The organism is Streptomyces sp. NPDC046308 (assembly GCF_055588065.1).
The window spans coordinates 415854-531196 of record NZ_JBVJFB010000004.1; the positions used below are offsets into that span (position 1 = coordinate 415854).

Sequence of the window (115343 nt, forward strand, 5' to 3'; positions counted from 1 at the left end):
TCGTCCGCACCCGACCCGTCACGCCGTCCACCCCGAGTTTGCTAGCGCAAGCCAAATCTTTGCATAACGTAAGTTTTCGTCACAGAACAGCACAAAGCCCCGGCCGCAGCGGCAGCCGGGGCTTCATGGGCTCAGCCTTGGGTCTCACACACCGGAACCAGAAGGCACGGAGTCGGTTGCCTCCGTCCACAGGTCCTGCTCGGCGCGGTCCGCCTGGATCTGGCGGTACACGAGGAGCCCGCCGATGGCGGCCAGTGCGACCAGGAGCAGCTTCTTCACCGCGCGACCTCGTCTTTCGTTGACGTAGGGGACTTCTGGCAGCCAACAATACACACCGACCGATATCCGATCGGCGCCCCTCGAGTGGCACCGACCCATCAACTGGCCCTACGACAAAGACCCCCAGGCCTTGGCCTGGGGGTCTTCGACACTGTGGGGCTAACAGGATTTGAACCTGTGGCCTCATCCTTATCAGGGATGCGCTCTAACCAACTGAGCTATAGCCCCATCCGCGCTGCGCGCTGACTCCTGAAGATTAGCGCACAGACCCGGTCAGGCCAAAATCCGTTCCGACGGGGCGTCTGCGCAGGTCATCCGACCCCTCGCGGACACTTCGGCGAAGGCCCTACTCGTCCTCGGCGAGGGTCAGCTCCACACCGCCGACGAAGCCCGCCGACAGGTTGTAGATGAACGCGCCCAGCGTGGCCAGTGCCGTCGCCAGCACCACGTCGATCACCGCGATCACCGACGTGAAGGTCAGCACGCGCGGCAGCGACAGGAACGACTGGAGGTCGAAGCCGTTGCTCTCGTTCGAGCCGGTCGCCTCGCTGATGGTGCCGCCGACGGTCGAGAAGACGCCCATCGCGTCCATGACCATCCACAGCACCGCCGCCGCCACGATCGTGCAGATACCCAGCGCGATCGACAGCAGGAAGCTGACCTTCATCACCGACCACGGGTCGGCCTTGGCCACCCGCAGCCGGGCCTTGCGCGTCCTGGGCGCCGTACGGACCCCCGTACGCGGCTTGCGCTGCGCGGCGGGGCCCCCGCCCGCCCGCGGCGTGCCCGGGCCCGCGGGCGCCGCGTACGCCTGCGGCGGCTGGTACGGCGGCGGTGCGGGCCGGTCCTGACCGGCTTCCGCGCCGGCCGTCGGCTGCGGCCCTCGGGTGTCCGTCACGGCGATCCCCCTGCCCTCGGCGGTGGCGTCGCCACCCTGGGAGTCCGCGGCGGGGCCACGGGCACCGTTCGCCCCAGTCTTGGCCGGTCCGGCGCCCGTGGCTCCACTCACGACTTACTCCTCGTGCTCCCCGGCCGAAGGCTGCGTGCCCTCGGCGGCCTCGGCGGCCTGTCCGTCGGCCACCTCGGTGTCGTTCTCGTCGGCCTCGACCTCGTCAGCTTCCTGACCGGCCTCGGCGTTCCGGGCGATGCCGACCACGGCATCACGCTTGCCCAGGTTGATCAGCTGGACGCCCATGGTGTCACGGCCGGTCTCCCTGACTTCGTTGACGCGCGTACGAATCACACCACCGCCCAGCGTGATGGCGAGAATCTCGTCCGTTTCGTCCACCACGAGCGCCCCTACGAGCGACCCGCGGTCCTCCACGATCTTCGCGGCCTTGATACCCAGACCGCCACGGCCCTGGACGCGGTACTCGTCCACCGGCGTCCGCTTGGCGTAGCCGCCGTCGGTCGCGGTGAAGACGAACGTACCCGGCCTCACCACGCTCATGGAGAGCAGTTCGTCACCTTCGCGGAAACTCATGCCCTTCACGCCCGAGGTCGCGCGGCCCATCGGGCGCAGCGCGTCGTCGGTCGCCGTGAAGCGGATCGACTGCGCCTTCTTGCTGATCAGCAGCAGGTCGTCCGCGGCGGACACCAGCTCCGCGCCGATCAGCTCGTCGTCGCTGCCGTCCTCGGTCTCCCGGAGGTTGATCGCGATCACACCACCCGAACGGGGGGAGTCGTAGTCCTTGAGCGCCGTCTTCTTCACCAGACCGCCCTTGGTGGCCAGGATCAGGTAGGGCGCCGCCTCGTAGTCGCGGATCGCGAGGATCTGCGCGATCTTCTCGTCCGGCTGGAAGGCCAGCAGGTTCGCCACGTGCTGTCCGCGCGCGTCGCGCCCGGCGTCCGGCAGCTCGTACGCCTTGGACCGGTAGACCCGGCCCTTGTTCGTGAAGAACAGCAGCCAGTGGTGCGTGGTGGAGACGAAGAAGTGGTCGACCAGGTCGTCCTGCTTCAGCTTCGTGCCGCGCACGCCCTTGCCGCCGCGCTTCTGCGAGCGGTAGTCCTCGGTCTTGGTCCGCTTGACGTAGCCGCCGTGCGTGATCGTGACGACGATGTCCTCTTCGGCGATCAGGTCCTCGATGGACATGTCACCGTCGAAGGGCACCAGCTTGGAACGCCGGTCGTCTCCGAACTTCTCGACGATGGCCGCCAGTTCCTCGCTCACGATGGAGCGCTGACGCTCCTCCGAGGCCAGGATCGCGTTGTACTCGTTGATCTTGGCCTGGAGCTCGTCGTGCTCGGCGACGATCTTCTGCCGCTCCAGGGCCGCGAGGCGGCGGAGCTGCATCTCCAGGATCGCGTTCGCCTGGATCTCGTCGATCTCCAGGAGGCCCATCAGGCCCTCGCGCGCGATCTCGACCGTGTTGCTGCGCCGGATCAGCGCGATGACCTCGTCGATCGCGTCCAGCGCCTTGAGCAGACCGCGCAGGATGTGGGCGCGCTCCTCCGCCTTGCGCAGGCGGAACTTCGTGCGCCGGACGATGACCTCGATCTGGTGCGTCACCCAGTGGCGGATGAAGGCGTCGATCGACAGCGTGCGCGGCACGCCGTCCACCAGCGCCAGCATGTTCGCGCCGAAGTTCGTCTGCAGATCGGTGTGCTTGTAGAGGTTGTTCAGCACGACCTTGGCGACGGCGTCCCGCTTGAGGACGATCACCAAGCGCTGGCCGGTCCGCGACGAGGTCTCGTCACGGACGTCGGCGATGCCGCCGACCTTGCCGTCCTTCACCAGGTCCGCGATCTTCTGCGCGAGGTTGTCGGGGTTGGTCTGGTACGGGAGCTCCGTGACCACCAGGCACTGGCGGTTCTGGATCTCCTCGACCTCCACCACCGCGCGCATCGTGATGGAGCCGCGACCGGTCCGGTACGCCTCCTCGATGCCCTTGCGGCCCACGACCAGGGCGCCCGAGGGGAAGTCCGGGCCCTTGATCCGCTCGATCAGCGCGTCCTGGAGCTCCTCGTGCGAGGCCTCCGGGTGCTCCAGCGCCCACTGGGCACCGGCCGCGACCTCGCGCAGGTTGTGCGGCGGGATGTTGGTCGCCATGCCGACCGCGATGCCGGCGCTGCCGTTGACCAGCAGGTTCGGGAAGCGCGCCGGCAGGACCGTCGGCTCCTGGTTGCGGCCGTCGTAGTTGTCCTGGAAGTCGACGGTCTCCTCGTCGATGTCCCGGAGCATCTCCATGGCCTGCGGCATGAGCTTGCACTCGGTGTAGCGCATCGCGGCCGCCGGGTCGTTGCCCGGGGAGCCGAAGTTGCCGTTGCTGTCCACCAGCGGCATGCGCATCGACCACGGCTGGGCCAGGCGGACCAGGGCGTCGTAGATCGAGCTGTCACCGTGCGGGTGGTACGTGCCCATGACGTCGCCGACGACGCGGGCACACTTGTAGAAGCCCTTCTCGGGCCGGTAGCCGCCGTCGTACATCGCGTACAGCACGCGGCGGTGCACCGGCTTGAGGCCGTCCCGTACGTCGGGCAGCGCGCGGGACACGATGACGGACATCGCGTAGTCGAGGTAGGAGCGCTGCATCTCCGTCTCGAGCCCGACGGGCTCGATCCGCAGCACGGGCTGCTCCTCCGCGGGGTTCTCTGCGGTGGGAGTGGTTTCGTCGGCCATTGCTGGTCAGAAGTCCTTTCAGGCGGCGGTCAGCGGAGGCCGACTCAGATGTCGAGGAACCGAACGTCCTTGGCGTTGCGCTGGATGAAGGAGCGTCGTGCCTCGACGTCCTCGCCCATCAGCACCGAGAACAGGTCGTCGGCCTGGGCCGCGTCGTCGAGGGTGACCTGGCCGAGCACGCGGTGGTCCACGTCCATGGTCGTGACGCGCAGCTCCTCGGCGTTCATCTCGCCCAGACCCTTGAAGCGCTGGATCGAGTCTTCCTTGATCCGCTTGCCGTTCTGCTTGCCGAGCTCCACCAGGGCGTCGCGCTCGCGGTCCGAGTACGCGTACTCGAAGTCGTCGCGGCCCCACTTGATCTTGTAGAGCGGCGGGCGGGACAGGTACACGTGACCGGCCTCGACCAGCGGCCGCATGAAGCGGAAGAGGAAGGTCAGCAGCAGGGTGTTGATGTGCTGGCCGTCGACGTCGGCGTCCGCCATCAAGATGATCTTGTGATAGCGGAGCTTCTCGATGTCGAAGTCCTCGTGCACACCGGTACCGAAGGCGCTGATCAGCGCCTGGACCTCGGTGTTCTGGAGGATCTTGTCGATCCGGGCCTTCTCGACGTTCAGGATCTTGCCGCGGATCGGCAGGATGGCCTGGTACATCGGGTTGCGGCCGGACTTCGCGGAGCCACCGGCCGAGTCGCCCTCGACGATGAAGATCTCGCACTTGGTCGGGTCGTTCGACTGGCAGTCGGACAGCTTGCCCGGCAGCGAGGCGCTCTCCAGCAGGCCCTTGCGACGGGTGAGGTCACGGGCCTTGCGGGCCGCGACGCGCGCGGTGGCCGCCTGGATCGACTTGCGAATGATGTCCGCGGCCTCGACCGGGTTGCGGTCGAACCAGTCGTTCAGGTGCTCGTGGACGACCTTCTGCACGAAGGTCTTCGCCTCGGTGTTGCCCAGCTTGGTCTTCGTCTGGCCCTCGAACTGGGGCTCGCCCAGCTTCACCGAGATGATCGCCGTCAGACCCTCGCGGATGTCCTCGCCGGCGAGGTTGTCGTCCTTCTCGCGCAGCAGCTTCTTGTCGCGCGCGTAGCGGTTGACCAGACCCGTCAGCGCCGCACGGAAGCCCTCCTCGTGCGTACCGCCCTCGTGCGTGTGGATCGTGTTCGCGAAGGAGTAGACGCCCTCGGTGTACTGCGAGTTCCACTGCATCGCGATCTCGACCGAGAGCATGCGCTCCTTGTCCTCGGCCTCGACGTCGATGACGGTCGGGTGGATGAGCTCGCCCTTGCGCGAGTTCAGGTACTTCACGAAGTCGACGATGCCGCCCTCGTAGTGGTACTTCACCGTGCGCGCCTGGGGCTCGGCCGCGTCCGCGTCCGGGTCGTCGGCGCCGGCGGTGGCCTTCGCCGACTCGCGCTCGTCGGTCAGCGTCAGGGTGAGGCCCTTGTTGAGGAAGGCCATCTCCTGGAAGCGCCGAGACAGCGTCTCGAAGGAGTACTCGGTCGTCTCGAAGATGTCGCCGTCGGCCCAGAACGTCACCGACGTGCCGTGCTCGTCGGTCTCCTCGTTCTTGGCCAGCGGGGCCGTCGGCACGCCCAGCTTGTAGTCCTGGGTCCAGCGGTGGCCGTCCGTCTTGACCTCGACCGCGACCTTGGTCGACAGGGCGTTCACGACGGACACACCGACGCCGTGCAGACCGCCGGAGACGGCGTAGCCGCCACCGCCGAACTTTCCGCCCGCGTGCAGGACCGTCAGGACGACCTCGACGGCCGGCTTCCCCTCGGACGGCACGATGCCGACCGGGATGCCTCGGCCGTTGTCGACGACCCGCACACCGCCGTCGGCGAGGATGGTGACGTCGATGGTGTCCGCGTGCCCGGCCAGGGCCTCGTCGACCGAGTTGTCCACCACCTCGTACACGAGGTGGTGGAGCCCGCGCTCACCGGTCGAGCCGATGTACATGCCCGGCCGCTTGCGGACCGCGTCCAGGCCCTCGAGGACCTGGATCGCGCTGGCGTCGTACGAGGCGGTGACCTCGCCGTTCCCGCCGGCTGTGGACTGGTTGTCGTTGGGGTTGCCGGAATCGGCCACGAAGCGCCCTTTCTGGCACAGCACAGGCCGTACTCCGGGCCAGCAGGCATGCAAGCAGGAGCGGCTGCGTCGATCTGCGTTGTCAGCGTGTATCAGCTAGATCCCGCAAGCGGCGGGATTCGCTTCAGTCTACCGGTACCACGGACATGAATGGGGGTTTGCCGGTACCTGAGTCCGCATGTGCCGCCCTCAACCTCCTCTCTCCGACTCCCCACATCCGGGAAGGGGCTCAAAGAGGCTCACGCGGGCATCCAGCGCTTCGGCCTGTCAACCTCCGGCTACCGTGAGGGACGCCACGAAGTCCGGCCGCGCCGGCGTTCGAGGCGCGGGGTCGGGGGCGGAGCCCCGGGGCCCGCGGAGCGGGCTGTCCGCACCCTCACGCGTAGCCGCCCTGGCGTGCCCGCAGGGCCACCGCGGCCTAGCCGTAGGTGTCCCCGGGCCCCTTGCTGCCGGGCGCCCGCCACGGCCCGTACCCCTTCGGCCGCCCACCCGGCCCCTGCACCTTGATCATCCGCACCGTCCCCTGCCCCAGATCCGCGTTCAGCCGCGCCACCAGCTGCGGCGCCAGCAGCTTCAGCTGCGCCGCCCACGCCGAGGAGTCGCACCGCACGACAAGCTCACGGTCCTCGTAGCGTTCCGGTTCACAGTGCGCCGCGATCTCCGGGCCGACGATCTCCGGCCAGCGCTCCATCACGCCCGCCACCGCCATCGGCATCTCCCAGCCGCGTTCGGTGCGCAGCCGGTCCAGGGCCGCCATCAGCGGCATCGGGTCCCGGCCGTCCGCGCGGGCCCCCGAGCGCAGCCCCGGCTGCCGGCCCTTCTTGGCGCCGGCCGCGTTGCCCCGGGCCCGCGCCTGCTCGCGCGCGGCCGCCAGGGCCTGGCGGGCGAGGTCCACCCCGGAGACCTCCGGGGCCTTGCGGCCGTCCTGCGGGTTCCTGCCCTGCTCGCTCACAGCCGCGTCACCTCACCGCCGGACACGGCGAACCGCGTTCCCACCAGCACCCCCGGGACGTCGTCGTCCACCGCCGCCGTCACCAGCACCTGTTCGCCCGGCGCCACCAGCTCCGCCAGCCGCTCCCGGCGCCGCGTGTCGAGTTCCGCGAACACGTCGTCCAGGATCAGCACCGGCTCGCTGCCCTCCGAGCGCAGCAGCTCGTACGAGGCCAGCCGCAGCGCCAGCGCGTACGACCAGGACTCGCCGTGGCTCGCGTACCCCTTCGCGGGCAGTTCCCCGAGCCGCAGCAGCACGTCGTCGCGGTGCGGACCCACCAGCGTCACGCCGCGCTCGATCTCCTGCTTGCGCACCTCCGCCAGCGCGGCCAGCAGCACCTCGTAGAGCGCCTCGCGGGTGCGCGCCGTGCCGTTGTCCACCGGTTCGCCGGCCGAGGACTTGTACGCCAGCCCCAGCGGGCCGCCGCCGGGCGCGAGCTGCTCGTACGCCTTGTCCGCGAGCGGCAGCAGCGTCGCGATCAGGTCCAGCCGTTGGGCCAGCAGCTCCGCGCCCGCGCGCGCGAGGTGCTGGTCCCACACGTCGAGGGTGGACATGTCCATCGAGCGGCCGCCGTGCCGGCGCGCCATCGCCGCCGACTTCAGCAGGGTGTTGCGCTGCTTGAGCACCCGCTCGTAGTCGGAGCGGACCGCCGCCATCCGCGGCGAGCGCGCGGTGACGAGCTCGTCCAGGAACTTCCGCCGCTCCCCGGGGTCGCCCTTGACCAGGGCCAGGTCCTCCGGCGCGAACAGCACCGTGCGTACGATCCCCAGCACGTCCCGCGGCCTGACCTGCGAGGACCGGTTGATCCGGGCCCGGTTCGCCCGCCCCGGGTTCAGCTCCAGCTCCACCAGCTGCTGGCGCTCGCCCTGGGTGACGGCCGCGCGGATGATCGCCCGGTCCGCGCCCATCCGGACGAGCGGGGCGTCGGCGGAGACCCGGTGGCTGCCCAGGGTCGCGAGGTAGCCGATCGCCTCGACGAGGTTGGTCTTGCCCTGGCCGTTGGGCCCCACGAAAGCGGTGACGCCCGGGTCGAGGGGAACCTCGGCCCGGACGTACGAGCGGAAGTCGGCCAGTGAGAGATGCGAGACATGCATACGGCGCCGACCTCCCCCGGCTTCCTGCTGCTCTGCTCTGTACTGCTGTGGAGCGGTTGTGGACAGGCTGTGGACTACGCCTTCTCGACCGCGTGGCCGCCGAACTGGTTGCGCAGCGCGGCGATCATCTTCATCTGCGGGGAGTCGTCCTGCCGCGAGGCGAACCGCGCGAACAGCGACGCGGTGATCGCGGGCAGCGGTACGGCGTTGTCGATGGCCGCCTCCACCGTCCAGCGGCCCTCGCCCGAGTCCTGCGCGAAGCCGCGCAGCTGCTCCAGGTGCTCGTCCTCGTCGAGGGCGTTCACGGCCAGGTCCAGCAGCCAGGAGCGGATGACGGTGCCTTCCTGCCAGGAGCGGAAGACCTCGCGGACGTCGGTGACCGAGTCCACCTTCTCCAGGAGCTCCCAGCCCTCGGCGTAGGCCTGCATCATGGCGTACTCGATGCCGTTGTGGACCATCTTCGCGAAGTGGCCCGCGCCGACCTTGCCGGCGTGTACCGCACCGAAGTCACCCTCGGGCTTGAGGGCGTCGAAGATCGGCTGGACCCGCGACACGTGGTCCTTCTCGCCGCCGTACATGAGGGCGTAGCCGTTCTCCAGGCCCCACACGCCGCCGGAGACACCGCAGTCGACGAAGCCGATGCCCTTGGCCGCCAGCTCCGCGGCGTGCTTCTCGTCGTCGGTCCAGCGGGAGTTGCCGCCGTCGACGACGATGTCGCCGATCGAGAGCAGCTCCGCGAGCTCGTCGACGGTGGACTGGGTCGCCGCACCCGCCGGGACCATCACCCACACGACGCGGGGGGCCTGCAGGCTGTCCACAAGTTCCCGCAGGCTGTGGACATCGGCGAGGTCCGGGTTGCGGTCGTATCCGATGACGGTGTGGCCTGCGCGGCGGATGCGCTCGCGCATGTTGCCGCCCATCTTGCCGAGACCGACGAGACCAAGCTCCATCAGGTGGTTCCTTAAGCGTTGTGGCCGTCTTTGCCGGGGGGTCCGTGGATCCCGGGGACACCCCAGGCCCCGAGCCTACGCCGGGCCGGGGCGCCCGGCCCCATGGGGCGCGCGCTGCGGGCCGGCTGTCCCCGCACGTGCGCAGGCCCGGTCTCGCTGACCGCGAAACCGGGCCTGACCTGCGAAGAATCAGCCGGAGAGGCGTACCGGCATGATCAGGTACTTGTAGGTCTCGTCGGCTTCCGCGTCGAGCGCCGGACGGCCGCTGAGCAGCGCGGGCTTGGTGGACGTGGTGAAGCTCAGCTGGGCCACCGGGGAGGCGATCGCGCTCAGGCCGTCCAGCAGGAAGGTCGGGTTGAAGGCGATCGAGATGTCGTCGCCTTCGAGCTGCGCGTCGACCCTTTCCACAGCCTGTGCGTCGTCGGAGGAGCCGGCCTCCAGGATCAGCACCCCCTGCTCGAAGCTGAGGCGGACCGGGGTGTTGCGCTCGGCCACCAGCGCCACGCGCTTGACGGCCTCGACGAAGGGCGCGGTCTCGATCACGGCGACGGAGTTGAACTCGGTCGGGAAGAGCGTCCGGTACTTCGGCAGGTCGCCTTCGAGCAGCCGGGTGGTGGTGCGGCGGCCGGCGCCCTCGAAACCGATGAGGCCTTCGCCCGCGCCCGAGCCGGACAGCGCCAGGGTGACGGTGTCACCGCTGGTCAGCGAGTTGGCGATCTCCTGGAGCGTCTTGGCGGGCACCAGGGCCACGGCCGACGCGTCCGGGTTCTCCGGCTTCCACAGGAACTCGCGGACCGCGAAGCGGTAGCGGTCGGTGGAGGCCAGGGTGACGCGGTCGCCCTCGATCTCGATGCGGACACCGGTCAGCACGGGCAGCGTGTCGTCGCGGCCGGCGGCGGTGGCCACCTGCTTGGCGGCGGAGGCGAAGACCTCACCGGGCACGGTGCCGGTGGCGGTCGGCATCTGCGGCAGCGCCGGGTATTCCTCCACAGGCAGGGTGTGGAGTGTGAATCGCGAGGAGCCGCAGACCACGGTCGCCCGTACACCGTCTGTGGAAATCTCCACGGGGCGGTTGGGCAGGGCGCGGCAGATGTCGGCGAGCAGCCGGCCGGAGACCAGGACGGTGCCGTCCTCCTCGACGTCCGCCTCGACGGAGACGCGGGCCGAGACCTCGTAGTCGAAGCCGGAGAGGCTCAGCGTGCCGTCCTCGGCCTTGAGCAGCAGGCCCGCGAGAACGGGCACCGGCGGCCGGGCCGGGAGGCTACGGGCAGCCCAGGCCACCGCCTCCGCGAGTACGTCGCGCTCCACCCGGATCTTCACCGGAACCGCCTCCTGCTGTTGCTCGCTCGTCTGCCGGCCTTCGTCGTCGGCTCGTCGATGCCTCGACCGATGCCGGGGACCAGTCTGACGTACGGCGCCGACAGTCCGTGCGGCCGGCGGTCAAGTCGGGAGCGAGGCGTCGGGGCGGGCTCTCGACGAGTTGTGCACAGGACCCGCTTGAAAACCGAAACCGGCCTGACTCTCTATGGGGGTAGTAGTAGGGCCTGTGGAAACGGTGGATAAGCCCGTTCTCGCAGGTCACACCGCGTTTTTTATCCACCGACCCTGTGGGTGACACCGGTGGACAACCCCGTGCCTCTGTGGAGAACGAAAAGTTCTGCACAGGCCGTCCCCAGGAGACCCCGACTACTCCACAGGTGTGTCCCCAGCTTTCCCCCGGTACTCCACAACCCAAACGTCTACTTCCGTGTGACCGCTTTCACTCCGGGCGGTGAGAGGGGCTGGTGCGTTGCCGAACAGTGGACAAGGGTGTGGAGAACAGAGCCGATCCTGTGCACAGGATGCGCGAACCTGTGGGGAGGCGGTGGACAACGTCGTGGACAGAGCTGTGGACGAAGTTTTTGTCCACAGCCTGTGGATGACGGTTGCGCACAAATCCACAGGGGACTGACCTGGTCTGATGGAACCTCACCAGACGAGCCTGTGGACAGATTGTGGGCGACGGAACCCGTCCCCAGGGTGTGGACGGAAGAAAGTCCCCGAATCTGTGGATGAGTTGCTCTCCAGGGGGCGTATTCGAACAGGTCAGGGGCGCGCGGACGAAGAAGGGCGCCCCCGTCGCAGTCCGGGAGCGCCCTCTGAAAGCGTGTGAAGGGGCCCTTTCGTGGCCCCGGCGAGCGGTACGGGAGCCCGCGCTCAGCCGTTCTTGATGCGGTTGGTGAGCTCCGTGACCTGGTTGTAGATGGACCGCCGTTCGGCCATCAGCGCGCGGATCTTGCGGTCCGCGTGCATCACCGTCGTGTGGTCGCGGCCGCCGAACTGGGCCCCGATCTTGGGCAGCGACAGGTCGGTCAGCTCCCGGCACAGGTACATGGCGATCTGCCGGGCGGTCACCAGGACCCGGCTGCGCGAGGAGCCGCACAGGTCGTCCACGGTCAGACCGAAGTAGTCGGCGGTGGCCGCCATGATGTCGGAGGCGGTGATCTCGGGGGCGCTGTCCTCCCCGCCCGGGATCAGGTTCTTCAGGACGTCCTCGGTGAGGCCCAGGTCGACCGGCTGCCGGTTGAGGCTCGCGAAGGCCGTGACCCGGATCAGCGCCCCCTCCAGCTCGCGGATGTTGCGCGAGATGCGGGAGGCGATGAACTCCAGTACCTCCGGCGGGGCGTTGAGCTGCTCCTGGACGGCCTTCTTGCGCAGGATCGCGATCCGGGTCTCCAGCTCGGGCGGCTGGACGTCGGTGATCAGGCCCCACTCGAAGCGGTTGCGGAGCCTGTCCTCCAGGGTGACGAGCTGCTTGGGCGGCCGGTCGGAGGAGAGCACGATCTGCTTGTTGGCGTTGTGGAGCGTGTTGAAGGTGTGGAAGAACTCCTCCTGCGTCGACTCCTTGCTCGCGAGGAACTGGATGTCGTCGACGAGCAGGATGTCCATCTCGCGGTAGCGCTTGCGGAACGCGTCGCCCTTGCCGTCGCGGATGGAGTTGATGAACTCGTTGGTGAACTCCTCGGAGCTCACGTACCGCACGCGGGTGCCGGGGTAGAGGCTCCGCGCGTAGTGCCCGATGGCGTGCAGCAGGTGCGTCTTGCCGAGGCCGGATTCCCCGTAGATGAACAGGGGGTTGTAGGCCTTCGCCGGCGCCTCGGCGACGGCCACCGCGGCCGCGTGCGCGAAGCGGTTGGACGCGCCGATGACGAAGGTGTCGAACAGGTACTTGGGGTTCAGCCGGGCGGTCGGCTCCAGCGGGCCCGAGGAGGAGCCGCCGGACGGGGCCGGGGCCGCGGCGGGCCGACCGGGGGCCTGGCGCGGCGCGGGCTGCTCGTACTGCTGCTGTTCGTACTTCTGTTGCTCGTACTGATGTGACTGGTGCGACTGATGGGCCTGTTGCGCGTCGTACGGGGACTGCTCGTACTGCTGCTGCTCATAGGAGCCCTGGTCGTAGCCGGAGGGCTCGGACTGCTGGAGGTAGCCGGGCTGCGGGGAGGCGTAGGGGTCGCGCTCCGGGAAACCGCCGAGGCGGGGCTGCTGCCAGCCGTAGTCGTCCTGCTGGCCGCCGCGGGGCCAGGCGCCGGGCTCGGGGCGCTGCTGCTGGTAGTCCGGGTAGGCGGGGCGGGCGGTGGGGAGCTGGTCGTCCCCGTTGCCGGGGCCGCCGCCGGGGCGCTGGCCGCCGTACGGCTCGTACCCGCCGGACTGCTGCGCGGGCGGGGCGGGCGGCGCGGGCTCGCCGGCGGAGTCGTCCACGGTGATGGCGATCCGGATGGGGCGGCCGCATTCGCGGCTGAGCGCGTCACTGATCAGCGGGGCGAGCCGGCCCTCGAGGACGCGCTTGCCCCATTCGTTGGGGACGGCGAGCAGTGCGGTGTCGGCGACGAGTGCCAGGGGCTGGCACCTCTCGACCCACTGCTTGTCCTTCGGCTCGATCCCCGGCTGTCCCTCCCCGAGGAGCTTCTCGAGCACCCTTGGCCACACTGCGGCAAGATCGGCAGGTACGTCAGCCACAGAGCACGCTCTCTCACAGGGGTCCCACGAATGTGTGGTTCTTTGGGACGGTCGGGACAAAAAAACCGGGGTCGGACAACGGTAGTCAGGCCAGCGGGTACGGTTCAAGTCGTTGTCCACAGCCTGTGCACAGTGTGGGGCCACGTCGGCTCGGTTTGACCGGATGGCGTAGCCGCGCGTACCGTAACGAGGTCGAGTTGTCGATGGCTGCTGCCGCCTGCCTACCGATGGGCGAAGGTCACTGATAGTGATCATTTAGCGGTGCCACTCGGGCGAACACGCGAGTTTCTCCTCGTGGGCGCACGGTGACAGCCAGGCGATGTCCCGCCACAACGATTCATTCTCTGGAGCCCCCGAGTGAGCAAGCGCACCTTCCAGCCGAACAACCGCCGTCGTGCCAAGACCCACGGCTTCCGTCTCCGGATGCGTACCCGTGCCGGTCGCGCGATCCTCGCGAACCGTCGTGGCAAGGGCCGCGCCGCCCTTTCCGCGTAACAACACGCAGGTCGTGACGTCGTGCTGTCTCCCGAAAATCGGCTGAGGCGGCGCGAGGACTTCGCGAGCGCGGTACGCCGAGGTCGCCGGGCTGGTCGCCCGCTCCTCGTCGTCCACCTACGTACAAGCGGTGCAACGGACCCGCACGAGTCGGGGGAGATCGATCCCTCGTCGCGTGCGGGTTTCGTCGTCAGCAAGGCTGTCGGCAACGCCGTCATACGTAACCGGGTCAAGCGCCGTCTGCGCCATCTGGTCCGGGATCGGCTCTCGCAGCTGCCCGCCGGTAGCCTGGTGGTGGTACGTGCGTTGCCCGGAGCGGGTGATGCCGGCCCCGAGGAACTGGCCCGGGACCTGGATGCCGCTCTGGTGCGGCTCCTGGGAGGCGTGGCTCGATGAAGTACCCGCTGCTCGCTTTGATCAAGCTGTACCAGTGGACGATCAGTCCGCTGCTCGGGCCGGTGTGCCGGTACTACCCGTCGTGTTCGCACTACGGGTACACGGCCATCGACCGGCATGGTGCGGTGAAGGGGACGGCCCTGACCGCCTGGCGGATCCTGCGGTGCAATCCGTGGTCCCCGGGTGGTGTGGACCACGTCCCACCCCGTAAACGCCCGCGTTGGCACGAGCAGCTGCGCAGTGCGTTGCGTAGATCTCGCAATGCTCAAGGAGCCTGATTAGTGGACACGATTGCCAGTCTGTTCAGCTTTATCACCACGCCCGTCTCGTGGGTCATCGTCCAGTTCCACTCGCTGTACGGCGCCATCTTCGGTGCGAACAGCGGATGGGCCTGGGGTCTGTCCATCGTGTCCCTGGTGGTCTTGATCCGCATCTGTCTGATCCCGCTCTTCGTGAAGCAGATCAAGGCGACGCGAGGCATGCAGGCGCTCCAGCCGAAGATGAAGGCGATCCAGGAGCGCTACAAGAACGACAAGCAGCGCCAGTCCGAAGAGATGATGAAGCTGTACAAGGAGACGGGTACCAACCCGCTCTCCTCGTGCCTTCCGATCCTGGCGCAGTCCCCGTTCTTCTTCGCGCTCTACCACGTGCTGGCGAGCATCGCCAACGGCGAAGAGATCGGCTACATCGACGGTCCGCTGCTGGCCAGCGCGCGTGAGGCCCACATCTTCGGGGCCCCGCTGGCCTCCAAGTTCACCGACAGCGCCGCCGAGGTCGCCGCCCTGGGCGCCTCGATCACCGACGTGCGCATCGTCACCGCCGTCATGATCGTCCTGATGTCGCTGTCGCAGTTCTACACGCAGCGCCAGCTGATGCAGAAGAATGTCGACCTCTCGGTCAAGACGCCGTTCATGCAGCAGCAGAAGATGCTGATGTACATCTTCCCCGTGATCTTCGCGGTCATGGGCATCAACTTCCCCGTCGGTGTTCTCGTCTACTGGCTGACCACGAACGTGTGGACCATGGGCCAGCAGATGTACGTGATCAACCAGAACCCGACGCCGGGCAGCAAGGCGCAGGACCAGTACCTGACCCGCCTGCTGAAGCACATCGGCTCGCACGGTGACGTCAAGGGCCGGAGCAAGAAGAAGATGGTCGCGGCGATCGTGGCCAAGGGCCCGGACCGCAACGACAACGAGCGGAAGTTCATCACGGCTCTGACGAAGCAGGGCCTCGCCGCCCAGCCGGACGGCTCCGTGATCAAGAGTTCCGAGGCCACGGCGGATTCGGATGCGGCGAGCGGCGGTGTCGCGAAGCGGCAGCAGCCCAAGCGGCAGTCGAAGTCGCAGCGTCAGACGCCCAGCAAGCCCTCTCCCAAGAAGTAAGAAGGAGTCCCTCCCGTGACGGAAGGCACCACCACCGCCGCCGCTGAGAGTGGCGACACCCTGACCCGCCTCGAGCAGGAGGGTGAGATCGCGGCCGACTACCTCGAGGGTCTGCTGGACATCGCCGACCTGGACGGCGACATCGACATGGACGTCGAGGCCGACCGTGCCGCGGTGTCGATCGTCAGTGACTCCGCCAGCCGCGACCTGCAGAAGCTCGTGGGCCGCGACGGTGAGGTTCTGGAGGCTCTGCAGGAGCTGACCCGCCTCGCCGTGCACCGGGAGACCGGGGACCGCAGCCGGCTGATGCTGGACATCGCCGGGTTCCGCGCGAAGAAGCGCGAGGAACTGGCGGCGCTGGGCGCCCAGGCGGCGGCGGACGTGAAGGCTTCGGGCGAGCCGATGAAGCTGGCCCCGATGACCCCGTTCGAGCGGAAGGTCGTCCACGACGCCGTGGCGGCCGCCGGTCTGCGGAGCGAGTCCGAGGGCGAGGAGCCGCAGCGCTTCGTCGTTGTGCTCCCGGCCTGACCCCTGGCGCGAGTATTCGGCCCCGTCTGTCTCGCAGGCGGGGCCGATGTTTGTCAGCCTGGCATGTGAACGCCTGGCATGTGAACGACGCGGCATCTTGAAGACGTGGTTTCTCCAGAACCATGCGGTACGGAAGGACGGTCCCCGTGACGGAGGCAGCTGAGCTTCCCCCGGCGCCTGAAGAGGCGCGCGCGGTGTTCGGTGAGTTTTTCCCGGAAGCTGTGCGGTATGCGGAGCTGCTGGCGGACGCGGGAGTCAAGCGGGGCCTGATCGGGCCGCGTGAGGTGCCCCGGCTGTGGGAGCGGCACCTGCTGAACTGCGCTGTGCTGTCGGAGGTGGTGCCTCAGGGCGTCACCGTGTGCGACGTGGGTTCGGGCGCCGGTCTGCCCGGTATCCCGCTGGCGCTGGTGCGCCGGGATCTCAAGATCACACTGCTGGAGCCGCTGCTGCGGCGCACGACCTTCCTCCAGGAGGCCGTGGAGCTGCTGGGCCTGGACCACGTCACGGTGGTGCGGGGCCGGGCCGAGGAGGTTCTCGGCAAGGTGCAGCCGGTGCACGTGGTGACGGCCCGTGCGGTGGCCCCGCTGGACCGGCTGGCCGGCTGGGGCGTTCCCCTGCTGCGCCCGTACGGGGAGATGCTGGCGCTCAAGGGTGACACCGCCGAAGAGGAACTCGTGTCGGCGAAGACCGCACTGGCGAAGCTCGGTGTGGTGAAGACCTCGGTACTGCACGTGGGCGAGGGTCTGGTGGACCCGCTGTCGACGGTGGTCCGGGTCGAGGTCGGAGAGAGCCCCGGTGGGGTGAGGTTCGCGGCCAAGCGGGCTAAGGCGGCTCGGGTGGGACGCACCCGCCGTCGCCGTTGATTCTCTGATGTGAGGGGGCCCGGCGGAGATTTCATCTCCGTTGGGCCCCATAGGTATGGATTTCGGAGTGTCGTAGCGGCTCGAAGACCCTGTCCGGGCCCACTCCGGGCATCGTGTTTCACGTGAAACGTCGCTCTCTGCTGCACGGAATCATCAGCCGCGGTCGTGCGGCCGCGTCCCCCCTCCACCGCAAGGACGCAAGAGGGACGGAGTTGTCCACATCGGTGGATTCATCCACAGGAGTACGGGCCCCGCTGGTTCGCGACCCCGGTGACATGGCAGGCTCTGTTCATCGCGAGCCTGATGTCGAGGAGAGTGACACCGTGCGGTCCGACGCCAACCTCGCGGGGCCGATGGCCGATCCGGTCCCCGGTCCCCGCTCTGAATCGGCGGGAGACGATGTTTCACGTGAAACATTGCCTCCGCCCCTTGTAGACAACGACACCCCCATCGGCCGAGCCGCCCAGCAGGCGGTCGAGGCGCTGGGGCGTACCGGAGAGCGCCTGCCCCGGCCGGAGCAGACCCGGGTCATCGTGGTCGCCAACCAGAAGGGCGGCGTGGGCAAGACCACGACGACCGTGAACCTGGCGGCCTCCCTGGCCCTGCACGGGGCACGGGTCCTCGTGGTCGACCTCGACCCGCAGGGCAATGCGTCCACCGCTCTGGGCATCGACCACCACGCGGACGTGCCGTCGATCTACGACGTACTCGTGGACAGCCGGCCCCTTCTGGAGGTCGTCCAGCCGGTCGTGGATGTGGAAGGGCTCTTCTGTGCTCCGGCCACGATCGATCTGGCGGGCGCGGAGATCGAGCTGGTGTCGCTCGTGGCGCGGGAAAGCCGGCTTCAGCGGGCGATCCAGGCGTACGAGCAGCCACTCGACTACATCCTGATCGACTGTCCTCCCTCGCTCGGGCTGCTGACGGTGAACGCGCTGGTGGCCGGCGCGGAGGTGCTGATCCCGATCCAGTGCGAGTACTACGCGCTGGAGGGCCTGGGTCAGCTGCTGCGCAATGTCGACCTGGTGCGGGCCCACCTCAACCCGACGCTGCACGTGTCGACCATCCTGCTGACGATGTACGACGGCAGGACCCGGCTGGCCTCGCAGGTGGCGGAGGAGGTGCGCAGCCACTTCGGCAAGGAGGTGCTGCGGACGAGCATCCCCCGGTCGGTGCGTATCTCCGAGGCGCCCAGCTACGGGCAGACGGTGCTCACGTACGACCCGGGCTCAAGCGGTTCCCTCTCCTATCTGGAGGCGGCGCGAGAGATCGCGTATCGAGGGGTCGGAATGCAGTACGACGCCCAGCACGCCCATCTGGGCGCGGGCATGAACAGCACGCAGAGTGTGGCGGAGGGGATCCAGTGAGCGAGCGACGTAGAGGTCTGGGGCGGGGGCTCGGTGCGCTGATTCCCGCGGCCCCGCAGGAGAAGACGCCGCCGGTGATCAGTGCCGGTTCGACGTCTCCGTCGGCGGTGCCGGTCATCACCTCGGAGCGCGGGGTCGCGGCGGCGAAGCTCGCTTCGCTGGCGCAGGCGGATGTTTCACGTGAAACATCGCTCGCGGTCGTCCCGGCGCAAGAGTCGGATCCGGTGCCGACCGAGACCAATGTGGTGGCGGGAGCGACGTTCGCGGAGCTTCCGATGGACGCGATCACGCCGAACCCGCGGCAGCCCCGCGAGGTGTTCGACGAGGACGCTCTCGCCGAGCTGGTGACCTCCATCCAGGAGGTGGGTCTGCTTCAGCCGGTGGTGGTGCGGCAGTCTGCTCCGGGTCGCTACGAGCTGATCATGGGTGAGCGGCGCTGGCGTGCCTGCCGGGAGGCCGGGCTGGAGGCCATTCCGGCGATCATCCGGGCGACGGACGATGAGAAGCTGCTGCTGGACGCGCTGCTGGAGAACCTGCACCGGGCTCAGCTGAACCCGTTGGAGGAGGCTGCGGCGTACGACCAGCTGCTCCAGGACTTCAACTGCACCCACGACCAGCTGGCGGACCGGATCGGGCGTTCGCGGCCCCAGGTGTCGAACACGCTGCGGCTGCTGAAGCTGTCGCCGTCGGTGCAGCGCCGGGTGGCGGCGGGCGTGCTGTCGGCCGGACATGCGCGCGCGCTGCTCTCGGTGGACGACTCCGAGGAGCAGGACCGGCTGGCGCACCGGATCGTGGCCGAGGGTCTGTCGGTGCGCGCGGTCGAGGAGATCGTGACGCTGATGGCCTCGGAGCCTTCGAGCGGGGTGAAGCCGAAGGGTCCGCGTGCGGGTGCCCGGGTGGCTCCGGCGCTCAGCGAGCTGGCGACGCGGCTGTCGGACCGGTTCGAGACGCGGGTGAAGGTGGATCTGGGCCAGAAGAAGGGCAAGATCACCGTCGAGTTCGCGTCGATGGAGGATCTGGAGCGGATTCTGGGAACGCTGGCGCCGGGCGAGGGCCGGGTGCTGGAACAGGGTCTTTCCGGGGAGTGATCCCAGGGCCGCCGAGGGGCGGGGGGGGGGGGGGGGGGGGGGGGGGGGGGGGGGGGGGGGGGGGGGGGGGGGGGGGGGGGTGGGGGGGGGGGGGAGGGGGGGGGGGGGGGGGGTGCCCCCCCCCCCCCCCCCCCCCCCCCCCCCCCGCCCCTTCGCCGTGCTGTCGAAGAACGAGGGGCCAGTGGATACGATGCGGTCATGGGTCGTCGGCTGGTACCGCTCACGCTGGACAACCTCCAGGATCTGCCGCGTCGTTGCCGGTCCTGTGTGTTCTGGGAACTGGACCCGGTCAGCGGTGAGGCCGCCGTGAAGGCGGGGACTTCGGCACTGGAGAAGGAGGCGTGGATCTCCGCTGTCCTTCTGGAGTGGGGGTCCTGCGGCCGCGTGGTCTACGTGGACGAGGTTCCGGTGGGGTTCGTGCTGTACGCGCCGCCGGCGTACGTGCCGCGGGCCACTGCGTTTCCGACCAGCCCGGTCTCGCCGGACGCGGTGCAGCTGATCACCGCATGGATCATGCCGGGGTATCAGGGGCAGGGCCTGGGGCGGGTCATGGTGCAGACGGTGGCGAAGGATCTGCTGCGGCGCGGCTTTCGGGCGATCGAGGCGTTCGGGGATGCCCGCTGGGAAGGTCCGGCGTGTCTGCTGCCCGCGGACCATCTCCTGGCCGTGGGCTTCAAGACCGTACGGCCCCATCCGGTGCATCCACGGCTGCGACTGGAGCTGAGGTCGACGCTGTCCTGGAAGGAAGACGTGGAGCTGGCGCTGGACCGGCTGCTGGGCGGCGCGCGCAAGGAGCCGGCGCTGCGTCCCCTCTGAAGGGGATATGTGAAACGGGACCGCCCCAAGGGGGCGGTCCCGTTTCACGTGAAACGCTGCGCGTCAGCGTCAGACGGCCTTGACCTCGACGAAGTCCGAGAGGTCCCGCAGGATGGCGGCCTTCGGCTTGGCACCGACGATCGTCTTGGCGACCTCGCCGCCCTGGTAGACGTTCAGCGTCGGGATGGACATGACGCCGTACCTGGCAGCCGTGGCCGGGTTCTGGTCGATGTTGAGCTTGACGATCTCGATCTGGTCGCCGTACTCGGCGGCGATGGCCTCGAGGGAGGGCGCGATCTGGCGGCACGGTCCGCACCATTCGGCCCAGAAGTCCACCAGTACGGGCTTCTCGCTGCTGAGGACCTCGGCGTCGAAGTCAGCATCGGTCACGGTCTTGAGAGCCACGGCGGGCCTCCTTCTTTCCTGCGGGGTGGGGTGTGGGGTGAAGCGGTCAGACAGTGGCGGTCGCGGCCGCCTTCTCGGCGTCCGCGAGGGCGGCGAGGAAGCGCTCGGCGTCGAGGGCGGCGGAGCAACCCGTGCCCGCAGCGGTGATGGCCTGACGGTACGTGTGGTCCACGACGTCGCCGGCACCGAACACGCCGGTGACACTGGTCCGGGTGGAGGGGGCGTCGACCTTGAGGTAGCCCTCGTCGTCCAGGTCCAGCTGGTCCTTGAACAGCTCGGTGCGCGGGTCGTGGCCGACGGCGATGAACAGGCCGGTCACGGCCAGCGCGGAGGTCTCACCGGTCTTGGTGTTGCGCAGGGTGAGGCCGGAGAGCTTCTGGTCGCCGTGGATCTCGGCGACCTCGCTGTCCCAGGCGAACTTGATCTTCGGGTCGGCGAAGGCGCGGTCCTGCATGGCCTTCGAGGCGCGCAGGCTGTCACGGCGGTGGACGATCGTGACGGACTTGGCGAAGCGCGAGAGGAAGGTGGCCTCCTCGATCGCGGTGTCGCCGCCGCCGACGACGGCGATGTCGTGGTCCTTGAAGAAGAACCCGTCGCACGTGGCGCACCAGGAGACGCCGCGGCCGGAGAGGGCGTCCTCGTTGGGCAGGCCGAGCTTGCGGTGCTGGGAGCCGGTGGTGACGATGACGGCCTTGGCGCGGTGCACGGTGCCGGCGGTGTCGGTGACGGTCTTGATCTCACCGCTGAGGTCCACGGCCACGATGTCGTCCGGGACCAGCTCGGCGCCGAAGCGCTCGGCCTGACCGCGCATGTTGTCCATGAGGTCCGGGCCCATGATCCCGTCCTGGAAGCCCGGGAAGTTCTCCACCTCTGTGGTGTTCATCAGGGCGCCACCCGCGGTGACCGCGCCTTCGAAGACCAGGGGCTTGAGCGAAGCGCGTGCGGTGTACAGGGCGGCGGTGTAACCGGCCGGCCCGGAGCCGATGATGATCACGTTTCGTACGTCGCTCACGGGTTTCTTCCTCGTCTCTGCGGACTGCGTGCTGCCTACCGGGGGCCGGTGCGGACTCTCACCCCACCCAACGGATCCTACGGCGCATGCATTCCCCGCCCGTCCCACTGCGGAGCCGAACCTGTCAGCTCCGGGGATAGGTGCGCGTCAGGAGGACCTTTCCGGGGGTGGCCGAGCCGCTGTTCTCGCAGCCCGAGTCGACCAGATAGGCGTCCACGCGCGCGGAGTCGTCCGGGTGCGGCAGGACGAGGAGATAGACGCCGGAGCCCTGGTAGTTGCCGCGCTCGGCGGCGAGCGGGGAGTCCGGGCGGCCGGTGGCGCCCTGGACGCAGGCGGGGACGGACACGGCCGCCCGCTTGTCGCCCGGGGCGACGCCCGGGGCCGGGGCCGTGTTCTCCATGCCGTAGGTGTTGTTCTGCTCCCCCGGAGCGGTCTTGGCGCCCTGGGTGGCGATGAGCCCGTGCACGGTGTCCTGGAGCCCCTCGGCCGTGTAGTCGCCGCCGGCCGCGATGGCCGCGCCCCGGTCCGAAGAGTTCGGGGTCTCGGTACGGGCGGCCGTGTCGCCGGTGGGCGTGCCGGAGAAGTCACCGAACAGGAAGAGCCCGAGGGCGCAGGCGGCGGCTCCGACCAGGCCCGAGAGCGCGGCGATCCGACGGCGGGCGCGGCGTCTGCCCGGGCCGGTTGGGCCGGTCGGGTGACCGGCGGGCGATGTTTCACGTGAAACATCGCGGTTCGGGGTGCGAGGCCGTTCGTCGGGTGTGGCCTTGGCCCGGGGCTGGGTGGCGTCGAGAAGGGCCTCGGCCGCGAGGGCCGCGTCGATGCGGCCGGCGATGTCACCGGGCATCCGGGCCGGTCCCGGGAGGGTGCCGAGGAGCCCCCGGATCTCCTCCAGGGAGGCTCGGACGTCGGCGCACAGGGCGCAGTCACCGAGGTGCCTGCGGACTTCGGCGGTACGGGACGGGGAGAGGAGACCTTCGGTCAGGTCGGAGATCTCCGAGACGTCCGGGTGCCGGATCGTGCCGGTCGTGCCGGTTGTGGGGCTCACGGTCGTCCACCTCCGCCCTTCACAGCGTCTGGGTCTGAATGCCTGGGTTGTGCCGATGGTGGGACGGGTGGACCCGGCGTCCGGTTCCTTCCCCGCTCGGTGGCGCTGTTATCCCCGGCATTCGTGCGCAGATGAGTGAGGAGGGGGACGAGTTTCGCCCGGCCGCGTGCGCACCGGCTCTTCACCGTGCCGGTGGGGACCTCGAGGATGCGGGCGGCTTCGGCGACGGGGTATCCCTGCATGTCGACGAGGACCAGCGCGGCCCGCTGATCGGCCGGGAGGGTGCTGAGGGCGGCCAGCAGCTGACGGTGGAGGTCCTGGCGCTCCGCGGGGGCCTCAGCGGACTCGTGGGGCTCCAGGAGCCGCTCCAGGCGGTCCGTGTCGTCGAGGGGGGATGTCCTGCGTGAGGCGGTCTTCCGAGCGCGGTCGAGGCAGGCGTTCACGGTGATGCGGTGCAGCCAGGTCGTGACGGCGGATTCCCCGCGGAAGGTGCGGGCGGCCCGGTAGGCGGAGACGAGGGCGTCCTGCACGGCGTCGGCGGCTTCCTCGCGGTCCCCCAGGGTCCGCAGCGCCACCGCCCACAACCGGTCCCGATGCCGCCGCACGATCTCCCCGAACGCATCGGGATCGCCGGCCACGTGCCGGGTCAGCAGATCCGCGTCACTGGCGTCGCCGGTCGTCGCGTCGTGCATCACACCTCGCCTCCCGGAGGGAGATTACGGCTTGGGCGGGGGAATGACGAGGCCCCGCCGTGCCGGTGCGCAGCGGGCCCGCGAGGGTGGGCGAACCTAAGGGGTCGTACCGAGGATCTTGATCTCGCTGATGCCGCCTCGGTAGCTGTCCGACCCCTCGGAGGGCAGCGCGGTGAGGTGGATCAGGAGGTAGCGGGTCTTGATCACGTGTCCGAGCGTGACGGCGAGATTCTTCTCGACGGTCTTCTCCTCGACGATCTGCTCGGGGAACTTGGCCAGCGACGTGGGTGAGGAGGCGTCGGGCGCGGCAGCGCGGACCTGGAGCTTGTGCCCGGGGGCGTAGAGGTCCAGGTTGATGCCCGCCACCTCCTGCACGCTGCCGAGGTCGACGATGATGCCGCTGCCGGCCTTGCGGTTGTGGATCTCGAGGTTTCCGAAGTTCGCGTAACCGTCGTACCGGGGTGTGATCCAGCTGGTGGACGGGTCGTTGTCGACCGTGTTGCGGGCGTCCTCCGGCTTCAGCGGGTCCCCGCCGGGTGCGAACACCGAGACGCCGTTGACGGTGAGCGCTTTGCCGAGCGTCACGGGCTTCGGGTCTTCCTCGGAATCGGTCTGCGTCTGGTTCGGGCCGTTGGTGCCGCCGTTGTTGCGGCCCAGGAGGGTGCCGGCCAGCTGCCAGCTGCCCAGGCCGAGGGCGGCGATGAGCAGGGCGGCGACACCCCACTTGAGGGCCCGGCCGGTACGGCTCTGCAGCGGGGGAGGCGGCGGCTGGACGGGCCGGACCTGGGCGGTGTGGGCACCGGGAGGCGTGGGACGGCCGTAGCTGCCCTGCTGGTAGGTGGTGTGCTGGTACTCCGGCGGGGCCGTGAAGACGGGCTCCGGCGGCCGGATGCGGGGCATCGCGGCGACGGCCTTGGCCAGCTCCTCGGGGCTCGTGCAGGCGGGCTCCTGGCGGGAGGCGGTGGCCCCGTCGTTGGCGAGCGCCCGCATGGCGAGTTCGCCCAGACCCCGGTGGACACCGGCGCGCACCTGGTCGGGCGCGATCAGGCCCACGCCCTTGGGCAGGCCGGCGAGACCGTAGGCGTCGTTCTCGTACGGCCAGCGCTGGGTGAGCGCGGCGTACAGGAGGGCGCCGATGGCCTCGGTGTCGGCGCGCTGCGGGGTCTCGCTGGTGATGCCGCGCAGGGCGGCGTTCACGGCGAGGCCGCGGATCCGGTACTGGCCCGTGGAGGTGCGCAGTATCGCGCTGGGCGTCAGCCGCAGGTGGGCCAGGCCTTCGCGGTGCGCGGCGGCCATGGCCTGGGAGACCTGGCTGACGAGCTGGTAGGCCTCGTGGGGCTCCAGGGGGCCCGCGGCGAGGAGGGCGGTGAGCTCGGTGGCGTCGGGCAGCCATTCGTGGACGACGTAGACGAGGTCGTTCTCCTCCACGGCGTCGAGGACCTGGACGAACCGGGGGTCGCCGAGGAGGGCGGAGGAGCGCGCGGCGGCCAGGACGGAGCGTGCCCGCGCGTGGTCGGCGGGCATCAGGTGGACGCCCACGGCACGCCGCAGTTTCTCGTCCATCGCGCGCCAGCTGCTGAATCCGTCCACACGGGTGACGCACTCCTCCAGCCGGTAGCGTCTGGCGAGCTTGTGGCCGCTGTGGAGTTCGGGTGCGGCCGCGGGGGCCGCCTTCGTGCGTTCGCCGTCCTTGTCGGGCATGGGTCCGTCCGCGGCTCGTCCGTTCTGGGTGTCCACCCCGTCGGACGTGGCCTTCGCCGCTTGCGCGGCCAGCGGCTCATCACCGCTGTTGTCGGCCACGTCGACGGCAGCCGTGCTACGTTCCGCCACCGTCGTTCCTGCCTCCCCATCCGTTACGCGCTGTAGGCCAGTCTGCGAAGCCATGCCAATTGTGCCCACAGTCCGACGCTATGCACGACACACGAACGGGGGCGACGGTTGTGCGCATCAGCGCCCCAAACGTCCGCGGACCATTCCGACCATCGCGTTGAGCTCTTCGATCCTCATCCGCTTGGCGGCGATGAGGAACACGGCCGCCAGGGCGATGCCTCCGGCCACCAGGGCGGCGGCGGAACCGGCGACTCCACTGCCCAGCCACTGGGTGACCGCGTAGGCGGCGGCGCCGGCCACCGCGGCGGCGGGGACACAGGCTCCGGTGAGGCGGGCGTAGGTGCGCATCACGTGGGCGCCGTCGAGGTCACCGCCGAGGCGGGTCTTGAGCCGGCGCCAGGCGACGCCCACGCCGACGGTGTAGCCGAGGCCGTAGGCGGCGGCCATGCCGACGACCGCCCAGCGGGCGGGGAGCACGAAGAAGGAGGCCGCGGAGACAGCCGCGTTGACGGCGGCGACGATGACCGTGTTGTAGAAGGGCGTCCGGGTGTCCTCGTAGGCGTAGAACCCGCGCAGGACCACGTACTGGACCGAGTACGGGATCAGCCCGAGGCCGAAGGCCATCAGGATGTAGCCGATGTTCTGCGCGCCCGAGCCCGAGCCGGCGTAGAGCAGGGTGGCCATCGGCACGCCGAGCGCGAGGAACGCGAAGGCGCACGGCACGATCGCGACGGCCGAGGTGCGCAGTCCGTAGGAGATGTCGTCGCGGACCGCGGCGGCGTCCCCGTCGTGGGCCGAGCGGGAGATGCGGGGCAGCACGGCCGTCATGACGGAGACGGTGATGATCGCCTGCGGCATCTGCCACAGCAGCAACGCGTAGTTGTAGGCGGTGATGCCGGTACCGGAGTGGCCCTGCTTCTCGGCGACGGATCCGGCCCAGGTGGCGAACTGGGTGACGACGACCAGGCCGATCTGGTTGGCGAGGACGAAGAAGAACGTCCACTTGGCCAGGCGGGCGGCCTTGCCGAGGCCGTGGCCCTTCCAGTCGAAGCGCAGGCGCGGCCGGAAGCCTGCGTCGCGCAGGTAGGGCAGCATCGCGAGGGCCTGGACGGTGAGGCCGAGCAGGGTGCCGACACCCAGCAGGCGCACACCGTCGGCGGTGACCGTGGTGGCGTTGACCCCGGAGGTGGTGAAGCCGCCGAAGGCCCAGATGAAGGCGCCGAACGTGGCGATGACCACGATGTTGTTGAGGACCGGGGTCCACATCATGGCGCCGAACCGGCCGCGGGCGTTGAGGATCTGACCGAGCACCACGTGGACGCCCATGAAGAACATGGTGGGCAGGCAGTAGCGGGCGAACGCGACGGCCACTTCCATCTGCTGCGGGTCGGAGGCGATCTTCGGCGACATCATCGTGATGAACACCGGTGCGGCCAGGACGCAGATGGTGGTGATGGCGGCCAGCAGGACCACGACGAGGGTCAGCAGCCGGTTGGCGTACGCCTCTCCGCCGTCCTTGTCGTTCTTCATGGCCCGGACCAGCTGCGGGATGAAGACGGCGTTGAGGGCGCCGCCACCGACCAGCACGTAGATCATCGTGGGCAGGGTGTTGGCGATCTGGTACGTGTCGTTGAACGTGCCCACGCCGATCGCGCCGGCGATGACCAGGGTCCGCCCGAAGCCGGTGATGCGCGAGACGATCGTGCCCGCGGCCATGAGCGCGCTGGACTTCAGGAGGCTGGAGGCGCGGCCGGCGGGCTTGCTCGGTGCCGGCGCCGCGACGGGGGCTTCCTCGGCGGGGGTGCGGGGCGCCGCCTCCTGGTCGCGGTAGAGGTGGGCGAAGGCATCGGGTTCCGGCTGCTCGTCCGCGGCCTGGGTGACGAGGGAGTCGACGCCGACGAACTGGGTGGTGGTCGCGTGGTCGCCGTACGGCAGGTGGCGGGAGGGGCCGTCCGGCTCGGGCGGCGGGGTCTGGGCCCAGACGCGCGGGTCGGGGGAGTACGAGGGCGCGGTCGGCGCCGCGTAGAGCGGTCCGGGCTCCTGGTAGGTGCCGGGCGGCGGCGGGGGGTGCGAGGCGCGGTCGTAGAGGACCTCGGCGACGGGGTCCTGGGCGGACAGGTCCTGGGCCCGGTACGGGTCGTAGTCGTAGGCATCCTGGACATACGGGTCGCGTTCCGGCGCGGGCGCAGGCGCGGGAACCTGCCCGGGCACCGGGGTGCCCGGGGCAGTGCCCTGGGAGGGCGCAGGCCCACCAGTGCCCTGCGCGCGGTCACCGTCGTACGGCGCGTTCATCGAAACCCCACCTCATCGTCCCCAGGCCGACCGGCCACGGCATCGCTCAACGGTCCACTGTCTCACCCGTGCCGGACCCCTCGGTGCTTTGCGGTCCGGTGTCCGTGGACTCGTCACTCGGCTGCGTGCTCTCCTCGGCGGCCGCGCGGGCTGCGACGCGCTTGCGGCTGGCGTACATCTTGATGCCTGCCAGGACCAGGAGGAGCACGCCGCCGGCGATGACGAGCATCACGGTGGGGGTGATCTCGGTGGCCTCGACGGTGAACCGTCGTTCCTTGCCGTAGGGGACGCCGTCCTTGGTGAAGAGCTGCGCCGTGACCTCGACCGGGCCGCTCGCGGTGGCGTTGGCGGTGAACTTCACGGTCTGGGTGTGGTCGCCCTGGACGGTCACCTGCTGCTCGGCCTGGCCGCTGTCGCCGAACATCAGGCGGGTCGGGTTGGCGGACTTCACCCGCAGGACCAGGTCGTGGACGTCCTGGACGAGGCTGTTCTGGACGCTGACCGGGATGGTGGCGCTGTGTCCGGACAGGGTGGCGTCGGACTTGGGGATGACCTTGACCTTCTCGGTGAGACCGATCAGGTAGTCCTGCACTTGGTCCCGGTAGAGGCGGGCCTCCTCGGGACGCCCGCGCCAGGACGTGGACATCTCCCGGTTGGTGGTGTTGCCGAAGGGGATCTCCACGCGGTCGGGTGCGGCGAGGATCACCTTGAAGTGGTCGAGGCTGTTCTGCGTGGTGCGGATCTTCTCGAAGGCCGACACCGGCAGCTCCTGCTTGCGCAGGGCCTCGGGGTACTGTCCGGCGCCCGGCACCTGGGTGGCGGCGCCGGGATCGGGCTTGGCGGCGGCCGCGGCCTCGAGGTCCCCGGGCTGCGTCCACCGGCCCGCCTGGAGCCCGCGCACGGCCGCGGCCATCGTCTGCACCTGGCTGACGGTGGGCATCCGCTGCGGGGCGACGACGAAGCTGCGCTGCTCGTCGGTCTTCTGCAGGTTGAGGGCGAGGCTGTGGGCGAGGAAGCGCTGCACGGCCAGGGTGGAGGTCCCGGCGTTCAGCATGTCGCCCTCGAAGGCGGTGGACAGGTCGGCGTCCGCGACGACGGCGGTGGTGCCGGCGCCGATGGGCCGGGCGGCCGAGGGCGTGTAGCCGAGGGCTCCGCTCTCCACGAGGCTGTCGCTGCGGGTGAGGACGTTGTGGGCGCCGGCCGAGGTGGCGACGTTGACGATCGAGGGGTCGATGGCGCCGTCCACGGGCCAGGAGAAGTCGGTGGACGCCGTGACGTGCAGGACGGTCTCGACGGCCTGCTTCGCCTTGTCGGTGGCGGGGCGCAGCTGGCCCAGGGTGCCCGAGACGTCCTTGCCGTGGTGGGCGAGGGAGGCGAGATCGGGATCCGCGAAGGGCAGGGCGACGACCTTCTTGCCCTGGACTGCGGCTTCCAGGGAGCTCAGCCACTGCTCGGCGACGGCCTTGTTCCTGCCCTGGACGGGCTTTCCGCCGGGAGTGCGGACCCGGTAGCCCTTGGTCATCGCGTCGACCGTGTAGAGCAGGTCGGGGTCGATGACCCAGGTGATCGGCAGGTCCTTGCCGAGGCTGACCATCTGCTCCAGGCGGCCGCCGGGCTTGAGCTCGTCGGCGAGCGAGTCGTCGAGGAAGACGGGGGTCTGCAGCTCGTCGGAGCCGGTCTCCGCGGTCACGCGGGTGGTGGAGATCAGCGGCCACGCGTAGGTGAGCTGGGCGCGCTTGGAGGCGGCTTCCGGCTGCCAGGGCAGGAAGGTCCGCTTGATGCCCAGGACCTGCTCGGACGGGCGGCTGTCGGTCGCCCCGGAGAGGGAGACCCCGAGCTGGTAGACCCCGTCCTTGTCCAGTTCGAGCTTGTTCACCGGGACGGTCAGGGTGAAGTCCTGGCGGACCTTCGACGGGAGCGAGGCGATCTTGACGGCGTAGGCCGGATCGATCTCGCCCGGGTCGGCGCCGGCCCGGAACCCGTTGCGTTCCGCGGCCTCGTCGATGGAGGCCCGGTCCGCGAGCGGGGGCCCGACCCGCAGGCCGACGTGCGCGTCGTTGATCGTCTCGGGGCCGGTGTTCACCACGGTGCCGGAGATCGTGAGGGTGTCGCCCTTGACGGGCGCGGCAGGGGTCATGGAGGTCAGCTGGACGTCCACACCGGTCGCCTGGACCGCCTGGGCGTTGGGCGCGGGAGAGTAGACCAGGGCGGCCATCACGGGCGTCCCGGCGAGCAGGACGATCGCGCGCCGCAGCCAGCGGCGCCGGACAGGAGCGGGGGACGCCCCCTGGATGTCTGCCGCCTCGGCCACGCGCTAGCCCGTTCCTCGAAGTGTCAGTGCTCGTTTTTTGTGCGTCCAGGCATGGTAACGAGGCCCGCTGTGTGCGAGTGCCGCGCCTTGCTCCACATGATCGGCTCCGCCCCGGGGCGGCCGCCTACCGGGGTCGCGCAAAACGGGGCGGCTCCCGGTGGGCCGGGCACGTACCCTTTTCTGTTGTGCCGAACGCCAACGAAGACACCCCCAGTGCCCTGAGTCAGGTGCAGCTCCGCGCGGTCAGTGAACTGCTGCGGGTCGCCCCTGTCGCCGACGAGCTCGGCCGCCGATTCCAGGAGGCGGGCTTCCGCCTCGCCCTGGTCGGCGGGTCCGTCCGCGATGCGCTGCTCGGGCGTCTCGGCAACGATCTCGACTTCACCACCGATGCCCGCCCCGAGGACGTGCTGAAGATCGTCCGGCCGTGGGCCGACTCGGTGTGGGACGTGGGCATCGCCTTCGGCACCGTCGGGGCGCAGAAGAGCGCCCGTGTCGGGGACGTCGTGCGGAACTTCCAGATCGAGGTGACGACGTACCGTTCGGAGGCCTACGACCGCACCTCGCGCAAGCCCGAGGTCTCCTACGGCGACTCGATCGACGAGGACCTGGTCCGGCGCGATTTCACGGTCAACGCCATGGCCCTGGCCCTGCCCGAGCAGGAGTTCATCGACCCGCACGGGGGCCTGGAGGACCTGGCCGGCGGAGTGCTGCGCACCCCCGGGACCCCGGAGGACTCGTTCTCCGACGATCCGCTGCGGATGCTGCGGGCGGCCCGGTTCTCCGCGCAGCTGGACTTCGAGGTCGCCCCGGAGGTCGTGGCGGCCATGAAGGCGATGTCCGACCGCATCGAGATCGTCTCGGCGGAGCGGGTCCAGGGCGAGCTCAACAAGCTGATCCTGTCGGCCAACCCGCGCCGGGGTCTGGGACTGCTCGTGGACACGGGGCTGGCGGACCGGGTCCTGCCCGAGCTGCCCGCGCTACGGCTGGAGAGTGACGAGCACCACCGGCACAAGGACGTCTACGACCACTCGCTGATCGTGCTGGAGCAGGCCATCGCCCTCGAGGAGGACGGTCCGGACCTGGTGCTGCGCCTCGCGGCCCTGCTGCACGACATCGGCAAGCCCCGTACCCGCCGCTTCGAGAGCGACGGCCGTGTCTCCTTCCACCACCACGAGGTGGTGGGGGCGAAGATGACCAAGAAGCGGCTGACCGCGCTGAAGTACTCCAACGACATGATCAAGGACGTGTCCCGGCTGGTGGAGCTGCACCTGCGCTTCCACGGCTACGGCGACGGGGAGTGGACCGACTCCGCGGTGCGGCGCTACGTCCGCGACGCCGGTCCGCTGCTGGAGCGCTTGCACAAGCTGACCCGGTCCGACTGCACGACGCGCAACAAGCGCAAGGCCAACGCCCTCTCCCGGACCTACGACGGGCTTGAGGAACGCATCGCGCAGCTGCAGGAGCAGGAGGAGCTGGACGCGATCCGGCCCGACCTGGATGGCAACGAGATCATGCAGGTCCTGGACGTCGGCCCGGGTCCGGTGATCGGCAAGGCGTACGCCTTCCTGCTGGAGCTGCGGCTGGAGAACGGCCCGATGGGGCGCGATGCCGCGGTCGTGGCGCTCAAGGAGTGGTGGGCCGCGCAGGCCTGAGGAAGGACGGTCGGCGTCGATGTTTCACGTGAAACATCGACGCCGACCGTTGGTCGGGGGCGCCCTCAGACGAGACGTCGCTCCTGCCGGCCCAGCAGGAGAGCGGTCGCGGCGTAGAGGGCGGACACACAGAGGACCAGGGCCACCGAGCGCCCGTCGACGGGGAGCATGAGGGAGGCCACCGCCGCCGCTCCCACGAAGGCGACATTGAAGAGCACGTCGTAGACGGAGAAGACGCGGCCTCGGAAGTCGTCGTCCACCCGGGACTGGACTTCCGTATCGGTGGCGATCTTGGCCCCTTGGGTGGCGAGGCCGAGGACGAAGGCGGCGACCAGCATCGGCCCCGGGGCGAAGAACAGGCCGAGGACGGGCACCAGGACCGCGGCTCCCGCGGAGCAGGCCGTGATCCAGCCGAGGGTGCCCAGCCGGCCCGCCAGCCAGGGGGTCACGACGGCGGCCGCGAAGAACCCCGCCCCGGAGGCGCCGACCGCGACGCCGAGCAGGGCCAGCCCGTCAGCCTCGTTGTCCGACCAGGAGTAGCGGCAGAGCATCAGCAGCATGACGAACAGGGCGCCGTAGCAGAACCGCATCATGGTCATCGCGGCGAGCGCCCGGGCCGCCTCGCGCCGGCCGGCCAGGTGCCTGAGGCCTTCGGCCATGCCCCGCACGGTGAGGGCGACTCCTTCGGCGACGGAGGGGTGGACCCGGCCGGGAGGGTGGTCGGGCCCGAGCAGGCCGATGGCCAGCTGCAGGGAGACGAGGGCCGCACACAGGTAGAGCCCGGCCCCGAGCAGGACGACGAGGGCGTTGGAGTCGGAGGCCAGCAGCCGGACGAGGAAGGCCAGCCCGCCGCCCGCGACCGCCGCCAGGGTGCCGGCGGTGGGGGAGAGCGCGTTCGCGGTGACCAGCTGGTCGGGGCCGACGACGCGGGGCAGCGAGGCCGCGAGCCCGGCCAGCACGAAGCGGTTGACGGCGGTCACGGACAGCGCCGAGGCGTAGAACAGCCAGTCGGGTACTCCCGCGACGATCAGCATCCCGGTGACGCAGGCGAGGAAGGCGCGCAGCAGGTTGCCGTAGAGGAAGACCTGACGCCGACGCCAGCGGTCGAGCAGCACCCCGGCGAAGGGGCCGATCACCGAATAGGGCAGGAGCAGCACCGCCATGGCCGAGGCGATGGCCGTCGGCGAGGTCTGTTTCTCCGGGGAGAAGACCACATAGGTGGCGAGGGCGACTTGGTAGACGCCGTCCGCCGCCTGGGAGAGCAGCCGTACGGCGAGCAGGTTGCGGAAGTCCCTGAGGCGCAGGAGTACGCGCAGATCACGTACGACAGGCATGAGGGCAAGGGTCACATACGCGGAGGGTCCCCGGGCATATTGCCCGGGGACCCTCCGCGGAAGAACAGCCGAAGTCCAGGTGTCCTCGCGGACCCTTGGGGTTCGACTAGCGCTCGACCTCGCCCTTGATGAACTTCTCGACGTTCGCGTAGGCCTCGTCGTCGAAGTACTGCACCGGCGGGGACTTCATGAAGTAGCTGGACGCCGACAGGATCGGGCCGCCGATGCCGCGGTCCTTGGCGATCTTCGCGGCGCGCAGGGCGTCGATGATGACACCGGCGGAGTTCGGGGAGTCCCACACCTCGAGCTTGTACTCGAGGTTCAGCGGGACGTCGCCGAAGGCACGGCCTTCGAGGCGGACGTAGGCCCACTTGCGGTCGTCGAGCCACGCGACGTAGTCGGACGGGCCGATGTGGACGTTCTTCTCGCCGAGCTCACGGTCGGGGATCTGCGAGGTGACGGCCTGCGTCTTGGAGATCTTCTTCGACTCGAGGCGGTCGCGCTCGAGCATGTTCTTGAAGTCCATGTTGCCGCCGACGTTGAGCTGCATGGTGCGCTCAAGACGGACACCGCGGTCCTCGAACAGCTTCGCCATCACGCGGTGCGTGATGGTGGCGCCGACCTGGGACTTGATGTCGTCGCCGACGATCGGGACACCGGCCTCGGTGAACTTGTCAGCCCACTCCTTGGTGCCGGCGATGAAGACCGGGAGGGCGTTGACGAAGGCGACCTTGGCGTCGATGGCGCACTGGGCGTAGAACTTCGCCGCCGCCTCGGAGCCGACCGGCAGGTAGCAGATCAGGACGTCGACTTCGCGGTCCTTGAGGACCTGGACCACGTCGACCGGAGCCTCCGCGGACTCCTCGATCGTCTGGCGGTAGTACTTGCCCAGGCCGTCCAGGGTGTGGCCGCGCTGAACGGTCACACCGGCGTTCGGGACGTCGCAGATCTTGATGGTGTTGTTCTCGCTGGCGCCGATGGCGTCCGAAAGGTCGAGGCCGACCTTCTTCGCGTCGACGTCGAACGCGGCGACGAACTCGATGTCACGCACGTGGTAGTCGCCGAACTGGACGTGCATCAGACCGGGGACCTTGGCCGCCGGGTCGGCGTCCTTGTAGTACTCGACGCCCTGCACCAGCGAGGCGGCGCAGTTGCCTACGCCGACGATGGCTACGCGAACCGAACCCATTCCGGTTGCTCCCTGTTTGTTCTCGGACGAGGCCTGCGACATGCAGGTCTCATTTTTCAGTTTCGTCGGACGGACCGGACCGTCTCCGGTCCCGTCCCGCCCGCTCGCTCTCGATGAGCTCGTTCAGCCAGCGCACTTCGCGCTCCACGGACTCCATGCCGTGCCGCTGCAGCTCGAGCGTGTAGTCGTCGAGGCGCTCCCGCGTACGGACGAGGGAGGCGCGCATCTTCTCCAGACGCTCCTCCAGCCGGCTGCGGCGGCCCTCCAGTACCCGCATGCGCACGTCTCGTTCGGTCTGGCCGAAGAAGGCGAAGCGAGCGGCGAAGGACTCGTCTTCCCAGGTGTCGGGGCCCGTGTGGGAGAGGAGCTCCTCGAAGTGCTCCTTACCCGCGGCCGTCAACCGGTAGACGATCTTGGCGCGGCGCCCTGCGAGTGAAGCGGCGAGAGCGTCCTCCGGGGCGTTGCCCGGTTCTTCGATCAACCAGCCGTTGGCGACGAGCGTCTTGAGGCAGGGGTAGAGCGTCCCGTAGCTGAAGGCTCGGAACACCCCCAGTGAGGTGTTGAGCCGCTTGCGCAGCTCATAGCCGTGCATGGGGGACTCGCGCAGCAGGCCGAGGACGGCGAACTCGAGGATGCCCGAGCGTCTGCTCATCCGCCTTCCTCTCCTCCGCCCCTGAGTCTTTATGCCGAGCTGATGTATCGACTCGATACATCCAGACGATAGAACGGGGCGCGCTGATCGACAAGGGGTGATCTGGTGACCGGTGTCACATCACCAATTCGCACCAGTGGAGTTGCCTGATTTGGGGTGAACTTCGGCACTGGTCGGGTTTTGAGCGTGCGTAGTCTGTGGGCCATGACACCGGGGGAACCGGAATTCATCTGCCGCTTCCAGGCCACTCGCCTGCCCGAGGAGTAGTCGTTCGATGAGCGAGCACCGCCGCAAACCGCCGCAGCCCCAGGGTGGTGGGCGGGCCTCAGCCCGCCGCGCCGCCCAGCAGCGCCCCGGCAGGGGCGCCCCGGCCGGACGGGACGTCCCCACCGCGTCGCACAGCGGCCCCTACCCGCAGGAGCCGGCGCCGGCCAGTCGTGCCGAGGCGCGCCGGGCTGCCCAGAGAGGGCCCGGGGGCCGCGGACGCGGCGCCGCGAGCTCCGCGCGCGGCGCGGGCCGCCCCGACAAGCGGCTGATCAACTACCCGCGGTCCGACCGGGACGGCTGGAAGCGCTTCGTGCCCTCCTGGAAGTTCGTCTGCGGCACCACCCTGGGCTTCTTCGCGGTGATCGTCGCGGGCGCCGGCATCGGTATCGCCATGGTGAGCACGCCGGACCCGAACAAGGCGGCCAAGGCGCAGAACAACGTCTTCTACTGGGCCGACGGCAGCCAGATGGTGGCGACGGGCGGTTCGATGAACCGGCAGATCGTGCCCATCTCGAGCATTCCCCGGTCGATGAGGGACGCCGTGATCGCGGCGGAGAACGAGTCCTTCGAGACGGACAAGGGCGTGGACCCGATGGGCATCGCCCGCGCCGTCTGGAACATGGGTACGGGCGGCTCCACCCAGGGCGGCTCGACCATCACCCAGCAGTACGTCAAGAACACCTACCTGGACTCCGACCAGACGCTCAAGCGCAAGGTCACCGAGCTCTTCATCGCGATCAGGCTGGGCGTCTCCGAGGAGAAGGACAAGGTCCTCGCGGGCTACCTCAACACCGCCTACTACGGACGCGACGCCTACGGCATCCAGGCCGCGGCCCGTGCCTACTTCGGCAAGGACAGCCAGGACCTGAACCCCTCCGAGTGCGCGTTCCTGGCCTCCGTGCTCAAGGGCCCCAACCTGTACAACCCGGACGGCGGCATCGGCCCCGCGGCCACCCCCGAACTCAACGAGGACCGGGCCCGCAAGCGCTGGGCCTGGGTGCTGGACCGCCAGGTCGAGGTCGGCCGGATGGACAAGACCGAGCGGGCGAAGTACACGGACAAGGACTTCCCCGCCCGCGTCGAGTCGGAGCAGGCCCGCGGCATGACCGGCCAGATCGGCTACCTGGTCGACACGGCCAAGGCGTACGTCATGAAGACCAAGGGCATCACGGTCGAGCAGATGGCCCTGGGCGGCTACCGGATCAAGACCACCTTCGAGAAGCCGCGGGTGGACGCCCTGGCCAAGGCCGTGGCGGACGCCCGCGACGGCTTCATCGACGAGAAGAAGCGGCCCGACACCGACACCTTCGTCCAGTTCGGCGGAGCCTCCGTGGACGTCAAGACCGGGGCGCTCGTGGCCCTGTACGGCGGCCCCGGCTGGGACCAGAAGTACTTCAGCAACAACGCCAACACCAGCGGTGTCCCGGTCGGCTCGACCTGGAAGCCGTACGTGCTCGCGGCGGCCATGCAGTACGGCACCCAGAACTCCAACGGCCGGGGCATCTCGGCCGACAGCAAGTACCAGGCCAACGACCTCACGGTGATCAACAACCGTGAGGGCAGGCCGCTGCGCGACGCCAAGGGCAACCCGTTCAAGCAGAAGAACGAGAGCCCGACCGCCTACGGATACGTCACCCTCAACGAGGCGATGGAGAAGTCCATCAACGTCCCGTTCGCCCAGCTGATCTTCGACGTCGGCCACACCAAGGTGCGGGACCTGGCCAAGTCCACCGGCATCCTCGAGGAGTCGATCAACCCGAACACGGACGCCTCGTCCGCCCTCGGTACCTCGACCCCCAGCGCCATCCGGATGGCCGACTCGTACGCCACGTTCGCCGCCTCGGGCACGCACCACGAGCCCTACTCGGTGACCGAGGTCGAGAAGGACGGCGAGAAGCTCCCCGGCTTCGAGCCCCCCAAGCCCCAGCGGGCCATGGACAACGCCGTCGCGGACAACATCACCAAGGTCCTGCAGAACGTCGTCAAGAACGGCACCGGCAAGGAGGCCAAGAAGCTCGGCCGTCCCGCCGCGGGCAAGACCGGTACCACGGACGAGAACAAGTCGGCCTGGTTCGTCGGCTACACCCCGGAGCTGTCCACCTCCGTCGTCCTCTTCCGCACGGACCCCAACTCGCAGGACCGCAAGCTGCAGTCCATGAACGGCGTGGGCGCCATCCCGTCCATCCACGGTGGTGACATCCCGGCCGAGATCTGGACCCAGTACATGCGCGAAGCGCTCAAGGACGCCCCGGTCAAGGAGTTCCCGGAGCCCGACGAGGTCGGCGTCATCGCCGACTCCGCAGGCGCCCCCTCCCCCACTCCGTCGGCCCCCGCCGCGCCGTCCCCGTCCCCGTCGACGACCCCGCCGACCTCCCCGACGCCGTCCCCGACCCCGTCCAAGGGCGGGAAGCCGTCCTGCAAGCCGTGGGGGCTGTACTGCGACCCGGACGACCCCACGCGCGGGACGACCAACGCAGGCACGAACACCGGCACCACTTCGGGGATCATCGCCGGCACCCAGGGCGGGGCCAGCGGATCACCGTCCCCGTCGACCAGCGGCAGACCGGGCCGCCCGGGCGGCACCACCGGAGGGACCACCGGCACCGTGCCGGACTGATCCGCCCCGCCGCCCCGTGAACACAGGAAGGCCGTCGCACCCCTTCGTGCGGCGGCCTTCCCCCGTGTCCGGCCCCGTACGGCAGGATGGCCCCCATGACCCAGGTGCACGAGGACCGTCCCGTACTGCCGACGCAGCAGGACGAGGTCGCAGCAGCCGGCAGCGAGTTCATCGGAGGCCCGCTCGGCCGCTACGCCCGGCTCGGCGGCCACTGGCTGGGGCCGGTCCGCGTCGTGGCCCTCCTCGCCATCGGCATGTTCGCGCTCGGCATGGTGCAGAAGCTGCCCTGCTACGACTGGGCGTGGTTCCGCGGAGCGGGCTCGCAGTACACCCACGCCTGCTACTCCGACATCCCGCACCTGTACGCGGTGCGCGGCTTTGCCGACAACCTGACGCCCTACTTCGACCGGCTGCCCGGCGACATGGAGTACCTGGAGTACCCGGTGCTCACCGGGCTCTTCATGGAGATCGCCTCCTGGCTGACCCCCGGCAGCGGCTCCATGCAGCACCGCGAGCAGATGTACTGGATGGTCAACGCGGGCATGCTGATGGCCTGCGCGGCGGTCATCGCCGTGTGCGTCGCGCGCACCCACCGCCGCCGGCCCTGGGACGCCCTGCTCTTCGCGCTCGCGCCCGCCTTCGCACTGACGGCGACGATCAACTGGGACCTGCTGGCCATCGCCCTGACCGCCGCCGGGATGCTCATGTGGTCCCGCGGGCGGACGGTCCTCTTCGGTGTCCTGATCGGCCTGGCCACCGCGGCCAAGCTCTATCCCGTCCTGCTGCTCGGGGTGCTGTTCGTGCTCTGCTGGCGGGCCGGGAAGTGGCGCGCCTTCGGCGCGGCCGTCCTGGGCGCGGCCGGGGCCTGGCTCGTGGCGAACCTGCCCGTCATGCTCTTCGCCTGGGACGGCTGGACGAAGTTCTACACCTTCAGCCAGGAACGGCCCATCGACTTCGGCTCCGTGTGGCTGCTGATCTCACAGCGCTCGGGCAACCCCCTGGAAGACGCCAACACCTACGCGACGGGGCTGACGCTCCTGCTGTGCGGGGCGATCGGCCTGCTCACCCTGACCGCCCCGCGCCGGCCCCGGTTCGCGCAGCTGGCCTTCCTGGTCGTCGCCGCCTTCATCCTGTGCAACAAGGTCTATTCGCCGCAGTACGTGCTGTGGCTCATCCCGCTCGCCGCGCTGGCCCGGCCGCGCTGGCGGGACTTCCTGGTCTGGCAGGCCGGCGAGGTCGTCTACTTCCTCGGGATCTGGTTCTACCTCGCCTACACCAGCAGCGGGGACAAGCACCAGGGCCTGCCCGTGGAGGGCTACCAACTGGCGATCACCGCCCACCTGCTGGCCACCCTGTACCTGTGCGCGGTCGTCGTCCGGGACATCCTGCTCCCCGAGCGGGACGTCGTGCGCCGCGACGGCTCGGACGACCCGTCGGGCGGCGTCCTGGACGGGGCCGAGGACGTGTTCGTGCTGTCGGACGCGGCGAGGGCGCCGCGGTACGCGGCGCCCTCGGAGGGACAGCGGGTCGACTGGGGCCTGGATCCCAGGGACTGACGGGCGGACTCAGGCGTCGAGCACCCGGTCGAACTGTGTGGTGGTGTGGCGCAGGTGCGCCACGAGCTCGTCGCCGACCTTCGGCTCGGTCGCGTCCGAGGGCACGAACAGGATCGACACCTGCATGTGCGGCGGCTCCGCGAACCAGCGCTGCTTGCCCGCCCACACGAACGGCGACAGGTTCCGGTTGACGGTGGCCAGGCCGGCCCGGGCGACGCCCTTGGCGCGCGGCATCACACCGTGGAGGGCCTTGGGGGCCTCCAGGCCGACGCCGTGCGAGGTACCGCCGGCGACGACGACCAGCCAGCCGTCGGAGGCGGCCTTCTGCTGGCGGTAGCCGAACCGGTCGCCCTTGGCCACGCGCGTGACGTCGAGGACCGCACCGCGGTACTCGGTCGCCTCGTGGTCACCCAGCCACAGCCGGGTGCCGATACGGGCCCGGAAGCGGGTCTGCGGGAACTGCTGCTGCAACCGTGCCAGTTCCTCGGCCCGCAGGTGGCTGACGAACATGGTGTGCAGCGGCAGCCGGGCCGCGCGCAGCCGGTCCATCCAGCCGATGACCTCCTCGACGGCGTCCGAGCCGTCCGGGCGGTCCAGCGGCAGGTGCAGGGCGAAGCCCTCCAGCCGGACGTCTTCGATGGCCCCGTGCAGCTGGCCCAGATCCTGCTCGGAGATGCCGTGGCGGCGCATCGAGCTCATGCACTCGATGACCACGCGGGCGCCGACCAGACCGCGGACCCCGTCCAGCGAGGACACCGAGCGGATGACCCGGTCCGGCAGCGGCACCGGCTCCTCGCCCCGCCGGAACGGGGTGAGGACGAGCAGGTCGCCGCCGAACCAGTCCTTGATGCTCGCGGCCTCGTACGTCGTGCCGACGGCGAGCACGTCGGCGCCCATGCGGGTCGCCTCCTCGCACAGCCGCTCGTGGCCGAAGCCGTAACCGTTGCCCTTGCAGACCGGGATCATCCCGGGGAACTGGTCCTGGATCTGCTTCTGGTGCGCACGCCAGCGCGCGGTGTCGACGTAGAGCGTGAGCGCCATGGCCCGTCCGGCACCTTTCTCGATAACAGCGGGGATCAGGGGGTCAGGGGGTTCAGCGGCGCGACATGTAGATGTCGAGCGCCTTGTGCAGCACCTTGTTGAGCGGGAAGTCCCACTCGCCGACGTACTCGACGGCCTCGCCACCCGTGCCGACCTTGAACTGGATCAGTCCGAACAGGTGGTCGTTCTCGTCCAGCGTGTCAGAGATGCCGCGCAGGTCGTAGACGCTGGCACCGAGCGCGTAGGAGTCGCGCAGCATGCGCCACTGCATCGCGTTCGAGGGCCGGACCTCGCGCTTGTGGTTGGCGGAGGCGCCGTACGAGTACCAGACGTGCTGGCCGACGGTGAGCATCGTGGCGGCGGCCAGCGGCTCCCCCTCGTGCGTGGCGATGTAGAGGCGCATCCGGTTGGGGTCCTCGGCGTTGAGGGCCGTCCACTGGCGCTGGAAGTAGCTGAGCGGGCGCGGGCGGAACTTGTCGCGCTCGGCCGTGATCTCGTACAGGTGCTGCCACGTCGGCAGGTCGTCGTAGCCCCCCTGGACCACCTCGACGCCGGCCTTCTCGGCCTTCTTGATGTTGCGGCGCCACAGCTGGTTGAAGCCCTTGAGGACGTCGTCGAGCGAGCGGTTGGCCAGCGGCACCTGGAAGACGTACCGGGGCTGGACGTCGCCGAATCCGGCGCCGCCGTCCTCGGCCTGCTGCCAGCCCATGCGGCGCAGCTTGTCGGACACCTCGAAGGCGCGGGGCTCGATGACCGAGGCCTCCACGTCGCGCAGGCGCTTCACGCCCGGGTCCTGGATGCCGGCCTTGATGGCGGTCGCGTTCCAGCGGCGGATGACGACGGGCGGGCCCATCTTCACGGTGAAGGCGCCCTGCTGCTTGAGGTGGGCCAGCATCGGCTGGAGCCACTCCTCCAGGTTCGGGGCGTACCAGTTGATGACCGGGCCCTCGGGGAGGTAGGCGAGGTAGCGCTTCACCTTGGGCAGCTGGCGGTACAGCACGAGGGCCGCACCGACGAGTTCCTCGGACTCGTTGAACCATCCGAGGTTCTCGGAGCGCCACTCGTTCTTCACGTCGGCCCACGCCGGGACCTGGCAGTGGCTAGCCGAGGGCAGGCTCTGGAGGTAACCCAGATGCTGCTCTCGGCTGATGGTCCTCAGGGACAGGCTCATGCGGGGCGTCTCCTCCGGCGGCTTCGCTGGCTATGGCGCGAAGCCTACTGCGACAGGGGCGCCACCCTTCTGGGGGACGGGCCGGAGGCCCGGGCCGGTGGGGAGCCGGCGCCCTGCCGCGGAGGTGCCCCGCCGGGCCCGGTCAGCCGCCGAAGAGGCCGCCGTGGAACATGCCGAGGTAGAAGCCGATGGCAGACGCGCCAAGGCCGATGATCAGCGCGAAGCGCTCGCGTGTCGTGACGGAGACGAACTGTCCGTACGCGCCGGTCAGAATGCCGATCAGCCCGGCCCAGGAGCTGAGCAGGTGCAGGTTGTGGAAGAAGGCCGTGACGAACGCCACGGCGCCGAGGGTCAGGGTGACCGCCAACAGGGTGTCCTGCAGCGGGTGCGGCTTGCCGTCGGTGGAGAGCAGCGAGATGGGCTGACGTTGCATGGCCTGTGCCATCGGAAGGCACCTCCTGGCTGACGCAGAGCGGTGTGCCGGGGCGGCCTCCGGCGGAGCCGGGGGCATAGCACCGAGCACACCCGTTGGATACAGATTGGGGCCCCCTCCCGCCGGATTTCAACCGGAAGGAGTCGAGGAGGTAGTCTGTACAGCTGCGCGGTGTCTGCTCTCGGACACCGTGCGCACGCATCACGACCCTCCTGCCACGGAACGACCGTGGCCGCTGAGTCCAAAGGAGGTGGGTTCCACATGCGTCACTACGAAGTGATGGTCATCCTCGACCCCGATCTCGAGGAGCGCGCTGTCTCCCCGCTGATCGAGAACTTCCTCTCCGTCGTCCGTGAGGGCAACGGAAAGGTCGAGAAGGTCGACACCTGGGGCCGTCGTCGTCTCGCTTACGAGATCAAGAAGAAGCCCGAGGGCATCTACTCGGTCATCGACCTTCAGGCCGAGCCTGCGGTCGTCAAGGAGCTTGACCGACAGATGAACCTGAACGAGTCGGTTCTCCGGACCAAGGTCCTTCGCCCCGAGACCCACTGAACTTCGGTTCAGCGGTAATCGGGACCGAGTAGCACAGCAGCCCAGCAGCAATCCCCGCCGAGAGGTTCATCCATGGCAGGCGAGACCGTCATCACGGTCGTCGGCAATCTCGTCGACGACCCCGAGCTGCGCTTCACCCCCTCGGGTGCGGCGGTCGCGAAGTTCCGAGTCGCGTCCACCCCCCGCACCTTCGACCGCCAGACCAATGAGTGGAAGGACGGCGAAAGCCTGTTCCTGACCTGCTCGGTGTGGCGGCAGGCGGCGGAGAACGTCGCCGAGTCCCTCCAGCGAGGCATGCGCGTCATCGTGCAGGGCCGGCTGAGGCAGCGGTCGTACGAGGACCGTGAGGGTGTCAAGCGCACGGTCTACGAGCTGGACGTCGAGGAAGTCGGCCCCAGCCTGAAGAACGCCACGGCCAAGGTCACCAAGACCACCGGTCGCGGCGGTCAGGGTGGATACGGCGGTGGCGGCCAGCAGCAGGGTGGCGGCGGTGGCTGGGGCGGAGCCCCCAGCGGCGGCGCCCCGCAGGGCGGCGGAGCTCCCTCCGACGACCCGTGGGCGTCCAGCGCGCCGGCCGGTGGCCAGCAGCAGGGCGGCGGCGGGGGCGGCTGGGGCGGAAGCTCCGGCGGCTCCGGCGGTGGCTACTCGGACGAGCCGCCCTTCTAGGGCAGCTCGCATCCCCACTTCTTGATCACACAGGAGAGACACAATGGCGAAGCCGCCTGTGCGCAAGCCTAAGAAGAAGGTCTGCGCATTCTGCAAGGACAAGACCGCGTACGTGGACTACAAGGACACGAACATGCTGCGGAAGTTCATTTCCGACCGCGGCAAGATCCGTGCCCGCCGCGTTACCGGCAACTGCACGCAGCACCAGCGTGACGTCGCCACGGCCGTGAAGAACAGCCGTGAGATGGCGCTGCTGCCCTACACGTCCACCGCGCGATAAGGAAAGGGTGACCGACTAATGAAGATCATCCTGACCCACGAGGTCTCTGGCCTCGGCACCGCCGGCGATGTCGTCGACGTCAAGGACGGTTACGCTCGCAACTACCTGGTCCCGCGTGGTTTCGCGATCCGCTGGACCAAGGGTGGCGAGAAGGACGTGGCGCAGATCCGCCGCGCCCGCAAGATCCACGAGATCGCGACCATCGAGCAGGCCAACGAGATCAAGGCCAAGCTCGAGGGCGTGAAGGTGCGTCTGGCCACCCGTGCGGGTGACGCCGGCCGTCTCTTCGGCTCCGTGACCCCCTCCGACATCGCCACGGCGATCGAGGCTTCCGGTGGTCCGAAGGTCGACAAGCGCCGCGTTGAGCTGGGCGCCCCGATCAAGACCCTCGGTTCGTACCAGGTCTCCGTGCGTCTGCACAACGAGGTCGCCGCGAACGTGGGCATCGAGGTCGTCGCCGCCTAAGGGCTGCGCATGAAGGGCCGCACCCCCCGGGGTGCGGCCCTTCGTCGTTTCCCGATGCTTCACGGGATGTTTCACGTGAAACATCTAGCGGGTGGCTCCCGCGATCAGCCAGCGGCCCGAACGGGCGCGCACCCTGAGGGTGGCCATCCGGACCAGCATCATCAGGGTCATGGCCCACCAGAGCGTGGTGATGCCGCCGCCGACGACCGGGACCAGGAGGGCGGCCGGGACGAACGCGGCGAGCGTCACGAGCATGGCCCGGGCCAGGTAACGGCCGTCGCCCGCGCCCATGAGGACACCGTCGAGCACGAAGACGACGCCCGAGACGGGCTGGGACAGGGCCACGACCAGCAGGGCGGGGAGCAGGGCTGCCTCGACCGCCGGATCGCTGGTGAACAGCGGGATGAACACCGGGCGGGCCAGGACGACCAGCAGGCCGAGCACGACGCCCGAGACGATGCCCCACTGCACCATGCGGCGGCAGACGGTCTTCGCGCCCTCCGTGTCGCCCGCACCCAGGTAGCGTCCGATGATCGCCTGGCCGGCGATCGCTATGGCGTCGAGCGCGAAGGCGAGCAGGCTCCACAGGGCGAGCAGGATCTGGTGGGCGGCGATGTCGGCGTCGCCGAGCCGGGCGGCCACGGCGGTCGCGATCATCAGGATGGCGCGCAGGGACAGGGTGCGGACCAGCAGGGGCGCGCCGGCCTGGGCACAGGCCCGGATGCCCGCGGGGTCCGGGACCAGGGAGGCACCGTGCCGACGGGCTCCGCGGACGACCACGAAGAGGTACGCGGCCGCCATCGCGCACTGGGCGATGACCGTGCCCCAGGCGGAGCCGGCGATCCCGAGCCCCGCACCGTAGACGAGGGCCGCGTTCAGGCCCACGTTCAGGGTGAAGCCGCCCACGGCCACGTAGAGCGGGGTGCGGGTGTCCTGGAGACCGCGGATGACCCCGGTGGCGGCCAGCACCATCAGCATGGGTGGGATGCCGAAGGCGGAGATGCGCAGATAGGTGATGGCGTAGGGGGCGACGGTGTCGGAGGCTCCGAAGAGGGAGATCAGCGACGGAGCGGCGGGCAGCACCACGGCGATGACGGCCACGCCGAGCAGGAGGGCGAGCCAGATGCCGTCCATGCCCTGCCGGATGGCCGCCTGCAGGTCGCCCGCGCCGACCCGGCGGGCGACGGCTGCCGTGGTGGCGTACGCGAGGAAGACGAAGACGCTCACGGCGGTGGTGAGCAGAGCGGCGGCGATGCCGAGGCCGGCGAGCTGGGGCGTGCCGAGGTGTCCCACGATGGCGCTGTCGGCCATCACGAAGAGGGGCTCGGCGACGAGTGCGCCGAAGGCGGGGACGGCGAGCGCGAAGATCTCCCGGTCGTGCCGTCGCCGCCCAGCCTCGGATGCTGTGAGGGCCTGTGTCATGCGCTCAATCTAATCTTCCACAGGTAATAGATGCAACCCATCTGTGATCCTTACTGCTGCGCCGATGCGAGCCTTCTCCGCGACTCGTTGGAGGCGATCTCGAGACAGTGGCCAAGATTTTTCCCCCGCGCTGTCTCGGGAGAGGGAAACCCCAGGTCAGGTGGGGTCACGGCGTGGTGCGGGTGATTTTGTCCACAGCGTCGTCCCCCGGTCCGTACACAGCTTCCGGAGAGTTACCCACAGCATTGGCGCCGTCATCCACATCTCATCCACACAGCCTGTGGATAACAAGATTGGCTGACGCCGCTCCCGGCCCTACCGTGGTGCGTTGCCCGACTCGTCGACAGCCGACTCGGGTGCCCCAAATGTCAGAGCCGTGTCGTAGAAAGAGTGGCACGGCAAGGTCCGCTTCGCGGACGGGAGGAGGCGGCCCGGTGGGTATGCCCGAGCCCATGGACGACCCCTGGGCCGACAGCGGTCCGGGTGACCGTCTGCCCGCCCGTTCGCGCCGTAACAGCGAAGGCCGTGGCCGCGGGGACGAACAGCACGACCGGGGCCGCGAGGGCGGCTCCTGGGACGGCGGCGGCGGTGGCGGCTTCGAGCGCGTCCCTCCGCAGGACCTCGACGCCGAGCAGTCGGTGCTCGGCGGCATGCTGCTCTCGAAGGACGCCATCGCCGATGTCGTCGAGGTCATCAAGGGCCACGACTTCTACCGGCCTTCCCACGAGACGATCTTCCAGGCCATCCTCGACCTGTACGCCAAGGGCGAGCCGGCCGACCCGATCACCGTCGGCGCCGAGCTGACCAGGCGCGGCGAGATCAGCAAGGTGGGCGGGGCCTCGTACCTGCACACCCTGGTCCAGTCCGTGCCGACGGCGGCGAACGCCGAGTACTACGCGGAGATCGTCCACGAGCGGGCCGTCCTGCGCCGCCTGGTCGCCGCCGGCACCAAGATCACGCAGATGGGGTACGCGGCCGACGGCGACGTCGACGAGATCGTCAACAGCGCCCAGGCCGAGATCTACGCCGTCACCGAGCAGCGGACCTCCGAGGACTACCTGCCGCTCGGCGACATCATGGAGGGCGCCCTCGACGAGATCGAGGCGATCGGCTCGCGCAGCGGCCAGATGTCGGGCGTCCCCACCGGTTTCACGGACCTGGACTCACTGACCAACGGCCTGCACCCCGGGCAGATGATCGTCATCGCTGCCCGTCCCGCGATGGGCAAGTCCACGCTCGCCCTGGACTTCGCACGGGCCTGCTCCATCAAGAGCAACCTGCCGAGCGTGATCTTCTCCCTCGAAATGGGGCGCAACGAGATCGCCATGCGCCTGCTCTCGGCGGAGGCCCGGGTGGCGCTGCACCACATGCGCTCCGGCACGATGACGGACGACGACTGGACCCGGCTCGCCCGCCGGATGCCGGACGTCTCCGCCGCCCCGCTCTACATCGACGACTCCCCCAACCTGTCGATGATGGAGATCCGGGCCAAGTGCCGCCGGCTCAAGCAGCGCAACGACCTCTCGCTCGTGGTCATCGACTACCTCCAGCTGATGCAGTCGGGCGGCTCGCGCCGTCCCGAGAGCCGCCAGCAGGAGGTATCGGACATGTCCCGAAACCTCAAGCTGCTGGCGAAGGAGCTCGAGGTCCCCGTGATCGCGCTCTCCCAGCTGAACCGTGGTCCGGAACAGCGCACCGACAAGAAGCCGATGGTCTCCGACCTGCGTGAATCGGGCTCGATCGAGCAGGACGCCGACATGGTGATCCTGCTGCACCGCGAGGACGCGTACGAGAAGGAGTCCCCCCGCGCGGGTGAGGCGGACCTGATCGTGGCCAAGCACCGTAACGGCCCCACGGCCACGATCACCGTGGCCTTCCAGGGCCACTATTCACGCTTCGTGGACATGGCCAACACGTAGCATCCGATCATGGATGACCTTTCTGAGGACCTGGAACTTCTCCCCGCCACCCGGCGGGCCCTCCGGCACCGGATCGCCGTCGCGCAGAGCGCGGGGCGGGCGCCGTCCGTCGTGGCCGCCGTGCTGCGGGGCGGTGAGTTGGTCTGGGAGGGTTCCCGGACCTCGGTCGAAGGGCACGCTCCCGACGGGAACGTCCAGTACCGGATCGGCTCGATCACCAAGACCTTCACGGCAGTTCTGGTGCTGCGCCTGCGGGACGAGGGACTGCTGAGCCTCTCGGATCCGCTGGAGAAGCACCTGCCGGGGACGGGGGCCGGCGAGGTGACCGTCGCCCAGCTGCTGGCCCACACGAGCGGACTGGCGGCGGAGACCCCCGGTGAGTGGTGGGAGCGCACCCCCGGCGCCTTGCGTCCCGAGCTCTCCGACGTCCTGGGCGACGAGCCGTTCGCCCTGACGCCGGGACGCCGCCACCACTACTCCAACCCCGGCTACACCCTGCTGGGTTCGCTGGTGGAGGCGGTGCGCGGGAAGCCCTGGGAAGAGGTCCTGCGGGCCGAGGTGCTGGAGCCGCTCGGGCTGGACCGTACGAGCGGGCAGCCGCAGGCCCCGCACGCGGGCGGCTGGGCGGTGCACCCGTGGGCGGACCTGATGATGCCCGAGCCGCTGGAGGACCTGGGGCTGATGGCTCCGGCCGGACAGCTGTGGTCGACGACCAGGGACCTGGCGCGGTTCGCCGGCTTCCTGCTGCACGGTGACGAGCGGGTCCTGAGCGCGGAGTCCGTACGGGAGATGCGCACGCCGGCAGCGCCGCCGGAGCCCGGCCTCGCCGATCTCGGCTACGGGTTGGGGATGCAGCTGACGGCCGACGGCGACCGCAGGCTCGCAGGCCACAGCGGATCGCTGCCGGGCTTCGTCGCGGGCCTGTGGCTGAGCGAGGCGGACGACGTCGCGGCGGTGGTGCTGGCGAACTGCACCTCCGGGCTTCCGGCCGCGACGGTGGCGGCGGAACTGGTCGGGATCGTGGCGGACGCCGAGCCGCGGTTCCCGAAGCCGTGGCGGCCCTTCCGGGAGTCGGACCGGGTGCCGCTGGAGCTGTGCGGCCCCTGGTACTGGGGGACTTCGGCGCAGGTGGTGCGGCTGACGGCGGACGGACTGCTGGAGCTGGGCCCGGTGGGCGGATCCGGGCGCACGGCCCGGTTCCGGGCCGGGCCGGACGGCACCTGGACCGGACTGTCCGGCTACTACGCCGGTGAGACGCTGCGGGCGGTGCGCCGGGAGGACGGCTCGGTGAGCCACCTCGACCTGGCGTCCTTCGTCTTCACGCGCGAACCGTACGACGCCCAGGCCCCGGTGCCCGGCGGGGTGGACCCGCAGGGATGGCGGGGCATCGGCTGAGGGCCGGTGCCCGGGTCCGGCCCCGGTCCCTGGCTCAGGCGACGAGTTCGCGTTCCAGCGGGGTGCGGAAGCGAGGGGTGATCCGGGCCTCACCCACCCAAGCGGCGAGCCGGGCCGCCTCGGCGGTGATCGCCTCCTCGGCGGCGCGGCCGGGGCTGCCCAGCAGCCGCCAGACGATCTCGCCGTCGGAACGCTGGGCCCAACCCCCGACGATCTCGCCGTTCCACCACACGGTGGGGCCGATGTTGCCGGCGTAGTCGAAGAGCGCGGGCCTGTGGGCGGGGTCGAGGTGGAAACCGCGGTCGGCCCAGCCCATGCCGGTGGGGTCGAGGCCGGGCAGCAGCGCGGCCCAGGGCTCCGGCGCCGGCTCGGGCGCCGTGTCCCCGGGGCCGACGAGGGCGGTGCCGCCGTCCTCGAGGCGGACCTGGTCCGGGCCCACGGCGGCGAGTGCCTTGCGTACGTCCGTGAGGGTCCAGCCGGTCCACCACTTGAAGTCGGCCTCGGTGGCGGGGCCGTAGGCGTGGAGCCAGCGGCGGGCGATCTCCGCGCGGGCCTCGGCGGCGGGCACGGCGGGCCAGGGCTCGGTGTGCACCCAGCGGTACTGACTGGAGGTCCACGACCCGCGCGGGCGGCCGCGCCGGATCCGGCCGTCGGCGGCCAGCAGCCGGATGACACGGGTGGCGACACCGGTCTCCGCTTCGTACGTCTTGCCGCGGCCGATGGTGATCTTCTGGCGCAGTGCGGGCACGGCGGCCGACAACTGGCTTCCGGTGACCGGCCCGTACACGTCGAGGGCGTCGAGCGCGGCGGTCTCCGCCTGCGCCAGCCACTGCGCGTCGAGTCCCTGACCGTCCTCGTCGAGGTGCTTGAGCAGGGTGCGGCGCTCCTTGACGGCGATGGCCCGGGCCGACGAGGCGTCGACGTAGGGGGCGAGTTCCGCCGAGACCGCGAAGAGCGTGTTGCGCATGCTGAGCAGCCGCACGAGGCTGACGTCCTCGTAGAGCGCCTGCTCGACCAGACCCGGGCCGCCTCCGGCGAGCCGGGCGCGGGAGGAGAGGAAGATCGTCGCGGCGTCGGTGGCGTGCAGGGCGACGACGGAGTCCGCGGCCTCCACCACCGTGGCGGCCCGGGCCGAGGGAGCGAGGCGATGGCGCCGGCCGATCCGGTGGCGGCGCTCGGCGGTGGTGACGAGGGGCAGGCTGGGGCTCACCTCCCGATCGTAGGCCGGGCCGCCGACGGGGCGACCCGGCCCGCGGGCCATCGGGCTCAGAGCTGCAGCTTGAACCCGACGTGGGAGGCGGTGAATCCGAGCCGCTCGTAGAAACGGTGGGCGTCGGTCCGGGTCACGTCCGAGGTCAGCTGGACGAGCGAGCAGCCCTCGGCACGGGACTTCTCCACCGCCCACTCGATGAACCGGGTGCCCAGCCCGCCGCCGCGCTCGTCCGCGTGGACACGGACGCCCTCGATGACGGACCGGGTGGCCCCCTTGCGGGAGAGACCGGGGATGATCGTCAGTTGGAGGGTGCCCACGACGCGGTCCGCGCGGACGGCGACGACCAGGTGCTGGTTCGGGTCTCCGGCGAGGCGCCGCAGGGCCGCGCGGTACGGGGTGAGGTCCTCGGGGGACTCGCGGGTGGCACCCAGCGGATCGTCGGCCAGCATGGCGACGATGGCGGGGAGATCGGCCTCGGTCGCGGGCCGGATGGCCGGCCCGGGGGCGTCGGTCATGACGGGTTCTTCCTCTCTCAGCCCGCTGCCACGGTGAGCGGGGCCCAGCGGCGGGTCCAGTCACCGGGCAGGTCGGGGATGTCACGGGTCATGACGGCGTTGAAGGCCACGGAGCCGAGACCGCGGTCCTTGAGCCAGGCGAGGAGCTCCTCGTGCCGTACGTCGACATCGGTGCGCAGCACCCGGTCCGTACCCGCGGCGAGCGCGGTGACCAGTGACTGGGCAGTGCCGGTGTCCTTGGCGATCAGCGGTCCGATGACATGGGTGTCCATGTTGGGCCAGGCGGCCGCGTAGCCGGTGAGGGTGCCGTCCCCGCTGGGGTCCTCGGCGACGAGCAACTGGTCGGCGAAGGCAGGCAGTCTGGTGATCATGTGCGTGCGGTCGGTGCCGAAGACCTCGGCGTCCAGACGCAGGATGCCCTGGAGGTCTCCGGCGGTGGCCGGCCGGACCAGAGGAGTGCCGTAGGCGCCGGGGGTGCCCTCGGGCCGGAAGGCACCCTTCACCATCTCGGCGCGGCCCGTGGTCTTGAAGCCCAGCTCCTCGTACAGCGGGCGGCCGTACGGAGTGGCGTGCAGGGTGAGGGGGACACCCTTGAGCACGCCGTCGCACACGTGGGTCATCAGGCGGCGGCCGAGACCCTGACGGGCGTAGCGGTCGGCGACGAGGACCATCCCGATGGCGGCGAGTTCCGGGCCGGCTCCGGTCTGGCCGTACCGGGTGACGATGCACGCCGCCGCCAGTCCCCGGCCGTCCGGGGCGTCGACGCCGTACCCCTTTCCGGCGGCGAGGAGCAGACCCCACTTGTGGTCCTCGCGGAGCCAGCCGCGATCCTCGGACAAGTCGGCGCAGCGGTGGAGATCGTCCACGGTCAGCGCCCGGATCGGCAGATCGGTGATGTGTGGTGGTGTCACCGGCTCAGACTGGATCATGGACCGGGAGCCGTCCAGAGGATTTGAGCGGAGATGTTTCACGTGAAACACGCTGTTTCACGTGAAACCAAGCCACTAGCCTCGATCGCTATGACGCTCCTGCACCTCTTCGACCTCGACGGCACGCTGATGTACGGGTCGGCCGCGCCCGTCGAGATCTCCCGCCAACTCGGCCTGAGCGCCGAGATCGCCGAGCTGGAAAGGGCCTTCGGCGCGCTGGAGATCGGGCCGCACGAGTTCTCGGTGGCCGCCCACGCCCTCTGGGCCGATCTCACGCCCGCGCATGTCCGGGCGGCGTTCGACGGGTCCCCCTGGCTCGCGGGAATCCGGGACGTCTGGCGGGAGATCCGGGAGCGCGGCGACTACTGCGCGGTGATCTCGCTGTCGCCCTCCTTCTTCGTGGAGCTGCTCCTGGAGTGGGGTGCGCACGCGGCGCACGGTTCGATCTACCCCGAGGTGCCGTTCACCCGGCCCGTGGAGGCCGCGGGCCTCCTCACGCCCGAGGGCAAGGTCACGGTGGCGGACCGGCTGTGCGAGCGGTTCGGCGTGAGCCGGAGCGACTGCGTCGCGTACGGCGACTCGGTGACCGACTCGGTGCTCTTCGACGTGGTGCCGGTGTCGGTGGCGGTCAACGCACGGCCCTATCTGGCGGAGCGCGCGACTCATGTCTACGAGGGCCGGGACCTTCGGGAGGCATACCAGCTCGTAGGGGTGGCGCGCCCGGGAGTTCCGGCATCTTAGGAGGAAAGTGGGTTCGAAACGCGGATTTTCCGCGTTTCCCCACCGGCCTCTGAACCGGCTGGCACGCTGTGGAACCCGGAACCACGGATTCACAGACCGTGGCGTGTGCAGACCGACCGAGATGCTCGAAGCGAGGCACCGCATGGACGCTCCGCCCACCAGATCGGCCAGACGCGAATCGGCCCGGATACCCGTCGAGGACGGTGCGGCCGAGCCCTCACCGGATGCCGTGCTCATCCGTCGGACCCTCGCGGAGATCGCCCCCATCGCCGACAAGGTCACCTCGTACTTCTACGCGCTGGTCTTCTCCGGGCACCCCGAGGTGCGGGGCATGTTCCCCGCCGCCATGGACACGCAGCGCGACAGGCTACTGAAGGCGCTGCTGACGGCCGCCGAGCACATCGACAATCCCGGGGTACTCGTCCCCTACCTGCGCCGACTGGGCACGGGGCACCGCAAGTACGGAACCATGGCCGGTCATTACCCGGTGGTCGGCGAGGCCCTGGTCGGGGCGCTGGCCCGGTACGCCACCGACAGCTGGGGGCCGGAGACCGAGGCCGCGTGGGTGCGGGCCTACACCGCGATCTCCCAAATCATGATCGACGCGGCGGCCGAGGACGAGGTGAAGGCCCCCGCCTGGTGGCACGCGGAGGTGGTCTCCCACGATCTGCGCACCTCGGACATCGCGGTGCTGACGGTCCGTCCCGACCAGCCGTACGCCTTCCTCGCCGGCCAGTACGCGAGCCTGGAGACCCCCTGGTGGCCGCGGGTCTGGCGGCACTACTCCTTCGCCTCGGCGCCCCGCGCCGACGGGCTGCTGTCGTTCCACGTCAAGGCCGTCCCCGCGGGCTGGGTCTCCAACGCGCTGGTGCGCCACGCCCGCCCGGGGGACGTGCTGCGCCTCGGACCGCCGGCCGGGTCGATGGTGGTGGACCACACCACGGACAACGGGATGCTGTGCCTGGGCGGCGGCACCGGCATCGCCCCGATCAAGGCGCTCATCGAGGACGTGGCCGAGCACGGCGAACGCCGACCGGTTGAGGTCTTTTTCGGAGCACGCAGCGACAGCGATCTGTACGACAAGGACACGCTGCTCGGGCTGCAGCGCTCGCATCCGTGGCTGTCGGTGCGCCCGGTGGTGGGCGACGGTCTGGCCGGGCAGCTGCCCCAGGCCGTGGGCGAACACGGGCCGTGGAGCTCGTACGACGCCTTCGTCTCCGGGCCGCCCGCCATGATCCGGAACGGGGTGGACGAGCTCCTTCGGATCGGCATTCCCGGCGAGCGGATCCGCCACGACGCCGTGGAGGAACTGGTGGGCATCGCCGGCTGAGACCGGCGGGCAGGCCGCCGGTCTCGGCCGGGCTCAGCCCAGGTCGGGAGCGTGCATGGCGCGTACACCCTCGATGTTGCCGTCGAGGTAGTGCCGCAGGGACAGCGGGACGAGATGGACGGCTGCGATGCCCACGCGGCTGAAGGGCACGCGGACGATCTCGTACTCGCCCTCGGGTTCGTCGATTTCGGGGCCGTGGCGAAGGCTCGGGTCCATCGATTCGAGGCGGCAGACGAAGAAGTGCTGCACCTTCACGCCGGTCACCCCCCGGTCGGCGATGTGCTCGACGGTGTCGACGAAGCAGGGCACCACATCGGTGATCTTCGCGCCGAGTTCTTCGTGGACCTCTCGGTGGAGGGCGTCGATGACGGTGGCGTCCGAGGACTCCACTCCCCCGCCGGGGGTGAGCCAGTACGGATCGACGCCGGGCTTGGTGCGCTTGATGAGGATCAGGTCGTCACCGTCGAGCAGGATCGCGCGGGCGGTGCGTTTGACCACGGGACGTTCGGTCATGGGAGAAGAGTGGCCCACCGCTCCCCTTCTGAAACGCGCCACGGGCCGGAAAAGAGGGGCTCACCAGTGCACGGCGGCTTCCACCAGCCGCTCGTGCGCCCGCGCGAGGTGGGCGAGGGCGAGGCTCCCGGTCCGCACGACCAGGAACCAGGTGCGCAGCGGCGGCACGCCGGGCTCGGCCAGGGCCACGACGCGGCCGCTGTCGAGGGCTTCCCGGCACAGGTACCGGGGCAGGACGGCGAGACCGGCGCCGGCTGCGACGCATTCCAGTACGGCCCGCAGGTCGGGTGCGACCACGGTGGCGGCCAGGGACCGGGCATCGGGCGCGGTGTCGAAGACGGCGGCCCAGTAGCGGGTGACGAGCGGCAGGCTCTCGTGGACCTCCACGAGCGGGATGCCGTCGAGAGCGGCGGGACCCTCCTCGCACAGCCGCCCCGTGCCGACCAGGGCGGCCCAGTAGGGCGCGGCGACCAGGACGTGCTCCTCGTCGCACAGGGCGGTCACGGTGAAGAGCCCGCCGCGCGGATGGGCGGTGGTGACGACGAGGTCGTGGTGACCGGCGGCGAGCCCGTCGAGGGCCGCTTCGGCGCCGGTCTCCAGGGTGGCGCGCAAGGTGTGGCCCTGCCCGACGAGGGGCGCCAGGGCGGGGAGCACGCGCAGGCCGAGGAACTCCGGTGGCCCGGCGACGTGGAGGGTGCGCGACGCCCCGGCGGCCTCCCGCTCGGCCTCGGTGATCCGCAGCAGGGCGTCGAGGTGCGGGGCCGCCTTGTGGGCCAGTTCGTCGCCGACCGCGGTGGGGGTGACCCCGCGGGGGCGACGGTGGAAGAGCGGCCGTCCCAACTGCCGCTCCAGCGTACGGATCTGCGAGGTCACGGCCGGCTGGGACAGCCCCAGGAGGGCGGCGGCGCGGGTGAACGAGCCGGCCCGGTGGACGGCGACGAAGGTGCGCAGCAGGGCCAGGTCCATCGCGGCACCTCTCGGTGGGGGCCTTCAACTATAAATATGCCGATAGGCCCCTGTCGTTACCGTGATTGGACTCTGACGCAGAGTCAACTAGCCTTGTCGCGTGGTTCTTCGCGCGCGGAACCCTGGGCGGTCCGAGCCACGAGGGGGGAGGCTCGGACCGTCCGTCCAGGGCCTGCTCAGCCGGCGCGGCCCGCGCGGTCGAGGGCCCGCAGCACGTCCGCCACCAGGTCCTCCGTGTCCTCGGCCCCGGCGGAGAAGCGGATGAACCCCTCCGGCACGGCGTCGCCGCCCCACCGTCCGCGCCGTTCGGCGGTGGACCGGACTCCCCCGAAACTCGTGGCGTCCTCGACCAGGTGCAGAGCGGACATGAACCGTTCCGCGTGGGCACGGTCGGACAGGGTGAAGGAGACCACCGAGCCGAAGCCCCGCATCTGGCGGGCCGCGGTCTTGTGCGAGGGGTCCGTGGCCAGGCCCGGGTAGCGCAGCCCGGTCACGTCGGGCCGGCCGGCCAGCGCCTCGGCGACGGCCAGGGCGTTGGCCCACTGGCGCTGCGCGCGCAGCTGGATCGTGGCCAGGGAGCGGTGGGCGAGCCAGGCCTCCATCGGGCCCGCGATCGCGCCGACGACCTTGCGCCAGCGCCGGACGCCCGCGGCGAGCTCCGCATCCCGGCAGACCACGTACCCGAGCAGCAGGTCGCCGTGGCCCGTGAGGCCCTTGGTGCCGCTCGCCACGGAGAAGTCGGCCCCGAGCTCCAGGGGCCGCTGCCCGAGGGGGGTGGCGAGGGTGTTGTCGACGGCGACGAGCGTCCCGCCGGCGTGCGCAGCGTCCACGAGGCGCCGTACGTCGCACACGTCGAGCCCGGGGTTGGACGGGGTCTCGATCCACAGCAGCCGGGCCCCGTCGAGGACAGCGAGCTGGGCGTCGTCGCCGGTGGGGGCGGTGCGCACGTGGATCCCGTACGCCTCCAGCTGCTCCCGCACCAGGGGCAGGGCCTGGTAGCCGTCGCCGGGCAGGACCATCGTGTCGCCGGTGCGCGCCTGGGAGAGCAGTACGGCGGAGACGGCCGCCATGCCGGAGGCGAAGACGGTGGTGTGCACCTCCTCGCCGGGGGCCTCCAGTTCCCCGATCGCCCGCTCCAGCAGGGTCCAGGTGGGGTTGGTGTCCCGGCCGTAGGCATACGGGCCCTCGACGTCGCCCGGGAGGTGGAAGTGGGCGGCGAAGACCGGTCCGGGCAGGGTCGGTTCGTTCTTGACGGGCTCCGGCAGTCCGGCGCGGACCGCGCGCGTGCCGTCGCCGATCGCTTCGGCGGTTCCCTCGGGGGCGTACTCGTTCACGCGGTGTGCTCCTTCACGGCCTCGCGTACGGCGTCCGGCAGATCCACAGCAGCCGGATCTCGGCGGCGTGCTGCGGGGTGGGTGCGAGCGCCGTTCAGTTCTTCTCGGGCAGGGCCAGGTTCACGGCCCAGGAGACGACGGAGATGATCAGGCCGCCGAGGAGCGCGGTCCAGAACCCGTCGACGTGGAAGCTGAGGTCGAGCTTCGAGGCCAGCCATGAGGTCAGGAGCAGCATCAAGGCGTTCACGACGAGGGTGAACAGGCCCAGGGTGAGGACGAAAAGCGGCAGCGAGAGCAGCTTCACCACGGGCTTGACGATCAGGTTCACCAGGCCGAAGACCAGTGCGACCAGGATCAGGGTGAGCGTCCGGCGGCCCAGACTGCTGCCGTCGTCGAGGGTGATCCCGGCGAGCAGCCAGACGGCGACGGCCAGGGCCGCGGCGTTGGCGAGCGTCTTGACTACGAAATTCATCATGTGTCTGATCGTGGCAGAGATGATCCCGGTGGGACATCCGCAGATCAGCGGATGCGACGGCGCTACCGAGCACAAGGGGCACAACCACGATGAAAGCGTTCCGGCTTGACGAGCTCGAGGCCGAGCGGGCCGCCAACGACGGCGCCTATCTGCAGTTCCTGCGCGAGCGGAACATGTCGGTCGGGCTGTACGCGCTCGATGCGGGGCAGGTCGATCCGCAGCAGCCGCACCGCCAGGACGAGGTGTACTTCGTCGTGAGCGGGCGCGCCTCGATCACGGTCGGGGAGGAGACGACCACCGTGGCGCGCGGCAGTGTCGTGTACGTCCCGGCGGGCGTCCCGCACAAGTTCCACCACATCACCGAGGACCTGAGGGTGATGGTGGTGTTCTCCCCGCCGGAGAGCTGAGCGCGGCGGACGCCTGGGGGTCGCCGCTCCGGTTCCCCTAAGGGGAGGGTCAGGGGACTCCGGGGGCTCGTGGGCCCCGATCCGGGTCCGTGGACTCCTAGCATCGAGAGCAGGAAGTCACGGACGAGGAAGAGGTCGAGGACATGAACGGCATCCGAGAGACATTCGCAGGCATGCCCTGGTGGGTTAAGTGGGTCGCCGTTCCGCTGCTGGCGCTGTTCGTGTTCGGCGGTGTGATCACCACCATCCTGAGCGTGCTGATCGGGTTCGTCTTCAAGCTGCTCCTCTTCATCGGCCTCGTCGCCGGCCTGGTGTTCGTCGTGAAGAAGGTCGGCGGCCGTACGAAGTCCTCGGCCGGCGACTGGTAGGAGGAGGACCGGCCGCAGGGGAAGCGGCCGGAGAAGGGCGCCGGGGACGAGCCGGGTGGTTCCGGGATTAAGCCAGGTGAGGGAACGTGACGGGCTAAACCCCTCACATCCCGGTAATCGGCGGATAGAGTGGCAATCTGCGCCGTTCCCTGGGCGCCGAAAGCCCGGTACCGCCGCTCTGACCTGCGGCGTTGCTAAAGAGCCGCCGAGTACGACCCCCAGGGGCCACGGCATACGCGGGGGCGGCCCCCGCAGGGTGGTCTCCCCGAAGGCCCCCGCCACACCTGGGGGTGAGCTTTGTCTCCGGTTCACAATGCCGGTGTGCCGACACTCATCGGTTCGGTGCAGAGGGCGCTGAGACTCCTCGAAGCAGCGGGGTCCCATAGCGGGGGAGCGCCGGCGAAACAGCTCGCGCGCGAGGCCGGGCTCCCGCTCCCCACCGCGTACCACCTGCTGCGCACCCTCACACACGAGGGCTACCTGCGCCGGGAGGGCGGGGTCTTCGTCCTGGGCGACGCCGCGGGCCGGCTCGCCGCCGGGGGACTCCAGCAGAAACGTCGCAGCATGATCCTCGACTCCCTCGCGCACTTCCGCGACGCGGTCGGGGCCCCCGTCTACTTCGCGGTCTACCGCGAGGGTGAGATCGAGGTCGTGGGCGTTTCCGACACCCAGTCCAGCCCGGCCTGCGAGGAGTGGGCGGACTTCCGTGCGACCGGCCATGCGCACGCCATCGGGCAGTGCCTCCTCGGACAACTCGACGAGGAAATGCGCAAGGACCATTACGAACGTCATCCGGTCGAACCGGTCACCGCTTATACCGTGCGGGATCTCCGGTCCCTGGAGTACCGGATCGGGGCCCTCGGGCGAATGCAGCCAGTAACCGAACGCCAGGAATATGCGCTTGGCACGGTCTGCGCGGCCATCCCCATCACAGCGGGCGATACCGCCGCAACGATGGCGGTTTCTCTCCCCTTGCACCAGGAAGATCGATTGCGCTGTGTAGTCAATCAGCTACGGAGTGAAGTAGGCGCGCTGTTGAGCACCCTCTCCTTCTCTATCAGTATCTGAAAACTCACTCCTTGTGATCTGCTAGCGCTTCCACCACTCTTGTCAAGAGGAGCCTGGGGGATCATTCCTGGCCACTTCCACTACAGCGGGGTAGGCAATGCGCGAGTCGGTACAGGCAGAGGTCATGATGAGTTTCCTCGTTTCCGAGGAGCTCTCGTTCAGGATTCCGGTGGAACTCCGGTACGACGCCCGTGATCCCTACGCGGTCCGCCTGACCTTCCACCTTCCCGGAGACGCGCCCGTGACCTGGGCGTTCGGCCGGGAACTCCTCCTCGACGGCATCAACAAGCCGTGCGGTGACGGCGATGTGCACATCGCCCCCACCACCCCGGAAGAGCTGTCCGACGTCCACATCCGGCTGCAGGTCGGCGGCGACAGGGCGTTGTTCCGCGCCAGCGCGGCGCCGCTCGTCGCGTTCCTCGACCGCACCGACCGGCTCGTACCGCTCGGACAGGAGCGGAACCTGGGCGACTTCGAGGAGAACCTCGACGAGGCGCTCGGCAAGATCCTGGCCGAGTCGAAGCAGAACGAGCAGAACGCCGGCTGACGCGCTGCGCTCAGCGCTTGCGCCGCCGGCCCCGGCCGCCGCGGACCGGTCCCGAGGCCGCCGCGGCGTCCGGGGATCCCGGCCGGTCGGCGGACACCACCAGCGAGGCCAGTGCCGTCGTCACGGGGACCGAGGCCACCAGTCCGATCGAGCCCACGAGGGTCCGTACGATCTCCACCGCGACCAGCTCGCTGTTCGCCACCGAGCCCATGCTGCTGTTGGCGATCGAGAACAGCAGGAGCAGCGGCAGCGCGGCACCGGCGTAGGCCAGCACCAGGGTGTTGACCACCGACGCGATGTGGTCGCGGCCGATCCTGATCGCCGCCCGGTACAGGCCGCGTGGCCCCATCGAGGGGTCCGCCGCGTGCAGTTCCCACACCGCCGAGGTCTGGGTGACCGTCACGTCGTCGAGCACACCCAGCGATCCGATGATCACACTCGCCAGCAGCAGGCCGCTCATGTCGATGTCCGGGTAGAGCCCGTGGATCAGCCCGGTGTTGTCGTCCGTGTTGCCGGTGAGGGACGCCCAGTCGATGAACACCGAGCCCAGCAGGCCGATCAGCAGCAGTGAGACGAGGGTGCCGAGGACGGCGACGGAGGTGCGCGCCGTCAGGCCGTGGCACATGTAGAGCGCGATCAGCATGATGGCGCTCGCCCCGACCACCGCGACCACGAGCGGGTTCGACCCCTGCAGGATGGCCGGGAGGATGAAGAGGGTCAGCACCCCGAAGCTGACGATCAGCGCGATCAGCGCGAACAGCCCGCGCATCCGCCCGACGAGGACGACCGAGACCGCGAAGATCCCGGCCAGCACCGCCAGGGGGACCTTGCGGTTCACGTCGATCACCGAGTACTGGAGGTCGCGGGGGGCGTCCGGCGCGTACGCCACGACCACCTCCTGGCCGTCCGTCAACTGCCGTGGCGCACCCGGCTGGACGATCTCCACGAAGGTGCGGCCCTTGTCCGGGCCGCTGCCGACCTCGACCGTGGCCTTCTTGCACTCCCCGGTCTGCGCGGCCTGCGCCTCGCGGCCCTCGGGCGTGGAGGGGTCGGCGGTCGGCGGCACCTGCGCGGCGTTCACGGACTTGCAGTCGACCTGTTCGAGGGAGACGACCCTGCCCTGCTGCGTCTGGCGGTCGAAGCCCACCCCCGTGCGCTCGTGGGCGGGGGCGCCGCCCGGCCAGAGCACCACCATGCCGATGAAGACGGCGGTGGCGAAGGGGATCAGCACGGCCGCGATGACCTTGCGCAGGTGCTTCGAGACGGGGGCCGCCGGGCCGTGGCCGTGGCTGTGGGAATGGCCGCCGTGACCGGCGGAGTGACCGGCGGAGTGACCGGCGGAGTGACCGCCGTGGTGACCGGCGGACGGCCCGGACGAGTGCTCTGCGGAGTGCCCGGAACCGTGGTGCTCGTGGCCGGTGTGGCCAGGGGGCTCTGTGGGCTCGATGGGGGGCTGCGGCGAGGGCGTCACCAGCAGATCATCGCAAGAGATGAGGGGGCCCACTGTTCAGCACGCCATGGATGACGCTAGCGTGGGGGCTACTTTGCACAACGCGGGAGCTCGGAGCACCGGGCTGAGAGGACGCTGATCACCGTCATCGCATCACGGATGCGTGCGGGAGGAGGCTGCGTCGACCGCCGAACCTGTTACCGGGTAATGCCGGCGTAGGGAGATAGGTCTCATGACCATTCAGGACGCACGCACGCCTGCCGTCAGCCAGGACGGCGACGGCTCGACCGAGCGCAAGCCGGGCTGGCACAAGGGCTACGTGGCGGGCTCCCGCCCCGACATCCGGGTGCCGGTCCGCCAGGTCCACCTCACCAACGGCAAGGACGTGACGCTCTACGACACGTCCGGTCCGTACACTGACCCGCAGATCGAGACCGACGTCCGCCGGGGCCTCGCCCCGCTGCGCGAGAACTGGATCATCGGCCGTGGCGACACCGAGGAGTACGCGGGCCGTCCCGTGCGCCCCGAGGACGACGGCATCAAGCACACCTCGCCGCGCGGTGGCCTCAAGAACCTCGACGCGGTCTTCCCGGGCCGCCCGCGCCAGCCCCGCCGGGGCCGCGGCGGCCAGGCCGTCACGCAGCTCGCGTACGCCCGCCGGGGCGAGATCACCCCGGAGATGGAGTACGTCGCGATCCGCGAGAACGTCTCCCCGGAGGTCGTCCGCGAGGAGATCGCCGCAGGTCGCGCCGTGCTTCCCGCGAACGTGAACCACCCGGAGATCGAGCCGATGATCATCGGCAAGCGGTTCCTGGTGAAGGTCAACGCCAACATCGGCAACTCCGCGGTCACCTCCTCCATCGAGGAGGAGGTCGACAAGATGACCTGGGCGACCAAGTGGGGCGCCGACACGGTCATGGACCTCTCGACGGGCCGCAACATCCACACCACCCGCGAGTGGGTGCTGCGCAACTCCCCCGTCCCGATCGGCACCGTGCCGCTCTACCAGGCGCTGGAGAAGGTGGACGGCCGGGCCGAGGAGCTGACCTGGGAGATCTACAAGGACACGGTCATCGAGCAGGCCGAGCAGGGCGTCGACTACATGACGGTCCACGCCGGCGTGCTGCTGCCCTACGTGCCGCTGACCGCCCGCCGCAAGACCGGCATCGTCTCGCGCGGCGGCTCGATCATGGCCGCGTGGTGCCTCGCGCACCACAAGGAGAACTTCCTCTACACGAACTTCGAGGAGCTCTGCGAGATCCTGGCGACGTACGACGTCACGTACTCGCTGGGCGACGGCCTGCGCCCCGGCTCCATCGCGGATGCCAACGACGCGGCCCAGTTCGCCGAACTGAAGACGCTGGGCGAGCTGAACACCATCGCCAAGCGCCACAACGTGCAGACGATGATCGAGGGCCCGGGCCACGTCCCGATGCACAAGATCAAGGAGAACATCGACCTCCAGCAGGAGATCTGCGAGGAGGCGCCGTTCTACACGCTCGGCCCGCTGACCACGGACGTCGCCCCCGCGTACGACCACATCACCTCGGGCATCGGCGCCGCGATGATCGCCTGGTGGGGCACCGCGATGCTCTGCTACGTCACGCCCAAGGAGCACCTGGGCCTGCCCAACCGGGACGACGTGAAGACCGGCGTCATCACGTACAAGATCGCGGCACACGCCGCCGACCTGGCCAAGGGGCACCCCGGCGCCCAGGAGTGGGACGACGCCCTGTCCGACGCGCGGTTCGAGTTCCGCTGGGAGGACCAGTTCAACCTGGCCCTCGACCCTGACACGGCCCGTGAGTTCCACGACGAGACCCTGCCCGCCGAGCCGGCCAAGACCGCGCACTTCTGCTCCATGTGCGGTCCGAAGTTCTGCTCGATGAAGATCTCGCAGGACATCCGCCGGGAGCACGGCGGCGACCTGAAGGCCGACGAGATCCAGGCGGGCATGGCGGAGAAGTCCGCCGAGTTCGCGGCCTCGGGCAACCGCGTCTACCTGCCGCTGGCCGACTGACGCGACGCACGCGCGGAGGGCGCCGCTCCCAGGCCCGTCGGGCCGGGGCGGCGCCTGCCGCGTCAGGCGACCACGAGGTACGGGTCCACCTTGCGCCGCGCGAAACCGAGGTTGGCGAGGACCCGGTCCCGGTGTTCGTCGGGGAGGGCGTCGCCCGCGAGGAGCCGTTCGCAGCAGTCCTGCGACTCCTGGTACTCGCCCACCCAGTAGGCGGCCACGGCGAGTTCGTCGAGGGCGCGCCACTCGTACCAGTCGAACTCGACGAACAAGACGTCGTCGGGGCGGGGGATCCGTACGGCCTGCCGGGCGAACATGTACGCGAGGGGCCAGCGGCCCTCGTTGCGGCAGACGCGGGCGAGATCGGCGAGCGCCTCGGCGCGCGAGGGCCGGCTCTCGTGGGCGCGCAGGTAGCGGTCCGTCACCTCGGCGGCCGGTCTCCCGAGGCGGGCCGCGATCCGTGCCGCGTAGAGCCGGGCGCAGAAGGACTCCTCGGCGAATCCGGCCATGCCCGCCCGGAGGTCGTAGGCGGCGAGGGCCTTCTCCGCTTCTTCCGCGTCGCGCCAGCTCTGGGCCAGGTAGAACGCGTAGCGGGCGTTGTCCGGTTCCTCGGCCAGCCCTTCTTCGAGGATCCGCGCGTCGTGCAGGTATTTCTCCCGCTCGCCGCCTTCCCGCAGGCGTGCCCCGCCGCCGACGACGAGGATGTGGATGCCTTCGAGCACCCCGTGGGTGTACCGGGCTTCGCAATCGAGGTGTTCGTGGAGTACGCCGACGTATTTCCACGGCGATCGGGTGGAGACGAGGGCGGGCCGCCAGTGGATGACGGGCTCGTGGTGCACGGCGAGGCGGTACGCGTCGAGGGTGAGGTCCGGCATCCGGAACCCGGGCCGGACCTGCATCACGTCGTCGGCGTCGATGAAGAGCAGGTAGTCCGCGCAGGAGCGGGCGAGCTCGATCGCCTCGTTGCGGCTGCCGTCGAACCCGCGCCAGGGACGCTCGTGCAGGACACCGGGCAGATCGCCGAGGAGTTCCCGGATGACGTCCTGGGTGCCGTCGGTCGAGCCGGTGTCCACGATCACCCACGTGTCGATCAGCGGACGCACCGATTCGAGACATCTGCGGATCACGTGCGCCTCGTTCTTGACGATCATGTTGAGGCAGACTTTTGCTTTCACGAGCCGACGGTAGGGACCCGGGTAATGCCCCGCAAGGAAGCTCGAGGGGCCATTGGGGCGCTGTATTGGTCCGACAAGCTGACTCATCCGCACGGCGAGCGGACCTGTGACGCCGCGATCCCCCCGATGTGCCTGGCGGCCCGACGGGGCGCCCCCTGAAGCAGCCGAAGCGGGCGCGCGTCGGCCGGAGGCTACTCCGGCCGGTGCTCCGGGCCGCCGAAGTCCGGGCTGGTGAAGTCCGGGGGCGTGTAGCCGGACCGGGGTCCCTCTGAGGGGGATCCGGGGCTGGTGAAGTCGGGCCGCGTGTACCCCAGGTTGGGGATGCGCCCGGCCGCCGGCGTTCTGGGGGTCGGGAAGCCCGGCCCCGCACTCGGATCGGCCAGCGCGTCCCGCAGGAACGGCATGATCCCCCGCTCCAGCAGCGCGTGCCGCCAGGCCTCCCGGGCCCGCGCCACCTCGTCGGGTACGGCCTCGGTCTCGTCCGCCACCACCTCGGTCGAGCTGTTGCGCACGGCCGTCACCAGCAGCCCGATCACCGCGAACAGCAGCGCCGCCACGGTGAGCGCCCCGAACAGCCAGCCCGCCGTCAACATCGTCTCGGCGAAGGCGGGTTCGGGCTCGATCAGCTTCAGGCTGTAGCCCACGAGCAGGAATATCAGCATGGCCGTGCCCGCCAGGACGGGTGCGAGGACCGCGACCACGGCGCTGACGCCCGCGCCGCCGCCCAAGCCCTGTCCGCCGTCCTCGTCCGCCGCGGCGCCGGGTGCGGACAGCACCTCGTCGCGCCGTTCCTCTCGGACCTTCACGTAGTGGCCGTACTCGGCGGCGGCCGCCGCCGCCAGCAGTGCGCTGGCCCCCTGGGCCATGGTGCGCAGCTGTTCGGCGTTCAGCCGTTCGCCGAGGGTGGCGAGCTCGGGCCGTTCGTTCGCGGTGCGCAGCGCCTCGTCGAGGAGCCGGTCGAACTCTGGTCGGTCTTCGGTCAGCAGGTGCGGAGCGCTGGTCATGTGCATCCCCCGATGCTCCGTAGAAGCCGGTATCCCCGCGTAGAACGGGGCGCCGGCACAAACGGAGGAGAGCCTGCTACGGATAGAGCGATGGTAGAGCGACCACGCCACAGGTTGACAGGGGCTTTGCGGAAATACCCCCGTGGTGACAAACCTCAGTCGTTCAGGGGGAGCTGTACGACGAGCAGCTTGCCCGCCATCGTCACTCCGCCGTCCATCGCGATGGCGAGCCCTTCCGCGTACACGTGCGGGCCGTCCACGGCCTCCGGGCCGCGCGACTCGTCCCCGTCCTCGGTGCCCACCTCGCCGAGCAGGTACGGGATGGGGCTGTGCCCGTGCACGACGCGGCTGCCGCCGTAGGTGTCGAGCAGTTCGCGTACGGCCTGCGGGCCGGTCCCCTCGTCGCGGAAGGCGAACCGCTTGGTGAACTTGCGGAAGAGGTCCCAAGTGATGTCGGCGTCGCCCCGGTTGAGGAGCTCGTGGATGGTGTCGTTGACGTCCTCGATGGAGTCGCCGTAGTCGAGGTAGGCCGTGGTGTCGGAGTGCAGCAGCAGGTGGCCCTCCTCCAGGACGGCCGCGTCCAGCCGCGACATCCACTGCAGGTGTACGTCCTGCAGGCGCTCCATGTCGGAGCGCTGGCCGCCGTTGAGGAGCCAGGCGGCCTGGAAGGTGGCGGTGCCGGCGCCGGAGACGACGGGGGTGTCGCCGAACCGCTTGGCGCCGATGAGCAGCAGCTCGTGGTTGCCCATCAGGGCCTTGCAGTAGCCGCCGGCGGCGGCGGCCTCGGCGGACAGCCGCATCACGAGGTCGATGACGCCGATGCCGTCGGGGCCGCGGTCGGTGAAGTCGCCGAGGAACCACAGCCGGGCGTTGCCGGCTGACCAGCGGCGTTCCGCGTCGATCAGGCCCTGGGCCTGGAGTTCGGTGACGAGCTCGTCGAGGTAGCCGTGGACGTCGCCGACGACGTAGAGCGGGCCGGGGCCGTCGGCCGCGGCCTCCTGCGGGACGTACTGGACCTGGACGGTGTCGCCGGGACCGCCGAGCGCGCCGCGGCCGATGATCGGCAGGTCGCGGTGGGTCGGGGTGTAGCCCTCGAATTCGTCGTCCTCGGGGACCGGGCTCGTCGCGTGCGCGGGGTGCGGGGACTGCGGGGCGGCCGGCGGTGCGGCGGGCGGCGCGGCCGGCGCCGGCGCGTAGCCGGGCTGCGGGGGCACGGCCGGCGTGCCGTCGTCGTAGTACGCCGGGTACTCGCCGTAGACGGGAGCCTCACCGGGAGTCCCGGAAGATACGGCGTACGCGGCGGGTTCGGTGACTGGAACCCGGAAGTCCCGCAGCGTGTCCGTCCGCATCGCGGGTCCCTGACCGGCCCCCTGAGTCATCGACCCCTCCACCACCGTCGCGCTGCCGTACACCTGCGGACCCTCCTGACCTCCGGGGAGGAGGGTCCGTGATGTCGTGCGCCCATCATAGGAATGCGGCTCGCGCTCTGTGACGCACCAGGGGTGGTGAATCCTTTGCGGAGCCGATCGTTCCTACCGTTTTCTACCGATATCTGTGTTGCTGAAATGTTCGGGCGGGTCCTCGGCAGGCCGACCGGACGGTCTGGCGGTCAGTCCTGGGCCGGGGAACGGGGTGGGCTGACGGTCGTACGCGGCTGCCTGCGCTGCGACGAGGTACGGATGATCAGCTCGGTCGGGACGACCTGTTCGACGGGCCGTCCGGTGTCCACTCCCTCGATCGCGTCGATGAGCAGCTGCACGACGGCGGTGCCGATGCGGCGCGGTTTGAGGGAGAGCGTGGTGATGGGCGGTTCGGTGTTGGCGTAGACGGTGGACTCGCTGCAGCACACGAGCAGCAGGTCCTCGGGGACGCGCAGGCCGTAGCGCCGGGCGGCGGCGAGCAGGTCGGTGCCGTTGGGGTCGAAGAGCCCGTAGACGGCGTCGGGCCGGTCGGGTCGGGCGAGGAGCCGGTCGGCGGCGACCGCGCCTGCGCACGGGTCGTGCGCCGGGTAGGACTCGTAGACGGGGTCCTGGCCGACGCGTTCGCACCAGTTGAGGTAGGCGGTGGTGGAGAGCCGGGTGTAGGTGTCGGTGGTGGTGCCGGTCAGCAGCCCGATCCGGCGGGCGCCGGCGGCGGCGAGGTGGTCGAGCAGGCCGAGTACGGCGGCCTCGTGGTCGTTGTCGACCCAGGCGGTGACGGGGAGGGAGCCTGCGGGCCGGCCGTCGGAGACCACCGGCAGGCCCTGGCGGACCAGTTCGGTGACGACGGGATCGTGGTCGGAGGGGTCGATGACGACGGTGCCGTCGAGGGCGACGTTGGACCACACGTCGTGGCGTGAGGTGGCGGGGAGGATGACGAGGGCGTAGCCGCGGGCGAGCGCGGCCGAGGTGGCTGCCCTGGCCATCTCGGCGAAGTAGGCGAATTCGGTGAAGGTGAAAGGTTCATCCCCGTACGTCGTCACGGTCAGGCCGATGAGGCCCGACTTGCCGGTACGGAGGGTGCGGGCGGCGGCCGACGGGCGGTAGCCCAGCCGGTCGGCCACCTCGCGAACGTGGCGGCGGGTGGCGTCCGGCAGCCGCCCCTTGCCATTGAGCGCGTCGGAGACGGTTGTGATGGAGACGCCCGCCGCGGCGGCCACGTCCCTGATGCCTGCCCGGCCCTGTCGGCCGGCGGCCCGCCGGGTGGTCTCGGTCCGGCTCACCTGATGCTTCCCTGCTGCTGTCATGGCGAGCCGATAGTAGGGCTCGGTGGGGTGGGTGGTCCGGGTGCATATGCACGCGTTGACAGGCACGATTCTGCATGGTTCGCCACCCCCAATGACCTTGGAAATGAAGGTATTTGGTCGCTTAGGGTGAGGGTGGAGCTTGTCGGCGGGTCCGGGCATGCCAAAACGGTGTGGTCTCGGGACGTTCTCAACTCACCTGCACGAGGGACGCGCGCCACGGCGCAGGCCACCGGCGCGCGCATATATGCGCGCGCTCCCCCGCATTCCAGGCGCCCCCATTCTCGGAACGGCGGAATCCTCATAAGGTGAGCAGTATTGAGTCGACGGCGACGTCGGACGGGACGGTCGAGGAGGACCTGCGGTGAGCGAGAAGAGCCCGAAGCTGCGCGCCGAGCTGGACGGCATTCCGACGTACAAGCCCGGGAAGCCGGCTGCCGCGGGAGGGCCCGTCGCGTACAAGCTGTCGTCGAACGAGAACCCGTACCCGCCGCTGCCGGGCGTGCTGGAGACCGCCGTCTCGGCGGCCGGCAGCTTCAACCGGTACCCCGACATGGCCTGCACCGGCCTCGTGAACGAGCTCGCCGAGCGCTTCGGGGTGCCGGTCGAGCACATCGCCACGGGCACCGGCTCGGTCGGCGTGGCCCAGTCGCTGATCCAGGCGGCGGCCGGCCCGGGCGACGAGGTGATCTACGCCTGGCGCTCCTTCGAGGCGTACCCGATCCTCACGCAGATCTCGGGCGCCACCTCGGTGCAGGTCCCGCTGACCGACGGGGACGTGCACGACCTGGAGGCCATGGCGGCGGCGATCACCGACCGCACCCGGCTGATCTTCGTCTGCAACCCGAACAACCCCACCGGCACCGCCGTGCGCCGCGCCGAGCTGGAGCGCTTCCTGGACCGGGTGCCCTCGGACGTCCTGGTGGTCCTGGACGAGGCGTACCGCGAGTTCGTGCGCGACACGGACGTCCCGGACGGCGTCGAGCTCTACCGCGACCGCCCGAACGTGGCCGTGCTGCGTACGTTCTCCAAGGCGTACGGCCTGGCCGGCCTGCGGGTCGGATTCGCCATCGCGCACGAACCGGTGGCCGCGGCGCTGCGCAAGACGGCCATGCCGTTCGGCGTCAGCCAGCTCGCGCAGGACGCGGCGGTGGCCTCGCTGCGGGCCGAGGACGAGCTGATGGGCCGCGTCGGGGCGCTGGTGGGCGAGCGCGCGCGGGTGCACGAGACGCTGCTCGCGCAGGGCTGGTCCGTGCCGGACACCCAGGCGAACTTCGTGTGGATGCGGCTGGGGGAGCGGACCGCCGAGTTCGCGGCGGCCTGCGAGAAGGCCGGTGTGGTGGTCCGGCCCTTCGCGGGCGAGGGCCTGCGGGTCACGATCGGTGAGACCGAGGCGAACGACCTCTTCCTGCACACGGCGGAGGCGTTCTTCAAGGAGCTGTAGGCGGCCGCCGTTGTCCTGGCGGCCGGACCGGTCAGGCCCGGTCAGGCTCGGTCAGGCCCGGTCCGGGCCTGCGGGGACGGTCTAGGCCAGTTCCACACGGATGGGATCGCCGTCGCGGACGGTGGAGAGCAGGCGGGGGTCGCCGTCGAACGAGCCGAGCACGTTGCACGGGCTCGCCAGGCGGCTCTCGCCTCCGCGTGAGATGGGTGTGGGGCCGTAGGGCAGCGCGAGCGCGTCGCCCTCGGTCCAGAACGCGACCGTGCCCGGCTCGACGACCTGCCGGGCGTCGTGTTCCAGGGCCACGGATACGCCGGTGTCGAAGTAGACCTCCTCGCCCCAGGTGTTCGCGGAGGCGGAGATCGGAAGGGCCTCGGCCAGCGCCTTGCTGGTCGGGGTCTCGTCGAGGGTTGCGGTGAGCTGGCCCGCAGGCCAGGAAATCCGTATCTGCATGAGCCGCATTCAACAATTTGTTGAATGGATTGGCTAGAGGGGTACCCCCCTGGCGATCGTGGATGGCAGTACGACATAATGCTTGTGAATGTGAACGCGTTCACAAGCTGTTCCGCTTCCTCCCGGATTGAGTGGGACACAACAGACAGGCTGCGCGTGACCACGGCGACGCGAAGGAGACGATGACGTGGACCTGGCTTTGGCGCCGGAGACGCTGGCGCGATGGCAGTTCGGCATCACCACCGTCTACCACTTCCTCTTCGTACCCCTGACGATCTCGCTCGCCGCGCTCACGGCCGGCCTGCAGACCGCATGGGTGCGCACCGAGAAGGAGAAGTACCTCAGGGCCACGAAGTTCTGGGGCAAGCTTTTCTTGATCAATATCGCGATGGGTGTCGTCACCGGCATCGTCCAGGAGTTCCAGTTCGGCATGAACTGGTCCGACTACTCGCGTTTCGTCGGCGACATCTTCGGTGCCCCCCTGGCATTCGAGGCGCTGATCGCCTTCTTCTTCGAGTCGACCTTCATCGGCCTGTGGATCTTCGGCTGGGACAAGCTGCCCAAGAAGATCCACCTGGCCTGCATCTGGATGGTGTCCATCGGCACCGTGCTGTCCGCCTACTTCATCCTGGCGGCCAATTCCTGGATGCAGCACCCGGTGGGCTACCGCATCAACAAGGAGCGGGGCCGGGCCGAGCTCACCGACTTCTGGCTCGTGCTCACCCAGAACACCGCCCTCACCCAGTTCTTCCACACCATCACGGCCGCCTTCCTGGTGGGCGGCGCGTTCATGGCCGGCATCGCCGCCTTCCACCTGGCGCGCAAGAGGCACATGCCCGTGATGCGGAGCTCGCTGCGGCTCGGCCTGGTCGTCATGATCATCGCCGGTATGGGCACGGCCCTGAGCGGTGACCTGCTCGGCAAGGTGATGTTCAAGCAGCAGCCCATGAAGATGGCCGCCGCCGAGGCGCTCTGGGACGGCGAGGCGCCGGCCCCCTTCTCGGTCTTCGCCTACGGCGACGTGGAGAAGGGCCACAACAAGGTCGCGATAGAGGTTCCCGGCCTGCTGTCCTTCCTGGCCAACGACGACTTCACCTCGTTCGTCCCGGGCATCAACGACGTCAACAAGGCGGAGCAGGAGAAGTTCGGCCCCGGCGACTACCGGCCCAACATCCCGGTCGCCTACTGGGGCTTCCGCTGGATGATCGGCTTCGGCATGGCCTCCCTCGGCGTCGGCGTGCTGGGCCTGTGGCTGACCCGCAAGAAGTTCATGCTGCCGCCGGGTCTGCGTACGGGGGAGGACGAGGTCCCGAACCTGGTCCTCTTCAAGAAGGCGCTGAGCCCGAAGTTCGCCACCCTGTACTGGATCGTCGCTCTCTGGACGATGGGCTTCCCGCTGATCGCCAACTCGTGGGGCTGGATCTTCACCGAGATGGGGCGCCAGCCCTGGGTGGTCTACGGAGTCCTGCGCACCCGGGACGCGGTCTCGCCGAACGTCTCCCAGGCCGAGGTGCTCACCTCGATGATCGGCTTCACCCTCCTCTACGCGGTGCTCGCCGTCATCGAGGTCAGGCTCCTCGTCAAGTACGTCAAGGCCGGACCGCCCGAGCTCACCGAGGCCGATCTCAACCCGCCCACCAAGATCGGCGGGGACGACAAGAACCCCGACCGGCCGATGGCCTTCTCCTACTGAGGCTGAGGAGACCGCACGATGCAACTCCACGACGTCTGGTTCGTACTCATCGCCGTCCTGTGGACCGGCTACTTCTTCCTGGAGGGCTTCGACTTCGGGGTCGGCGTACTGACCAAGCTGCTCGCCCGCGACCGTACGGAGAGGCGGGTCCTGATCAACACGATCGGGCCCGTGTGGGACGGCAACGAGGTCTGGCTGCTCACGGCGGGCGGCGCGACCTTCGCCGCCTTCCCCGAGTGGTACGCCACCCTCTTCTCCGGCTTCTACCTGCCGCTGCTGCTCATCCTGGTCTGCCTCATCATCCGCGGCGTCGCCTTCGAGTACCGGCACAAGCGCTCCGAGGACCGGTGGCAGACCAACTGGGAACACGCGATCTTCTGGACCTCGCTGATCCCCGCGTTCCTGTGGGGGGTGGCCTTCGCCAACATCGTCCGCGGTGTGAAGATCGACGAGAACATGGAGTACGTCGGCAGCCTCTTCGACCTGCTCAACGTCTACTCGCTGCTGGGCGGTCTGGTCACCCTCACCCTCTTCACCTTCCACGGCGCGGTCTTCACCTCGCTCAAGACGGTCGGTGACATCCGGGAGCGCTCGCGGAGGCTGGCGACCGGGCTGGGTGTCGTCACCGCCGGGCTGGCACTGCTCTTCCTGATCTGGACCCAGGTCTCCCGCGGTGACGGCAAGAGCCTGATCGCGATGGCCGTCGCCGTGCTGGCACTGCTCGGGGCGCTCGGCACCAACCTGAAGGGCCGCGAGGGCTGGTCGTTCGCACTGTCCGGGATCACCATCGCGGCGGCCGTGGCGATGCTCTTCCTGACGCTCTTCCCGAACGTCATGCCGTCCTCGCTGAACGACGCCTGGAACCTCACGGTCACCAACGCCTCGTCCAGCCCGTACACCTTGAAGATCATGACGTGGTGCGCGGCCGTGGCCACCCCGCTCGTCCTCCTCTACCAGGGCTGGACGTACTGGGTGTTCCGCAAGCGGATCGGTACGCAGCACATCGTCGACGTGCACTGAGTCACCGCGCCACCCCGCCCGTCCGACCCTCCCCGAGGGGATGTTTCACGTGAAACCGATCGACCCGCGCCTGCTTCGGTACGCCCGCTCGACCCGCCTCTTCCTGGGCGCGGTCGTGGCCCTGGGGCTCGTCGGGGCGGGGCTGGTCGTCGGTCAGGCGATGCTGATCGCCGAGATCGTGGTCGGAGCCTTCGAGGAGGGCCTGGGCGGCGAAGCGCTCCGGACGCCGCTGCTGCTGCTCGCGGCGGTGGCGCTCGGACGCGGCCTGATCGCCTGGCTGACGGAGCTGGCCGCGCACCGCGCCAGCGCGGCGGTCAAGTCGGAGCTGCGGGGCCGACTGCTGGACCGGGCCTCGGACCTCGGCCCCGGCGGGCTCACCGGCCAGAAGACCGGATCGCTGGTGTCGCTGGCCACCCGGGGTGTAGACGCGCTCGACGACTACTTCTCCCGCTACCTGCCCCAGCTGGGTCTCGCGGTGGTCGTGCCGGTGGCGGTGCTGGCTCGCATCGTCACCGAGGACTGGGTGTCGGCGGCCATCATCGTGGTCACGCTCCCCCTGATCCCCGTGTTCATGGTGCTCATCGGCATGGCCACCCAGTCCCGGATGGACCGCCAGTGGCGGCTGCTGTCCCGACTGTCGGGCCACTTCCTCGACGTGGTGGCCGGTCTGCCCACGCTGAAGGTCTTCGGCCGGGCCAAGGCGCAGGCCGAGTCGATCCGAAAGATCACGGACGACTACCGGCGCGCGACGATGCGGACCCTGCGCATCGCCTTCCTCTCCTCCTTCGCGCTGGAACTGCTGGCGACCCTGTCGGTGGCCCTGGTCGCCGTGACCATCGGCATGCGACTGGTCCACGGTGAACTGGACCTCTACACCGGCCTGGTCATCCTGATCCTGGCGCCCGAGGCGTACCTGCCGCTGCGGCAGGTGGGGGCGCAGTACCACGCGGCCGCGGAAGGACTGGCGGCCGCGGAGGAGATCTTCGAAATCCTGGAGGCCCCCGCCACCGGTCCGGCGGGGACGGCCGCACTGCCCGGCGGCGCCCCCCTGCGGATCGAGATCGACGGGGTCGCCGTCCGCTACGAGGGCCGGGGCGAGGACTCTCCCGGGCCGGTCTCGCTGACCGTCGCGCCGGGGGAGTGCGTGGCCCTCACCGGTCCGAGCGGCGCGGGCAAGTCCACCCTGCTCCAGGTACTGCTGGGGTTCGTGACGCCGACCGCCGGGCGGGTGCGGATCGCCGGCGTGGACCTGGCCGAGCTGTCGCCGGCGCACTGGCGGGAGCAGGTCGCCTGGGTGCCGCAGCGGCCGCACCTGTTCGCGGGGACGATCGCCGAGAACGTCCGGCTGGCCCGCCCCGGAGCCTGCGACAGCGACGTGGACGAGGCCCTGAAGGACGCCGGGGCCTGGGACTTCGTGACCGCGCTGCCGCGCGGGGCGCAGACCCTGCTCGGCGAGGGCGGCGTGGGACTGTCCGCCGGGCAGCGGCAGCGGCTGGCCCTGGCGCGTGCCTTCCTCGCGGACCGGCCCGTGCTGCTGCTGGACGAGCCGACGGCGGCCCTGGACGGTGAGACCGAGGCGGGAATCGTGGACGCGGTCCGGCGGCTGTCCGCGGGGCGGACCGTCCTGCTGGTCGTGCACCGGCCGGCGCTGCTCGCGGTCGCGGACCGGGTGGTTCCGATGGCGGCGGGCGGGCCCGCCCAGCTCCTCGCCGACGGACGCCATGTCGAGGGGGCTCTCGCAGAGGGGACCCGCCTCGACGGTGCTCTTCCCGAGGGGCCCGACTCCGCGGGGCCGCTCCCCCAGCCGGGCGCTTCCCGTGCCGGGAGCCGTGCCCAGTCCCCCGGCGACAGCGGCACCGACGCCGGGGAGTGGATCCTCGGCGCCGCGCCCGAGCGGGTGCGGGCGGGCGGCGGGACCGACGCGCGTGGGGCCGATCCGCTGCGCCGGGTGCGGGCCGTGGCCAAGGCCTGGCGCGGACGGTTCAGGCTCGGGCTGCTGCTCGGGGCGCTGGCCGTGGGATGCAGCGTCGGCCTGATGGCCGTGTCCGGCTGGCTGATCTCACGGGCCTCCGAACAGCCGCCCGTGCTCTATCTGATGGTGGCCGTCACGGCCACCCGGGCCTTCGGAATGGGCCGCGCCGTCTTCCGGTACGCGGAACGGCTCGTCTCCCACGACGCCGTGCTGCGGATGCTGGCCGACCTGCGGGTGTCCGTCTACCGGCGGCTGGAGCGCATCGCGCCCGCCGGGCTGCGCGAGCACCGGCGCGGGGACCTGCTGGCCCGGTTGGTGGCCGACGCCGACGCCCTCCAGGACTACTGGCTGCGCTGGCTGCTGCCGGTGGGCACCGCGCTGCTCGTCGGGACCGGTTCGGTCGCCTTCACCACCTGGCTGCTTCCCGAGGCGGGAGCCGTGCTCGCCACCGGGCTGCTCGCCGCCGGCGTCGGTGTGCCGCTGGTCAGCGGGGCCTGCGCCCGCCGGGCGGAGCGCAGGCTCGCGCCCGCCCGGGGCGAGCTCGCCACCCGGGTGGCCGATCTCCTCACCGGCACCGCGGAGCTGACCGTGGCCGGTGCGCTGGAGGACCGCAAGGGCCGGGCGCGTGAGAGCGACGGTGTGCTGACGCGCATCGCGGCGCGGGGCGCGGCCGCGAGCGGGCTGGGCGGCGGGCTTTCCGCCCTCGTGTGCGGGCTCACCGTGGTGGCCGCCGCGGCCCTCGCCGCGAACGCCGTCCACGACGGGCGGCTGTCCGGGGTGGCCATGGCCGTCGCGGTCCTGACGCCCCTCGCCGCCTTCGAGGCGGTGAACGGGCTGCCGCTCGCCGTCCAGTACCGCCAGCGGGTGCGCCGCAGCGCCGAGCGGGTCTACGAGGTCATCGACGCACCGGTCCCGGTCGCCGAGCCGGAGCAGCCCGCCGCAGCCCCGGCTTCGCCCTTCCCGCTGCGGCTGACGGGGCTCGCCGCCCGCCACCCCGGCCAGGACCGGGATGCCCTGCACGGGCTGGACCTGACCCTGGAGGCCGGCCGCCGCATCGCCGTCGTCGGCCCCTCGGGCTCCGGAAAGACCACGCTGGCCCAGGTCATGCTGCGCTTCCTGGATCCGCGCGAGGGCGCGTACACCCTGGGCGGGACCGACGCGCGCACCCTCGACGGAGACGACGTCCGCGCGCTCGTGGGCCTGTGCGCCCAGGACGCCCACATCTTCGACAGCTCGGTGCGGGAGAACCTGCGCCTGGCCCGGACCGGGGCGAGCGAGGAGCAGCTGCGCGACGCCCTGGCCGCGGCCCGGCTGCTGGAGTGGGCCGACGGACTTCCGGACGGCCTGGACACCCTGGTCGGCGAGCACGGCGAGCGGATCTCGGGCGGTCAGCGCCAGCGACTGGCCCTGGCCCGGGCGCTGCTCGCGGACTTCCCCGTACTGGTGCTGGACGAGCCTGCCGAGCACCTGGACCTGGCCACGGCGGACGCCCTGACCGCTGACCTGCTCGCCGCGACCGAGGGCCGGACCACCGTGCTGATCACACACCGACTGGCCGGCCTGGCTGCGGTCGACGAGGTGATCGTGCTGGACCACGGCGAGGTCGTGCAGCGCGGCGCCTACGCGGAGCTGGCCGCGGCAGAGGGACCGCTGCGGAGGCTGCTGGAGCGCGAAAGGGCCACGGACGGGACTTCGGCCAACTTTCCCCGCTAATGGGGACTAACTAGGCTCAAGAGCATGTCAGCGCAGCAGTCGCAACAGCCGCCGGATTCTTCGGATCCGCTGCCGGATCCCTCGCCGGCCGCACTGGCCGCACCGGCCGCACCGGCCGCGTCCGTGACGTCGGACCCGCTGGTGGCCGCCACCGACGCCACCAGGAGCCTGCAGGGCCTGTCCACCGAGCTCACGGCCCGGGTACCGCAGCTGCTGGAGGCGATGCGGTCGGTCGGGACCGGCCTGGAACTGCACTCCACGCTGGACCGCATCTGCGAGACCGCGGCCGAGCTCGCGGGCGCCCGCTACGCGGCGATCGGCGTCGTCGACACGGAGGGCCGCGGGCTCTCGGACTTCGTCACCCACGGGATCACCCCGGAGCTGGCCCGGAAGATCGGACACCGCCCCGACGGGAAGCGGGGCCTGCTCGGTGCACTGATCTCGCATTCCGACACCGTGCTGCTCGCCGATCTGACGAAGGATCCGCGCTCCGCGGGCTTCCCGGCGCACCACCCGCCCATGAAGACCTTCCTCGGTGTCCCGATCCGGGTACAGGGAGAGATCTTCGGCAATCTGTACCTCGCCGAGAAGAACGGCGGCGGCAAGTTCAACGACTACGACCTCCACATGGTCCGGGTCCTGGCCACCGAGGCCGGCATCGCCATCGGCAACGCCCGGCTGTACGAGGCCGCCACACAGCGCGAGCGCTGGATCGACGGCTCGGTGGCCGTCACCACCGCCCTCCTGTCCGGCGGGGACGCGGACGACGCCCTCGCGGTGGTGGCGGAGCAGGCCCGCCGGCTGGCCGACTCCTCCGCGGGCATCGTGCTGCTGCCGGCCGAGGAGGGCGGGATGGAGATCGTCGCCGTCTCGGCCGACAACCCGGCCACCTCGCTCGGTGTGGTGATCCCGGCCGAGAGCCCGGTGGTGGACAGCCTGTTGCGCGGCGAGCCGGTCTTCGTGGACGACGCCTCGTCCGACCCCCGCATGATCGGCAATCTGACCAGCCAGTACGGGCCCTGCATGATGCTGCCCCTGCACAGCGGCGGGAGGGTGCTGGGCGCGCTGGTCACCCCCCGGGGACGAGGCAAGCGTCCGTTCAGCGAGTCCGAGCGGACCCTGGCCACCCAGTTCGCCTCGCAGGCGGCGCTCGCCCTGATGATGGCCGAGGCGCAGCGCGACCGTGAGCGGCTGGCCGTGTTCGAGGACCGGGACAGGATCGCCCGAGACCTGCACGACCTGGTCATCCAGCGGCTGTTCGCCACCGGGATGATGCTGGAGGGCGCCCAGCGCCGGTCCATCGTTCCCGAGGTCCGCGACGGCGTCGGCAAGGCCGTGGACGAACTGGACGTGACGATCCAGGAGATCCGCACCGCCATCTTCGCCCTCCAGCAGGGCCCTGCGGAGGCTCCGTCCGGGCTGCGCACCCGGGTGCTGAGGGAGATCAACATGGCCGCCGTGCCCCTGGGCTTCAAGCCCGCGCACCGCTTCATCGGCCCGATCGACACCGTCGTCGACGAGCTGGTCGGCAAGAACCTGATCGCCGCGCTGCGCGAAGCGCTGTCCAATGCCTTCCGGCATGCCGACGCGTCCCGGATCGAAGTGGTCCTCGACTGCACCGCCACGCTCGCCGACGGCCGGCCGGGTGTCCGGCTGGAGGTCGCCGACGACGGGGTGGGCATTCCCGAAGGGGGCCGGCGCAGCGGGCTGCGCAATCTACGCCGGCGGGCCGAGTCGCTGGGCGGCGCGAGCTCGTACGGCCCGGGCCTCGGCGAGGACGGCGGCGGGACCACCCTGGTGTGGGAGGCCCCGCTCTGAGGCGCCGGCGCCCGGCGCCTGTGCGCTCGGAGCAGCTGCTCAGGCCTGCTGCTGTGCGATGAGTTCGGCCAGGATCCGCTCGATGACGAGGGCGACCCCGTCCTCGTTGTTGGCGACCGTACGGCCGGACGCAGCCGCGATGACGTCCGGGTGGGCGTTGCCCATCGCGTACGAGGTGCCGGCCCAGCTGAGCATCTCCACGTCGTTCGGCATGTCCCCGAACGCGACGACCTCGGCGGGGGAAATGCCCCGCTCGGCGCAGCACAGCGCCAGCGTGCTGGCCTTGGAGACCCCGTGCCCACTGATCTCCAGCAGGGCCGTGGGGCTGGAGCGGGTGATCGACGCGTAGGCGCCGGCTGCGGACCGCGCCAGCGTCAAGAACTCGTCCGGGGCGATCTCGGAGTGGTGCGCCAGCAGCTTCAGCACGGGCGCGCCGCCCCCGTCCGTGTCCTCCCGCAGCAGCTCCTCGGCCGTGGCGATCCTGGCTGCCGGGTCCTTGAAGAACGGCGGGTACGCCGGTTCGTAGTTGATGCCGGTGGTCAGCTCGACCGCGAAGGACGTGCCGGGGGCGGCGATCCGCAGGGCATCGACGACGGCGAGCGCGGCCGCTCGCGGGAGGGACCTCACCTGGACGAACTCCCGTCCGGCGTGCAGGTCGACGACCGCCGCGCCATTGGCGCAGATCGCGAGGCCGTGCCCGTGGACGTGATCGCTGACCACATCCATCCAGCGGGCCGGGCGTCCGGTGACGAAGAAGACCTCGATCCCGGCCTCCTCGGCGGCGGCGAGCGCGGCGACGGTACGCGGCGATACGGATTTGTCGTCGCGCAGCAGGGTGCCGTCGAGGTCGGTGGCGATGAGCCGGGGCGTGGGGGTGGGCCCGTCCGGGCGCTGAGGAGCCGAGGTCACGCTCCATCTTCGCCCATGGTCGGGGGCGGTCGGACCATGATCGGTTCCGGTTGGCGGACCGGACGATGTTTCACACGAGGCGATGTTTCACGTGAAACATCGCCTCGCCGTAGGCTCGACGCATGAGTCTGCGTCTGAGCACGGTGATCCTTCCGGTACGTCGATGGCACGAGGGAGGCCGCGATCAGTGGCTCCGGGCTGAGCAGCTCGGATTCCACACCGCCTACACCTACGACCACCTGTCCTGGCGGACCTTCCGCGACGGCCCGTGGTTCGGTGCGATGCCCACCCTGACCGCGGCGGCCACCGCCACCGAGCGGCTGCGCCTGGGAACGCTCGTCACCTCGCCGAACTTCCGCCACCCGGTGACCCTCGCCAAGGAGCTCATGTCCCTGGACGACATCTCCGGCGGGCGCGTCACCCTCGGCATCGGAGCAGGCGGCAACGGCTTCGACGCGACCGCGCTGGGCCAGGAGGCCTGGTCCCCGCGTGAGCGCGCCGACCGCTTCGCCGAGTTCGTGCCGCTGCTGGACCGGCTGCTGACCGAGGGCTCGGTCAGCCACGAGGGCACCTTCTACTCCGCCGAGGAGGCGCGCAACATCCCCGGCTGCGTGCAGGGGCCGCGGCTGCCGTTCGCGGTCGCCGCGACGGGACCGCGTGGTCTGCGGCTCGCCGCCCGCCACGGCCAGGCCTGGGTGACCACGGGCGACCCGAAGCTCTTCGAGGAGGGCACCCCCGAGCAGTCGCGGGAGGCCCTGCGCGGACAGCTCGAACGGCTCGACAAGGCCTTCGTGGAGATCGGGCGGGACCCCGAACCCATGGAGAAGATCCTGCTGACCGGTTTCACGCCCGAGGCCAACACCGTGCTGGAGTCGGTGGACGCGTTCGTCGACTTCGCGGGGCGACACCGCGAGCTCGGCTTCACCGAGCTGGTGATCCACGCGCCGATCCCGGACTCCGACTTCGCCGCCGACGAGGCCGTCTTCGAGAAGATCGCCACCGAGGCCCTGGCCCAGCTCGACAGCTGATCCGCTCGCCGTCGCCGTCGCCGCTCCGGACCGGTGCGGTGCGGTGACGGCGACGACGGCCGAGGCCCTACGCCCCGTTCAGCTGCTCGAGAAGACGCTCCGCCGACGGCAGGAGCCAGTCGGGCAGTTCCTCCTCGGGCCGCGTCCGGGCCTCGTCGATCAGCGCGGAGACGCGCGCTGCGCCCGCCTTCGCGTCACCCCGCTCCTGCTCCGTCCAGGCCGCGTTGTTCATGCACTGGAACCGGTCCCGCAGATGATCGGGACCGAGCTCGGCGTAGGCACGGGCGGCCCGGTCCCACAGCTCGATCTCCTCCAGGCGCAGCGCGTCCGCCTCCGCACGGCTCAACCGGGCGGCCGCGACCGGACTCGCGGCGTCGCCGTCATCGGCCGGGTCCTCGTCTTGCGGGGCCTCCTCGTTCGTGCTGACGTGCCGGTCGAGCACCTGAGCCAGCTGGTGCCAGGTCTGGGCGAGTTCCGACCGCAGCTGAGGAGCACCGGGATCCGCGGCCAGGGCCGCCTCCAGCACCCCGGCGGCCTCGTCCATCCGGCCCCGGGCCTGCTCCACCGTCGTGGCGTCGACCTCTTCGCGCAGCCCCAGCCAGGCCAGGGAGCGCAGCACCCGTACCTCGGCCACCGGGGCCTCGCCCGTCAGCCGGTGCAGCTCCAGGGCGCGCTCGTAGGCGGCGATCGCCTCCGCGGGCAGCCCCGCGTCGGACAGGGCGTCGGCGGCCGACTGCGCGAGGCCCGCCTGCGGGCGCGGATCCTCCCAGCCCTTGGTCAGCTCCGCCGCCAGCAGGTACTGCTCCGCCGCGGGCCGGGGCTCGTTCAGCCGGCGCAGCAGGTCGCCCAGGAATTCCCGTACGGACACCGCCTGCTGCTCGCCGTGCTCCAGCAGATCCGGCAGGGCCGACTGCAGGACCTCGGCGGCCTCGGCGGCCCGGTCCTCGCGCGCGTACGCCCGGGCCAGCAGCAGCCGGGCCTGCGCCCCGCCGTCCGCGGTGAGACCGGCCTGGTCGAACCAGTGCGCTCCGGCCAGTGCGAGCGCCGCGGCCTCCCGGGCCGGTCCGCCCCGCCGCAGCACGATGTCCGCGAGGGTCAGCCGTACGACGCCCTGCGCCTCGGCGTCGGTCAGCTCGGCCGCGTGTTCCAGCCCGGAGCGCGCCGCCTCCTCCGCCTCCTCGGGCCGGTCCAGCGACATCAGCACCCCGGCCCGCAGCACCAGCGGGTCCACGGCCTGCCACGGCCGGCCGGCGGTGACGGCCCGCGCGGCGGACTCCGCCAGCAGCGGCAGGGCCCGCTCCGGGTCGCCCTGCGCGAGGGCCACCCGGCCCAGCATCTCCTCGGCGTCCGCGACCAGGTCCGGTGCGACGTCCCCGTAGGCGGAGACGAAGGCGGTCAGCTCGGCGGCGAGCTCACTGTGACCGTGTTCGTCCTCCCCGCCGTGGTGGTGGTCCTCGTGCTGGTCGTCCGATCCGGCCGCCTCGACCGAGCGCAGGTACGACTCCACGCGGATTGTCGACAGTTCCGCGAGCGCGATCCGCCGGGCCCGCAACGGTTCGGCGGCGTCCAGGGCCTCGGCGGACCGCAGGGCGATCCGCAGCAGCTCCCGGATCTCCGCGGGCGCCGCCCCCGACTGCGCGGCCACGCTCGCCAGCCGCAGCTCGGCGAGTGCGGCGCGCTCCGCCCGGCCGAGCGCCCGGTAGGCGTCGCGGACCGCGGTGAGGAGCTGGGAAGCGTCCTCCGCCCCGCGCCGCGCGGCGGACAGGGCCTGCTGGTCCGCGAGGTCGGCGCGGACCAGCGGATCGGGCTCCGGCTGCGCCTCCACGCGTACGGCCACCTCGGCCCACAGGGCGTCCGCACCCGGATGGCCCACGCCACGGGCAGCGCGGGCCCGGTCCACGAGTTCGGAGAACCCTGCGGGCTTCGCGGCCGGCGCGGACACGGCGGCGCCGTCGCCCCCAGCGGCAGCGGCACCGGCGGTGGCAGCGGCACCGACGGTGTCGGTCCGGGGCAGTTCCGCACTGCGCACCCCCAGCGGCAGCGCGCCCACCAGCGGCTCCCGGCCCACCCGCGCGAGGAAGCGGTCCGAGACCCGGGTCGTGCCGTTGCGCGCGTCGAACTGCCGGGCGATGTCCAGGCAGTCCGCGTGGAGCACCTCGTACAGCTCGGAGACCGTACGGGGTGCTCCCTCGTACGGGACGGCCGGGAGCCGGCCGTGGCCGAGCTCCTCCAGACGGCGCAGCAGCACGAGGATGCCGCCGTGGAAGGCCAGCCGGTCGTCGAGATTGGCGAGCGGAGCCACATGGGCGGCGTGCTCGGCCAGGATCTCCAGTCCGCGCGACTCGTTGCCGGTGAGCGCGCAGAACTCGATGTGCTTGCCGACCGACGGCAGCAGGCTGTCGTTGCCGCGGGCCATGCGGTAGCCGCGCACGTGGTTCGAACGGGCCTCGTCGGTCCGGCCGAGCCGCAGCAGCGGCAGCAGCGAGGTGGCCAGGACCCGGTGCGGCTCCTCGGCGCAGACCAGATCACCCGTGAGCACCGGCTTCCAGTGCTCCAGTGCCTCGGCGTCATTGCCCTGCACGACGGCGTACTGGCCCTGGCCGTTGAGCTCGCAGGCCTGGCAGTCGCTCATGTCGTCGCGCTCCGCGGCCAGCCAGCGCCGGAAGGCCCGCTCGGCACGCTCGTCGTCGCCGATGGCATGGGCGAGCCACAGCTCGGCCTCGCGCACGGGCCGCTCGCTGTAACCCGCGATCCTGTAGCGGCGCTCCATCTCGTCCAGCCAGCCGACGGCCGACTCCAGCGGGATCCCGGGAGAGTCCGAGATGGCCGAGGCCACCCACTTGAACTGCCAGAACAGCGAGTGGGCGTCCCATTCGCCGAAGGCGCCCGGGTCCTGGTCGTACTCCTGGAGCAGCCGCGCGAAGGGCACCAGCATCTTCGACGACTCGGAACTGTAGAGATACGCGTTGATCAGGTTGTCCAGGGCCTCGCGGAACAGCGGGCGGTCGCCGTTCGCCTCGGCCGCACCGGCCAGGGCCTCGGCGTGCGCGTTGCGCGCCGCGCCGTTCGGCGCTTCACGGTTCTCCGCCAGACCCCGCACGATCTCCTCGCGCGTCAGCGTCGTCACTTCTGGTCCTCCTGGGAATCGCGGGCATCGCGGGCATCGGTGGAGTGCGTCGCCCATTCCAGGAGTCCGAGGAAGGCCCGGTTGAGCAGGGTGGAGTCGGCGGGTCGCAGCGGCCGCTGCGACATCAGCAGGGCCTGGCCGTACAGCGATTCGACGGCGGTGCCGGTCAGCGCCTCGTCGGGTAGGGCGGCGATCCTCCGGATCAGCGGATTGTTGTGGTTGAGGACCAGCCGGGCGCGCGGCGCCGAGCCCCGCAGCGCGCCGAGGATGCCGCTCCACAGGGAGTCGGCGCTCTCCAGCGCGGCGGTGCGGTCGCGCTCCTGGCGGGCCTGGCGGTCGTCGAGGTAGAGCGCGGGGACCGCGACGGGCTGGAAGGCGCGCAGCACCACGTCGCAGCCCTGGGGTTCCAGGCGGGTGCGCGCGGTGGCCAGGAAGGCGGCGAGCTCCAGTTCGGCTGCGGTCGGTACCGCGTCCAGCCGTTCGGTGACGGCTCCGGCGTCCAGCTCGGTGATTTTGAGCTCCGGCCGCACGGCGGGCAGCAGGGCCAGCAGGTCCGCGTCGTAGGTGTAGCCGGCGTTGATGACGCCGAGCCCGTGGGCCGCGGCGATCGGTGCGATCTGGCGGAACTCCTCGACGGTGCGCGTGAAGTGGATGTCCGTGTGGGCGGCCGCGAACTCCTGCAGGCTCATCGAGCCGTCGCTGGTTTCGAACGGCAGCCACGGCAGCATCAGCCCGAGCAGTTCGGAGTCGTGCCGGGCCATGGACTTCACACCGAGGTGATGGACGCGCAGGAAGGCGGCCAGGCGGTCCGGTTCGCTCGCGGCGAGCTCGGCGAGCCAGCCGCGGACGCGGGCGCCGAGCGCCTCCCGTACGGCGGCCAGGGTCTCGTCGTCGTAGAGGTTCTCCCGGGAGGCGGTGGGCCGCAGGGTGTCCGTGTCGAGGACGGCGCGGACGAAGAAGGCCCAGTCCGGCAGCAGGTTGTCGGCCCGGTCCGTCAGCAGCATGCCCTTGAGGTGGACGCGGTGTCCGGCCCGGTGGGCGGGGCTGGTCGGCTCCGGAAGGACGTACGCCACCCCGCGCACGCCGGCGACCGGCAGGTCGAGGTCGATGCTGTCGAGCGGGGTGAAACCGAAGAGCTCCGCGCAGTGCCCGGCCAGTGCGACGCGGCGGGCTGCGGGGGTGGGGAAGGGCCGGTCCCATACGGCGGGGCGGTCGGTGACGGGGCGCGGCGCGCCGCCCTCGCCGTCGTCGAAGGTGATGGCGTACGGCAGGAGGGAGCCGTAGTCGCGGGCCAGTTCCTCGACCCTCGCCGGGACGGTCCACTCCGCGGCGCCGGGGCGGGCTTCGAGGACGACGGTGGTACCGGGCTCCGGGCGCGCCTCGTGGGGAAGTTCGCGGACGGTGTACGAACCGTCGTCCGTGGCGAGCCATTCGACGGGCGCGGCATCGGGGTCGCGGGCGGACCGGGTGACGACGCGGATCTGGCGGGCCACGACGAAGCACGCCAGCAGCCCGATGCCGAACTGGCCCAGGAACTCGCGGCGGGTGGCCTCCAGGCCGTGCTCGGCGATGGAGCCGTCGCCGCCGCGCTTGGAGCTGCGGCCGATGGTGGCGAGCAGGGAATGGGCTTCGTCGGCGGTCAGGCCGATGCCGCTGTCCTCGATGCTCACGCGGCCCCCGGACGCCGACAGCCGGATGCGGACCTCCGCCTCCGGGTCGAGGGCGTGGCGGGCGGTGACCGCGTCCACGGCGTTCTGCAGGAGCTCGCGGACGTAGACGCGCGGGCTGGAGTAGAGGTGGTGAGAGAGGAGATCCACCAGGCCGCGCAGATCGACCTGGAAATTGTGGGGTGCGGACGTCATGGGGCGTCACCTCGCGTACGTGCAGGGATGGTTCGGTGATCGCGAGGTGCCCCCCTCACGGATCCCGGAGTGGGACACACATTAGGGGGATGGTCCGACAATCTCAGCGTGAATTCCCGCCCGGGGGAGCGCCCCCGGAACCGCCGGTGAAAGCGCTGCCGGATGCGCTGCCGGAGCTACTGGAAACGCAGGAACTGCGGCGGCACCGCGTCCACCAGCCACACCCCGTTGGCGCTGATCCGGAAGACGTGCCCGGCCGCACGCATCGCACCGGCGTCCACGGCGAGCACGACGGGCCGCCCGCGCCGCGCGCCGACGCGGGTCGCGGTCTCCCGGTCCGGGGACAGGTGCACGTGGTGGCGGGCCATCGGGCGCAGGCCCTCGGCGCGGATCGCGTCCAGGGCGGCGGCGACGGTGCCGTGGTAGAGGTACGCGGGCGGTTCGGCCTTCGGAAGGTCCAGGTCCACGGCGACGGTGTGCCCCTGGTTCGCCCGGATCCGGGTGCCTTCGACGGCGAACCGCTGCTTGTCGTTGGCGGCGACGACGTGGTCGAGCTCGGCGCGGCTGAAGTGGAATCCGTGGGCGGCGGCGGCCCCCAGCAGATCGTCGATCTCCACCCAGCCCTGGGGATCGAGCACCAGTCCGATCCGTTCCGGCTGGTGCCGCAGGTGTTTCGAGACGTACTTCGACACCTTCACGGTGCGTCTTTCATCCATGGCCCCAGCGTGCCCGCTCGGGCGGTCTTCCGGCAGGGAATTTCGGGGCTGCCCGATGGTGGACACCCCCTATCGCCATTCCAAGATGCGGAATATATTTTCCGCTGCCACTTCTGCCCAGGGGGAGAAACCATGACAGCCCATACCTCTCTGCCACGCCGTGCGGCCGCCGAGCTGATCGGGACCGCCGGCCTGCTCGTGGTCGTGATCGGCTCCGGACTGCAGGCCGCCGAGCTCAGCCGGGACACCGGGGTCGCCCTCATCGCCAACTCGCTCGCCTCGGCCATCGGCCTCGGGCTGATCATCACCCTCTTCGGGCCGCTGTCCGGCGCCCACCTCAACCCGGTGGTCACCCTCACCTCCTGGTGGGCCCGGCACACCGGTGGTGCGGGGCTCGGCGGACGGGAGGCGTTGGTCTACACCGTGGCCCAGACCGCGGGAGCCATCGGCGGCGCCCTCCTCGCGGAGACCATGTTCGGCCGGGTCCCGGGCACCTTCTCCACCCAAGTGCGCGACGGCGGACACCTGCTCATCGGCGAGGTGGTCGCCACCGCCGGTCTCGTCCTCGTGATCCAGGGCCTCGGCCGGATCGGGCGCCCCCGGCTCATCCCGGCGGCGGTCGCGGCGTACATCGCCGCCGCGATCTGGTTCACCTCCTCCGGGTCCTTCGCCAACCCGGCCGGCACCATCGGGCGCAGCTTCAGCGATTCCTTCGCCGGCATCGCCCCGGAGTCGCTGCCCGGATTCGTCGCCGCCCAGCTCGTCGGCGGGGTCCTCGGCCTCGCCCTGGCCGCCCTGCTGTACGGGAAGGGGAACGGCAGCGGGAACGGGAACGAGAGCGGCAGCGGGGCCTCGCGGCCCGCGAAGCCGGTGCCGGTCGAGACGGCCGTGCCATCGTCCGTCCCCGAGACTGGGCCGGCGGACGGCGCGAGCCCCACGAAGGCGGCGTACGAGCCCGTCGGCTGAGGCTCGGCCTCGGTTACCCACAGGAAAAGGGGAGTTGTCCACAGCCGTTTGGGTGGGTTTTGACATCAAATGCATGACCCGCCCTGTGGACTACCGGCCGGGCTCCGCCCGGCGCGCCAGATCGTTCATGGTGCGGGCCTGGAGCTCCCGTTCCGTCGCGGCCCGGACGAACTCCGCCACGTGGTCGGGGCCCACCAGGTCCTGCACCGCCCGTACCGTCCCGGCCGGCAGCGCCACCGGCGAGGGCCCCGACGGCTGGGGCGTGCCCGCGGCCCCCAGGTGCCGCTGCAGATGCCGGGTCGCGAACAGCCGCATCGCCCGCGCCAGCTCCGCGTCCACGGTCTGCTGGGCGAGCGGGCGCAGCCGCCGTACCATCGTCGCCGCCTCCGCCGCGTCCGCGTCCGTGGGCGGCACCTGTCCGAGGTAGCGCGCGAAGACGTGCTCGGTGGTGAACTCCAGGAACCGCGAGGCGATGTGCTCCACCTGCCCGCGCAGTTCCCGCAGGTGTCCGGTGATCGCCGACAGCGGCACCCCGGCGGCGTACAGCTCGGCGGCCACCGCGAGCTCCTGCGGGGAGGGCACCAGGAACTGGTCCGGGCGCCCCGGGATCCGCTCCAGGACCCCCAGCTCGCAGGCCTCGCCCACCGCCTCGTCGTCAGGCCGGCCGCCGAACCGCTCGTTCAGCTCCTCCCGGCTGATCCGGGCGGCCTCCTCGTCGGTCCACGGTCCGTGCACCTCGGCGACCAGCCCCAGGACGCCGCCCAGGCCTCGTCCCGCGTCCCAGGCCTCCAGCAACTCCTTGATGGAGGCCAGGGTGTAGCCGCGGTCGAGCAGGTCCGCGATCTGGCGCAGCCGCGCCAGATGCGTGTCCCGGTAGACATTGGAACGGCCGCGCCGCTCCGGCTTCGGCAGCAGCCCGCGGTCCTGGTACGCCCGGATCGTGCGCACCGTCGCCCCGCTGTGGTGCGCCAGATCCTCGATCCGGTACTCGGCTACCGCCTGATCGGACAATCCCGGCTCCCTACGACATCGCGGCTGGGCCGACCGTGCCGCCCGTCGCGGCCCGGGCGGCAGGTGAAGCCGCAAGGTGCTCGACCGCCCTGCGCAGCGAGCCCTCCTGCGAGGGATGGTACGACCGCCGGAAGGAGCGGGGTATGGCCGTGCCGGGCTCTGTCCATCGCGAAACCCCGCTCACAGCTTCGGCTCCAGCCTCGCGAGGCGCCGCAGGACCCGTGGGGCGTGACGGGACATCCACAGGGCGCCCTTGGACTCGGGAGTCACCGGTACGACGGCCTCGTTGCGGACCACGGCGCGCAGGATGGCGTCGGCGACCTTCTCCGGCGGGAAGTTGCGCAGCCCGTACAGCCGCGAGGAGCGTTCCTGGCGGCGCTTCTCCTCGGCCTCGTCCACCCCGGCGAAGCGCGATGTGGCGGTGATGTTGGTGTTCACGATGCCGGGGCAGATCGCGGAGACGCCGATCGACTTCGACGCCAGTTCCGCGCGCAGGCACTCCGACAGCATCAGCACCGCGGCCTTCGAGGTGCTGTAGGCGGGCAGGGTCCTGGAGGGCAGGTAGGCCGCGGCGGAGGCGGTGTTGACGATGTGCCCGCCCTGGCCGCGCTCGGCCATCTGCCGGCCGAAGATCCGGCAGCCGTGGATGACGCCCCACAGATTGACGTCCAGGACCTTCTTCCAGTCCTCGGCCGTCGTGTCGAGGAAGGCTCCGGACAGGCCGATCCCGGCGTTGTTGACCAGGACGTCCACGATGCCGTACTCGGCGGCGACCTTCGCCGCGAGCTTCTCCATCGCCTGCTCGTCGCTGACGTCCACGCACTCGGCCCAGGCCTCGGCGGCGCCCACGAGCCGGGCCATGTCGGCCGTCCGCGCCGCGCCCTCGGCGTCGCGGTCGACGGCCACCACCCGGGCCCCGGCCTCGGCGAACGCGAAGGCGGTGGCCCGGCCGATGCCGCTGGCCGCGCCGGTGACCAGGACCAGCTGGCCGCCGAAGCGGTCGGCGTACGGGCCCGGGGCCTTGAGCTCCGGTGCCCGCGTGGCCGGTTCCTCCCGCGCGGTGACGAACTCGCCGATCCAGGCGGCCAGCTGGTCCGGCCGGGTCCTCGGCACCCAGTGCTTGGCGGGCAGGGTGCGCCGCAGCAGGTCCGGGGCCCAGTGCTCCAGGCCGTCGTAGAGCCGCTCGGACAGGAAGGCGTCCCCGGTCGGGGTGATCAGCTGCACCGGTGCGTGGGCGTACGCGTCGGAGCGGGGCCGGCGCAGCCGCGCCCGCACGTTGTCGCGGTAGAGCCAGGCGCCGTGCGACGCGTCCGAGGGCAGCGAGGCCGTCGGGTACGCACCGGCCGGCACCTTCTCGACGCGCTGGAGGATCGACGGCCACCGCTTGCCCAGCGGGCCGCGCCAGGCGAGCTCCGGGAGGACGGGGGTGTGCAGCATGTAGACGTACCAGGACTTCGCGCCCTGGCCGAGCAGCTGCGCGGCCGCGCGCGGGGTCGGCCGCGCCATCCGCTTCTTGATCCAGTGCCCGAAGTGGTCGAGGGAGGGACCGGACATCGAGGTGAAGGAGGCGATCCGGCCCTCGGTACGGCCGACCGTCGCGAACTCCCAGCCCTGTACGGAGCCCCAGTCGTGGCCGACCAGATGCACGGGCCGGTCCGGGCTGACCGCGTCCGCCACCGCCAGGAAGTCGTCCGTCAGCTTCTCCAGGGTGAAACCGCCGCGCAGCGGCTGCGGCGCGGTGGAGCGCCCGTGGCCGCGTACGTCGTAGAGCACCACGTGGAAGCGGGCGGCGAGCCGCTCGGCGACCTCCGACCAGACCTCCTTGCTGTCGGGGTAGCCGTGCACCAGCAGCACGGTCGGGCGGTCCGCCTCGCCGAGCTCGACGACGCACAGCTCGACCCCTCCGGTGCTCACCCAGCGCTCGCGCGCACCCGCCGGCCATGCCACTCCTGCTCCACTCATACCGCTCATGCTGCCTTCTCCTCGGCCCAGCGCCGCACGTGCGGCAGGTCGTCGTCCAGCCAGAACGCGCTCTCCTCGGGATCCCTGGAGTCGGTGACGACCAGGATCTCCTCGAACTTCGCGCCGGTACCCCGGAAGCCCAGGTGCGGCTCCACCGCCCACAGTCCGGGCTGCGGCGGATGGTCGGAGAAGTGGTACGGGCTCCACAGCGGGGACCAGCCCTCGCGATGCCCGTGCAGGGCGTCACCGGCCAGCCCCTTGAGGGACTGGGTGCCGAACCCGAAGGCGGTCGGGGACCAGCGCCGCTCCTTGACCCGGTCGATCTTGTGCGCGATCACGCCGAACGGATAGGCCCGGTGCCGGTTGGCGTACCCCTGCCGGGTCATCAGCCGCTCGACGTTCTCGTAGATCTCGCGCAGGGAGCGGCGCTCGCGCACCTGCTCCAGGATCAGTACGCGGTGGGCCTGGAGGTCGGACATCAGCCGGTCCTGCACCGGATTCAGTCCGAGGCTGCCGGAGTAGCCGATGTCAGCCGCGTAGCCCTTGAAGACCGGGGCCATGTCGAGGATGAACGGCATCCCCGGCTCCAGCTTCCGGTTGGTCGGGAAGAACTGCAGCGGGATCTTGAAGTTCGTGAAGGCGGTGCGGTCCCCGAACCAGGCGAAGGGCAGGTGGAACCAGTCCCGAACGCCGCGCTCGCGCAGCCACTGGCGTTGCATGCGCGCCGCCTCGCGCTCCGTCACGCCGGGCCGCAGCTGGGCCGCGACGGCCTCGGCGCACTCGTACGAGAGGCGCTGCACCTCTCTGAACCCGCCCAGATCGGCGGCGAGTCGTCCGGAGAGTCGTCCGGTGCGTTGCTTGGTGTCCCCAGCCATGTCAGCCCGTCCATCCGTCCAGCCGTACGCGCCCGTAACTTGACACTGATGAATGTGACAATGACCGGAGATCACGTCAAGGGTCATGCACAGACCTGTGGACAAAGTTGTCCGGTCCACATCAGCCTCCAGTACGGGTACGTACGCCTCAAGACGGAGGCGGGATCCCACTCAAGGTCTGACGCTTCGCGAGAGCCGCGCCACTAACGTCGATCCCGTGACTGTCATCGCGACCGAAAGCCTGAGCAAGCGGTACCCCCGAGTGACCGCCCTCGACCGGCTCTCCCTGGACATCGGGCCTGGTGTGACCGGCCTCGTGGGTGCCAACGGAGCCGGCAAGTCCACGCTGATCAAGATTCTGCTGGGACTGTCCCCCGCCACCGAGGGCAGCGCCGCCGTGCTCGGCCTCGACGTCAAAACGCATGGCAGTGCCATCCGTGAACGCGTCGGGTACATGCCCGAGCACGACTGCCTGCCACCCGACGTCTCGGCCACCGAGTTCGTCGTCCACATGGCGCGCATGTCCGGGCTGCCGCCGACCGCGGCCCGCGAGCGCACCGCCGACACCCTGCGCCACGTCGGGCTGTACGAGGAGCGCTACCGCCCCATCGGCGGCTACTCCACCGGCATGAAGCAGCGCGTCAAGCTCGCCCAGGCACTGGTCCACGACCCCCAGCTGGTGCTCCTCGACGAGCCGACCAACGGCTTGGACCCGGTCGGCCGTGACGAGATGCTCGGCCTGATCCGCCGCGTCTACACGGACTTCGGCATCTCCGTCCTGGTCACCTCCCACCTCCTCGGAGAGCTGGAGCGGACCTGCGACCACGTGGTCGTCGTCGACGGCGGCAAGCTGCTGCGCTCCAGCTCCACCAGCGACTTCACCCAGATCACCACGACCCTCGCGGTCGAGGTGACCGACTCCGACGCCCACCCGGACGGCACCGCCGCCCTGCGCAAGGCGCTCGCCGAGGTGGGCGTCGTCCTGCACGAGGCCGGCGAGCAGGGCCTGCCCGGCGCCGGCCACATCCTCCTCGTCGAGGCCTCCGGCGAGGAGACCTACGACACCGTCCGCGACACGGTCGCCGATCTCGGCATCGGCCTGGTCCGCATGGAGCAGCGCCGCCACCACATCGCGGAGGCCTTCCGCGACGGCGATCGGTCCGCGCACTCCGTCCAGCAGAAGGGAACCGGTTCCGATGGCGCCTGAGACCTCCACCCAGATCCACAACATCGGCTACCGGTCCTATGACGGCCCCCGGCTCGGCAGGGCCTATGCCCGCAAGTCACTGTTCTCGCAGTCCCTGCGCGGTGCCTTCGGACTCGGCCGCTCGGCCAAGTCCAAGGTCCTGCCGATGATCCTCTTCGCGGTGATGTGCATTCCCGCACTGATCATCGTGGCGGTCGCCATCGCGGTACCCGGCTCCACCGACCTGTCGATCAAATACACGACGTACGCCCTGACCACCCAGGTGATCATCGGCCTCTTCCTCGCCTCCCAGGCACCGCAGTCCGTCTCGCGTGACCTGCGCTTCAAGACGGTGCCGCTCTACTTCTCGCGGCCCATCGAACGCGTCGACTACGTGGTGGCCAAGTACGCGGCCATGGCCTCCGCGCTGCTCATCCTCACCGCGGCCCCGCTGCTGATCATGTGGATCGGCTCGCTCCTGGCGAAGTTCGACTTCGCCCACCAGACCAAGGGATTCGGGCAGGGACTCGTGTCGGTTCTGCTGCTGTCGCTGCTCTTCTCCGGCCTCGGCCTGGTCATGGCAGCGCTCACCCCGCGTCGCGGTTTCGGCGTCGCCGCGATCATCGCGGTACTCCTGATCCCGTTCGGCGCGGTGACCGCGGTCCAGGGGGTCGCCTACAGCACGGGGAACGCCGAAGCCATCGAGTGGATGGGCCTGTTCTCCCCGATCACCCTCATCGACGGCGTACAGGCCGCGTTCCTCAACGCGACCTCCGCCTTCCCCGGCGGCGAGGGTCCCTCGGCCGGTGTCGGTGCCGTCTACCTGCTCGTCGCCCTCGGCCTCATCGCCGGCTCCTACGCCGCCCTGATGGCCCGCTACCGGAAGGCCGGGCTGTGACCACCATCGACATCGACCACACCTCCCGCTGGTTCGGGAACGTCGTCGCCGTCAACGACGTGACCATGAGCATCGGACCCGGTGTCACCGGGCTCCTGGGTCCCAACGGCGCGGGCAAGTCCACCCTCATCAACATGATGGGCGGCTTCCTCGCCCCCTCCACGGGCACCGTCACCCTCGACGGCGCGCCGATCTGGCAGAACGAGCAGGTCTACAAGCAGATCGGCGTCGTGCCCGAGCGCGAGGCGATGTACGACTTCCTCACCGGCCGGGAGTTCGTCGTCGCCAACGCCGAGCTTCACGGCCTCGACGACGCGGACGCCCAGCGGGCCCTCGCCACCGTCGAGATGGAGTACGCCCAGGACCGGAAGATCTCCACCTACTCCAAGGGCATGCGCCAGCGCGTGAAGATGGCGTCCGCCCTCGTCCACAACCCGTCCGTGCTGCTCCTGGACGAGCCGTTCAACGGGATGGACCCGCGTCAGCGCATGCAGCTGATGGACCTGCTGCGGCGCATGGGCGACGAGGGACGCACCGTCCTGTTCTCCTCCCACATCCTGGAGGAGGTCGAACAGCTCGCCTCGCACATCGAGGTGGTCGTCGCAGGCCGGCACGCCGCTTCCGGTGACTTCCGCAAGATCCGCCGCCTGATGACCGACCGCCCGCACCGCTATCTCGTCCGCTCCTCCGACGACAGGGCGCTCGCGGCAGCCCTGATCGCCGACCCCTCCACGGCCGGTATCGAGGTCGACCTCAAGGAGGGCGCGCTGCGCATCCAGGCCGTCGACTTCGGCCGCTTCACGGAGCTGCTGCCCCGTGTGGCCCGCGCGCACGGCATCCGGCTGATGACGGTCTCGCCCTCCGACGAGTCCCTCGAGTCGGTCTTCTCCTACCTCGTCTCGGCCTGAAAGGAGCTGGCACCCATGTACGACCCCACCGTTGCCCGGCTCACCTACCGGGCCCTGCTCGGTCGGCGGCGCGCACTCATCCTCTTCGCGCTGCCCGCCCTGCTGATCCTCATCGCCCTCGCCGTCCGTGCCTTCGCCGGTGTGGACGACAAGGTCGCCGCGGACCTCCTCGGGGGCTTCGCCCTCGCCACCATGGTTCCGCTGATCGGCGTCATCGCCGGCACCGGCGCCATCGGCCCGGAGATCGACGACGGCTCGATCGTCTACCTGCTCTCCAAGCCGCTGAAGCGCCCGACGATCATCATGACCAAGCTGATCGTGGCGATCGCCGTCACCATGGCCTTCTCCGCGATCCCCACCCTGATCGCCGGGTTCATCCTCAACGGCAACGGCCAGCAGATCGCCGTCGCCTACACGATCGCCGCCCTCGTGGCCTCGATCGCCTACAGCGCACTGTTCCTGCTGCTCGGCACCGTCAGCCGGCACGCGGTCGTCTTCGGTCTGGTCTACGCGCTGATCTGGGAGTCGCTCTTCGGCAGCCTGGTCGCCGGCGCCAAGACCCTCAGCGTCCAGCAGTGGGCCCTGGCCCTGGCCGAGAAGGTCGCCGGGAACGGATACGTCGACGCCACCGTGGGTCTTCCCACCGCCGCGGTCCTGCTCTCCGTGGTCACGGTCGGCGCCACTGTCTACGCGGGCCAGAAGCTGCGCCGCCTCAGCCTGGCGGGCGAGGAGTAAGTCCCGCCGCAGCCCCTGCGAAACAGTGCCCCGCCCGGCCCACCGGCCAGGCGGGGCACAGCTTTGCGGGTCATCATCGGTGCATGATCGAGCACACCGAGCCGGAGCCCTCCAGGCCCCTGCGGTCCTGGATACGCTCCTCACCCGGGACGCACATCTGGCTGCTGATCATCGCCGTCACCAGCATCGTGGTCGTGATCGCGCCCGACAGGGTCGAGCACGTCCTGCTACACCGCAACAGCAGCAACATCCACCAGCTCGTCCAACACCCCGTACGGGCGCTCCTCAGCAGCGCGTTCTGGATCGAGAACCCGGCCTCGCTCGCCCTCTACGCCGTCCTCTTCGAGCTGTTCTACGCGCCCGTAGAACGCTGGCTCGGTACCCAGCGCTGGCTCCTGATCGTGGCGAGCGCCCACATCATCGCCACCCTCGTCAGCCAGCGGGTCCTGCTGATGGCCATCGAGGACCACCGGGCCCCGCGCAGCATGACCCATGTCGTCGACATCGGGGTCAGCTACGGTCTGGCGGCCGCCGTCGGCGTCCTCACCTACCGGCTCCCCAGCCCCTGGCGGTGGTTCTACCTGGCCGGAGCGGTCGCCTTCTTCGGGCTCCCTCTCGCCACCGGCGGGACCTTCACCGACCTCGGCCACGCCATCGCGCTCTCCGTCGGCCTGCTCGCCTGGCCGCTCACCCGCCACGATGTTTCACGTGAAACACGACCCCGTTTCACGTGAAACGTGAAGAGTCGGCCTCCGCACGGCTGATGCGCGGAAATTCACTGGTACGCGACTTCCGCCCGGGGCAGAGTGAGTCGTGCGGGGAGCAACAAAAGGTCCGGGACAGCCACTTCGAGCGCGCCTCGCGGCGCGGGCTGTCCCGGACCTCTCGTATGTCGCTACCGGCTACGCGGCGCCCAGCAGACGCTCCAGCACCACCGCGATGCCGTCCTCCTCGTTGGAGGTCGTCACCTCGTCGGCCACCGTCTTGAGCTCCGCATGGGCATTGGCCATGGCCACCCCGTGCGCGGCCCAGCCGAACATGGGGATGTCGTTGGGCATGTCACCGAAGGCGATCGTCTCCGCCGCCTTCACCCCCAGCCGGCGCGCGGCCAGCGACAGGCCGGTGGCCTTGGTCAGGCCGAGCGGCAGTATCTCGACGATGCCCGGACCCGCCATGACGATGTCGACCAGGCTGCCGACGGTCTCCCGGGCAACCTTGACGAGCGTGTCTTCGTCCAGCTCGGGGTGCTGGATGTAGAGCTTGTTCAGCGGCGCCGTCCACACCGCGGCGGTGTCCTCCAGATAGAGGGCCGGAAGACCCTCCTGTACCTGGTAACCGGGCCCGAACAGGACCTCGCCGTCCACCCCGTCCCGGCTGGCCGCCAGAGCCAGCGGGCCGATCTCGGCCTCCAGCTTCGACAGCGCGAGACCGGCCAGCTGCCGGTCCAGGGTCACCGAGGTCAGCAGCCGGTGTGCGCCCGCGTCGTAGACCTGCGCGCCCTGCCCGCAGACGGCGATCCCCTTGTAGCCGAGGTCGTCCAGGACGTGCCGGGTCCACGGCACGGCACGGCCGGTGACGACGATGTGCGCCGCGCCCGCCGCGGTGGCCGCGACGAGCGCTTCACGGGTACGTTCCGAGACGGTGTCGTCACCACGCAGCAGTGTGCCGTCCAGGTCGGTTGCGACGAGCTTGTACGGGAACGGGGCCGGGCTCACTTGTTGATCGGCTCCAGGACCTCGCGGCCGCCGAGGTAGGGGCGCAGCGCCTGGGGCACCCGTACCGAGCCGTCGGCCTGCTGGTGGTTCTCGAGGATCGCGACGATCGTGCGCGGAACGGCGCACAGGGTGCCGTTCAGCGTGGACAGAGGCTGGGTCTTCTTGCCGTCGCGGTAGCGGATCGACAGGCGGCGGGCCTGGAAGCCGTCACAGTTCGAGGCGGAGGTCAGCTCGCGGTACTTGCCCTGGGTCGGGATCCACGCCTCGCAGTCGAACTTGCGCGAGGCGGAGGCACCGAGGTCACCGGTGGCGACGTCGATCACCTGGAACGGCAGCTCCAGGCTGGTCAGCCACTGCTTCTCCCATTCCAGGAGCCGCTGGTGCTCGGCCTCGGCCTCCTCCGGCGCGACGTACGAGAACATCTCGACCTTGTCGAACTGGTGGACGCGGAAGATGCCGCGGGTGTCCTTGCCGTACGTACCGGCCTCACGGCGGAAGCACGGCGAGAAGCCGGCGTACCGCAGCGGCAGCTTCTCGGCGTCGATGATCTCGTCCATGTGGTACGCGGCGAGCGGGACCTCGGAGGTGCCGACCAGGTAGTAGTCGTCCTTCTCCAGGTGGTAGACGTTCTCCGCGGCCTGGCCGAGGAAGCCGGTGCCCTCCATGGCGCGCGGACGGACCAGCGCCGGAGTCAGCATCGGGATGAAGCCGGCCTCGGTGGCCTGTGCGATGGCCGCGTTGACCAGCGCCAGCTCCAGCAGGGCGCCCACACCGGTCAGGTAGTAGAAGCGCGAGCCCGAGACCTTGGCACCGCGCTCGACGTCGATGGCGCCGAGTGATTCGCCGAGCTCCAGATGGTCCTTGGGCTCGAATCCCTCGGCGGCGAAGTCACGGATGGTGCCGTGCGTCTCCAGGACGGTGAAGTCCTCCTCGCCGCCGACCGGGACGTCCTCGTGGACGATGTTCCCGAGCTGCAGGAGGAGCTGCTTGGCGGCCTCGTCGGCCTCGTTCTGCTCGGCCTCGGCGGCCTTGACGTCCTGCTTGAGCTGCTCGGCCTTCTTCAGCAGCTCGGCCCGCTCCTCGGGGGAGGCCTTCGGGATGAGCTTCCCGAGGGACTTCTGCTCATTGCGCAGTTCGTCGAAGCGCATGCCGGAGGACCTGCGGCGCTCGTCGGCGGAGAGCAGTGCGTCGACGAGGTCGACGTCCTCTCCACGGGCGCGCTGCGAGGCGCGGACACGGTCAGGGTCTTCACGGAGCAGCCGGAGGTCAATCACCCCTCCAGGCTACCGGGCGGGGCTTCCCGGGATCACATCGATATCACGCTGCGTGTCGCTATGTCCCAATTGCAACGAATGGATAAGTCTTGATCGCTGACCGGAACTGAACCTTCTCGGGTGGTCAATAAAAGCGGGCCCATTCCCTGAAAAGGGGCGCAATGCCGTCGGTCGGGCCGTGCTGAGCAGGGGCGGAGGCCGTCCTTGTCCACAGGAATTGCGGCGGTCCGCATCTTATCCACAGGCTGTGTGCTGCATCTGTGGACACAGGAATAGATCATTCCTGATCGGCGGATGGCCGAGGTGAATCAGGGTTCAAACCACCCTCACACACTCATTCGGGTGGGAATGGCTCGCCCCAAAGAGTTGATCGGCGATACGGGGGTGACACCGTTCACCTCCCGCTCCTCAGCGCGAAACCTGAGCCCCCCGACCGATTTGTCGACCTTGTCATGCCGTTCTGTCGACTTGTCCCCAGGTCCCCATCTCGCCCTGTGGATAACTCTGTGGACAAAGGGCGGCGGGGTGGACGAACCCCTACGCCCGGCCGTCGAGGCAGCGAGTCAGCCAGTCGGAGGCGTCCGTGAAGTCACCGTCGGTGGTTCCGGCGCGAGGTGTCCGGACATCACTCTGAGCGACACCTGCGCGCGGGTAGGACCCGAGGAAGCGGACCTGGGGGCAGGTCCGCTTGAGGCCCATCAGCGCCTCGCTGACCCGGCGGTCCGAGATGTGGCCCTCGGCGTCGACGGCGAAGCAGTAGTTGCCGATGCCCTGTCCCGTTGGACGGGACTGGATCAGCATCAGGTTGACCCCCCGGACCGCGAACTCCTGGAGGAGCTCCAGCAGCGCACCGGGGTGGTCGTCGCCCAGCCACAGCACCACGGAGGTCTTGTCGGCGCCGGTCGGCGCGGCCGGCCGCGCGGGACGCCCCACGAGAACGAACCGGGTCTCGGCGTTCTCCGCGTCGTGGATCTCGGTGACCAGCGGGACGAGCCCGTAGGTCGCGGCGGCGAACTCGCCCGCGAAGGCGGCGTCGAAGCGGCCCTCCTGGACCAGCCGGGCGCCGTCGGCGTTCGAGGCGGCCGACTCCCATACCGCGTCGGGCAGGTTCGCCCGCAGCCAATTGCGCACCTGCGGCTGGGCGACCGGGTGCCCGGTGACGGTCTTGACGTCCGACAAGGCGGTCCCGGGCCGCACGAGCAGGGCGAAGGCGATGGGCAGCAGCACCTCGCGGTAGATCATCAGCGGTTCGCCCGAGGCCAGCTCGTCGAGGGTGGCGGTGACGCCGCCCTCGACCGAGTTCTCGATCGGGACGAGTGCGGCCGCCGCCTCGCCGTTGCGCACGGCGTCCAGGGCGGCGGGGACCGACACCATCGGGATGAGCTCCCGGGTCGCGGCTTCCGGCAGGGTGCGCAGGGCGGCCTCGGTGAAGGTGCCCTCGGGACCGAGATACGTGAAGCGGGTGGCTGACATGCGATCAGCGTAATGCCGGGGCCGCGCCCACCGGGGTCCTGTTCATCCTTCGAGCAGCCGCTGCCCCACGTATTCGCCGCTGCGGGGGCCGGGCGGAACCGCGTACAGACCGCTGGACTCGTGCCGGATGAACTCCGACAGGGCGTCCCCGCGGTCCAGCTTGCGCTGGACGGGCACGAACCCGCGCAGCGGATCGGCCTGCCAGCAGACGAAGAGGAGTCCGGCGTCCGGGGCGCCGTCGGCACCGATCCCGTCGTGGAAGGAGAAGGGGCGCCGCAACATGGCCGCCCCGCCGTTCTGTGCGGGGGCGGAGATCCGGGCGTGCGCGTTGGACGGGATCACCGGCTTGCCGTCCGCGCCGAGCTTGTCGAGCGCCATCTCGGTGGTCTCCGTGCCGCCGGTCAACGGCGCGCCGGTGGCCTTGGTACGGCCTATGACCTGCTCCTGCTGGGCGAGCGACTGCTTGTCCCAGTCGTCGAGCAGCATGCGGATGCGCCGTACGACGGCGTACGAGCCCCCGGCCATCCACGCGTGCTCGGCCGGTCCCGGGCCTGCCGCGGGGACGAAGATCCGCTTGTCGAAGTCGGGCTGCGAGGGCTTCGGATTGCCGGTGCCGTCGATCTGGCCCATGAGGTTGCGCGCGGTCATCGGGGTGCCGGTGGCTCCGGGAGACCGGTTGAAGCCGTTCATCTGCCAGCGGACGCGTGCGGCGTCCCCGGCGTCCTTCTGCAGCGCGCGCAGGGCGTGGAAGGCGACGAGTCCGTCGTTCGCGCCGATCTGGACCCACAGGTCGCCGTTGCTGCGCTGGGCGTCGAGCCGGTCGGAGGAGAAGTTAGGCAGCGGATCGAGGGCGGCGGGGCGGCGGGCGGCGAGGCCGGTGCGCTCGAAGAAGGAGTGGCCGAAGCCGAAGGTGACGGTGAGGGAGGACGGACCGGCATCCAGGGCGATACCGCTGTCGGCGGTCGCGGCGGGCTCGCCCGCCATGAGTCGCCGCGCGGTGTCCGACCAGCGTCGCAGCAGCGCGGAAGCCTCGGTCCGGCCCGCCCCGGCGGTGAGGTCGAAGGCGATCAGGTGCCCCTTGGCCTGGAGGGGCGTGAGGATGCCCGCCTGGTGGTCTCCCTGGAAGGCCACCTGGGTGGCGCCGACGGAGGCCAGGCTTCCGGCGGTGCTCGGGGCGGGGGTGCCCGAGGCGGAGCCCTTCTCGGAGTCGGCGAGCGCGGAGTGCGCGAGGGCGCCGCCGGCGGCGCCGAGCGCGAGTCCGGCGGCGCCGGCGGCGCCGACCGTGCCCAGCAGCCGGCGCCGGGAGATCTCGATGTCGGGGTTGCTCTCGGTCACGCTGCTCAGCCGATCTTCACTGTCTTCTGCACGGTGGTCTGGTCGATGTCGGAGGTACGGACGGTCACGTCGATGCGCCATTCGCCGGCGAGCGGCAGCTGGACACCGGAGGCGGTCCAGTGCCCTGGGGCAGCCTGGTCGGGGACGACAGGCAGGGGACCGATGTCTTTGGCCGGGAGGGTGAAGGCGACCTTGATCTCGGGGAGGTCGAAGGGCCGGCCGTCGCCGGAGTCGGCCCAGAGGTGCAGGGTGTTGGCGCCGACCCGGCCCGGGTCGAACTCCAGCCGGACGGACCCCTTGCCGTTCTGGCCGCCGGTGTCGAACGGCAGGGTGATCTTGACGGCGCGGTCGGGGACGGCGGTGGCACCGGCGCTGCCGCGGCCGGCCTCCTGCTCCACGGTGCGCCCGGGTTCGGTGCTGGTGAGCACCGTGGTGACGGCGAGCAGGATCACGGCGATGCCCGCTTCGGCGATGACGGAGCGGCGCAGACCGGCACGGTTGGGGTCCGCGTCACGGACCTGCTTCTCCCGCGCGCTCTCACGGGCGGCGCGCTGCCGGGCGAGCTGGGCGGCACGCTCCGGGTCCGCCGGCACGGTGACAGGCTCTGTTTCACGTGAAACATCGGAGCCGTCCACGGCGGCGGAGCCTGTTTCACGTGAAACATCGTCCGCCCCGGCCGCCTCCGCCGGGGCGGCCCCGGCGGTCGCCTCGGGTGCATCGGCGAGTCGGGCGGTCCACTTGCGGGACAGGTAGGCGACGCCGAGGAGGACAGCGACCAGGCCCACCTTCACGAGCAACAGCTGTCCGTAGTCGGTGCCGGTGAGGGCGGACCAGCTGCCGAGTTGGCGCCAGGACTGGTAGACGCCGGTGACGGCGAGGACCAGGACGCTGACGAAGGCGACCGTGGAGAAGCGCCGGACGGCCGCGCGCTCCATTCCCGGGACCTTGTGGAGCGCGATGAGCAGTGCGGCGAGACCGCCGAGCCAGGTGGCGACGGCCAGCAGGTGCAGGATGTCAGCCGGCATGGCGATACCGGGCTGGATCCCGGTGGAGGCGTGCTCCGAGAGGGCCCAGGTGGCGGCGATCCCGCCGGCGACGACGGCGCCGCCGATGGCCAGGCCGAAGGTGAGGTCGTTGGTGGCCCTGGCCTCCTCGTGAGCCTCCTGCTCGTGCGCCTCCTCTTCGTGCGCCGCCTCCTCGTCACCCTCCGACCCGAGTGCCTCCGACGCGAGTGCCTTCTCCTCGGCCCCGGCGCCCTGCACCCGGCGGGCGTAGACACCGAAGAGGACGGCGACGAAGAGGGCGGCGGCACCCAGCAGGAGCAGCCGCGAGACGAGCGAGGCGCCGGTCTTGGTCTCCAGCACGGCGCGGAGCCCGTCGAGGTCGAACGCGTCGGAGAACTTCCCGGAGCCCGTGTACGGGGTCCGGAGCACCAGCATCACGAGGGTGGCCGTGGTCAGGGTGACCCAGGCGCGCACGACGAGCTTCTGGAGCGACCGTTCGGCGGCTCCCCGGCGCCAGCACAGGAGGATGAAGGCAGCCCCGCCCACGAGGACGGTGAAGCCGGCGTAGGCGGCGTACCGGGCGATCCCGTATGCGATGCCGACGGGTCCGCCGCCCGCCTGGGCGGTGGGCAGCTTGACATCGGTGGCCGAGGGCGCGCCGATGGAGAAGGTGAAGGCGCCGGAGATCGGATGGCTGTCGGCCGAGACGGCCTGCCAGGCGACGGTGTAGGTGCCGTCGGGCAGGCCGGTGTGCAGGGCGGTGCCATAGCGGACGGTGTTCCCGCTGCACATGTCGCGCAGCTCACCGGTGTCCACTCGCCGGCCCTGGGGGTCGAGGACGCGGATGGAGTCGTCGCCCAGGGCGACCTGCTCCGAGAAGGAGAGCGTGACCTGGGTGGGTGCCGTGGCGACCACCGCCCCGTCCTTGGGGTCGCTCGCGGTGAGTGCGGCGTGCGCCGTGGCCGGTGAGGCCGCGGTGAACAGGGCTGCCAGCAGGGCTGCGAGGACCAGCGCGAGCCGTGGCAGTGATGCCGTGGCACGGACGCGGGCCGTGGAGGGGGCGGGGGCGGTGGCCGTCATGGCGTGTCAGTTCCTCGGTCCGTCAGTGGGCTGTGCCAGCCGTGGATTTCGGATCCTGCGCGTCGTACGTGCGTTCCTTCACGTCCAGCTCGACCTTGACGGGGCCGGCCTTCTCGAAGCGGAGCTCGACGGTGACCTTGTCCCCGACGTTCGGCGTGTTCTTGAGCCCCATGAACATGATGTGGTTGCCGCCGCGCTCCAGCCGGAGCTCGCCGTTCGCCGGCACGTCCATCGCCTGGACCTGCTGCATCTTCTGGTCCTTGGTCTCGTGGATCTGGAGATCACCGGAGAGCGGGGAGGTGGCGCCGGTGAGCTTGTCGGCGGTGTCGGTGTTGTTCTTGATGACCATGAAGGCGCCGGCCATCTTGTCGTTCACGGGCTGGGGCATGAACGCGCCGCTGACCGCCATCTTCGGCTCGCTGTCGCCGGAGCAACCGGACAGGGCGAGGGCCGCCGTCAGGGAGAGGGCGGCGGCGAGGGTGCGGGTGGTGCGGGCGTTCACGGGGTCTCTCCCTTGACGAGCTTCGGCAGGTCCTTGGTGTAGTCGTCGACGGTGGTGCCCTCGCCGTAGAGGACGTAGCCCTCGTCGGTCTTGGGGGAGAACGCGATGACCTGGGCGCCGTGCATGGAGACGACGTCGCCGTTCGCATCCTTCGTGGCTGCCTCTATGCCGATGCCTAGCGTGCGCGCCGCGGCCTGGATGGTCGCGAAGTCCCCGGTGAGTCCGACGAAGGACGGGTCCTGCGCCTTGAGCCACGAGTCGAGGGACTCGGGAGTGTCCCGTTCGGGGTCGGTGGTGACGAAGACGACCCGGAGGTTGTCCTGGTCCGCCTTGGGGAGCGCCTTCTTGGCGACGGCGATGTTGCTCATCGTCAGGGGGCACACGTCGGGGCAGTGGGTGTAGCCGAAGTAGATCAGCGTCGGCTTGCCCTTGGTCTGCTCCCGCAGGTTCCACGGCTTGCCGGTGTTGTCCGTGAGGACGAGCTCCGGCTTGTTGAAGGGGCGGTCCAGGACGGTCGCGGCCTTGGCGTTGTTCTGGCCGCCCTCGATCTGGGTGACCGAGCCGGGCTTGGTGGGCTCACCGCCGCAGGCGGTGAGGGTGAGTGCGGCCGCTGCGAGGAGAGCGGCGGCCGCCACACGTGTGGTGCGCATGGAGAGGAGTCCCTGGGATCGGGGATGGTTCGGAGGTGGAGCGGTGGCGCGCAGGGGCGCCGGAAGGTCAGGCGGAGCGGCGGCGCGAGGCGACGCCGAAGGCGACCCCGCCGAGTCCGATGACGATGCCGGCGACGCCGAGGACGCGCGCGGTGGTGTCGGAGCCGTGCTCGGCGGCGGCCTCGTCGTGATCGTGCCCGGCGTCCTTCTCGGTCTTCTTAGCCTCGCCGGCCTTGGCGTCGCTGTGGTGGTCGTCGCCCTTCGCGGCGGTCAGCTTCAGGACGGGAGCCGGGGTCTGCGGTTCCGGGGCACCGTCCTTGGCCTCCTCGATCCAGCGGACGACCTCGCCGTTGTCATAGGTCTGGATGGACTTGAAGACCATCTGGTCGGCGCTCTCGGGCAGCTTGCCGACGGAGACCGGGAACTGCTGGAACTTGCCGGGCTCGATCTTGCCGCCGGACCAGGTCACCTTGGTGACGACCTCGTTGACCTGCTTGCCGTGCACGGTCAGCGGCTTGTCGAGCTTGGTCTTCTCGACGTTGGACGTCCAGCCGGGGATGTCCTGCGGCATGACGGACGTGAGCGGCTGGTCGACCGGGAAGTTGACCTCGAGCTGAGTGGTCGAAGCGTTGTCGCGCTCGTTGGGGACCTTGAAGTTGAGCGTTGCGTAGCCACCCTTGGCGGCCTCTCCGACGGGCTGCACGCCGACGTGCGCGAAGGCGGTACCGGACAGGACGAGGACGGAGCCGGCGGCGAGGGCGGCGGCGAAGGAGACGCGAGAGGTCTTCACGGCAGAAACACTCCACGGAAGCAGTGGTGACGGTGGCTCCGCGCACGGGGCGCGCGCGGAGTTCGCGGCACCGGTGCTCCCACCGTGTGTCCCGGGGAGGAGGGTGCCGCGTCAGGCTGCGAGGGCGAGGGCCATGGGCGGCCCGCGCCTGATCACCGTGTGCTGGAGTGCCTCCCGGCCGGTGTGGGCGGCCGGGTCGGACCCGGTGCGCAGGGCCCGCGGGACCCGGGCGGGCACACCCGGAAGACCGGCGCCGAGGGCCCGTACGAAGGCCAGCGCGGCGCGCAGCGGGCGTACCGGGGCGGCGGCTTCGGCGGAGAGCCGGGACAGTTCCACGAGGCGGAAGAGCGCGGCGTCGCCGCGGCCGAGCAGCCAGCCGGCGGCGAGGGCGGCGAGCAGGTGGCCGAGCAGCATGGCGGGGCTGAACAGGCCCGTCGCGGGCGCCGTGGTGGCGGCCTGGGCCAGGTGCGCGTGGGCGCTGTGCCCCTGGGCGGCGGCGACCTGGCCGGCCGTGGCGACCTGCCCGGCCTGCTGGGCCAGAGCGGCCGGGTCCAGGCCCGCGGCCTCCAGGATCTGCCGTGCGTCGGCCTGGCTGAGCGGTACGGAGTTGCCCCCGCAGACCAGCCGGGCGGCGAGCGCCGCGAGCGAGCTGTCGGAGGCGCCGGCCGGTGCCTGCGCGGCCACCGCGCTGTGCTGGCCGAGGCCGAACAGCGCGTGCAGGGCCAGTTGTCCGGTGGCGAGCCCGGCGGCGATGCCGGGCAGGGTACGACGGCGGCCGGCGAGGGTGGCCGCGACCGCGAACACGGCGAGGAAGCCGGTGCACAGGGACCACCAGGGCACGGTGGCGCAGGACGCCAGGGCGTGCCCCGCTGCGGACAGCACGACGCAGACCGCGGTGAACACCGCGGCCCGGATGAGCCGGAGGCCGGCTCCGGCGTGCGTCGCGTGGGGGTCAGACATGGCCGGGCCATCATCGCACTGCGCTTGAGGCGTTCATACGGCAGGTCCGGAAGGTCCACATGGTCCCCTCTGCGCAGACCGTCCGGCCACGGCCCCGGTCGGCCAGGCCCCTGCAGGACGCATACACCGCTCCCCGGGAGAGCCGCATCGGCCGAACGAGGGCAATGCGGCCTCGGACGGCCGCAGGGCGCTTACGGCCGCCCGCAGGCGGCAATAGGTAACCGTATGAGCATCTGGTGGTCACTCCACTTGAGGCGCGAAGCCGCGAGCGTGCCGCTCGCCAGGCGATTGCTGCTGGGGACCATGGAGACCGCGGGGGTGGACCCGGACATCTCCTTCGACCTCTCGGTGGCGCTGAGCGAGGCGTGTGCGAACGCCGTGGAGCACGGCGGGGGCGGTGACCTTCCGGAGGAGACCGCGGCGTACCACGTGACGGCCTACCTGGACGGGGACCGCTGCCGCATCGAGGTGACCGACTCCGGTCCGGGGTTCCCGACCGCGACGGAGCCCCGCCGCAGACCCTCCCTGGCCGAGCACGGCCGGGGCCTCGACCTGATCGCCGAACTCGCCGATCACGTCCGATTCCGCAACCGGCCGGGCCGCGGCGCGGTGGTCAGCTTCGACAAGATGCTGAAGTGGCGCGACGACGCGCTGCTGAGGGTGTCCTAGACGCTCGAGGCGTCCCGGACACGGCGGTGGGCGGGACCCCGTACGGGATCCCGCCCACCGAAGAGCACCTGCGGAAGCGTCAGCCCTTGAGGCGCGCCATCCAGGCCTCGACCTCGGTCGAGGTGCGGGGCAGCCCCGCCGACAGGTTCCGGTTCCCGTCCTCCGTGACGAGGATGTCGTCCTCGATCCGGACGCCGATGCCGCGGTACTCCTCCGGCACGGTCAGGTCGTCGGCCTGGAAGTAGAGACCCGGCTCGACGGTGAGGCACATGCCCGGCTCCAGGGTGCCGTCGACGTACGCCTCGGTGCGCGCGGCGGCGCAGTCGTGGACGTCCATGCCGAGCATGTGGCCCGTGCCGTGCAGGGTCCAGCGGCGCTGCAGGCCCAGCTCCAGGACGCGCTCGACGGGGCCCTCCAGCAGACCCCACTCGACGAGCTTCTCGGCCAGCACGTGCTGGGAGGCGTCGTGGAAGTCGCGGAACTTCGCGCCCGGCTTCACCGCGGCGATGCCGGCTTCCTGGGACGCGTAGACCGCGTCGTAGATCTTGCGCTGGATGTCGGTGTACGTGCCGTTGATCGGCAGCGTGCGCGTGACGTCGGCGGTGTAGAGGGAGTGCGTCTCCACACCGGCGTCGAGCAGCAGCAGGTCGCCGGAACGGACGTCGCCGTCGTTGCGGACCCAGTGCAGGGTGCAGGCGTGCGGGCCGGCGGCGCAGATGGAGCCGTAGCCGACGTCGTTGCCCTCGACGCGGGCGCGAAGGAAGAAGGTGCCCTCGATGTAGCGCTCGGACGTGGCCTCCGCCTTGTCCAGGACTTTCACCACGTCCTCGAAGCCGCGGACGGTGGAGTCGACGGCCTTCTGCAGCTCGCCGATCTCGAAGGCGTCCTTCACGGCGCGGGCCTCGGAGAGGTAGACGCGCAGCTCCTCGTCGCGCTCCTTGGTCACCTTGTCGGTGAGGGCGGACTCGATCACGGAGTCGTGGCCGCGGACGCACCGGACCGGGCCCTCGGCCTCGGCAAGGGCCTCGGCGAGCTCCCGCACGTCACTGGCGGGAATGCCCAGGAGCTGCTCGGCCTCGGAGAGGGAGTGACGGCGGCCGACCCACAGCTCGCCCTGGCCGGACAGCCAGAACTCGCCGTTCTCCCGGTCGGAGCGCGGCAGCAGGTAGATGGTGGCGGTGTGCCCGGCCGCCCCGGTGGGCTCCAGGACCAGGACGCCGTTCTCGGTCTGGTCACCGGTGAGGTACGCGTACTCGGTGGAGGCGCGGAAGGGGTACTCGGTGTCGTTCGAGCGGGTCTTCAGCCGGCCGGCGGGGACGACGAGGCGCTCGCCGGGGAAGCGCGCGGACAGTGCGGCGCGGCGGTCGGCGGTGTGCCCGGCCTGGGCGATGGGCTCCAGTCCGTGCAGCTCGGTGTCGGCCCAGCCGGTGCGCATGCTCTCGGCGAGTTCGTCGCTGACGCCCGGGTACAGACCGTTCTTGCGCTGCTTGTGCGTCTTCTTGGGCTGCTCTTCTTCCGGGGTCTCCGGGGTGAGCTCGTCAGCCACGTCTTCTCCTCAGCTACGACGGTACGGACCTGGGTGTGGACCGGATCCATCGTATGCGTGTGCGGGGGGAGCCGGTCCGAATCGTGCCGTCCGTCACGATACGGACCGTGGACCGCGGTCCGGCCGGACGTGAGGCGGCCCACCCGGAGCGGCCGGCTCACTCCGGCCCGCGCCTTCCGGCCCACGCCCTCCGGCCCACGCCCTCCGGCCCGCTCACTCCGGCTCACTCGAAACGGGCGGCGAGCAGCACGATGTCCTCGGGGGCGTCGGCCGGCTCCCCCTCGGGCAGCAGGGTCCGCAGGATGTGCTCGCACAGGGCCGCCGGGTCCTCCCGGGCGCCGCGGGGCACGCCCGCGGCCGCCGCGTGCAGCCGCGCGTAGGCCCGGTCCATGGCGTCTCCGGTGTGGTGCAGCAGCCCGTCGGTGTAGAGCAGCACCGTTTCTCCGGGCGCGGGTTCGATCTCCACGCTCGGCGCTTCCCAGCAGGACAGCATGCCGAGCGGAGCGGAGAGCGAGGTCTCCACGTACTCGGTGTGGTGCTCGCCGATGAGGAGCGGCGGGGTGTGCCCGGCGCCAGCCAGGATGATCTTGTGGCCCTGGCCGTCGGAGTGCGGGCCCCCGGCCGGTTCGCAGTAGGCGAAGAGTGCGGTGGCCGAGCGAGCCGGCTCCGTGAGGCGCAGCAGCAGCTCCAGGTCGGACAGGACCGCGACCGGGTCCTCGCCCTCCATGACGGCGTAGGCCCGCAGCGACGCGCGCAGTCTCCCCATGGCGGCGACGGCGCTCGGCCCCGATCCGGTGACGGATCCGACGGCCAGGCCGAGGGCGCCCTCGGGCAGCGGGAGGGCGTCGTACCAGTCGCCCCCGCCGCGCGGCCCCGTGTGGTGGCGGGCCGCGAGCTGCACCCCGGGGATCCGGGGGAGCCGGCTGGGCAGCAGTTCCTCGGCGACGGTCGCCAGGCGCGCGCGGGAGCGTTCCACCTCCAGCATCCGGGCAAGGTGCTCGGCGGCGTGCCGGACGTACAGCCCGGCGAGGTCGCGCTGGCGGTCGCTCGGCTCGGCCTGCTCGTCGTAGAGCCAGACGGCGGCGCCGAGCCGGCCGGCGGCCTCGGCGGTCAGCGGGAGCGCGTAGCTGGCGGCGTAGCCGAGGCGGGCCGCGACCTCGCGGTGCCGGGGGTCGACGGGGGCGGCGAAGCCGCCCGCGCCGGGGGGCTCACCCGGTTCGGGGAGGACCTCGGAGCCGCCGTGGGCGTCGGGCAGTCCGTCGAGGATCCGGCCGTACGAGGTCGCGCTGCGCGGCACGGTCTCGATGTGGCCGAGTTCGGCGTGGCCGAGACCGAGGCCGATCGTGCTGGTGGGGCCGAGCCCGTCGGAGGGCTCCAGGACGATCAGTCCGCGGCGCGCGCCGACGAGTGCGGCTCCGGCGCGCAGGAACTCGTGGAGGGAGGTGTCGAGGTCACAGGTGCGGGCCAGCCGCTCGGTGAGCTCGTGCAGGGTGGTGAGATCCGAGACCATGCCCGCCAGGCGGTCCTGGATGACGCTGCCCGGGCCGGGCGGCGGAGCCGGTGCGGGGGTGGTGCGGGCGGGCGTGGGCGCCGCAGTGTGCGGTGACGCGGTAACTGCTGGATCGATTCCAGCCACTTTCGGCAGATGCGAGGCGCTCATGGCGTCCGCCTTTCCACCTGGTGCGATTCGCCATATAGCATCGCAAACCCCCAGATCGTGCTGCGCCGCCATCAAGGAATCCACATCTACACGCAGACGTGGATGCATGTCCAGCATTGCCCAGGTGGGAATCCTGGTGTCCGTGGTACGGCAACTCACGGTCGAGCCAAGGCTAGAACTTGGCCGGAAAAAGCTGGAAGCGGTCGGTTTTTGAGGTCGACTGGGCGGGCGCCGCGGGGGGCTCGGGTACGTATTCGTTGGCGCCCGAGGCGAGTTGGGGCCGCCGCAGACCGATGGGAACCACCCGGCGCGGCCCGTCGTCCTTAGCGGCGGCAGCCGATCTCGGCCGCCGGCGCGGGTCGCGCTCCGCCCCCGCCGGACGTTTGATGGACCCGTAAGAAAACTGCACGAACCGTGTGAACCTGCTTCTGGCGGACAGTGACGCGCAACCTGTACGTGTGGTGAGACACCGGTTACATGGTGTGATGTGGCCCTCGGCGTTCAACGGAAAGGAACGAGCGCTCATGCGCGAGATCCTCGGAAGGCGTCTCCAGCGGCTCCGCGATCGCTTTCAATCCCTGCGCCCCGACACGGGACAGAGCGGCGCCGCGTCCGCTCTCCTCGACGCGGCGCTCGTCTGCGCCACCACATGGCAGTGGCCCGTCCTGCCCGGTGTCGGCCGGTCCGCCACCGACGGCTCGCGGTGCGCCTGCCCCGATCCCGACTGCGTCGTCCCCGGCGCCCACCCCTTCGACCCCGGACTGCTCGCCGCCACCACCGACCCCCGGATGGTGGCCTGGTGGTGGACCAACCGGCCTACCGCCCCCGTTCTGATGGCCACCGGCGGGGCCGCCCCCTGCGCGGTGAGCCTGCCGGCCGGTGCGGCCGCACGGGCCCTCGTACGACTGGACGCGCAGGGCATGCGCCTCGGTCCGGTCGTGGCCACGCCCACGCGCTGGTCGCTCCTGGTGGCGCCGTATTCGCTGGAGCGGCTCGGCGAACTCCTCTACGCGAAGGACCACGTGCCCTCCTCGCTGCGCTTCCACGGCGAGGGCGGCTACCTGTTGCTGCCGCCGTCCGCCGCGTCCAGTGGTGGCCGGGTCCGCTGGGAACGGGAGCCGCAGCCGCAGCCCCGGCCTCGGTCCGGGCAGCGTGAGCAGCAACAACACCAGGCGCGGCAGCAGCCACCGCTGGAGGCCGATCCGCAGGGTGCGGTGAACCTCTGGCTGCCCGAGGTCGAGGCGGTCGTGGACGCGCTCGTCGAGGCGAGCAGTGGGGCACCCGGCGGCGGCAGCAGGCTCGCGTACTGACCCGCAGGACGTCTGCGGATCACTCGTACGGGTGCCAGCGGGACGAGTTTCGCAGGGAATTGGGCGCGGGGATCTCCGTGCCCCATTCCCGCGTCGCTATCTTCGGCGAATGAATCTCCGCCTGATCGGTATCGGTGCCGGTGTGCTGATCATCTTGTCGCTCCCGCTCGCCGGAGCGATCGCCGGGCCGGATTTTGCCGGTCAGGACGACGGAAAGGGCGGCGGCCTGTTCTCGACGCTCGGACTTTCCGACTCTCCCCGCACCTCTCCGACGGCCCCCGCACGGCCGGCGGGAGGGGCGGTGGAGCCCGGAAAGCCGGGTCCGGCCGAGCAGCCCCGTACCGATTCGCGCTGCGGTCCCGAAGTGTCCTCGCCGCACGGCGTGGAGGCGCAGACCTGCGTGCTGGTGGGCGAGGGCCTTACGTGGGGCCGGAGTTACTACAGGAACACGAGTGGCCGCGCGCTGGATGCCGTGCTGACGCTGATGGGTCCGGCCGGGCGCACGGTGCAGATCCGGTGCGCGGTCGGCGCGGGTGACGAGCCGGGCCTGTGCGAGACGCCCAAGGAGGACTCTGCCGGAGCCCCGGACAGTTACTCGGCCGTAGCGGAGTTTGCAGTTCCGGATGATGAAGGGGCGCTGCTGCTGCGGTCCGGGAGCAACTCGACCGTGCCGCATGACGGTTGAGTACCGCCGGAAAAGGAAGGGCCCGGTCGCTGGCGACGGGGGATGCACCAGCGACCGGGCTACAAGAACGGTAACAAGAGATCGCCTGTTCGCAAATTCGATCTCTGATATTCAGACACCGATTTGCAGACGATTAGCGGGAGTTGTGACTCCGGTCACCGGCTCCAGGCGTACGCGCGATCAGCTGAGGGTCACCTGGCGGTTGGTGAGTCCGCCGCGTGCCCGGCGCTCGTCCGTGGTCAGCGGTGCGTCCGTGGCCAGCGCCCCGGCCAGCCGCTCCGCGAACTCCGCCGCGGGCTTCTCGACGTCGTCGGCCGTGACTCCGGTGGGCAGGTCCCAGACGGGGACCATGAGGCCGTGCGCACGGAAGGAACCGACGAGCTTCGTGCCCTCGCCGAGCGAGGACGTGCCGGCCGCGTGCAGCCGCGCGAGGGCGTCGAGCAGCTTCTCCTCGGGATGCGGCATGACCCAGCGCAGGTGGTTCTTGTCCGGGGTCTCGCACCAGTACGCCGCGTCCACGCCGGTCAGCTTGACGGTGGGGATCGCGGCCGCGTTGGCGCGCTCCAGTGAGGCGGCGATCTCCGGGGAGGCGCTCTGGGCGCTCTCGGATTCCGGAATCCAGAATTCGAAGCCGCTGTGCACAACCGGCTCGAAACCGCCGTCCGTGTCCAGGAGATCCTGAAGTCGGGGACCCTCGGCGGGAACCCGGCGGGCAGCGACCGGAGTGCCGGGCTCCGCTACGAGCGCGCGCTCCAGGGTGTCGGCCATGTCGCGGCCGAGATCCCCGCTGGACGACTCGTTCTGCAGGCCGAGGAGGACGGACCCGTCCTCGCGGCGCAGCGCCGGCCAGGCCATGGGCAGTACGGTCACCAGGGTGACGGAGGGGACGCCCTCGGGCAGGCCGCCCTTGAGGGTCAGCGCAGCGGTGGCGGCGGGCACCAGCTCGCGCAGTGCGACCCAGTCGCACTCGCCCGGCAGGCCCTCGAACGGGCGGCGCACGTGCTCGGTGACGGCGTGTGCGGCGGCCGCGCCGTGGCAGGCCTTGTAGCGGCGCCCGGATCCGCAGGGGCAGGGCTCGCGCGCGCCTACAACGGGGATCTCACCGTTGTTGAGCTGCGGCTTTGCAGTCTTGGCTGCGGGGCGCTTCTTGGCCATCGTGGGTGTCTCCCGGTTGCGGCGGTACGGCGTCGTGTCTGGGCGCGAGCCTAGCCGTTCGTACCGCCGGAACCGGTGGGGTGCGGCCGGGAGCACGGTCGGCGTGCGCTCCCGGACGGCCGCCTGTTCGGATGACCGGTACTGCTGTTCTGTTTCCTGCGTCTCTCGCTGTGCTGTCGGTCTGCTGTCGGTCTGCTGTGGTCGTGTTGTTCGCGTGCTGCGGGGCTGTGTGCTGTCAGGGATCCCGCGGTCAGGGATCCAGGTCGTCGAACGCCGTGCTGAAGTCGATCGCCGGGGGCGCAACGCGCGTAGCGAAATCCTCGTGCCGGGGCCCACAGGCAACGACCACCCACACGGTGACCTCACCCGCCGCTCCGTCCCGGACACCCCAGTCCTGGGCAAGGGCGCTGATGATGTTCAGCCCCCGGCCGCCGCGCGCGGTGACCGAGGGCGTGGCAGGAACAGGGCGGGTGGGACCGCCCCCGTCCGTGACCTCGACCGTCAGCCGCCCCGCTCTGTCGACGCGCCAAGCGGCGCGTATCTCCCCGTCTCCGACTTCCCGTGTGCCCAAGGGCCTGCCGTGTCGGCAGGCGTTGCTGAGCAGTTCGGAAAGGATCAGTACGGCATCGTCCACGACCGATTCGGGCACACCGCTGATACGCAGTTGTTCGCGCATCCGATGTCTCGCCTCGCCCACGCCCGCAGGACCATGGCGTACGTCCATGCACGACGACGTGGGCACTTCTTGTGCCACCACCAACGCCACCCCCGGAACCTCCTTAGCCCCACGCATGGTCTGGATGCCCCAATGGCCTGGACCGGAAACCGCCGAAGCGGGCCGCCCTGACGCATTCATGCCGAACGAATACGGAGCGGATGCGCCGGGGCACACCCTGTTACTCGCGGGTCAAAGGTGACGGGTGTGCAAAACGTGACGTCAGCGCCCTAGTTGGGACAGAACTTGACGGGGTCTGTTCGTGATGATCGCCTCCACGCCCAGATCAGCGCAGAGCTGAACGTCTGCCGGCTCGTTCACTGTCCATACGTGTACGGAGTGGCCCGCGTCCTGGAGCTTGCGGATGTAGCCGGGATGGTTGCGCACGATCCGCATGCCGGGGCCGGCGATCGTCACCCCCGCCGGCAGTCGCCCGTCCCGCATCCGGGGCGAGATGAACTGCATCAGGTACACGGTCGGGATCGTCGGGGCGGTCGCCCGCACCCGGTGCAGCGAGCGCGCGGAGAAGCTCATGACGCGGACCGGGTGCGGCCCCTCGGCGGGCGGGGCGTCCAGTCCGAAGCGCTTGAGGAGGAAGAGGAGGCGCTCCTCCACCTGTCCGGCCCAGCGGGTCGGGTGCTTCGTCTCGATCGCGAGCTGCACCGGCCGCCCGGCGTCGGAGACGAGCTCCAGCAGGCGCTCCAGGGTGAGGACGGAGGTCCGCTCGGGGTCCGCGTCCCAGTCGGGGGACTCCTCGCGGTCCTTCCAGGAGCCGAAGTCGAGGGCGGCGAGATCGGCCAGCTCCAGGGCCGAGACGGCCCCGCGGCCGTTCGAGGTGCGGTTCACCCGGCGGTCGTGGACCAGGACCAGGTGCCCGTCGGCGGTGAGCCGGACATCGCATTCGAGGCCGTCGGCGCCGTCCTCGATCGCCTTGCGGTAGGCGGTCAGGGTGTGCTCGGGGGCATCCTCCGAAGCGCCGCGGTGGGCGACGACCTGGATGGTGCGCGGCATTGCGTGGGTCACCGGGTCATCGTGCCATCGCCAGGGCCCCCGGCGTCGAGGTCCATCCTGTGGATCCGTGCGAAATGTCGGATATAAAGAATGGGGAGAGATGCACAGGTCCGGCTTACAGTGCTCTGACGGGTCATGGGAAAGGCTTTGCCCAGGAACTTGTGCGGCACGTCGAACGTTCAGTCGGACCGATCGCCAGAGATTTTTCGAAGCCGTGTGTGACGAGGAGAGAGCGCTGTGAGCACCGAGAACGAGGGCACCGCGGCCCCCACACCCCCCGCGGCCCCGTCCGTACCCCCTGCTCCGGCCTCCGCGACGCAGGCGCCCGGACCCGTGCCCGCTCCGCAGCCGGCCGACGCCGCGCCGCAGCCCGTGGCGCCGGTCCCGGCCGCTCCGGCGCCCGGGCACGCGGCCGCCGAGCCGACGACGCAGCAGCTGCCGCCGGCGCCCGCACCGGGCAGCGAGCACACCCAGCAGATCCCGCCGGCCCCGGCGGCCCCGGCCTATGGCCAGGCTCCCACCCCGGCCGCGCACGGAGCCGAGGGCTGGCCGCCCCCGCCGCCCACCGTGCCGGCGTACGGAGGCGGTGGCCACGGCGGCGCCTGGGGCGCTCCCCTGACCGCCGACGGCTCGCCCGCGCCCAAGCCGAAGGGCAAGGGCGGGCTGATCGCGGGCGTGCTCGTGGCGGCCCTTCTCGCGGGCGGCATCGGCGGCACCGTCGGCTACTGGGCCGCCGAGCGCAGCGACAACGGCACCGGCTCGACCACGATCAGCGCGGCCAACACCCCCAAGGACGTCAAGCGCGAGGCCGGCTCCATCGCCGGCCTGGCCGCCGGCGCACTGCCCAGCGTGGTCACCATCGAGGCCTCGGCCGGCGACGGCGAGGGCGGCACCGGCACCGGGTTCGTCTACGACCAGCAGGGCCACATCCTCACCAACAACCACGTGGTGGCCTCCGCCGCGAACGGCGGGAAGCTCTTCGCGACCTTCTCCGACGGCAAGAAGTACGACGCCGAGGTCGTGGGCCGTGCCCAGGGCTACGACGTCGCGGTCCTCAAGCTGAAGAACCCGCCGGCCGGCCTCAAGCCGCTGCCGCTCGGCGACTCCGACAAGGTCGCGGTCGGCGACTCGACCATCGCGATCGGCGCCCCCTTCGGCCTGTCCAACACGGTCACCACCGGCATCGTCAGCGCCAAGAACCGCCCGGTCGCCTCCGGCGACGGCAGCGGCAGCAAGAACTCGTACATGAGCGCGCTCCAGACGGACGCCTCGATCAACCCGGGCAACTCCGGCGGCCCGCTGCTCGACGGTCGTGGCGCGGTCATCGGCATCAACTCCGCGATCCAGTCGGCCGGCAACGGCGGCTTCGGTGGCGGCCAGGCCGGTTCCATCGGCCTCGGCTTCGCCATCCCGATCAACCAGGCGAAGAACGTGGCCGAATCGCTGATCAAGACCGGCAAGCCGGTCTACCCGGTGATCTCGGTCTCCGTGGACCTCCAGGCCAAGGCGGAGGGCGCCAAGATCTCCGAGCAGGGCGCGGCGGCCAACGAGCTCGTCGACCCCAACGGCCCGGCCGGCAAGGCCGGTCTGAAGCCCGGCGACATCATCACCGAATTCGGCGGCAAGCCGGTCGACAGCGGCCCGAGCCTGATCAGCATGATCTGGACGTACAAGCCCGGCGACACCGTGAAGCTGACCTACCTGCGCAGCGGCAAGCCGACCACGGTCGACATCACGCTCGGCTCGCGGGTCGGCGACAAGTAGCACCACAAGCCACGGCGGTGGCCCGACGAGGAGGGGGCCGTAGGCGGAATCTGCCTACGGCCCCCTCCAACGTCCGCTTATGCTTCGTTGGTGTTCGATTCTCGGCACATACGGACCTTTCACACGGTGGTCGCCTCCGGGTCGTACTCGGCCGCCGCCCGCGTCCTGGGGTACACCCAGCCCGCCATCACCCAGCAGATGAAGGCGCTCGAGCGCGCCGTCGGCACCCCGCTGTTCACCCGTGTGGGCCGCAGGATGCAGCTCACCGAGGCCGGGGAGTCGCTCTCCCGGCACGCCGAGACCATCCTCGGCAACCTCTCCGCCGCCGAGGCGCAGCTGAGGGCGTACGCCCGCCTGCGCACCGGGCGGGTCAGGCTGTGCGGCTTCCCCAGCGCCAACGTCACCCTCGTCCCGGAGGCACTGAGCGGTCTGGCCAAGGACCATCCGGGCGTACAGGTGGAGTTGCTGGAGGGCGAGCCGCCGGAATCGCTGCGTCGGCTGGAGCGCGGGGAGTGCGACATCACCCTGGCCTTCACCTATCCCGGCCTGCACGAGGAGATCCCCGAGGAGGTCGCCGAGGTCAGGCTGCTGGAGGACCAGCTGACGGTGCTGCTCCCGACCGGGCATCCACTGGCCCGCCGCCGCGCCGTGCACCTGGCCGACCTCGCCGAGGAGCGTTGGATCGCCGGCTGTCCGCGCTGCCGGGCGAACCTGCTGCACGAGTGCGCCGAGCTGGGCTTCGTGCCCGACATCCGTTTCGCCACCGACGACAACCTGGTGGTGCAGAGCCTGGTCGCACAGGGCCTGGGAGTCGCGATGATGCCCGCGCTGGTACTGC

The 115343-nt window shown here is 70.5% G+C and carries 100 protein-coding genes and 1 tRNA gene (2 of these 101 cut by a window edge); 42 read left to right on the forward strand and 59 right to left on the reverse strand.

Annotated elements, in window-relative coordinates:
• The 11 genes from ACZ6JT_RS19475 to dnaA all read right to left on the reverse strand — a co-directional run.
• Window positions 1-22, reverse strand: the 5' end (the start) of a protein-coding gene (locus tag ACZ6JT_RS19475; protein ID WP_469211282.1) for a hypothetical protein. The gene continues 1307 nt to the left of window position 1, outside the view; the window shows 22 of its 1329 coding nt (coding positions 1-22); the start codon lies at window positions 20-22; its stop codon lies off the left edge, out of view.
• Window positions 23-144: 122 nt separating this feature from the next.
• On the reverse strand, window positions 145-279 hold the full coding sequence (locus ACZ6JT_RS19480; protein ID WP_208809277.1) for a DLW-39 family protein: 135 nt from the start codon (window positions 277-279) through the stop codon (window positions 145-147).
• 154 nt (window positions 280-433) lie between these two features.
• Window positions 434-507: transfer RNA gene (locus tag ACZ6JT_RS19485), tRNA-Ile, on the reverse strand.
• Window positions 508-625: 118 nt separating this feature from the next.
• Window positions 626-1177, reverse strand: a complete 552-nt coding sequence (locus tag ACZ6JT_RS19490) for a DUF3566 domain-containing protein (RefSeq protein ID WP_469211578.1) — start codon at window positions 1175-1177, stop codon at window positions 626-628.
• Window positions 1178-1291: 114 nt separating this feature from the next.
• Window positions 1292-3898, reverse strand: coding sequence for a DNA gyrase subunit A (gene gyrA, locus ACZ6JT_RS19495; RefSeq protein ID WP_469211283.1), 2607 nt, complete (start codon window positions 3896-3898; stop codon window positions 1292-1294).
• Between the two features lie 44 nt (window positions 3899-3942).
• Window positions 3943-6003: a DNA topoisomerase (ATP-hydrolyzing) subunit B gene (gyrB, locus tag ACZ6JT_RS19500; protein ID WP_469211285.1), complete on the reverse strand. Its 2061-nt coding sequence runs from the start codon at window positions 6001-6003 to the stop codon at window positions 3943-3945.
• 394 nt (window positions 6004-6397) lie between these two features.
• On the reverse strand, window positions 6398-6931 hold the full coding sequence (locus ACZ6JT_RS19505; RefSeq protein ID WP_469211286.1) for a DciA family protein: 534 nt from the start codon (window positions 6929-6931) through the stop codon (window positions 6398-6400).
• Window positions 6928-8064 (reverse strand): DNA replication/repair protein RecF, encoded by a 1137-nt coding sequence (gene recF, locus ACZ6JT_RS19510; RefSeq protein WP_469211287.1) that lies wholly within the window; start codon window positions 8062-8064, stop codon window positions 6928-6930. The genes ACZ6JT_RS19505 and recF overlap by 4 nt, the downstream gene beginning before the upstream one ends.
• Before the next feature lie 74 nt (window positions 8065-8138).
• On the reverse strand, window positions 8139-9014 hold the full coding sequence (gnd, locus tag ACZ6JT_RS19515; RefSeq protein WP_376615623.1) for a phosphogluconate dehydrogenase (NAD(+)-dependent, decarboxylating): 876 nt from the start codon (window positions 9012-9014) through the stop codon (window positions 8139-8141).
• 189 nt (window positions 9015-9203) lie between these two features.
• Window positions 9204-10334 carry a DNA polymerase III subunit beta gene (gene dnaN / locus ACZ6JT_RS19520; protein ID WP_469211289.1) on the reverse strand — a complete coding sequence of 377 codons (1131 nt, stop codon included), beginning with the start codon at window positions 10332-10334 and terminating at the stop codon, window positions 9204-9206.
• Window positions 10335-11210: 876 nt separating this feature from the next.
• A complete protein-coding gene (gene dnaA, locus ACZ6JT_RS19525; RefSeq protein ID WP_469211290.1) occupies window positions 11211-13262 on the reverse strand; it encodes a chromosomal replication initiator protein DnaA in 2052 nt (683 codons plus the stop codon).
• 102 nt (window positions 13263-13364) lie between these two features.
• Between dnaA and rpmH the strand changes: the two genes are divergently transcribed.
• From rpmH to ACZ6JT_RS19570, 9 genes are all read left to right on the forward strand, one after another.
• Window positions 13365-13502 carry a 50S ribosomal protein L34 gene (gene rpmH / locus ACZ6JT_RS19530; protein ID WP_008741645.1) on the forward strand — a complete coding sequence of 46 codons (138 nt, stop codon included), beginning with the start codon at window positions 13365-13367 and terminating at the stop codon, window positions 13500-13502.
• Window positions 13503-13523: 21 nt separating this feature from the next.
• The gene (gene rnpA / locus ACZ6JT_RS19535) at window positions 13524-13898 is read left to right on the forward strand and encodes a ribonuclease P protein component (protein ID WP_365468013.1); all 375 of its coding nucleotides are present in this window, start codon (window positions 13524-13526) and stop codon (window positions 13896-13898) included.
• Window positions 13895-14176, forward strand: a complete 282-nt coding sequence (yidD, locus tag ACZ6JT_RS19540; protein ID WP_076043740.1) for a membrane protein insertion efficiency factor YidD — start codon at window positions 13895-13897, stop codon at window positions 14174-14176. The genes rnpA and yidD overlap by 4 nt, the downstream gene beginning before the upstream one ends.
• 3 nt (window positions 14177-14179) lie before the next feature.
• Window positions 14180-15283: a membrane protein insertase YidC gene (yidC, locus tag ACZ6JT_RS19545; protein WP_469211293.1), complete on the forward strand. Its 1104-nt coding sequence runs from the start codon at window positions 14180-14182 to the stop codon at window positions 15281-15283.
• A 15-nt stretch (window positions 15284-15298) separates the two neighbouring features.
• Window positions 15299-15811 carry a Jag family protein gene (locus ACZ6JT_RS19550; protein WP_030707720.1) on the forward strand — a complete coding sequence of 171 codons (513 nt, stop codon included), beginning with the start codon at window positions 15299-15301 and terminating at the stop codon, window positions 15809-15811.
• A gap of 146 nt (window positions 15812-15957) precedes the next feature.
• Complete coding sequence (gene rsmG / locus ACZ6JT_RS19555) at window positions 15958-16674, forward strand: 16S rRNA (guanine(527)-N(7))-methyltransferase RsmG (RefSeq protein ID WP_030707721.1); 717 nt, start codon at window positions 15958-15960, stop codon at window positions 16672-16674.
• Window positions 16675-16949: 275 nt separating this feature from the next.
• The gene (locus ACZ6JT_RS19560) at window positions 16950-18038 is read left to right on the forward strand and encodes a ParA family protein (RefSeq protein WP_078892725.1); all 1089 of its coding nucleotides are present in this window, start codon (window positions 16950-16952) and stop codon (window positions 18036-18038) included.
• Complete coding sequence (locus ACZ6JT_RS19565) at window positions 18035-19126, forward strand: ParB/RepB/Spo0J family partition protein (protein ID WP_469211296.1); 1092 nt, start codon at window positions 18035-18037, stop codon at window positions 19124-19126. The genes ACZ6JT_RS19560 and ACZ6JT_RS19565 overlap by 4 nt, the downstream gene beginning before the upstream one ends.
• A gap of 198 nt (window positions 19127-19324) precedes the next feature.
• A complete protein-coding gene (locus ACZ6JT_RS19570; protein ID WP_469211297.1) occupies window positions 19325-19942 on the forward strand; it encodes a GNAT family N-acetyltransferase in 618 nt (205 codons plus the stop codon).
• Window positions 19943-20011: 69 nt separating this feature from the next.
• Here ACZ6JT_RS19570 and trxA read toward each other — a convergent pair whose 3' ends face one another.
• From trxA to ACZ6JT_RS19605, 7 genes are all read right to left on the reverse strand, one after another.
• Complete coding sequence (gene trxA, locus ACZ6JT_RS19575) at window positions 20012-20347, reverse strand: thioredoxin (RefSeq protein WP_469211299.1); 336 nt, start codon at window positions 20345-20347, stop codon at window positions 20012-20014.
• A gap of 46 nt (window positions 20348-20393) precedes the next feature.
• On the reverse strand, window positions 20394-21359 hold the full coding sequence (gene trxB / locus ACZ6JT_RS19580) for a thioredoxin-disulfide reductase (RefSeq protein ID WP_469211301.1): 966 nt from the start codon (window positions 21357-21359) through the stop codon (window positions 20394-20396).
• A 124-nt stretch (window positions 21360-21483) separates the two neighbouring features.
• On the reverse strand, window positions 21484-22404 hold the full coding sequence (locus ACZ6JT_RS19585; protein ID WP_469211303.1) for an anti-sigma factor: 921 nt from the start codon (window positions 22402-22404) through the stop codon (window positions 21484-21486).
• The gene (sigM, locus tag ACZ6JT_RS19590) at window positions 22401-23096 is read right to left on the reverse strand and encodes an RNA polymerase sigma factor SigM (RefSeq protein ID WP_469211305.1); all 696 of its coding nucleotides are present in this window, start codon (window positions 23094-23096) and stop codon (window positions 22401-22403) included. The genes ACZ6JT_RS19585 and sigM overlap by 4 nt, the downstream gene beginning before the upstream one ends.
• Before the next feature lie 96 nt (window positions 23097-23192).
• Window positions 23193-24926, reverse strand: coding sequence for a protein kinase family protein (locus ACZ6JT_RS19595; protein WP_469211307.1), 1734 nt, complete (start codon window positions 24924-24926; stop codon window positions 23193-23195).
• Window positions 24927-25043: 117 nt separating this feature from the next.
• Window positions 25044-27218 (reverse strand): murein biosynthesis integral membrane protein MurJ, encoded by a 2175-nt coding sequence (gene murJ, locus ACZ6JT_RS19600; protein WP_376615643.1) that lies wholly within the window; start codon window positions 27216-27218, stop codon window positions 25044-25046.
• Window positions 27219-27264: 46 nt separating this feature from the next.
• On the reverse strand, window positions 27265-29529 hold the full coding sequence (locus ACZ6JT_RS19605; RefSeq protein ID WP_469211309.1) for a DUF6049 family protein: 2265 nt from the start codon (window positions 29527-29529) through the stop codon (window positions 27265-27267).
• Window positions 29530-29714: 185 nt separating this feature from the next.
• Between ACZ6JT_RS19605 and ACZ6JT_RS19610 the strand changes: the two genes are divergently transcribed.
• On the forward strand, window positions 29715-31181 hold the full coding sequence (locus tag ACZ6JT_RS19610) for a CCA tRNA nucleotidyltransferase (RefSeq protein ID WP_469211310.1): 1467 nt from the start codon (window positions 29715-29717) through the stop codon (window positions 31179-31181).
• Window positions 31182-31246: 65 nt separating this feature from the next.
• Here the strand turns inward: ACZ6JT_RS19610 and ACZ6JT_RS19615 are convergent, their stop codons facing one another.
• The 3 genes from ACZ6JT_RS19615 to ACZ6JT_RS19625 all read right to left on the reverse strand — a co-directional run bounded on the left by ACZ6JT_RS19615 (window position 31247) and on the right by ACZ6JT_RS19625 (window position 34356).
• Window positions 31247-32515: an MFS transporter gene (locus tag ACZ6JT_RS19615; RefSeq protein WP_469211313.1), complete on the reverse strand. Its 1269-nt coding sequence runs from the start codon at window positions 32513-32515 to the stop codon at window positions 31247-31249.
• 106 nt (window positions 32516-32621) lie between these two features.
• Window positions 32622-33704 (reverse strand): inositol-3-phosphate synthase, encoded by a 1083-nt coding sequence (locus ACZ6JT_RS19620; protein WP_030707739.1) that lies wholly within the window; start codon window positions 33702-33704, stop codon window positions 32622-32624.
• A 49-nt stretch (window positions 33705-33753) separates the two neighbouring features.
• A complete protein-coding gene (locus ACZ6JT_RS19625; RefSeq protein ID WP_030707740.1) occupies window positions 33754-34356 on the reverse strand; it encodes a PadR family transcriptional regulator in 603 nt (200 codons plus the stop codon).
• A 274-nt stretch (window positions 34357-34630) separates the two neighbouring features.
• Between ACZ6JT_RS19625 and ACZ6JT_RS19630 the strand changes: the two genes are divergently transcribed.
• The gene (locus tag ACZ6JT_RS19630) at window positions 34631-37240 is read left to right on the forward strand and encodes a transglycosylase domain-containing protein (RefSeq protein ID WP_469211314.1); all 2610 of its coding nucleotides are present in this window, start codon (window positions 34631-34633) and stop codon (window positions 37238-37240) included.
• Between the two features lie 95 nt (window positions 37241-37335).
• Window positions 37336-38796 carry a glycosyltransferase family 87 protein gene (locus ACZ6JT_RS19635; protein WP_469211316.1) on the forward strand — a complete coding sequence of 487 codons (1461 nt, stop codon included), beginning with the start codon at window positions 37336-37338 and terminating at the stop codon, window positions 38794-38796.
• A 9-nt stretch (window positions 38797-38805) separates the two neighbouring features.
• Here the strand turns inward: ACZ6JT_RS19635 and ACZ6JT_RS19640 are convergent, their stop codons facing one another.
• The 3 genes from ACZ6JT_RS19640 to ACZ6JT_RS19650 form a co-directional block, all read right to left on the reverse strand.
• Window positions 38806-39837: an alanine racemase gene (locus ACZ6JT_RS19640; protein WP_030707744.1), complete on the reverse strand. Its 1032-nt coding sequence runs from the start codon at window positions 39835-39837 to the stop codon at window positions 38806-38808.
• Between the two features lie 52 nt (window positions 39838-39889).
• Entirely contained in the window at window positions 39890-41008 is a 1119-nt protein-coding gene (locus tag ACZ6JT_RS19645; protein WP_469211319.1) for a lipid II:glycine glycyltransferase FemX, read from the reverse strand.
• Between the two features lie 142 nt (window positions 41009-41150).
• Complete coding sequence (locus tag ACZ6JT_RS19650; protein ID WP_469211320.1) at window positions 41151-41453, reverse strand: hypothetical protein; 303 nt, start codon at window positions 41451-41453, stop codon at window positions 41151-41153.
• 249 nt (window positions 41454-41702) lie between these two features.
• On the opposite strand from ACZ6JT_RS19650, the gene rpsF reads away from it, so the two are divergent.
• The 4 genes from rpsF (at window position 41703) to rplI (ending at window position 43404) form a co-directional block, all read left to right on the forward strand.
• Window positions 41703-41993 (forward strand): 30S ribosomal protein S6, encoded by a 291-nt coding sequence (gene rpsF, locus ACZ6JT_RS19655; RefSeq protein ID WP_004950685.1) that lies wholly within the window; start codon window positions 41703-41705, stop codon window positions 41991-41993.
• A 72-nt stretch (window positions 41994-42065) separates the two neighbouring features.
• Window positions 42066-42659, forward strand: coding sequence for a single-stranded DNA-binding protein (locus tag ACZ6JT_RS19660; RefSeq protein ID WP_469211322.1), 594 nt, complete (start codon window positions 42066-42068; stop codon window positions 42657-42659).
• A 43-nt stretch (window positions 42660-42702) separates the two neighbouring features.
• The gene (gene rpsR / locus ACZ6JT_RS19665; RefSeq protein WP_005315025.1) at window positions 42703-42939 is read left to right on the forward strand and encodes a 30S ribosomal protein S18; all 237 of its coding nucleotides are present in this window, start codon (window positions 42703-42705) and stop codon (window positions 42937-42939) included.
• 18 nt (window positions 42940-42957) lie between these two features.
• The gene (gene rplI / locus ACZ6JT_RS19670) at window positions 42958-43404 is read left to right on the forward strand and encodes a 50S ribosomal protein L9 (RefSeq protein WP_469211324.1); all 447 of its coding nucleotides are present in this window, start codon (window positions 42958-42960) and stop codon (window positions 43402-43404) included.
• 84 nt (window positions 43405-43488) lie between these two features.
• On the opposite strand, the gene ACZ6JT_RS19675 is transcribed toward rplI, so the two are convergent.
• Window positions 43489-44826 (reverse strand): MATE family efflux transporter, encoded by a 1338-nt coding sequence (locus ACZ6JT_RS19675; protein ID WP_469211325.1) that lies wholly within the window; start codon window positions 44824-44826, stop codon window positions 43489-43491.
• Window positions 44827-45278: 452 nt separating this feature from the next.
• On the opposite strand from ACZ6JT_RS19675, the gene dnaB reads away from it, so the two are divergent.
• Window positions 45279-46745, forward strand: a complete 1467-nt coding sequence (dnaB, locus tag ACZ6JT_RS19680) for a replicative DNA helicase (protein ID WP_388831792.1) — start codon at window positions 45279-45281, stop codon at window positions 46743-46745.
• A gap of 9 nt (window positions 46746-46754) precedes the next feature.
• A complete protein-coding gene (locus tag ACZ6JT_RS19685; RefSeq protein ID WP_469211327.1) occupies window positions 46755-48140 on the forward strand; it encodes a serine hydrolase domain-containing protein in 1386 nt (461 codons plus the stop codon).
• Between the two features lie 34 nt (window positions 48141-48174).
• Here ACZ6JT_RS19685 and ACZ6JT_RS19690 read toward each other — a convergent pair whose 3' ends face one another.
• The 3 genes from ACZ6JT_RS19690 to ACZ6JT_RS19700 form a co-directional block, all read right to left on the reverse strand.
• Window positions 48175-49338 carry a winged helix DNA-binding domain-containing protein gene (locus tag ACZ6JT_RS19690; protein ID WP_469211580.1) on the reverse strand — a complete coding sequence of 388 codons (1164 nt, stop codon included), beginning with the start codon at window positions 49336-49338 and terminating at the stop codon, window positions 48175-48177.
• A 68-nt stretch (window positions 49339-49406) separates the two neighbouring features.
• Window positions 49407-49868 (reverse strand): GNAT family N-acetyltransferase, encoded by a 462-nt coding sequence (locus ACZ6JT_RS19695; protein WP_469211329.1) that lies wholly within the window; start codon window positions 49866-49868, stop codon window positions 49407-49409.
• 17 nt (window positions 49869-49885) lie between these two features.
• Complete coding sequence (locus tag ACZ6JT_RS19700; RefSeq protein ID WP_469211331.1) at window positions 49886-50779, reverse strand: GNAT family N-acetyltransferase; 894 nt, start codon at window positions 50777-50779, stop codon at window positions 49886-49888.
• Between the two features lie 108 nt (window positions 50780-50887).
• On the opposite strand from ACZ6JT_RS19700, the gene ACZ6JT_RS19705 reads away from it, so the two are divergent.
• Window positions 50888-51538: an HAD family hydrolase gene (locus ACZ6JT_RS19705; protein WP_469211333.1), complete on the forward strand. Its 651-nt coding sequence runs from the start codon at window positions 50888-50890 to the stop codon at window positions 51536-51538.
• 121 nt (window positions 51539-51659) lie between these two features.
• On the forward strand, window positions 51660-52868 hold the full coding sequence (locus ACZ6JT_RS19710; RefSeq protein ID WP_469211335.1) for a globin domain-containing protein: 1209 nt from the start codon (window positions 51660-51662) through the stop codon (window positions 52866-52868).
• 33 nt (window positions 52869-52901) lie between these two features.
• Here ACZ6JT_RS19710 and ACZ6JT_RS19715 read toward each other — a convergent pair whose 3' ends face one another.
• The 4 genes from ACZ6JT_RS19715 to ACZ6JT_RS19730 all read right to left on the reverse strand — a co-directional run bounded on the left by ACZ6JT_RS19715 (window position 52902) and on the right by ACZ6JT_RS19730 (window position 56156).
• Window positions 52902-53381: an NUDIX hydrolase gene (locus ACZ6JT_RS19715; RefSeq protein WP_362811669.1), complete on the reverse strand. Its 480-nt coding sequence runs from the start codon at window positions 53379-53381 to the stop codon at window positions 52902-52904.
• A 60-nt stretch (window positions 53382-53441) separates the two neighbouring features.
• Window positions 53442-54347, reverse strand: coding sequence for a LysR family transcriptional regulator (locus tag ACZ6JT_RS19720; RefSeq protein ID WP_469211338.1), 906 nt, complete (start codon window positions 54345-54347; stop codon window positions 53442-53444).
• Window positions 54348-54523: 176 nt separating this feature from the next.
• On the reverse strand, window positions 54524-55681 hold the full coding sequence (locus ACZ6JT_RS19725) for a cystathionine gamma-lyase (protein WP_469211339.1): 1158 nt from the start codon (window positions 55679-55681) through the stop codon (window positions 54524-54526).
• A 94-nt stretch (window positions 55682-55775) separates the two neighbouring features.
• A complete protein-coding gene (locus ACZ6JT_RS19730; RefSeq protein WP_469211341.1) occupies window positions 55776-56156 on the reverse strand; it encodes a phage holin family protein in 381 nt (126 codons plus the stop codon).
• An 89-nt stretch (window positions 56157-56245) separates the two neighbouring features.
• Between ACZ6JT_RS19730 and ACZ6JT_RS19735 the strand changes: the two genes are divergently transcribed.
• The 4 genes from ACZ6JT_RS19735 to ACZ6JT_RS19750 all read left to right on the forward strand — a co-directional run bounded on the left by ACZ6JT_RS19735 (window position 56246) and on the right by ACZ6JT_RS19750 (window position 58546).
• Window positions 56246-56563, forward strand: coding sequence for a cupin domain-containing protein (locus ACZ6JT_RS19735; RefSeq protein WP_469211342.1), 318 nt, complete (start codon window positions 56246-56248; stop codon window positions 56561-56563).
• Between the two features lie 143 nt (window positions 56564-56706).
• The gene (locus tag ACZ6JT_RS19740; protein WP_469211344.1) at window positions 56707-56931 is read left to right on the forward strand and encodes a DUF5326 family protein; all 225 of its coding nucleotides are present in this window, start codon (window positions 56707-56709) and stop codon (window positions 56929-56931) included.
• A 321-nt stretch (window positions 56932-57252) separates the two neighbouring features.
• Window positions 57253-57999 (forward strand): IclR family transcriptional regulator, encoded by a 747-nt coding sequence (locus ACZ6JT_RS19745; RefSeq protein WP_469211346.1) that lies wholly within the window; start codon window positions 57253-57255, stop codon window positions 57997-57999.
• A gap of 97 nt (window positions 58000-58096) precedes the next feature.
• The gene (locus ACZ6JT_RS19750; RefSeq protein ID WP_030707766.1) at window positions 58097-58546 is read left to right on the forward strand and encodes an SsgA family sporulation/cell division regulator; all 450 of its coding nucleotides are present in this window, start codon (window positions 58097-58099) and stop codon (window positions 58544-58546) included.
• 10 nt (window positions 58547-58556) lie between these two features.
• Here ACZ6JT_RS19750 and ACZ6JT_RS19755 read toward each other — a convergent pair whose 3' ends face one another.
• On the reverse strand, window positions 58557-60017 hold the full coding sequence (locus tag ACZ6JT_RS19755; protein ID WP_469211348.1) for a YibE/F family protein: 1461 nt from the start codon (window positions 60015-60017) through the stop codon (window positions 58557-58559).
• A 211-nt stretch (window positions 60018-60228) separates the two neighbouring features.
• Between ACZ6JT_RS19755 and thiC the strand changes: the two genes are divergently transcribed.
• The gene (thiC, locus tag ACZ6JT_RS19760) at window positions 60229-62016 is read left to right on the forward strand and encodes a phosphomethylpyrimidine synthase ThiC (RefSeq protein ID WP_469211350.1); all 1788 of its coding nucleotides are present in this window, start codon (window positions 60229-60231) and stop codon (window positions 62014-62016) included.
• A 62-nt stretch (window positions 62017-62078) separates the two neighbouring features.
• On the opposite strand, the gene ACZ6JT_RS19765 is transcribed toward thiC, so the two are convergent.
• From ACZ6JT_RS19765 to ACZ6JT_RS19780, 4 genes are all read right to left on the reverse strand, one after another.
• Window positions 62079-63188, reverse strand: a complete 1110-nt coding sequence (locus ACZ6JT_RS19765) for a glycosyltransferase (protein ID WP_469211352.1) — start codon at window positions 63186-63188, stop codon at window positions 62079-62081.
• Between the two features lie 191 nt (window positions 63189-63379).
• Window positions 63380-64198, reverse strand: coding sequence for a hypothetical protein (locus tag ACZ6JT_RS19770; protein WP_469211354.1), 819 nt, complete (start codon window positions 64196-64198; stop codon window positions 63380-63382).
• A gap of 149 nt (window positions 64199-64347) precedes the next feature.
• Window positions 64348-65571 (reverse strand): metallophosphoesterase, encoded by a 1224-nt coding sequence (locus ACZ6JT_RS19775; RefSeq protein WP_469211356.1) that lies wholly within the window; start codon window positions 65569-65571, stop codon window positions 64348-64350.
• A 230-nt stretch (window positions 65572-65801) separates the two neighbouring features.
• Window positions 65802-66917 carry a LacI family DNA-binding transcriptional regulator gene (locus tag ACZ6JT_RS19780; RefSeq protein WP_030028209.1) on the reverse strand — a complete coding sequence of 372 codons (1116 nt, stop codon included), beginning with the start codon at window positions 66915-66917 and terminating at the stop codon, window positions 65802-65804.
• Window positions 66918-67278: 361 nt separating this feature from the next.
• Between ACZ6JT_RS19780 and hisC the strand changes: the two genes are divergently transcribed.
• The gene (gene hisC, locus ACZ6JT_RS19785; protein ID WP_030707773.1) at window positions 67279-68358 is read left to right on the forward strand and encodes a histidinol-phosphate transaminase; all 1080 of its coding nucleotides are present in this window, start codon (window positions 67279-67281) and stop codon (window positions 68356-68358) included.
• Window positions 68359-68439: 81 nt separating this feature from the next.
• Here hisC and ACZ6JT_RS19790 read toward each other — a convergent pair whose 3' ends face one another.
• A complete protein-coding gene (locus tag ACZ6JT_RS19790; protein ID WP_361765355.1) occupies window positions 68440-68808 on the reverse strand; it encodes a cyclophilin-like fold protein in 369 nt (122 codons plus the stop codon).
• Window positions 68809-68995: 187 nt separating this feature from the next.
• On the opposite strand from ACZ6JT_RS19790, the gene ACZ6JT_RS19795 reads away from it, so the two are divergent.
• The 4 genes from ACZ6JT_RS19795 to ACZ6JT_RS19810 are packed head-to-tail and all read left to right on the forward strand — an operon-like array spanning window position 68996 to window position 77024.
• Window positions 68996-70501 (forward strand): cytochrome ubiquinol oxidase subunit I, encoded by a 1506-nt coding sequence (locus tag ACZ6JT_RS19795; RefSeq protein WP_469211359.1) that lies wholly within the window; start codon window positions 68996-68998, stop codon window positions 70499-70501.
• An 18-nt stretch (window positions 70502-70519) separates the two neighbouring features.
• On the forward strand, window positions 70520-71521 hold the full coding sequence (gene cydB / locus ACZ6JT_RS19800) for a cytochrome d ubiquinol oxidase subunit II (RefSeq protein ID WP_469211360.1): 1002 nt from the start codon (window positions 70520-70522) through the stop codon (window positions 71519-71521).
• Window positions 71522-71570: 49 nt separating this feature from the next.
• Complete coding sequence (cydD, locus tag ACZ6JT_RS19805; protein WP_469211362.1) at window positions 71571-75206, forward strand: thiol reductant ABC exporter subunit CydD; 3636 nt, start codon at window positions 71571-71573, stop codon at window positions 75204-75206.
• A 24-nt stretch (window positions 75207-75230) separates the two neighbouring features.
• A complete protein-coding gene (locus tag ACZ6JT_RS19810) occupies window positions 75231-77024 on the forward strand; it encodes a GAF domain-containing sensor histidine kinase (RefSeq protein ID WP_469211364.1) in 1794 nt (597 codons plus the stop codon).
• Window positions 77025-77063: 39 nt separating this feature from the next.
• On the opposite strand, the gene ACZ6JT_RS19815 is transcribed toward ACZ6JT_RS19810, so the two are convergent.
• The gene (locus tag ACZ6JT_RS19815) at window positions 77064-77933 is read right to left on the reverse strand and encodes a Cof-type HAD-IIB family hydrolase (RefSeq protein WP_469211366.1); all 870 of its coding nucleotides are present in this window, start codon (window positions 77931-77933) and stop codon (window positions 77064-77066) included.
• Between the two features lie 122 nt (window positions 77934-78055).
• Between ACZ6JT_RS19815 and ACZ6JT_RS19820 the strand changes: the two genes are divergently transcribed.
• Window positions 78056-78961: an LLM class flavin-dependent oxidoreductase gene (locus ACZ6JT_RS19820; protein WP_469211368.1), complete on the forward strand. Its 906-nt coding sequence runs from the start codon at window positions 78056-78058 to the stop codon at window positions 78959-78961.
• 67 nt (window positions 78962-79028) lie between these two features.
• On the opposite strand, the gene ACZ6JT_RS19825 is transcribed toward ACZ6JT_RS19820, so the two are convergent.
• The 3 genes from ACZ6JT_RS19825 to ACZ6JT_RS19835 form a co-directional block, all read right to left on the reverse strand.
• Complete coding sequence (locus ACZ6JT_RS19825) at window positions 79029-82088, reverse strand: tetratricopeptide repeat protein (protein WP_469211370.1); 3060 nt, start codon at window positions 82086-82088, stop codon at window positions 79029-79031.
• Entirely contained in the window at window positions 82085-83950 is a 1866-nt protein-coding gene (locus tag ACZ6JT_RS19830; RefSeq protein WP_469211371.1) for an HSP90 family protein, read from the reverse strand. Before ACZ6JT_RS19830 ends, ACZ6JT_RS19825 begins: the two co-directional genes overlap by 4 nt.
• A 176-nt stretch (window positions 83951-84126) precedes the next feature.
• Window positions 84127-84666, reverse strand: a complete 540-nt coding sequence (locus ACZ6JT_RS19835; protein ID WP_469211373.1) for an RNA 2'-phosphotransferase — start codon at window positions 84664-84666, stop codon at window positions 84127-84129.
• A gap of 132 nt (window positions 84667-84798) precedes the next feature.
• Here ACZ6JT_RS19835 and ACZ6JT_RS19840 point away from each other — a divergent pair, with 132 nt between their 5' ends.
• Window positions 84799-85632, forward strand: a complete 834-nt coding sequence (locus tag ACZ6JT_RS19840) for an aquaporin (protein ID WP_469211374.1) — start codon at window positions 84799-84801, stop codon at window positions 85630-85632.
• Window positions 85633-85722: 90 nt separating this feature from the next.
• Here ACZ6JT_RS19840 and ACZ6JT_RS19845 read toward each other — a convergent pair whose 3' ends face one another.
• From ACZ6JT_RS19845 to ACZ6JT_RS19855, 3 genes are all read right to left on the reverse strand, one after another.
• Window positions 85723-86643 (reverse strand): MerR family transcriptional regulator, encoded by a 921-nt coding sequence (locus tag ACZ6JT_RS19845; protein WP_469211375.1) that lies wholly within the window; start codon window positions 86641-86643, stop codon window positions 85723-85725.
• Between the two features lie 180 nt (window positions 86644-86823).
• Window positions 86824-88614, reverse strand: a complete 1791-nt coding sequence (locus ACZ6JT_RS19850; RefSeq protein WP_469211378.1) for an SDR family oxidoreductase — start codon at window positions 88612-88614, stop codon at window positions 86824-86826.
• Window positions 88611-89480, reverse strand: coding sequence for a M24 family metallopeptidase (locus ACZ6JT_RS19855; RefSeq protein WP_469211380.1), 870 nt, complete (start codon window positions 89478-89480; stop codon window positions 88611-88613). Before ACZ6JT_RS19855 ends, ACZ6JT_RS19850 begins: the two co-directional genes overlap by 4 nt.
• A 217-nt stretch (window positions 89481-89697) precedes the next feature.
• Between ACZ6JT_RS19855 and ACZ6JT_RS19860 the strand changes: the two genes are divergently transcribed.
• The 5 genes from ACZ6JT_RS19860 (at window position 89698) to ACZ6JT_RS19880 (ending at window position 93941) form a co-directional block, all read left to right on the forward strand.
• Complete coding sequence (locus ACZ6JT_RS19860) at window positions 89698-90687, forward strand: ABC transporter ATP-binding protein (RefSeq protein ID WP_469211381.1); 990 nt, start codon at window positions 89698-89700, stop codon at window positions 90685-90687.
• Window positions 90677-91564, forward strand: a complete 888-nt coding sequence (locus tag ACZ6JT_RS19865) for an ABC transporter permease (protein WP_469211383.1) — start codon at window positions 90677-90679, stop codon at window positions 91562-91564. The genes ACZ6JT_RS19860 and ACZ6JT_RS19865 overlap by 11 nt, the downstream gene beginning before the upstream one ends.
• Window positions 91561-92472 (forward strand): ABC transporter ATP-binding protein, encoded by a 912-nt coding sequence (locus tag ACZ6JT_RS19870; RefSeq protein ID WP_030707806.1) that lies wholly within the window; start codon window positions 91561-91563, stop codon window positions 92470-92472. The genes ACZ6JT_RS19865 and ACZ6JT_RS19870 overlap by 4 nt, the downstream gene beginning before the upstream one ends.
• Window positions 92473-92487: 15 nt before the next feature.
• On the forward strand, window positions 92488-93207 hold the full coding sequence (locus tag ACZ6JT_RS19875; protein ID WP_469211385.1) for an ABC transporter permease subunit: 720 nt from the start codon (window positions 92488-92490) through the stop codon (window positions 93205-93207).
• Window positions 93208-93290: 83 nt separating this feature from the next.
• On the forward strand, window positions 93291-93941 hold the full coding sequence (locus tag ACZ6JT_RS19880) for a rhomboid-like protein (protein WP_365468177.1): 651 nt from the start codon (window positions 93291-93293) through the stop codon (window positions 93939-93941).
• Between the two features lie 168 nt (window positions 93942-94109).
• Here ACZ6JT_RS19880 and ACZ6JT_RS19885 read toward each other — a convergent pair whose 3' ends face one another.
• From ACZ6JT_RS19885 to ACZ6JT_RS19925, 9 genes are all read right to left on the reverse strand, one after another.
• Window positions 94110-94922 (reverse strand): HAD family hydrolase, encoded by an 813-nt coding sequence (locus tag ACZ6JT_RS19885; protein ID WP_469211387.1) that lies wholly within the window; start codon window positions 94920-94922, stop codon window positions 94110-94112.
• Window positions 94919-96196 (reverse strand): serine--tRNA ligase, encoded by a 1278-nt coding sequence (gene serS, locus ACZ6JT_RS19890; protein ID WP_030707814.1) that lies wholly within the window; start codon window positions 96194-96196, stop codon window positions 94919-94921. Before serS ends, ACZ6JT_RS19885 begins: the two co-directional genes overlap by 4 nt.
• 537 nt (window positions 96197-96733) lie before the next feature.
• Window positions 96734-97669 carry a prephenate dehydratase gene (gene pheA / locus ACZ6JT_RS19895; RefSeq protein ID WP_365468183.1) on the reverse strand — a complete coding sequence of 312 codons (936 nt, stop codon included), beginning with the start codon at window positions 97667-97669 and terminating at the stop codon, window positions 96734-96736.
• A 42-nt stretch (window positions 97670-97711) separates the two neighbouring features.
• The gene (gene efeB, locus ACZ6JT_RS19900) at window positions 97712-99085 is read right to left on the reverse strand and encodes an iron uptake transporter deferrochelatase/peroxidase subunit (RefSeq protein ID WP_469211391.1); all 1374 of its coding nucleotides are present in this window, start codon (window positions 99083-99085) and stop codon (window positions 97712-97714) included.
• Window positions 99010-101088, reverse strand: a complete 2079-nt coding sequence (locus ACZ6JT_RS19905; protein ID WP_469211393.1) for a copper resistance CopC/CopD family protein — start codon at window positions 101086-101088, stop codon at window positions 99010-99012. Before ACZ6JT_RS19905 ends, efeB begins: the two co-directional genes overlap by 76 nt.
• A 22-nt stretch (window positions 101089-101110) precedes the next feature.
• Window positions 101111-101590 carry a copper chaperone PCu(A)C gene (locus tag ACZ6JT_RS19910; RefSeq protein ID WP_469211394.1) on the reverse strand — a complete coding sequence of 160 codons (480 nt, stop codon included), beginning with the start codon at window positions 101588-101590 and terminating at the stop codon, window positions 101111-101113.
• Complete coding sequence (locus ACZ6JT_RS19915) at window positions 101587-102240, reverse strand: SCO family protein (protein ID WP_469211396.1); 654 nt, start codon at window positions 102238-102240, stop codon at window positions 101587-101589. Before ACZ6JT_RS19915 ends, ACZ6JT_RS19910 begins: the two co-directional genes overlap by 4 nt.
• A 67-nt stretch (window positions 102241-102307) precedes the next feature.
• Window positions 102308-103030, reverse strand: coding sequence for a YcnI family copper-binding membrane protein (locus ACZ6JT_RS19920; protein WP_469211398.1), 723 nt, complete (start codon window positions 103028-103030; stop codon window positions 102308-102310).
• A gap of 111 nt (window positions 103031-103141) precedes the next feature.
• The gene (locus tag ACZ6JT_RS19925; protein ID WP_469211399.1) at window positions 103142-103990 is read right to left on the reverse strand and encodes a hypothetical protein; all 849 of its coding nucleotides are present in this window, start codon (window positions 103988-103990) and stop codon (window positions 103142-103144) included.
• A gap of 225 nt (window positions 103991-104215) precedes the next feature.
• Here ACZ6JT_RS19925 and ACZ6JT_RS19930 point away from each other — a divergent pair, with 225 nt between their 5' ends.
• Entirely contained in the window at window positions 104216-104659 is a 444-nt protein-coding gene (locus ACZ6JT_RS19930) for an ATP-binding protein (RefSeq protein ID WP_469211401.1), read from the forward strand.
• Window positions 104660-104738: 79 nt separating this feature from the next.
• On the opposite strand, the gene ACZ6JT_RS19935 is transcribed toward ACZ6JT_RS19930, so the two are convergent.
• A complete protein-coding gene (locus ACZ6JT_RS19935) occupies window positions 104739-106205 on the reverse strand; it encodes an aminopeptidase P family protein (protein WP_469211402.1) in 1467 nt (488 codons plus the stop codon).
• A 223-nt stretch (window positions 106206-106428) separates the two neighbouring features.
• A complete protein-coding gene (locus tag ACZ6JT_RS19940) occupies window positions 106429-107982 on the reverse strand; it encodes a PP2C family protein-serine/threonine phosphatase (protein ID WP_469211404.1) in 1554 nt (517 codons plus the stop codon).
• A 407-nt stretch (window positions 107983-108389) separates the two neighbouring features.
• Here ACZ6JT_RS19940 and ACZ6JT_RS19945 point away from each other — a divergent pair, with 407 nt between their 5' ends.
• Together ACZ6JT_RS19945 and ACZ6JT_RS19950 are read left to right on the forward strand one after the other, a co-directional pair.
• Window positions 108390-109175, forward strand: a complete 786-nt coding sequence (locus ACZ6JT_RS19945) for a bifunctional DNA primase/polymerase (RefSeq protein WP_469211407.1) — start codon at window positions 108390-108392, stop codon at window positions 109173-109175.
• 109 nt (window positions 109176-109284) lie between these two features.
• Window positions 109285-109860 (forward strand): hypothetical protein, encoded by a 576-nt coding sequence (locus tag ACZ6JT_RS19950; protein WP_469211408.1) that lies wholly within the window; start codon window positions 109285-109287, stop codon window positions 109858-109860.
• Between the two features lie 180 nt (window positions 109861-110040).
• On the opposite strand, the gene ACZ6JT_RS19955 is transcribed toward ACZ6JT_RS19950, so the two are convergent.
• From ACZ6JT_RS19955 to ACZ6JT_RS19965, 3 genes are all read right to left on the reverse strand, one after another.
• On the reverse strand, window positions 110041-111015 hold the full coding sequence (locus ACZ6JT_RS19955) for a DUF5926 family protein (RefSeq protein WP_365468218.1): 975 nt from the start codon (window positions 111013-111015) through the stop codon (window positions 110041-110043).
• Between the two features lie 250 nt (window positions 111016-111265).
• On the reverse strand, window positions 111266-111781 hold the full coding sequence (locus ACZ6JT_RS19960; RefSeq protein WP_376611851.1) for an ATP-binding protein: 516 nt from the start codon (window positions 111779-111781) through the stop codon (window positions 111266-111268).
• A gap of 171 nt (window positions 111782-111952) precedes the next feature.
• Window positions 111953-112741 carry a glycerophosphodiester phosphodiesterase gene (locus ACZ6JT_RS19965; protein WP_469211582.1) on the reverse strand — a complete coding sequence of 263 codons (789 nt, stop codon included), beginning with the start codon at window positions 112739-112741 and terminating at the stop codon, window positions 111953-111955.
• A 237-nt stretch (window positions 112742-112978) separates the two neighbouring features.
• Here ACZ6JT_RS19965 and ACZ6JT_RS19970 point away from each other — a divergent pair, with 237 nt between their 5' ends.
• Window positions 112979-114505, forward strand: a complete 1527-nt coding sequence (locus tag ACZ6JT_RS19970) for a S1C family serine protease (protein WP_469211410.1) — start codon at window positions 112979-112981, stop codon at window positions 114503-114505.
• A gap of 90 nt (window positions 114506-114595) precedes the next feature.
• A protein-coding gene (locus tag ACZ6JT_RS19975) for a LysR family transcriptional regulator (RefSeq protein WP_365468224.1) crosses the window boundary here: on the forward strand, window positions 114596-115343 show its 5' portion. The gene runs 158 nt beyond the window's last position; 748 of the gene's 906 nt are visible here — the first part of the coding sequence; the start codon lies at window positions 114596-114598; its stop codon lies off the right edge, out of view.

Coding starts and splice junctions, on each gene's coding strand:
- gyrA (WP_469211283.1), bottom strand. CDS start 3,898: ATGGCCGACGAAACCACTCCCACCGCAGAGAACCCCGCGGAGGAGCAG.
- recF (WP_469211287.1), bottom strand. CDS start 8,064: ATGCATGTCTCGCATCTCTCACTGGCCGACTTCCGCTCGTACGTCCGG.
- gnd (WP_376615623.1), bottom strand. CDS start 9,014: ATGGAGCTTGGTCTCGTCGGTCTCGGCAAGATGGGCGGCAACATGCGC.
- dnaA (WP_469211290.1), bottom strand. CDS start 13,262: ATGATCACTATCAGTGACCTTCGCCCATCGGTAGGCAGGCGGCAGCAG.
- yidD (WP_076043740.1), top strand. CDS start 13,895: ATGAAGTACCCGCTGCTCGCTTTGATCAAGCTGTACCAGTGGACGATC.
- ACZ6JT_RS19560 (WP_078892725.1), top strand. CDS start 16,950: ATGGCAGGCTCTGTTCATCGCGAGCCTGATGTCGAGGAGAGTGACACC.
- ACZ6JT_RS19570 (WP_469211297.1), top strand. CDS start 19,325: ATGGGTCGTCGGCTGGTACCGCTCACGCTGGACAACCTCCAGGATCTG.
- sigM (WP_469211305.1), bottom strand. CDS start 23,096: ATGCACGACGCGACGACCGGCGACGCCAGTGACGCGGATCTGCTGACC.
- murJ (WP_376615643.1), bottom strand. CDS start 27,218: ATGAACGCGCCGTACGACGGTGACCGCGCGCAGGGCACTGGTGGGCCT.
- ACZ6JT_RS19615 (WP_469211313.1), bottom strand. CDS start 32,515: ATGCCTGTCGTACGTGATCTGCGCGTACTCCTGCGCCTCAGGGACTTC.
- ACZ6JT_RS19620 (WP_030707739.1), bottom strand. CDS start 33,704: ATGGGTTCGGTTCGCGTAGCCATCGTCGGCGTAGGCAACTGCGCCGCC.
- ACZ6JT_RS19625 (WP_030707740.1), bottom strand. CDS start 34,356: ATGAGCAGACGCTCGGGCATCCTCGAGTTCGCCGTCCTCGGCCTGCTG.
- ACZ6JT_RS19630 (WP_469211314.1), top strand. CDS start 34,631: ATGAGCGAGCACCGCCGCAAACCGCCGCAGCCCCAGGGTGGTGGGCGG.
- ACZ6JT_RS19635 (WP_469211316.1), top strand. CDS start 37,336: ATGACCCAGGTGCACGAGGACCGTCCCGTACTGCCGACGCAGCAGGAC.
- ACZ6JT_RS19640 (WP_030707744.1), bottom strand. CDS start 39,837: ATGGCGCTCACGCTCTACGTCGACACCGCGCGCTGGCGTGCGCACCAG.
- ACZ6JT_RS19645 (WP_469211319.1), bottom strand. CDS start 41,008: ATGAGCCTGTCCCTGAGGACCATCAGCCGAGAGCAGCATCTGGGTTAC.
- ACZ6JT_RS19650 (WP_469211320.1), bottom strand. CDS start 41,453: ATGGCACAGGCCATGCAACGTCAGCCCATCTCGCTGCTCTCCACCGAC.
- rpsF (WP_004950685.1), top strand. CDS start 41,703: ATGCGTCACTACGAAGTGATGGTCATCCTCGACCCCGATCTCGAGGAG.
- ACZ6JT_RS19660 (WP_469211322.1), top strand. CDS start 42,066: ATGGCAGGCGAGACCGTCATCACGGTCGTCGGCAATCTCGTCGACGAC.
- rpsR (WP_005315025.1), top strand. CDS start 42,703: ATGGCGAAGCCGCCTGTGCGCAAGCCTAAGAAGAAGGTCTGCGCATTC.
- rplI (WP_469211324.1), top strand. CDS start 42,958: ATGAAGATCATCCTGACCCACGAGGTCTCTGGCCTCGGCACCGCCGGC.
- ACZ6JT_RS19675 (WP_469211325.1), bottom strand. CDS start 44,826: ATGACACAGGCCCTCACAGCATCCGAGGCTGGGCGGCGACGGCACGAC.
- dnaB (WP_388831792.1), top strand. CDS start 45,279: ATGGACGACCCCTGGGCCGACAGCGGTCCGGGTGACCGTCTGCCCGCC.
- ACZ6JT_RS19685 (WP_469211327.1), top strand. CDS start 46,755: ATGGATGACCTTTCTGAGGACCTGGAACTTCTCCCCGCCACCCGGCGG.
- ACZ6JT_RS19695 (WP_469211329.1), bottom strand. CDS start 49,868: ATGACCGACGCCCCCGGGCCGGCCATCCGGCCCGCGACCGAGGCCGAT.
- ACZ6JT_RS19705 (WP_469211333.1), top strand. CDS start 50,888: ATGACGCTCCTGCACCTCTTCGACCTCGACGGCACGCTGATGTACGGG.
- ACZ6JT_RS19710 (WP_469211335.1), top strand. CDS start 51,660: ATGCTCGAAGCGAGGCACCGCATGGACGCTCCGCCCACCAGATCGGCC.
- ACZ6JT_RS19715 (WP_362811669.1), bottom strand. CDS start 53,381: ATGACCGAACGTCCCGTGGTCAAACGCACCGCCCGCGCGATCCTGCTC.
- ACZ6JT_RS19720 (WP_469211338.1), bottom strand. CDS start 54,347: ATGGACCTGGCCCTGCTGCGCACCTTCGTCGCCGTCCACCGGGCCGGC.
- ACZ6JT_RS19730 (WP_469211341.1), bottom strand. CDS start 56,156: ATGATGAATTTCGTAGTCAAGACGCTCGCCAACGCCGCGGCCCTGGCC.
- ACZ6JT_RS19735 (WP_469211342.1), top strand. CDS start 56,246: ATGAAAGCGTTCCGGCTTGACGAGCTCGAGGCCGAGCGGGCCGCCAAC.
- ACZ6JT_RS19740 (WP_469211344.1), top strand. CDS start 56,707: ATGAACGGCATCCGAGAGACATTCGCAGGCATGCCCTGGTGGGTTAAG.
- ACZ6JT_RS19750 (WP_030707766.1), top strand. CDS start 58,097: ATGCGCGAGTCGGTACAGGCAGAGGTCATGATGAGTTTCCTCGTTTCC.
- thiC (WP_469211350.1), top strand. CDS start 60,229: ATGACCATTCAGGACGCACGCACGCCTGCCGTCAGCCAGGACGGCGAC.
- ACZ6JT_RS19770 (WP_469211354.1), bottom strand. CDS start 64,198: ATGCACATGACCAGCGCTCCGCACCTGCTGACCGAAGACCGACCAGAG.
- ACZ6JT_RS19775 (WP_469211356.1), bottom strand. CDS start 65,571: ATGACTCAGGGGGCCGGTCAGGGACCCGCGATGCGGACGGACACGCTG.
- ACZ6JT_RS19780 (WP_030028209.1), bottom strand. CDS start 66,917: ATGACAGCAGCAGGGAAGCATCAGGTGAGCCGGACCGAGACCACCCGG.
- ACZ6JT_RS19790 (WP_361765355.1), bottom strand. CDS start 68,808: ATGCAGATACGGATTTCCTGGCCTGCGGGCCAGCTCACCGCAACCCTC.
- cydB (WP_469211360.1), top strand. CDS start 70,520: ATGCAACTCCACGACGTCTGGTTCGTACTCATCGCCGTCCTGTGGACC.
- ACZ6JT_RS19810 (WP_469211364.1), top strand. CDS start 75,231: ATGTCAGCGCAGCAGTCGCAACAGCCGCCGGATTCTTCGGATCCGCTG.
- ACZ6JT_RS19820 (WP_469211368.1), top strand. CDS start 78,056: ATGAGTCTGCGTCTGAGCACGGTGATCCTTCCGGTACGTCGATGGCAC.
- ACZ6JT_RS19830 (WP_469211371.1), bottom strand. CDS start 83,950: ATGACGTCCGCACCCCACAATTTCCAGGTCGATCTGCGCGGCCTGGTG.
- ACZ6JT_RS19835 (WP_469211373.1), bottom strand. CDS start 84,666: ATGGATGAAAGACGCACCGTGAAGGTGTCGAAGTACGTCTCGAAACAC.
- ACZ6JT_RS19840 (WP_469211374.1), top strand. CDS start 84,799: ATGACAGCCCATACCTCTCTGCCACGCCGTGCGGCCGCCGAGCTGATC.
- ACZ6JT_RS19850 (WP_469211378.1), bottom strand. CDS start 88,614: ATGAGCGGTATGAGTGGAGCAGGAGTGGCATGGCCGGCGGGTGCGCGC.
- ACZ6JT_RS19855 (WP_469211380.1), bottom strand. CDS start 89,480: ATGGCTGGGGACACCAAGCAACGCACCGGACGACTCTCCGGACGACTC.
- ACZ6JT_RS19865 (WP_469211383.1), top strand. CDS start 90,677: ATGGCGCCTGAGACCTCCACCCAGATCCACAACATCGGCTACCGGTCC.
- ACZ6JT_RS19875 (WP_469211385.1), top strand. CDS start 92,488: ATGTACGACCCCACCGTTGCCCGGCTCACCTACCGGGCCCTGCTCGGT.
- ACZ6JT_RS19880 (WP_365468177.1), top strand. CDS start 93,291: ATGATCGAGCACACCGAGCCGGAGCCCTCCAGGCCCCTGCGGTCCTGG.
- pheA (WP_365468183.1), bottom strand. CDS start 97,669: ATGTCAGCCACCCGCTTCACGTATCTCGGTCCCGAGGGCACCTTCACC.
- efeB (WP_469211391.1), bottom strand. CDS start 99,085: ATGGCGCATCGACGTGACCGTCCGTACCTCCGACATCGACCAGACCAC.
- ACZ6JT_RS19905 (WP_469211393.1), bottom strand. CDS start 101,088: ATGACGGCCACCGCCCCCGCCCCCTCCACGGCCCGCGTCCGTGCCACG.
- ACZ6JT_RS19915 (WP_469211396.1), bottom strand. CDS start 102,240: ATGCGCACCACACGTGTGGCGGCCGCCGCTCTCCTCGCAGCGGCCGCA.
- ACZ6JT_RS19925 (WP_469211399.1), bottom strand. CDS start 103,990: ATGTCTGACCCCCACGCGACGCACGCCGGAGCCGGCCTCCGGCTCATC.
- ACZ6JT_RS19930 (WP_469211401.1), top strand. CDS start 104,216: ATGAGCATCTGGTGGTCACTCCACTTGAGGCGCGAAGCCGCGAGCGTG.
- ACZ6JT_RS19940 (WP_469211404.1), bottom strand. CDS start 107,982: ATGCTGGACATGCATCCACGTCTGCGTGTAGATGTGGATTCCTTGATG.
- ACZ6JT_RS19945 (WP_469211407.1), top strand. CDS start 108,390: ATGCGCGAGATCCTCGGAAGGCGTCTCCAGCGGCTCCGCGATCGCTTT.
- ACZ6JT_RS19950 (WP_469211408.1), top strand. CDS start 109,285: ATGAATCTCCGCCTGATCGGTATCGGTGCCGGTGTGCTGATCATCTTG.
- ACZ6JT_RS19955 (WP_365468218.1), bottom strand. CDS start 111,015: ATGGCCAAGAAGCGCCCCGCAGCCAAGACTGCAAAGCCGCAGCTCAAC.
- ACZ6JT_RS19965 (WP_469211582.1), bottom strand. CDS start 112,741: ATGCCGCGCACCATCCAGGTCGTCGCCCACCGCGGCGCTTCGGAGGAT.